109 protein-coding genes, 2 tRNA genes, 2 pseudogenes and 1 riboswitch (1 of these 114 only partly in view) are annotated in these 111,339 nt (G+C 64.8%); of the genes and pseudogenes, 52 read left to right on the top strand and 61 right to left on the bottom strand.

Going from position 1 to position 111,339, the window contains the following annotated elements:
- From exbD to M2320_RS07660, 9 genes are all read right to left on the bottom strand, one after another.
- Positions 1-242, bottom strand: partial view of a TonB system transport protein ExbD gene (gene exbD, locus M2320_RS07700; protein WP_264596767.1) — the 5' portion only. 199 nt of this gene lie to the left of the window's left edge; only the first 242 of its 441 coding nucleotides appear in the window; the start codon lies at positions 240-242; its stop codon lies beyond the left edge, outside the window.
- Between the two features lies 1 nt (position 243).
- Positions 244-936, bottom strand: coding sequence for a tonB-system energizer ExbB (exbB, locus tag M2320_RS07695; protein ID WP_425540665.1), 693 nt, complete (start codon positions 934-936; stop codon positions 244-246).
- Positions 937-947: 11 nt separating this feature from the next.
- Positions 948-1,631, bottom strand: a complete 684-nt coding sequence (locus tag M2320_RS07690) for a Fe2+-dependent dioxygenase (RefSeq protein WP_264596766.1) — start codon at positions 1,629-1,631, stop codon at positions 948-950.
- Position 1,632: 1 nt separating this feature from the next.
- Complete coding sequence (locus M2320_RS07685) at positions 1,633-4,068, bottom strand: TonB-dependent receptor (protein ID WP_264596765.1); 2,436 nt, start codon at positions 4,066-4,068, stop codon at positions 1,633-1,635.
- Positions 4,069-4,081: 13 nt separating this feature from the next.
- Positions 4,082-4,324 carry a hypothetical protein gene (locus tag M2320_RS07680; protein ID WP_184425459.1) on the bottom strand — a complete coding sequence of 81 codons (243 nt, stop codon included), beginning with the start codon at positions 4,322-4,324 and terminating at the stop codon, positions 4,082-4,084.
- 283 nt (positions 4,325-4,607) lie between these two features.
- Positions 4,608-5,159, bottom strand: coding sequence for a manganese efflux pump MntP family protein (locus M2320_RS07675; protein WP_184425461.1), 552 nt, complete (start codon positions 5,157-5,159; stop codon positions 4,608-4,610).
- A 193-nt stretch (positions 5,160-5,352) separates the two neighbouring features.
- Positions 5,353-5,574 carry a FeoC-like transcriptional regulator gene (locus M2320_RS07670; RefSeq protein WP_264596764.1) on the bottom strand — a complete coding sequence of 74 codons (222 nt, stop codon included), beginning with the start codon at positions 5,572-5,574 and terminating at the stop codon, positions 5,353-5,355.
- Positions 5,575-5,578: 4 nt separating this feature from the next.
- Entirely contained in the window at positions 5,579-7,927 is a 2,349-nt protein-coding gene (gene feoB / locus M2320_RS07665; protein WP_264596763.1) for a Fe(2+) transporter permease subunit FeoB, read from the bottom strand.
- A gap of 3 nt (positions 7,928-7,930) precedes the next feature.
- The gene (locus M2320_RS07660; RefSeq protein ID WP_184425467.1) at positions 7,931-8,170 is read right to left on the bottom strand and encodes a FeoA family protein; all 240 of its coding nucleotides are present in this window, start codon (positions 8,168-8,170) and stop codon (positions 7,931-7,933) included.
- A gap of 167 nt (positions 8,171-8,337) precedes the next feature.
- On the opposite strand from M2320_RS07660, the gene M2320_RS07655 reads away from it, so the two are divergent.
- Entirely contained in the window at positions 8,338-9,690 is a 1,353-nt protein-coding gene (locus M2320_RS07655) for an ATP-binding protein (protein ID WP_264596762.1), read from the top strand.
- Positions 9,691-9,736: 46 nt separating this feature from the next.
- On the opposite strand, the gene M2320_RS07650 is transcribed toward M2320_RS07655, so the two are convergent.
- On the bottom strand, positions 9,737-11,563 hold the full coding sequence (locus M2320_RS07650) for a hypothetical protein (protein ID WP_264596761.1): 1,827 nt from the start codon (positions 11,561-11,563) through the stop codon (positions 9,737-9,739).
- A gap of 159 nt (positions 11,564-11,722) precedes the next feature.
- Here M2320_RS07650 and rfbF point away from each other — a divergent pair, with 159 nt between their 5' ends.
- Genes rfbF through M2320_RS07615 form a run of 7 tightly spaced genes read left to right on the top strand, consistent with a single transcriptional unit; the run spans position 11,723 to position 19,010 of the window.
- Complete coding sequence (rfbF, locus tag M2320_RS07645; protein ID WP_264596760.1) at positions 11,723-12,493, top strand: glucose-1-phosphate cytidylyltransferase; 771 nt, start codon at positions 11,723-11,725, stop codon at positions 12,491-12,493.
- Positions 12,490-13,605 carry a CDP-glucose 4,6-dehydratase gene (rfbG, locus tag M2320_RS07640; protein WP_264596759.1) on the top strand — a complete coding sequence of 372 codons (1,116 nt, stop codon included), beginning with the start codon at positions 12,490-12,492 and terminating at the stop codon, positions 13,603-13,605. The genes rfbF and rfbG overlap by 4 nt, the downstream gene beginning before the upstream one ends.
- On the top strand, positions 13,583-14,923 hold the full coding sequence (gene rfbH / locus M2320_RS07635; RefSeq protein ID WP_264596758.1) for a lipopolysaccharide biosynthesis protein RfbH: 1,341 nt from the start codon (positions 13,583-13,585) through the stop codon (positions 14,921-14,923). The genes rfbG and rfbH overlap by 23 nt, the downstream gene beginning before the upstream one ends.
- Positions 14,924-14,925: 2 nt before the next feature.
- Entirely contained in the window at positions 14,926-16,506 is a 1,581-nt protein-coding gene (locus M2320_RS07630; protein ID WP_264596757.1) for a hypothetical protein, read from the top strand.
- Positions 16,437-16,934: a GtrA family protein gene (locus tag M2320_RS07625; protein WP_264596815.1), complete on the top strand. Its 498-nt coding sequence runs from the start codon at positions 16,437-16,439 to the stop codon at positions 16,932-16,934. Before M2320_RS07630 ends, M2320_RS07625 begins: the two co-directional genes overlap by 70 nt.
- Positions 16,931-17,974, top strand: a complete 1,044-nt coding sequence (locus M2320_RS07620; RefSeq protein ID WP_264596756.1) for a radical SAM/SPASM domain-containing protein — start codon at positions 16,931-16,933, stop codon at positions 17,972-17,974. The genes M2320_RS07625 and M2320_RS07620 overlap by 4 nt, the downstream gene beginning before the upstream one ends.
- Positions 17,967-19,010: a class I SAM-dependent methyltransferase gene (locus tag M2320_RS07615; protein WP_264596755.1), complete on the top strand. Its 1,044-nt coding sequence runs from the start codon at positions 17,967-17,969 to the stop codon at positions 19,008-19,010. Before M2320_RS07620 ends, M2320_RS07615 begins: the two co-directional genes overlap by 8 nt.
- Positions 19,011-19,016: 6 nt before the next feature.
- On the opposite strand, the gene M2320_RS07610 is transcribed toward M2320_RS07615, so the two are convergent.
- Positions 19,017-19,952 (bottom strand): glycosyltransferase family 2 protein, encoded by a 936-nt coding sequence (locus tag M2320_RS07610; RefSeq protein ID WP_264596754.1) that lies wholly within the window; start codon positions 19,950-19,952, stop codon positions 19,017-19,019.
- A 287-nt stretch (positions 19,953-20,239) separates the two neighbouring features.
- Between M2320_RS07610 and M2320_RS07605 the strand changes: the two genes are divergently transcribed.
- Both M2320_RS07605 and M2320_RS07600 read left to right on the top strand, forming a co-directional pair.
- Positions 20,240-21,364 (top strand): N-acetylneuraminate synthase family protein, encoded by a 1,125-nt coding sequence (locus M2320_RS07605; RefSeq protein ID WP_264596753.1) that lies wholly within the window; start codon positions 20,240-20,242, stop codon positions 21,362-21,364.
- Positions 21,365-21,380: 16 nt separating this feature from the next.
- The gene (locus tag M2320_RS07600; protein WP_264596752.1) at positions 21,381-23,207 is read left to right on the top strand and encodes a thiamine pyrophosphate-binding protein; all 1,827 of its coding nucleotides are present in this window, start codon (positions 21,381-21,383) and stop codon (positions 23,205-23,207) included.
- On the opposite strand, the gene M2320_RS07595 is transcribed toward M2320_RS07600, so the two are convergent.
- The 4 genes from M2320_RS07595 to M2320_RS07580 all read right to left on the bottom strand — a co-directional run bounded on the left by M2320_RS07595 (position 23,201) and on the right by M2320_RS07580 (position 29,063).
- Positions 23,201-24,583 (bottom strand): exopolysaccharide biosynthesis polyprenyl glycosylphosphotransferase, encoded by a 1,383-nt coding sequence (locus M2320_RS07595; protein ID WP_264596751.1) that lies wholly within the window; start codon positions 24,581-24,583, stop codon positions 23,201-23,203. The two genes, M2320_RS07600 and M2320_RS07595, sit on opposite strands and share 7 nt — an antisense overlap.
- 633 nt (positions 24,584-25,216) lie before the next feature.
- A complete protein-coding gene (locus M2320_RS07590) occupies positions 25,217-25,783 on the bottom strand; it encodes an HdeD family acid-resistance protein (RefSeq protein WP_264596750.1) in 567 nt (188 codons plus the stop codon).
- A 48-nt stretch (positions 25,784-25,831) separates the two neighbouring features.
- Positions 25,832-27,913: an alkyl/aryl-sulfatase gene (locus tag M2320_RS07585; protein WP_264596749.1), complete on the bottom strand. Its 2,082-nt coding sequence runs from the start codon at positions 27,911-27,913 to the stop codon at positions 25,832-25,834.
- Positions 27,914-28,013: 100 nt separating this feature from the next.
- Positions 28,014-29,063 (bottom strand): patatin-like phospholipase family protein, encoded by a 1,050-nt coding sequence (locus tag M2320_RS07580; protein ID WP_264596748.1) that lies wholly within the window; start codon positions 29,061-29,063, stop codon positions 28,014-28,016.
- A gap of 280 nt (positions 29,064-29,343) precedes the next feature.
- Here M2320_RS07580 and M2320_RS07575 point away from each other — a divergent pair, with 280 nt between their 5' ends.
- Both M2320_RS07575 and M2320_RS07570 read left to right on the top strand, forming a co-directional pair.
- Positions 29,344-30,819 carry an alpha/beta hydrolase gene (locus M2320_RS07575; protein WP_264596747.1) on the top strand — a complete coding sequence of 492 codons (1,476 nt, stop codon included), beginning with the start codon at positions 29,344-29,346 and terminating at the stop codon, positions 30,817-30,819.
- Positions 30,820-30,900: 81 nt separating this feature from the next.
- Complete coding sequence (locus M2320_RS07570; protein ID WP_264596746.1) at positions 30,901-31,944, top strand: AI-2E family transporter; 1,044 nt, start codon at positions 30,901-30,903, stop codon at positions 31,942-31,944.
- Between the two features lie 142 nt (positions 31,945-32,086).
- Here M2320_RS07570 and M2320_RS07565 read toward each other — a convergent pair.
- Positions 32,087-32,368: pseudogene (locus M2320_RS07565) on the bottom strand (IS5/IS1182 family transposase); the annotation flags it as partial.
- A 274-nt stretch (positions 32,369-32,642) separates the two neighbouring features.
- On the bottom strand, positions 32,643-34,103 hold the full coding sequence (locus tag M2320_RS07560; RefSeq protein ID WP_264596745.1) for a radical SAM protein: 1,461 nt from the start codon (positions 34,101-34,103) through the stop codon (positions 32,643-32,645).
- A 537-nt stretch (positions 34,104-34,640) separates the two neighbouring features.
- Between M2320_RS07560 and M2320_RS23355 the strand changes: the two genes are divergently transcribed.
- Positions 34,641-34,847: a S26 family signal peptidase gene (locus M2320_RS23355; protein WP_264596744.1), complete on the top strand. Its 207-nt coding sequence runs from the start codon at positions 34,641-34,643 to the stop codon at positions 34,845-34,847.
- Positions 34,848-34,896: 49 nt separating this feature from the next.
- Here M2320_RS23355 and M2320_RS07550 read toward each other — a convergent pair whose 3' ends face one another.
- The 6 genes from M2320_RS07550 to M2320_RS07525 form a co-directional block, all read right to left on the bottom strand.
- Complete coding sequence (locus M2320_RS07550) at positions 34,897-35,829, bottom strand: efflux RND transporter periplasmic adaptor subunit (protein WP_264596743.1); 933 nt, start codon at positions 35,827-35,829, stop codon at positions 34,897-34,899.
- Positions 35,826-36,020: a DUF1656 domain-containing protein gene (locus tag M2320_RS07545; RefSeq protein WP_264596742.1), complete on the bottom strand. Its 195-nt coding sequence runs from the start codon at positions 36,018-36,020 to the stop codon at positions 35,826-35,828. Before M2320_RS07545 ends, M2320_RS07550 begins: the two co-directional genes overlap by 4 nt.
- Entirely contained in the window at positions 36,017-38,149 is a 2,133-nt protein-coding gene (locus M2320_RS07540) for an FUSC family protein (protein ID WP_264596741.1), read from the bottom strand. The genes M2320_RS07545 and M2320_RS07540 overlap by 4 nt, the downstream gene beginning before the upstream one ends.
- Entirely contained in the window at positions 38,146-38,601 is a 456-nt protein-coding gene (locus M2320_RS07535; RefSeq protein WP_264596740.1) for a MarR family winged helix-turn-helix transcriptional regulator, read from the bottom strand. Before M2320_RS07535 ends, M2320_RS07540 begins: the two co-directional genes overlap by 4 nt.
- Positions 38,602-38,747: 146 nt before the next feature.
- Complete coding sequence (locus M2320_RS07530) at positions 38,748-39,356, bottom strand: FMN-dependent NADH-azoreductase (protein ID WP_264596739.1); 609 nt, start codon at positions 39,354-39,356, stop codon at positions 38,748-38,750.
- Positions 39,357-39,515: 159 nt separating this feature from the next.
- Positions 39,516-40,772 carry an anaerobic sulfatase maturase gene (locus tag M2320_RS07525; RefSeq protein WP_264596738.1) on the bottom strand — a complete coding sequence of 419 codons (1,257 nt, stop codon included), beginning with the start codon at positions 40,770-40,772 and terminating at the stop codon, positions 39,516-39,518.
- Positions 40,773-40,863: 91 nt separating this feature from the next.
- Here M2320_RS07525 and M2320_RS07520 point away from each other — a divergent pair, with 91 nt between their 5' ends.
- Complete coding sequence (locus M2320_RS07520) at positions 40,864-41,949, top strand: AraC family transcriptional regulator (RefSeq protein WP_264596737.1); 1,086 nt, start codon at positions 40,864-40,866, stop codon at positions 41,947-41,949.
- A 189-nt stretch (positions 41,950-42,138) separates the two neighbouring features.
- Here the strand turns inward: M2320_RS07520 and M2320_RS07515 are convergent, their stop codons facing one another.
- The 7 genes from M2320_RS07515 to M2320_RS07485 all read right to left on the bottom strand — a co-directional run bounded on the left by M2320_RS07515 (position 42,139) and on the right by M2320_RS07485 (position 48,124).
- The gene (locus M2320_RS07515; RefSeq protein ID WP_264596736.1) at positions 42,139-43,659 is read right to left on the bottom strand and encodes an arylsulfatase B; all 1,521 of its coding nucleotides are present in this window, start codon (positions 43,657-43,659) and stop codon (positions 42,139-42,141) included.
- A gap of 223 nt (positions 43,660-43,882) precedes the next feature.
- A complete protein-coding gene (locus tag M2320_RS07510) occupies positions 43,883-44,512 on the bottom strand; it encodes a DNA-3-methyladenine glycosylase (protein ID WP_264596735.1) in 630 nt (209 codons plus the stop codon).
- Positions 44,509-45,231: a TerC family protein gene (locus M2320_RS07505; RefSeq protein ID WP_264596734.1), complete on the bottom strand. Its 723-nt coding sequence runs from the start codon at positions 45,229-45,231 to the stop codon at positions 44,509-44,511. The genes M2320_RS07510 and M2320_RS07505 overlap by 4 nt, the downstream gene beginning before the upstream one ends.
- 38 nt (positions 45,232-45,269) lie before the next feature.
- On the bottom strand, positions 45,270-45,542 hold the full coding sequence (locus tag M2320_RS07500; protein WP_184430310.1) for a PGPGW domain-containing protein: 273 nt from the start codon (positions 45,540-45,542) through the stop codon (positions 45,270-45,272).
- A gap of 66 nt (positions 45,543-45,608) precedes the next feature.
- Positions 45,609-45,920, bottom strand: coding sequence for a DUF1476 domain-containing protein (locus tag M2320_RS07495; RefSeq protein ID WP_184430309.1), 312 nt, complete (start codon positions 45,918-45,920; stop codon positions 45,609-45,611).
- Between the two features lie 19 nt (positions 45,921-45,939).
- Positions 45,940-46,401 carry a TerB family tellurite resistance protein gene (locus M2320_RS07490; protein ID WP_264596733.1) on the bottom strand — a complete coding sequence of 154 codons (462 nt, stop codon included), beginning with the start codon at positions 46,399-46,401 and terminating at the stop codon, positions 45,940-45,942.
- A 253-nt stretch (positions 46,402-46,654) separates the two neighbouring features.
- The gene (locus M2320_RS07485; protein ID WP_319801419.1) at positions 46,655-48,124 is read right to left on the bottom strand and encodes a HAMP domain-containing sensor histidine kinase; all 1,470 of its coding nucleotides are present in this window, start codon (positions 48,122-48,124) and stop codon (positions 46,655-46,657) included.
- Positions 48,125-48,309: 185 nt separating this feature from the next.
- On the opposite strand from M2320_RS07485, the gene M2320_RS07480 reads away from it, so the two are divergent.
- The 4 genes from M2320_RS07480 to M2320_RS07465 all read left to right on the top strand — a co-directional run bounded on the left by M2320_RS07480 (position 48,310) and on the right by M2320_RS07465 (position 50,618).
- Positions 48,310-48,921: a glutathione S-transferase family protein gene (locus tag M2320_RS07480; protein WP_264596732.1), complete on the top strand. Its 612-nt coding sequence runs from the start codon at positions 48,310-48,312 to the stop codon at positions 48,919-48,921.
- A gap of 5 nt (positions 48,922-48,926) precedes the next feature.
- Positions 48,927-49,544 carry a uracil-DNA glycosylase family protein gene (locus M2320_RS07475; RefSeq protein WP_264596731.1) on the top strand — a complete coding sequence of 206 codons (618 nt, stop codon included), beginning with the start codon at positions 48,927-48,929 and terminating at the stop codon, positions 49,542-49,544.
- 106 nt (positions 49,545-49,650) lie between these two features.
- On the top strand, positions 49,651-49,869 hold the full coding sequence (locus M2320_RS07470; protein WP_184430304.1) for a hypothetical protein: 219 nt from the start codon (positions 49,651-49,653) through the stop codon (positions 49,867-49,869).
- Positions 49,870-49,898: 29 nt separating this feature from the next.
- Entirely contained in the window at positions 49,899-50,618 is a 720-nt protein-coding gene (locus tag M2320_RS07465; RefSeq protein WP_264596730.1) for a DUF1614 domain-containing protein, read from the top strand.
- A 3-nt stretch (positions 50,619-50,621) separates the two neighbouring features.
- Here M2320_RS07465 and M2320_RS07460 read toward each other — a convergent pair whose 3' ends face one another.
- From M2320_RS07460 to M2320_RS07440, 5 genes are all read right to left on the bottom strand, one after another.
- Positions 50,622-51,782 carry a DNA cytosine methyltransferase gene (locus tag M2320_RS07460; RefSeq protein WP_264596729.1) on the bottom strand — a complete coding sequence of 387 codons (1,161 nt, stop codon included), beginning with the start codon at positions 51,780-51,782 and terminating at the stop codon, positions 50,622-50,624.
- Positions 51,783-51,831: 49 nt separating this feature from the next.
- Positions 51,832-52,089 carry a hypothetical protein gene (locus M2320_RS07455; protein ID WP_264596728.1) on the bottom strand — a complete coding sequence of 86 codons (258 nt, stop codon included), beginning with the start codon at positions 52,087-52,089 and terminating at the stop codon, positions 51,832-51,834.
- Between the two features lie 77 nt (positions 52,090-52,166).
- Entirely contained in the window at positions 52,167-52,619 is a 453-nt protein-coding gene (locus M2320_RS07450) for a DUF1178 family protein (protein ID WP_264596727.1), read from the bottom strand.
- A 5-nt stretch (positions 52,620-52,624) separates the two neighbouring features.
- Positions 52,625-52,882 (bottom strand): glutaredoxin 3, encoded by a 258-nt coding sequence (gene grxC / locus M2320_RS07445; RefSeq protein ID WP_184430299.1) that lies wholly within the window; start codon positions 52,880-52,882, stop codon positions 52,625-52,627.
- 53 nt (positions 52,883-52,935) lie between these two features.
- Complete coding sequence (locus M2320_RS07440; RefSeq protein WP_264596726.1) at positions 52,936-53,709, bottom strand: ComF family protein; 774 nt, start codon at positions 53,707-53,709, stop codon at positions 52,936-52,938.
- Positions 53,710-53,792: 83 nt separating this feature from the next.
- Here M2320_RS07440 and M2320_RS07435 point away from each other — a divergent pair, with 83 nt between their 5' ends.
- Positions 53,793-54,653, top strand: a complete 861-nt coding sequence (locus M2320_RS07435) for a methyltransferase domain-containing protein (RefSeq protein WP_264596725.1) — start codon at positions 53,793-53,795, stop codon at positions 54,651-54,653.
- Here M2320_RS07435 and M2320_RS07430 read toward each other — a convergent pair.
- Both M2320_RS07430 and M2320_RS07425 read right to left on the bottom strand, forming a co-directional pair.
- The gene (locus M2320_RS07430) at positions 54,650-55,135 is read right to left on the bottom strand and encodes a disulfide bond formation protein B (RefSeq protein ID WP_264596724.1); all 486 of its coding nucleotides are present in this window, start codon (positions 55,133-55,135) and stop codon (positions 54,650-54,652) included. The two genes, M2320_RS07435 and M2320_RS07430, sit on opposite strands and share 4 nt — an antisense overlap.
- Entirely contained in the window at positions 55,132-55,713 is a 582-nt protein-coding gene (locus M2320_RS07425) for a YqaA family protein (RefSeq protein ID WP_264596723.1), read from the bottom strand. The genes M2320_RS07430 and M2320_RS07425 overlap by 4 nt, the downstream gene beginning before the upstream one ends.
- Positions 55,714-55,860: 147 nt before the next feature.
- Here M2320_RS07425 and M2320_RS07420 point away from each other — a divergent pair.
- Together M2320_RS07420 and M2320_RS07415 are read left to right on the top strand one after the other, a co-directional pair.
- Positions 55,861-55,945, top strand: a tRNA-Leu gene (locus tag M2320_RS07420).
- A 79-nt stretch (positions 55,946-56,024) separates the two neighbouring features.
- Positions 56,025-56,768 carry a DUF6538 domain-containing protein gene (locus tag M2320_RS07415; protein ID WP_264596722.1) on the top strand — a complete coding sequence of 248 codons (744 nt, stop codon included), beginning with the start codon at positions 56,025-56,027 and terminating at the stop codon, positions 56,766-56,768.
- A gap of 14 nt (positions 56,769-56,782) precedes the next feature.
- On the opposite strand, the pseudogene M2320_RS07410 reads toward M2320_RS07415, so the two are convergent.
- Positions 56,783-57,089 (bottom strand): annotated as a pseudogene (locus M2320_RS07410) (transposase); the annotation flags it as partial.
- Positions 57,090-57,339: 250 nt separating this feature from the next.
- On the opposite strand from M2320_RS07410, the gene M2320_RS07405 reads away from it, so the two are divergent.
- The 7 genes from M2320_RS07405 to M2320_RS07375 all read left to right on the top strand — a co-directional run bounded on the left by M2320_RS07405 (position 57,340) and on the right by M2320_RS07375 (position 65,820).
- Positions 57,340-58,950: a HAMP domain-containing sensor histidine kinase gene (locus tag M2320_RS07405; protein WP_264596721.1), complete on the top strand. Its 1,611-nt coding sequence runs from the start codon at positions 57,340-57,342 to the stop codon at positions 58,948-58,950.
- Positions 58,947-59,627 carry a response regulator transcription factor gene (locus tag M2320_RS07400; protein ID WP_264596720.1) on the top strand — a complete coding sequence of 227 codons (681 nt, stop codon included), beginning with the start codon at positions 58,947-58,949 and terminating at the stop codon, positions 59,625-59,627. Before M2320_RS07405 ends, M2320_RS07400 begins: the two co-directional genes overlap by 4 nt.
- Before the next feature lie 132 nt (positions 59,628-59,759).
- The gene (locus M2320_RS07395) at positions 59,760-61,664 is read left to right on the top strand and encodes a methanol/ethanol family PQQ-dependent dehydrogenase (RefSeq protein WP_319801418.1); all 1,905 of its coding nucleotides are present in this window, start codon (positions 59,760-59,762) and stop codon (positions 61,662-61,664) included.
- Positions 61,665-61,808: 144 nt separating this feature from the next.
- Positions 61,809-62,486: a pentapeptide repeat-containing protein gene (locus tag M2320_RS07390; RefSeq protein WP_264596719.1), complete on the top strand. Its 678-nt coding sequence runs from the start codon at positions 61,809-61,811 to the stop codon at positions 62,484-62,486.
- Complete coding sequence (locus M2320_RS07385; protein ID WP_264596718.1) at positions 62,483-62,887, top strand: type VI secretion protein; 405 nt, start codon at positions 62,483-62,485, stop codon at positions 62,885-62,887. The genes M2320_RS07390 and M2320_RS07385 overlap by 4 nt, the downstream gene beginning before the upstream one ends.
- On the top strand, positions 62,860-63,678 hold the full coding sequence (locus M2320_RS07380) for a DUF1194 domain-containing protein (protein WP_264596717.1): 819 nt from the start codon (positions 62,860-62,862) through the stop codon (positions 63,676-63,678). Before M2320_RS07385 ends, M2320_RS07380 begins: the two co-directional genes overlap by 28 nt.
- A gap of 3 nt (positions 63,679-63,681) precedes the next feature.
- A complete protein-coding gene (locus tag M2320_RS07375; protein ID WP_264596716.1) occupies positions 63,682-65,820 on the top strand; it encodes a 4Fe-4S binding protein in 2,139 nt (712 codons plus the stop codon).
- A gap of 163 nt (positions 65,821-65,983) precedes the next feature.
- Here the strand turns inward: M2320_RS07375 and M2320_RS07370 are convergent, their stop codons facing one another.
- The 6 genes from M2320_RS07370 to ffh all read right to left on the bottom strand — a co-directional run bounded on the left by M2320_RS07370 (position 65,984) and on the right by ffh (position 70,257).
- A complete protein-coding gene (locus M2320_RS07370) occupies positions 65,984-66,544 on the bottom strand; it encodes a tyrosine-type recombinase/integrase (protein WP_264596715.1) in 561 nt (186 codons plus the stop codon).
- 185 nt (positions 66,545-66,729) lie between these two features.
- Positions 66,730-66,805 (bottom strand) — tRNA-Thr (locus M2320_RS07365).
- A 69-nt stretch (positions 66,806-66,874) separates the two neighbouring features.
- Positions 66,875-67,561: a tRNA (guanosine(37)-N1)-methyltransferase TrmD gene (gene trmD, locus M2320_RS07360; protein WP_264596714.1), complete on the bottom strand. Its 687-nt coding sequence runs from the start codon at positions 67,559-67,561 to the stop codon at positions 66,875-66,877.
- Positions 67,561-68,061, bottom strand: a complete 501-nt coding sequence (gene rimM / locus M2320_RS07355; RefSeq protein ID WP_264596713.1) for a ribosome maturation factor RimM — start codon at positions 68,059-68,061, stop codon at positions 67,561-67,563. The genes trmD and rimM overlap by 1 nt, the downstream gene beginning before the upstream one ends.
- Before the next feature lie 159 nt (positions 68,062-68,220).
- Complete coding sequence (gene rpsP / locus M2320_RS07350; protein WP_184430391.1) at positions 68,221-68,577, bottom strand: 30S ribosomal protein S16; 357 nt, start codon at positions 68,575-68,577, stop codon at positions 68,221-68,223.
- A 105-nt stretch (positions 68,578-68,682) separates the two neighbouring features.
- Positions 68,683-70,257 (bottom strand): signal recognition particle protein, encoded by a 1,575-nt coding sequence (ffh, locus tag M2320_RS07345; RefSeq protein ID WP_264596712.1) that lies wholly within the window; start codon positions 70,255-70,257, stop codon positions 68,683-68,685.
- 823 nt (positions 70,258-71,080) lie between these two features.
- Between ffh and M2320_RS07340 the strand changes: the two genes are divergently transcribed.
- The 7 genes from M2320_RS07340 to M2320_RS07310 all read left to right on the top strand — a co-directional run bounded on the left by M2320_RS07340 (position 71,081) and on the right by M2320_RS07310 (position 75,897).
- Complete coding sequence (locus tag M2320_RS07340) at positions 71,081-71,299, top strand: hypothetical protein (RefSeq protein WP_264596711.1); 219 nt, start codon at positions 71,081-71,083, stop codon at positions 71,297-71,299.
- Positions 71,300-71,364: 65 nt separating this feature from the next.
- Complete coding sequence (locus M2320_RS07335; protein WP_264596710.1) at positions 71,365-71,715, top strand: MerR family transcriptional regulator; 351 nt, start codon at positions 71,365-71,367, stop codon at positions 71,713-71,715.
- Positions 71,716-72,062: 347 nt separating this feature from the next.
- Positions 72,063-73,616 carry an acyl-CoA carboxylase subunit beta gene (locus tag M2320_RS07330; RefSeq protein ID WP_264596709.1) on the top strand — a complete coding sequence of 518 codons (1,554 nt, stop codon included), beginning with the start codon at positions 72,063-72,065 and terminating at the stop codon, positions 73,614-73,616.
- 14 nt (positions 73,617-73,630) lie between these two features.
- The gene (locus M2320_RS07325; RefSeq protein WP_264596708.1) at positions 73,631-73,990 is read left to right on the top strand and encodes a hypothetical protein; all 360 of its coding nucleotides are present in this window, start codon (positions 73,631-73,633) and stop codon (positions 73,988-73,990) included.
- A 23-nt stretch (positions 73,991-74,013) separates the two neighbouring features.
- Complete coding sequence (locus tag M2320_RS07320; RefSeq protein WP_264596707.1) at positions 74,014-74,409, top strand: biotin/lipoyl-containing protein; 396 nt, start codon at positions 74,014-74,016, stop codon at positions 74,407-74,409.
- A gap of 12 nt (positions 74,410-74,421) precedes the next feature.
- Entirely contained in the window at positions 74,422-74,586 is a 165-nt protein-coding gene (locus M2320_RS07315) for a hypothetical protein (protein WP_184430398.1), read from the top strand.
- Between the two features lie 180 nt (positions 74,587-74,766).
- Positions 74,767-75,897, top strand: coding sequence for a sodium ion-translocating decarboxylase subunit beta (locus M2320_RS07310; protein WP_264596706.1), 1,131 nt, complete (start codon positions 74,767-74,769; stop codon positions 75,895-75,897).
- 551 nt (positions 75,898-76,448) lie between these two features.
- Here M2320_RS07310 and M2320_RS07305 read toward each other — a convergent pair.
- The 3 genes from M2320_RS07305 to M2320_RS07295 all read right to left on the bottom strand — a co-directional run bounded on the left by M2320_RS07305 (position 76,449) and on the right by M2320_RS07295 (position 78,496).
- Entirely contained in the window at positions 76,449-77,090 is a 642-nt protein-coding gene (locus tag M2320_RS07305) for a DsbA family oxidoreductase (protein WP_264596705.1), read from the bottom strand.
- A 60-nt stretch (positions 77,091-77,150) separates the two neighbouring features.
- Entirely contained in the window at positions 77,151-77,795 is a 645-nt protein-coding gene (locus M2320_RS07300) for an NAD(P)H-binding protein (protein WP_264596704.1), read from the bottom strand.
- An 83-nt stretch (positions 77,796-77,878) separates the two neighbouring features.
- A complete protein-coding gene (locus tag M2320_RS07295; protein ID WP_264596703.1) occupies positions 77,879-78,496 on the bottom strand; it encodes an FMN-dependent NADH-azoreductase in 618 nt (205 codons plus the stop codon).
- Positions 78,497-78,584: 88 nt separating this feature from the next.
- On the opposite strand from M2320_RS07295, the gene M2320_RS07290 reads away from it, so the two are divergent.
- Positions 78,585-78,959: a winged helix-turn-helix transcriptional regulator gene (locus M2320_RS07290; RefSeq protein WP_264596702.1), complete on the top strand. Its 375-nt coding sequence runs from the start codon at positions 78,585-78,587 to the stop codon at positions 78,957-78,959.
- 100 nt (positions 78,960-79,059) lie between these two features.
- Here the strand turns inward: M2320_RS07290 and M2320_RS07285 are convergent, their stop codons facing one another.
- Positions 79,060-79,455 (bottom strand): MAPEG family protein, encoded by a 396-nt coding sequence (locus M2320_RS07285; protein ID WP_264596701.1) that lies wholly within the window; start codon positions 79,453-79,455, stop codon positions 79,060-79,062.
- A 148-nt stretch (positions 79,456-79,603) separates the two neighbouring features.
- On the opposite strand from M2320_RS07285, the gene M2320_RS07280 reads away from it, so the two are divergent.
- From M2320_RS07280 to M2320_RS07255, 6 genes are all read left to right on the top strand, one after another.
- Positions 79,604-81,286 (top strand): AMP-binding protein, encoded by a 1,683-nt coding sequence (locus tag M2320_RS07280; protein WP_264596700.1) that lies wholly within the window; start codon positions 79,604-79,606, stop codon positions 81,284-81,286.
- Positions 81,287-81,333: 47 nt separating this feature from the next.
- Positions 81,334-81,990 carry a class I SAM-dependent methyltransferase gene (locus M2320_RS07275; protein ID WP_425540668.1) on the top strand — a complete coding sequence of 219 codons (657 nt, stop codon included), beginning with the start codon at positions 81,334-81,336 and terminating at the stop codon, positions 81,988-81,990.
- Positions 81,991-82,061: 71 nt separating this feature from the next.
- The gene (locus tag M2320_RS07270) at positions 82,062-83,222 is read left to right on the top strand and encodes an acyltransferase family protein (protein WP_264596699.1); all 1,161 of its coding nucleotides are present in this window, start codon (positions 82,062-82,064) and stop codon (positions 83,220-83,222) included.
- A gap of 30 nt (positions 83,223-83,252) precedes the next feature.
- Positions 83,253-83,435: riboswitch (cobalamin riboswitch) on the top strand.
- 77 nt (positions 83,436-83,512) lie between these two features.
- The gene (cbpA, locus tag M2320_RS07265) at positions 83,513-83,647 is read left to right on the top strand and encodes a modified peptide precursor CbpA (protein WP_264596698.1); all 135 of its coding nucleotides are present in this window, start codon (positions 83,513-83,515) and stop codon (positions 83,645-83,647) included.
- On the top strand, positions 83,644-85,029 hold the full coding sequence (gene cbpB / locus M2320_RS07260) for a peptide-modifying radical SAM enzyme CbpB (protein ID WP_264596697.1): 1,386 nt from the start codon (positions 83,644-83,646) through the stop codon (positions 85,027-85,029). Before cbpA ends, cbpB begins: the two co-directional genes overlap by 4 nt.
- Before the next feature lie 385 nt (positions 85,030-85,414).
- Positions 85,415-85,783 (top strand): TIGR02300 family protein, encoded by a 369-nt coding sequence (locus M2320_RS07255; protein ID WP_184429510.1) that lies wholly within the window; start codon positions 85,415-85,417, stop codon positions 85,781-85,783.
- 338 nt (positions 85,784-86,121) lie between these two features.
- On the opposite strand, the gene clpB is transcribed toward M2320_RS07255, so the two are convergent.
- From clpB to htpG, 4 genes are all read right to left on the bottom strand, one after another.
- Positions 86,122-88,749, bottom strand: coding sequence for an ATP-dependent chaperone ClpB (gene clpB / locus M2320_RS07250; RefSeq protein ID WP_264596696.1), 2,628 nt, complete (start codon positions 88,747-88,749; stop codon positions 86,122-86,124).
- 167 nt (positions 88,750-88,916) lie between these two features.
- Positions 88,917-90,089, bottom strand: a complete 1,173-nt coding sequence (locus tag M2320_RS07245) for a DUF4167 domain-containing protein (protein ID WP_264596695.1) — start codon at positions 90,087-90,089, stop codon at positions 88,917-88,919.
- A 487-nt stretch (positions 90,090-90,576) separates the two neighbouring features.
- Positions 90,577-91,482 (bottom strand): peptide chain release factor N(5)-glutamine methyltransferase, encoded by a 906-nt coding sequence (prmC, locus tag M2320_RS07240; protein ID WP_264596694.1) that lies wholly within the window; start codon positions 91,480-91,482, stop codon positions 90,577-90,579.
- A gap of 78 nt (positions 91,483-91,560) precedes the next feature.
- Positions 91,561-93,453, bottom strand: coding sequence for a molecular chaperone HtpG (htpG, locus tag M2320_RS07235; protein WP_264596693.1), 1,893 nt, complete (start codon positions 93,451-93,453; stop codon positions 91,561-91,563).
- 126 nt (positions 93,454-93,579) lie between these two features.
- Between htpG and M2320_RS07230 the strand changes: the two genes are divergently transcribed.
- The 3 genes from M2320_RS07230 to M2320_RS07220 all read left to right on the top strand — a co-directional run bounded on the left by M2320_RS07230 (position 93,580) and on the right by M2320_RS07220 (position 95,679).
- Positions 93,580-93,933 (top strand): DUF2794 domain-containing protein, encoded by a 354-nt coding sequence (locus tag M2320_RS07230; protein WP_425540666.1) that lies wholly within the window; start codon positions 93,580-93,582, stop codon positions 93,931-93,933.
- A gap of 347 nt (positions 93,934-94,280) precedes the next feature.
- Positions 94,281-94,499 carry a hypothetical protein gene (locus M2320_RS07225; RefSeq protein ID WP_264596692.1) on the top strand — a complete coding sequence of 73 codons (219 nt, stop codon included), beginning with the start codon at positions 94,281-94,283 and terminating at the stop codon, positions 94,497-94,499.
- 91 nt (positions 94,500-94,590) lie between these two features.
- Positions 94,591-95,679, top strand: coding sequence for a helix-turn-helix transcriptional regulator (locus M2320_RS07220; protein ID WP_264596691.1), 1,089 nt, complete (start codon positions 94,591-94,593; stop codon positions 95,677-95,679).
- 17 nt (positions 95,680-95,696) lie between these two features.
- Here the strand turns inward: M2320_RS07220 and M2320_RS07215 are convergent, their stop codons facing one another.
- From M2320_RS07215 to M2320_RS07205, 3 genes are all read right to left on the bottom strand, one after another.
- The gene (locus tag M2320_RS07215) at positions 95,697-96,758 is read right to left on the bottom strand and encodes a helix-turn-helix transcriptional regulator (RefSeq protein ID WP_264596690.1); all 1,062 of its coding nucleotides are present in this window, start codon (positions 96,756-96,758) and stop codon (positions 95,697-95,699) included.
- Between the two features lie 142 nt (positions 96,759-96,900).
- Complete coding sequence (locus M2320_RS07210; protein ID WP_264596689.1) at positions 96,901-98,106, bottom strand: DUF5666 domain-containing protein; 1,206 nt, start codon at positions 98,104-98,106, stop codon at positions 96,901-96,903.
- Complete coding sequence (locus M2320_RS07205) at positions 98,103-98,954, bottom strand: DUF6502 family protein (protein WP_264596688.1); 852 nt, start codon at positions 98,952-98,954, stop codon at positions 98,103-98,105. Before M2320_RS07205 ends, M2320_RS07210 begins: the two co-directional genes overlap by 4 nt.
- 331 nt (positions 98,955-99,285) lie before the next feature.
- On the opposite strand from M2320_RS07205, the gene M2320_RS07200 reads away from it, so the two are divergent.
- Positions 99,286-99,531 (top strand): helix-turn-helix transcriptional regulator, encoded by a 246-nt coding sequence (locus tag M2320_RS07200; protein ID WP_264596687.1) that lies wholly within the window; start codon positions 99,286-99,288, stop codon positions 99,529-99,531.
- A 6-nt stretch (positions 99,532-99,537) separates the two neighbouring features.
- Here the strand turns inward: M2320_RS07200 and M2320_RS07195 are convergent, their stop codons facing one another.
- Complete coding sequence (locus M2320_RS07195) at positions 99,538-100,176, bottom strand: septation protein A (RefSeq protein ID WP_264596686.1); 639 nt, start codon at positions 100,174-100,176, stop codon at positions 99,538-99,540.
- 5 nt (positions 100,177-100,181) lie between these two features.
- A complete protein-coding gene (ftsY, locus tag M2320_RS07190; RefSeq protein WP_264596685.1) occupies positions 100,182-101,441 on the bottom strand; it encodes a signal recognition particle-docking protein FtsY in 1,260 nt (419 codons plus the stop codon).
- Positions 101,442-101,544: 103 nt separating this feature from the next.
- Here ftsY and M2320_RS07185 point away from each other — a divergent pair, with 103 nt between their 5' ends.
- The 4 genes from M2320_RS07185 to M2320_RS07170 all read left to right on the top strand — a co-directional run bounded on the left by M2320_RS07185 (position 101,545) and on the right by M2320_RS07170 (position 105,288).
- A complete protein-coding gene (locus M2320_RS07185) occupies positions 101,545-102,312 on the top strand; it encodes an RluA family pseudouridine synthase (RefSeq protein ID WP_264596684.1) in 768 nt (255 codons plus the stop codon).
- Positions 102,313-102,412: 100 nt separating this feature from the next.
- The gene (locus M2320_RS07180; protein WP_264596683.1) at positions 102,413-103,495 is read left to right on the top strand and encodes an AI-2E family transporter; all 1,083 of its coding nucleotides are present in this window, start codon (positions 102,413-102,415) and stop codon (positions 103,493-103,495) included.
- Positions 103,496-103,554: 59 nt separating this feature from the next.
- Positions 103,555-104,589 (top strand): aspartate-semialdehyde dehydrogenase, encoded by a 1,035-nt coding sequence (locus tag M2320_RS07175; protein WP_184429528.1) that lies wholly within the window; start codon positions 103,555-103,557, stop codon positions 104,587-104,589.
- A 183-nt stretch (positions 104,590-104,772) separates the two neighbouring features.
- Positions 104,773-105,288, top strand: a complete 516-nt coding sequence (locus M2320_RS07170; RefSeq protein WP_264596682.1) for a phosphate-starvation-inducible PsiE family protein — start codon at positions 104,773-104,775, stop codon at positions 105,286-105,288.
- Here M2320_RS07170 and M2320_RS07165 read toward each other — a convergent pair.
- From M2320_RS07165 to M2320_RS07150, 4 genes are read right to left on the bottom strand one after another with little or no spacing between them, the layout of a single operon-like run.
- Complete coding sequence (locus M2320_RS07165; RefSeq protein ID WP_264596681.1) at positions 105,253-106,347, bottom strand: NAD(P)/FAD-dependent oxidoreductase; 1,095 nt, start codon at positions 106,345-106,347, stop codon at positions 105,253-105,255. The two genes, M2320_RS07170 and M2320_RS07165, sit on opposite strands and share 36 nt — an antisense overlap.
- Positions 106,340-107,116 (bottom strand): enoyl-CoA hydratase, encoded by a 777-nt coding sequence (locus M2320_RS07160; RefSeq protein WP_264596680.1) that lies wholly within the window; start codon positions 107,114-107,116, stop codon positions 106,340-106,342. Before M2320_RS07160 ends, M2320_RS07165 begins: the two co-directional genes overlap by 8 nt.
- 1 nt (position 107,117) lies before the next feature.
- A complete protein-coding gene (gene mmsB / locus M2320_RS07155; protein ID WP_425540667.1) occupies positions 107,118-108,104 on the bottom strand; it encodes a 3-hydroxyisobutyrate dehydrogenase in 987 nt (328 codons plus the stop codon).
- Between the two features lie 53 nt (positions 108,105-108,157).
- Positions 108,158-109,303 (bottom strand): acyl-CoA dehydrogenase family protein, encoded by a 1,146-nt coding sequence (locus M2320_RS07150; protein WP_264596678.1) that lies wholly within the window; start codon positions 109,301-109,303, stop codon positions 108,158-108,160.
- A gap of 20 nt (positions 109,304-109,323) precedes the next feature.
- Between M2320_RS07150 and M2320_RS07145 the strand changes: the two genes are divergently transcribed.
- Positions 109,324-109,500, top strand: a complete 177-nt coding sequence (locus M2320_RS07145) for a hypothetical protein (protein ID WP_264596677.1) — start codon at positions 109,324-109,326, stop codon at positions 109,498-109,500.
- A gap of 43 nt (positions 109,501-109,543) precedes the next feature.
- A complete protein-coding gene (locus M2320_RS07140) occupies positions 109,544-111,040 on the top strand; it encodes a CoA-acylating methylmalonate-semialdehyde dehydrogenase (protein ID WP_264596676.1) in 1,497 nt (498 codons plus the stop codon).
- Positions 111,041-111,339: the final 299 nt, after the last annotated feature.

Here is a 111,339-nt window from a genome sequence, read left to right as displayed (position 1 = left end):
GGCGTTTCCCCGACAAACAGCTCCAGATCGCTTTTCAGGCTGACATAGACCGGCTTGTCCGGCTTTTTCTGCGGCGCGGCGTTGGCGCTGGGCAGGTCGATGGGCAGATCCACGGTCGAGAGCGGCGCCGCCACCATGAAGATGATCAGCAGCACCAGGATGACGTCGATGAACGGCGTGACATTGATGTCATGCGTCTCGGCGAAATCCTCGTCTTCGGAATTGGGCAGGGCGGCGGCCATGTCACTCTCCCGCCAGCCGGAGATTTGCGCCCGCGCCATGATGCGCCCGGTCGAGATCGCGCGACAGCAGACGCGCGGCGACGCCTGAGGCGCGCTGCACGCTTTCCAGATAGGTTTTCGCCGCGCGCGACACGGCATTGTAGAACACGACGGCCGGAATGGCGGCGACCAGGCCGATCGCGGTGGCGAGCAACGCTTCGGCAATGCCGGGCGCGACCACGGCGAGATTGGTGGTCTGCGCTTTGGAAATGCCGATGAAACTGTTCATGATGCCCCAGACCGTGCCGAGCAGGCCGACGAAGGGAGCGATCGCGCCCACCGTCGCCAGCACCGCCGTGCCGCGCCGCGCCCGCGCCGCTTCATCCTTGGCGATTTCCTGGAAATGCGAGGCGGCGCGCGCCTCGAGGTTTTTGGCGGCTTCGCCGGACAAGGCCCATTCGCGCGCCGCCGCCTGCAACAGCGCGGCGACCACGCCCGGACCCTCGCCGAGTTCGCCGCGCGCGTCGGCGAGGCTGCGCGCGCCGGCGATCCGAACCAGCGCCCCCTCCAGGTTTTTTCGCGCGCGAAACAGCTCATAAAGTTTCGCCAGGAACACCGTCCAGGTGGCGACCGAGGCGAGCGCCAAAGTGGTCATCACCGCTTTCACGAAAAGGTCGGCGTTGAGAAACATCGACCAGGGCGAGAGATCATGCATGGCCGGCTTTCCTAGACTTCCGCGTGGGCGCGGATGAGATTGTGATAGACATGGCTGAGGCGCACGGTCTCGTCGGCGTCGACGCCGAGTTTCGTGGTGACGCCCTGGATGGCCTGGTCGAGGTCGAAGATCAGCGCGCGGGCCTGCGGGTCGTGGATCATGCTCTGAATCCAGAAGAACGAGGACACGCGCGCGCCGCGCGTGACCGGCGCCACCAGATGCAGGCTATAGGCGGGATAGAGCACCATATGGCCCGCCGGCAGTTTCACCTCCTGCGCGCCATAGGCGGTCTCCACCGTCAGTTCGCCGCCGTCGTAATCCTCGGGCTCCGACAGGAACAGAGTGGCCGACAAATCGGTGCGGATGCGCAGGCCGGTGGCCGCATCGCCGCGAATGGAATTGTCGACGTGCAGGCCGAAATGCGCGCCGGGGCCGTAGCGGTTGAACAGCGGCGGGAAAATGTGCAGCGGCACGGCGGCGGAAACGAACAAGGGGTTCGCCGTGATCTTCTGGATGATGCGGGCGCCGAGCGCCCGCGCCAACTCGCCGTCGACCGGCAATTGCTCGTTGTTCTTGACAACAGCCGATTGGGCGCCGGCGGTTTTCTTGCCGTCCTCCCAGGCCGCGGCGTCCATGAGGGCGCGGAAATCCGCGACCTCCGCTTTGGTGAGGACTTCGGGGATGCAGATCAGCATGTCAGAACTTCGCCGTCACGGTGAGATAGGCGGCGCGCCCCGGCGCAACCATGGTGAAGGGCGACAGGCTGCGGTAGAAGGCGTCGTAGTAGAGCTGGTTGAAGATGTTGTTCACCGAGGCTTTCAGCGTGAGCTGCTTGGTGAGATTGGCCTCAACGAAAGCGTCGAAGCGCCAGTGGGCGGGCAGCACCGTTCCGGCATTGGCCGCCAGCGTGCCGCCGAAGATCTGTGACATATAGGTCGCCTGTCCGCCGACCTCCCAGGTCGGGTCGATCTTGTATTTGGTCAGGATATTGAAGCTCTGATGCGCGATATTGGCGAGGGGCAGGCCGACATTGGTCTTGTACATTGTGGTGTTGGCCGGCGCGGTGTGCGATTCCGTCACCTTCGAGCGCATCAGCACCAGGCCGGAAAACACGCTCCAATCCTCAGTAATGTTGCCGCCGGCGCCGAGGTCAATGCCTTCGATCTCATAGGCGGCGCCGGCGGTCGTGGTGGCGCCGACATCGCGGGCGTTGGTCTTTTCGGTGCGGAACAGCGCGGCGGTGGCGAGCAGTTTTCTATCGAACAGCTCCCATTTGGCGCCGATTTCGTAGCCGAGATTGCGCTCGGGGCCGAACACCTGATTGGTCGTCGGCGACAGGCCGCCATAGGCATAGCTGGTGGAGTCGAGTTCCGCGCCATAGGGGTTCGAGGAGGTGGCGTAGGCGCCGTAAAGGCTGAGCGTCGGCAGCGGCTTCACCAGCACGCCGGCGTTCGAGTTGAACATCAGCGCGTCCACCTCATTGCGTCCCTGCGCATTGGCCGAGGAAATGGCGTAATTGTCCATGCGGACGCCGCCATTGACGAAGAGCACATCATTGTAATTGGCGGTGTCGAGCAGATAGGCGCTCTGCGTCGCGACATTGATTCCGGTTGACGCCGGATTGAGCGCCGGCGTGGGAAAGGAAAGATAGGTGTATTGCGGATCGGCCAGATTTTGCGTGATGCTGGAGCTGGTCGAGCCGCCGCCGAACGCCTCGGAGACGAGGTTGGTATAATTCTGCACCTTGACGGATTCATGCGAGAATTCGGCGCCCGCCACCGCGATATGATTCACCGCGCCGGTCGCAAAAGTCAGTCTGGCCTCGGCCTGGTCGGCGATCACGTCGGTGATCTGGTGGCGGCTTTGCGGATTGGTGCTCACGGTCCAATTGGCGAGGGGGCCATTGGCGGTGACGCGCTGCGCCAGCGTGCCGACGTAGGCGAGCAAGGATTCCTGGACGCGCAGCTTGTTGCTGAGGGTGACGATGTCGTTGACGCGATATTCGCCGTTGAGCGTGCCGATGTTTTGCTGCGCCTGCTGGAAGTCGCGATTGGCGAAACCGTAGAATGTGTCGCGGTTGACGCCGATTTCTGTGACCGGCGAGCCCCAGACGGCGTTCGAGACGCGGTAATAGGGCACGCCGAAATCGGGGATGCCGTGCAGATTGGTGTAGATGTAATTGGCCCGCAGGGTGAAGGAGTCGAGCGGCGTCCATTTCACCGCGAGGAAGGCGCCTTCGCGGTAGTCGGTGGTCACGTCGCGGCCGGCGACGCTCGCGCCTTGCAGCAGGCCGCCGGCGCGCACCGACAGGGTCGGCGTGATCGTCTGGTTGACGTCGAAGGTGACGCGGCGCGTGCGGTCGGTGCCGGCCATGCCTTCGATCGTCTGGAAGTCGCGATCGGTCGCTTGTTTCGGCACGATGTTGATGGCGCCGCCGGCGGTGCCGCGCCCGGCATAGGCGGAGCCGGGGCCGCGCATGATCTCGACCTGTTCGGTAAAAAAGTTTTCGCGGATGCTAACGCCGGGATCGCGCACGCCGTCGATGAAAATATCGTTGCGCACATCGAAGCCGCGCACGAAAAACCGATCGCCGAAGGCGTTGCCGCCTTCGCCCGTGCCCAGCGTCACGCCGGCGGTGGTGCGGGCGACGTCGCGCAGCGAGGTGGTTCCCTTGTCGTCCAAAACTTCCTTCGACAGGACCGTGATGGTCCGCGCCGTATTGGCGATGGTTTCGGGGAATTTGAACGAACTGGAGACGCGGTTGACCTTGTAGGGCGCGCCGGGCTCGGCATAGGGATCGGCGTCGGCCGGGACATTGGCGGCGGCGGCCGTTGGGGCGCGCGCGGGCTCGCTGGGCTGGCGCGCCGCCGGCTGCGCGGCGCGGGCGCGCGCCATCTGGCGCAGGCTGGCGCGGGCGCGCTGTTGCGCCGGCGTCGGCTTGGGCGGCGCGGCGCGATGGCGCTGGGTCGGCGCGTCTACGGTCAGCGCGGGAAGGGCGGAGTCCTGCGCCTCCACCCTGTCGGAGGCGGTGACGCCGGCGAGGCAGGCGGCGGCGAATGTCGCGCCGGGCGCGGCGCCGACGCCGCGCAGCGACAGAGGCCGCCGGATGGAGAGATTGGTCGCTTCAGTCACGTGGTGCTTCCCTTCATTGATCGTTCGCTGGCGCCTTCATCAGCGAAAACATTTCGTCGGCGGCGCGCAGCGCGTGGTCGCGGACCGGACCGCCATCGGGCAGGCCGTCGATGCGCACGCCGCGGATGACGGCGCGCATTTCGTCGCGAAAGTCGCTGAGAAAGCCGAGCGGATCGCGCGCGTCATTGGCGGAGCGCGCGATCAGGCCGGTGAGCAGAATCTGGAAGGCCATCATCCGGCCGTTCAGTTCATCCATGCCTGTCCCCCGAAGGATTTTGGACAGGCTTGTTCGTTTCCGCGCGGCGGGTCGCCGCGCGAAGCGCAGATGTCATGATCAAGGTTTCCGAGAGGCGGCGAGGCCGCGGTTCCGATGCTGCCAGATTGCCAAGCTTGCCGCCATGCAGCAAAGCAATCTGCGCTTCTTAGAATTTTTCTAAATTAAGACATGGGGTTGGCGATTGTGTGCGACGCACGTCATCGCGGGCGCGCACTCGAGTTCGCGCCTGAAAAATAACGGTGACGGATGCGAACTGGCCGGGTCAGGCCAGATGGGAGACCAGGATTTTCGCGCCGATGGCGAACAGGCCGACGCCGCCGATCCGCTCGGCCCATTTGCCGGTGCGTTCGCCGATCACGCCGCCGAGGCGCAGGCCGATCAAGGTCATCATCAAGGTCACAGCGCCGATGGTGAGCAGCGTCAGCGGAATATTGTCGCTGAACAGCGCCAGGCTGACGCCGACCGCGGTGGCGTCGACGCTGGTGCCAAGCGCGGTCGCGAACACCGCGGCGACGGTCGGCAGGGCGCTGTCGACCTCTTCGGCGCCTTCCTCAAAGCTTTTCCAGATCATCCGGCCGCCTAGGAAGCCGAGGATGCCGAAGGCGATCCAGTGGTCGAACGCCTCGATCGTCCCCGCGAATTGGATGCCGAGCAGATAGCCGACCAGCGGCGCGCAGGCCTCCAGCAGTCCGAAGCTGAAGGCGATGGCGGCGATTCGGCCCGCGCCCATATTGGGGAAGCGCGCCCCTTTCGCCACGGAGGCGGCGAAAGCGTCGGTGGACAGGCTGAAGGCGAGAATAAGCGTTTGCAACATGGCGACCCCTCCTGGCGCGTGGCCGTGGAGCATTGGTCTCGCCAGAGTGTGTCCACCCGCGTCACCAGAGCCGCAGCTGATCATGTCGCCGCAGCTCATCATGTTGATGACGCTCCGCCAGGAGGCGGCGCCTACTCCCCAATGCAGGCGGGGTTTTAGCTTGACGGAGCGACAGAAGCAAACCGGCGGCGTCTCAGCTCACCCATTCGTAGATTTCGTCGGGACCCCGGCCGCAATGGCAGCCGGCGTCGCATTGCCGGCATTCCAGGAGCTTCACCCGGCCCTTGTCGAGCCAATGCCGCATGAGCTGGCGCGCCGCGTCGGGAGACGAATCAAAATGCGTTGCGATGTCGACGAGGGTGGCGCGCCGGCGCGCCACCAGATAGGCCTTGGCCTCCATCAGGGTCATGGCCATGGCTTCACTCCGCCGGCGCGGTCGCCAGCGCGCGCGCCCGCCAGCGCCCCGCCGCAATCATCGCCCCGATGGCGCCCAGCGTCAGCGTCGCGCAGGCGAGCAGCCAGGCCGAGGCCATTTCGGGATCGCGGGAGAAAGTGGCGGCCTGGTAGAATGCGACCGCCGACGTGTACCCCAGCAGCGTGTTCCAGAGCACGGCGAAAGCCGTCCAGCCCATGCCGGCTTCGTGGCGGATCGCGCCGAGCGAAGCCACGCAGGGCGAGTAGAGCAGGATGAACAGCATATAGGCGAAAGCCCCGGCGACGCCGTCGAACCGGCTGGTCATCGCGCCGAACACCCCGTTCTGCACCTTGAGCTCGGTCGCCGCCTGAGCGGCGTCGCCGGTATAGGAAACGTTCAGCCCCAGCGGATCGCCGAGCGAAGGCGCGATTTCGGCCAATTTGGCCGGCACGGTGGCGAAGGCCTCGCCGAGCTTGGCGACGACGCCGCCGGTCTCGGCCGAAGCCGCCGCGTCGCCTTCGGTTTTCGCCTTGGTCGCCGCGTCGGCCGCGCCCATATCGGCGTAAAGCGAATTCAGCGTCCCGACCACGGCCTCCTTGGCGAACACGCCGGTGAGCAGGCCGACCGCGGCGGGCCAGTTCTCCTCGGTCACGCCGAGCGGGCGGAACACCGGGGTGATGCTCTGGCTCGCCGCCGCAAGCACGGAATCGCGGGTGTTCTCCTTGCCGAACGAGCCGTCCGTTCCCATGGCGTTGAAGAAGCTGAGCACAGCGACGATGGGAACGATCACCTGGCCGGCGCGGAACACGAATTCGCGCAACCGCCGCCAGGCCTGCAGCAGCAAGGTCTGTGCGGTCGGCAGATGGTAGGGCGGCAGCTCCATCACGAAGGGCGAGGTCGCGCCCTGCAACAGCGTGGCTTTCAGCAGCAGGCCAGTCGCCACGGCGAAGGCGATGCCGAGAATATAGAGGGCGAACACGACATTCTGGCCGTTGTCGGTGAAGAAGGCGGCGGCGAACAGGGCGTAGACCGGCAGACGGGCGCCGCAGGACATGAACGGCGCCATCATGATGGTCAGCACGCGGTCGCGGCGGTTTTCCAGCGTCCGCGTCGCCATGATCGCCGGGACGTTGCAGCCGAAGCCGACGATGAGCGGCACGAAGGACTTGCCGGGCAGGCCGATGGCGCGCATGGCGCGGTCCATCACAAAGGCCGCGCGCGCCATATAGCCGGAGTCCTCGAGGAAGGACAGGAACAGGAACAGCGATCCGATGATCGGGATGAAGGTCGCGACCGTCTTGACGCCGCCGCCGACGCCGGTGGCGAGCAGCACGGTCAGCCATTCCGGGGCGTGGACGGCCTTGAGCGTCTCGCCGACGCCGTCGACGAACAAAGCCTCTGCGGTCAGGCCGAAGAAGTCGATGAAGGCGCCGCCCACCTTTATGGTGAACACGAACATCAGATACATGGCGAACAGGAACACCGGCACGCCGAGAAACCGGTTCAGCACCACCTTGTCGATGCGCCGCGTCAGTTTCAGCGAAATCTTGCGGGGCTGGTGGAAGCAGGCGGCGATCACCGCGCCGATGAAGCGATAGCGGCCGTCGGCGATGATGATGTCGGCCTCCTCGCCGCAGGCGGTTTCGATCGCCTGTCCATGCCGCTCTATGTCGCCCCGCAGGCCCGGACCGGCCAGCTCTTCTGCAAAACCGTCGCCTTCGAGCAGTTTGAGCGCCACCCAGCCGGGATCGACCTGGCGGCGGGCGGCGGCCTGCGCGACCGCGGGGACCAAAGCGGCGCGCGCCGCCTCGACGGCGGGGGCGTGCGTCGGTTGAACCGACGGAATTCTCGGGTTCCTGCAGGCGGCGGCGATGGCCTGTTTCAGCTCGGACACGCCGCGGCGTCGGCTGGCGACAAGGGCGACCACCGGGCAGTCGAGCGCCTCGGACAGCGCCTTCACGTCGATGCGGATGCCGCTTTTTTCCGCGAGGTCCACCATATTGACGGCGACCACGACGGGAACGCGCATCTCCAGCAATTGCGTGGTCAGATAGAGATTGCGCTCCAGATTGGAGGCGTCGAGGATGTTCACCGCGACGCGCGCCTCGCCGGAGAGGATGTAGTCGCGGGCGACGCGCTCGTCCTCGGAGCCTTTCGACAGGCCGCCGATCATGTAGATGCCGGGGAGGTCGACGAGGTCGAAGCGCTCATCGCCGAGCGCATAGGCGCCCACCTTCTTTTCGACGGTGACGCCCGGCCAGTTGCCCACCTGCTGGGTCGAGCCGGTGAGCGCGTTGAACAGGGTGGTCTTGCCGCAATTGGGATTGCCGACGACGGCGACGACATGGGCCATGGTCTAAAGTCTTTCCGCCAGGAGGATCGCGGCTTCGCGCCGGCGCAGAGTGAGGGTGAAATTGCGCACCGAGATCTCCAGGGGATCGCCGAGCGGCGCGACGCGGGTCACGGAGAACACGGTTCCCGGGGTCAGGCCCATCGCCAGCAGGCGCTGGCGGTATTCGCGCTCGCCCTTGACGAACCCAAGGATGCGCGCGGATTCGCCCGGCTTCATCGTCTGCAATGAAATGTCTTTGCTCATGTCCGCGTCCCGCAATTTTCCGACTGTTGTACGCCGAATGCGGCGAGCCCGGGGCAAACTTCGTATTCTTTAGAAATATTCCAGTGAGGCGCAATTGGATTGCGCGGCCTGGCGCGGCGCAGTCTGCTGGCGCCCTCCCTGAAGAAGATCGCGGATGGTCCCCTGTCATGCGCGCAAGAAAAACTGTGATCCGCACGCCGCCTTCGCTCATCGCTCTCGTGGTGCGGCGCATCGCCGTGTTCGCGGCGCTCGCCATGCTGGCGCAGACCGCCGGCATTTTCGTCGAATATTGGTTCGACGACCAGGCGACCGAGCGTTTGGCCATCGAGGTCGAGACCGAGGCGCTGGCGCAGGGGCTTTCCGCACACGAGGACCGCGCGGCCTTCAGCCTGCCCCCGGATCTCGTTGCGCGTTATGGCGCGGCGGACAGCGGCTATTTCGTCCGGGTGAGGACGGCGGCGGGCGCGCAGCTGTTCTCCAATTGCAGCGACGCCTGCGAGGCGCTGTTCCCGCCGCTCGCGTTCAGGCCGCTGGTGTTCTGGATGCGGCAGGTTCAGCCCGGCAAGCCCTTGCAGGTCGCGGGCGGGCGCGTCGTCGCCGAGGCGCCGGAGCCCGTGATGATCGAAATCGCGGTGGTCGAGGATCGTGCGGGCGTGATCCCGCAGGTGTTCGCGCGCGAGGTCATCCACCACGTGCTGCCGCCCATGGGCCTGATGCTGGTCTTCGTGCTCGGCGCGACCGTGCTTTCGGTGATGCAAATGCTGCGTCCGGTGCAAAGGGCGGCGCGCCAGGTCGCGGCGCTCGATCCCGGGGCGCAGGCCGCGCGGCTGCCCACGGAGGGCATGCCGCGCGAAATCGCCGGCTTCGCCGACGCGGTCAACACGGCCTTCGACCGGATCGGCGAGCTGATGTCGTCGCAGCGGCTGCTGACATCGGCGATTTCGCATGAAGTGCGCACGCCGCTCGCGGTGGCGCGGCTGGAGCTGGAAAAAATCGCTGATCCGCGCGCACGAAAAGTCGAAGGGGATCTCGAGGCGCTCAACCATCTCGTCGAACAATTGACCAGTCTCGCCCGCGTCGAAGGCGCGCCGCTCGCCTCCATGGAACAGATCGACCCGGCGGCGCTGGCGGAACGGGTGATCGGCGATCTCGCCCCCTTCGTCTACGCCTCCGGCAAGAGTATCGCGCTTGACGTGCGCGACGCCTCGCCCTTCGCCGGCCATCCCGCCTTGATCGAGAACGCTTTGCGCAATCTGGTCGAGAACGCCGTGCGCCATACGCCCGAGGGCGCGGCGATCCGCGTGGACGTGGGGCCGGGCGCGGCCTTTTGCGTCCACGACGACGGCGACCGCGCGCGAAACGTCCGCCCGGCGGACGGCGCCGGCGGAAAACCGGGCCGGCAGGGCTTGGGGCTCAGAATCGTCGACCGCATCGCCGTGGTGCACCGCGGCCGCTTCGAATGGACGCGCATCGCGGGGCTGGGCGTCGCGGCGCGGATCGATTTCGCGCCGAGCCCTTGAATATCTAAATGGCGCGTCGGCCCCTTTAACTCGGCTCTTCGGCCGCTCAGTTCGCCGCCTGTCCCGGCTTCACAATCTCGAACACGCGGGCGGGCGTGTTTTCGACGGGGATCGGACGCAGCCAACGGGGAATTGCGCCTTCGATGATCTGCTCCGCCAGGCCGCCGGGACCCCATTGCGTCCATGAGGCCGCCGCATCCGGACGGTCCCAGCACAGAATGACGTAGCGCACCCCCGCCGCGCGGGCAAAAGTCTCGGCCGCGTCGGGCTTGGCGAACAGAATGTCCAGGGCGGCGCGGTTGCCGTGGCTGTTGCGATGGTAGGGGCCAGCCAATGCGCTCAGCTTCGTCTCCGCCAGCAGATAGGCGCCGGGCGAGATCATCGACGCCGCGACGCCGGGCGGCAGGTCGCGCAGGGCCGCGTAGGTTTCCGACTTCATGCAGCGGTCGGGTTTGGGCGCCGCGGCGAAGGCGCCTTCCGGCAGCTCGACCATCAGCCCCATGGAGGAGAGGGCGAATAGGGCGACAAGGCCGGAGAGGCCGCCGATCAGGGGGCGCGTCTGCTCGGAGACGGCGGCTTCGAGCTTTTGGCGAATCCACGCGACCGGCGCCAGCAGGCCAATCGCGGCGAGCGGCATGACGGTTGCAAACACCCGCACATGCAGGGAGCCCAGGGCGAGGCCGAGCGCGACTTGGGTCGCCAAAAAACTCCAGCGGGCGCGCGCCGCGCCGGCCGTCGTTGCGGCGCCGAACAGGGCCGCCAACAGGCCGACCAGCGTGGGGACGAACAGCATCAGCGCCAGATGCCCGTCGACTTGCGCCTGCCGCAGGATCGAAATCACTTCAGGGTTTGGGACCAGCCAATAGCTGCGCACCAGCGCGTCCATGCCGTAATAGGGATCGCTCAGGCAGGCGCGCGGCATCAGGCTGAGCGGCGCCGCCGCCAAAAGCCCGGCGAGCGCCACCAGCGCCAAACGCCGCCAAAGCGCGGCGCCGCCGAACCAGGCGACGCCAAGATAAGCGATGCAGCCGCCGAGACAGGCGAACAGATAAGGCCCCGAAAGCGCGTCGCAGGCCGGCATAAGCCAGCGCTGCGGGCCGACCGTCGCCAGATAAAGCGGAATGAGCGCGCCGGCGAGGCCGAGCGCGAAGCCAACAAGGGTTTGGCGCGCCTCCGCGCCGCGCATGACGAACAGAATGGCCGGCGCCGCGGCGACCAGCGCGAGGAAAGGCAGATTTTCCAGGCCGATGGACAGGCTCAGCGCGGTCATCGCGCCCGACACGGCCGCCGGCCCGCGCGCGTCAGCCCTGCCGAAACAGGCCGCCATCGCCGCCACCGCCGCCAGCAGCGCAACGATCTGCGGCGCGTGGTGATCGACCCGTCCCGCGGGAAACTGCCAGAACAGCACGCCGCAGAACAGCATGGCGGCGAGGCCGAACAGCCGCATCGAGCGGCCGGCGAAAATACGCGCGGCGTAAAACCCCGCGCCGAACAGCCCCAGCGTCATCAGCGCGGGAAAGACGATGCGCGCCGCGCGTTCCGCCTGCGCGCCATCGAGAAACGTGCGAAACAGCAGGATGAGCGCGGCGAGCGGCGCGTCGACGACGCGCGACCAGTGCGAGAACATGCCATTGGGCGGGTCGAGGCGCCAGGCGGTCATATCGTACCAGGCCTGGCCCGCGAGCAGATCGCGCACCTGAACCATGCGCATGGCGTCGTCGGTGTCGTGATAGGCGCCGGTCCGCCAGACCTCGACGATCCGATCCGCGCCCAGGCCGAAATAAGCGGCGAGCGCCAGCAGGAAGGCGAGCCAGGCAAAGCTCGCCCCAGCGGATCGGACGCCAGCGGTCCCGGTTGCGGTCAGTTGCGTCACGCGGCCTCCCAAACGCTCAACGTTCTCGCAGGCCCGGCTTAAGGAACGCTTACGCGCGTTCGCTGGCGCAAGCGCCTGACAGGCTTAACCGATCCTTTACGCCGCGTCAGTCATGCTGATTCGGGCACAACAGCCCTTGCTGGCCGCGAGTATGATTCAATGAAAGTGGTGATCCTGACCGGCGGGATGGGCACGAGGCTCGCCGAGGAGACGGCGATTCGTCCAAAGCCGATGGTCGAAATCGGCGGACGCCCCATCCTCTGGCACATCATGAAAATCTACTCGGCGCACGGGTTCAATGAATTCGTGATCTGCCTGGGATACAAGGGCTATTACATCAAAGAGTTCTTCTCGAACTATTTTCTGCATATGTCCGACGTCACCTTCGACATGCGCGCCAACAGAATGGAAGTGCATCGGGAGATGGCGGAGCCTTGGCGGGTCACGCTGATCGACACCGGCGAGCAGACCATGACCGGCGGGCGCATCAAGCGCATTCGCGATTATGTCGCTGACGATGAGGTGTTTGCGCTCACCTATGGCGACGGCGTCGGCAATGTCGACCTCACCGCGCAACTCGCCTTTCATCGCGCGCATGGCAAGCTTGCGACCGTGACAGCGGTGCGGCCCGCCAAGCGTTTTGGCACCCTGCTCCTCGATGGCGAGCGCGTCACCGCCTTCACCGAAAAGCCGGATGACGAGGGCGGCTGGATCAGCGGCGGCTTCTTCATGCTGTCGCCGAAAGTCTGCGACCTGATCGAGGGCGACGACACCGTATGGGAGCGCGAGCCGATGAACCGGCTGACGGCGCAAGGGCAGCTGCAGGCCTTCGTCCATCCCGGTTTCTGGTCGCCGATGGACACGCTGCGCGACAAGATTTTTCTCGAAGACCATTGGGCGAGCGGCGCCGCGCCATGGAGAGTGTGGTGATCGATTCCAGCTTCTGGCGCCGTCGGCGCGTTTTTGTCACGGGACATACGGGGTTCAAGGGCGCGTGGCTGTCGCTGATGCTGGCGCGGCTGAATGCGGAGACCACGGGTTACGCCCTGGCGCCGCCGACCAATCCATCCCTGTTCGACCTGCTGTCGGTCGGCGCCACGCTCGAGGATTTGCGCGGCGACATCAACGATTTCGAAAATTTGCGCCGCGCCATGGTCGCCGCCGATCCGGACATCGTCATCCACATGGCCGCGCAGCCGCTGGTGAAGCAGGGCTATGCCGATCCGGTCGCGACCTTCCAGACCAATGTCATGGGCTGCGTGCATGTGCTCGAAGCCGCGCGCGCCTGCAAGAATCTGAAGGCGCTGGTGAACGTCACCACCGACAAGTGCTACGACAATCGCGACTGGATCTGGGGCTATCGCGAGACCGATGCGCTTGGCGGACGCGATCCCTATTCCAACAGCAAGGCCTGCGCCGAACTGGTCACCGCCTCCTATCGCGCCTCCTTCTTTGAACAGGGGGCGACCGTCGCGACGGCGCGCGCCGGAAATGTGATCGGGGGAGGGGATTTTGCGCCCGACCGCATCCTGCCCGACGCCGTGCGCGCCTTTCGCGCGGGACGTCCGGTCGAGGTGCGCGCGCCCAAATCGGTGCGGCCCTGGCAGCATGTGCTGGAACCCCTGTCCGGCTATCTCATGCTCGCGCAAAAGGCGGCGCTGCAGGGCGCAGGCTTTGCCGACGGCTGGAATTTCGGACCGGGCGCCGAAAGCGAACAGGATGTGGAAGCCTTGCTCACCCGCTTCATGGCCGCCTGGGGACCGGAGGCGCGCTGGCTGCCGGATCGCGCCGCGCATCCGCACGAGGCCGGCCTGTTGCGGCTCGACGCCAGCAAGGCCCGGGAAAAACTCGGTTGGAAGCCGCTGCTGAGTTTTGACGAGACGGTGGAATGGACGGCGCGCTGGTATCGCGCCCACGCCGACGGCGCCGACATGCGCGCGCACACTTTTGGGCAGATCGACGCCTATCTCGGTCAGCGCGTGCGCCTGACCTCCCCCTTCTCCAATGCGCGGGACGACCATGAAGCCCAACGAATCGCCTGAAGCCGAAGGTTTGCGCGCGCAAATTCTTGAGCTGGTCGGGCGCTATCACGAGCTCGCCCATCGCCAGCCGGCTTTTGCGCCCGGCGCAAGCGTCCCAGTGTCTGGCCGCGTCTATGGCGCGCGCGAAATGCAGACATTGGTCGATTCCGCGCTGGACTTTTGGTTGACCACCGGGCGCTTCAACGCGGATTTTGAGAACAAACTCGCCGCCCGCATCGGGGTCCGCTCCGCGCTCACCGTCAATTCCGGGTCTTCCGCCAATCTCGTCGCCTTTTCGGCGCTGACCTCGCCGCGTTTGAAGGAGCGCCAGATCAAGCCCGGCGATGAAGTCATCACCTGCGCCACCGGCTTTCCCACCACGGTCAATCCCGCGATTTTGTGGGGCGCCGTTCCGGTTTTCGTCGATGTCGACATTCCCACCTACAACATCGACGTCGCCGCGCTCGAAGCCGCCATCGGACCCAAAACCAAGGCGGTGATGGTCGCGCACACGCTGGGAAACCCATTCGACGTCAAGGCCATCAAAACCCTGTGCGATAAGCATGGTCTGTGGCTGATTGAGGATTGCTGCGACGCGCTCGGGGCGACGGTCGACGGCAAACATGTCGGGACCTTCGGCGACATCGGCACGCTGAGCTTTTATCCCGCCCACCACATCACCATGGGCGAGGGCGGGGCCGTCTTCACCGACAATCCGCTGCTGGCGAAAATCATGGAGAGTTTTCGCGACTGGGGCCGCGACTGCTATTGCGCGCCCGGCAAGGACGCCACGTGCAACAAGCGCTATGGCTGGAAGCTCGGCGATCTCCCAAGGGGCTACGACCACAAATATGTCTATTCGCATCTCGGCTTCAATCTGAAGATCACCGATATGCAGGCGGCCGTGGGTCTCGCGCAGCTCGATCGCCTCGACGATTTCATCGACGCCCGACGCCGCAATTTCGACCGCCTGACAGACGGTTTGCGCGCGCTCAACGACGTCTTGATCCTGCCGGAAGCCACCGCTGGAACCGAGCCCTCCTGGTTCGGCTTTCCGATCACGCTGCGCGAGACTGCGCCGGTGTCGCGCGACGGGCTGGTGCAGCATTTGAACGCGCAAAGGATCGGCACGCGGCTGCTGTTTGGCGGCAATCTCGTGCGCCAGCCCTATATGATCGGCCAGAATTTCCGCATCGCGGGCGCGCTCGACAATGCCGATATTGTCGTCGACCGCACCTTTTGGATCGGGGTCTATCCGGGCCTGGAGGCCGGTCATATCGACCATATGATCAGCGCCATCAAAGAGGCGCTCGTCCTGCCTGCGCGACGGAGCGCCTGACCGTGACCGAGGCCGCTCTTCCCGCCGCGTCGGCGCGCGCGAAAACCTTGAGCCTCTCCAATCGCACTTTGCTCAACGCGGGCGCACTGGTGTTTGTCGCCGGCAACGCCGTCTGGGCGGCGGGATTGGCGCTACCCGCAGCCATCATCGTGCTGCTTGGCTGCGCCGGCGTCACCGCGCTGCTGTTTTCCGCCCGGGGTCGCGTGGATGGCGGCGCGCTCGACGCGCCGGTGAACGGCGGCTTGCTGCTCGCTTGTCTCGCGCTCGGTTTCGTCGTCGTCGTGCTCGGCGGCGAAGGCCATTTCTTCTTCACCACCGACGACTGGCTGACGCGCGACGCCGTGCTCGCCGACATCGTCCGGCACGGTTGGCCGGTGTTCTACAGGATCGACGGCGACGCCTTCTATCTGCGCGCGCCGCTCGGCATGTACATGATCCCCGGCCTGATCGGGCAGGGGCTCGGCCTCCACGCCGCGCATCTGGCGATGCTGACCCAGAACGCGCTGATGTTCGCCCTGATCTTCTATCTCGCGGGCGCCATGAGTTCGGGCCGCGCGATGGCCTATCTGCTGGTCCTCTACGGCGGGTTCGACATCCTGCCCTGGATGGGAGGCATGGTCCTCGACGCTATGCGGACGGGCGCCTGGGCCTTGCCCGCCCGCGATGTGAACTGGTGGGCCTCCTATTTTCAATACACGGACCATTTCACCCAGATTTGCTTCGTGCCCAACCACGCCATTTGCGGCTGGTTCTTTGCTGTCCTTGCTCTGTTCGCGGCGCGGCGCGAGATCGATCTCGCCACGCTCGGCGGTGTTTTCGCCGCGCTGCTGCTGTGGTCGCCGCTCGCCCCCTTGCTCGCCGCGCCTTTCATGCTTTATCTCGCATGGCGGGATCGCAAGGCCGTCGCCTGGGCGCGCCTCGCCGTCGGCGCCGCTTTCGGCGCCTGCTTTGTCCCCGTGGCCCTCTATCTCGTCGCGGGCGCGGGCGCGATCCGGCATGGGTCGCCGCTCGAGAACGCCGATTTCTGGCCGACCTATGCCCTGTTCGTGCTGGTCGAGCTTGTCCATGTGGTCTTTCTCGCCGCGCTCTGGCCGAAGATTCGCGACGACTGGAAGCCGCTGCTCGTCATCGCCGCGCTCATGCTCGCGCTTTTGCCGCTCTACAGCTTCGGGCCGAGCAATGACTTCACCATGCGCGGCGCCACCGCGCCGCTGTTCGTGGTCGCCTTCTTGTTCAGCGCCGTCTTCCTGGAGTTGAAGCCGGAACAGAAGCTTGCGCGCGTTATCGGCGTCCTCATCATCGTCATCGGCGCCGCCAAGGCTTTGATCGCCTTCGGCATCGCGCTGCTTGAACCGAAATGGACGGCGAGCGCCTGCAACCTCGTCACCGCCAGCCGGCAGCTCAGTCCCGCGGGCCTGCCGACCAATTACATCGACTCGATCCGTCGCGCGCCCGCGTGGCTGTTGATTGCGCCGCCCGCCGATGCCGTGTTCGAAACCGTGGGGACGAATTGGTGCTGGCCGGATCATCCCGTGTTCACGTCGGCGGAGACGACGGCCGCCGCGCAACCGGGGCCGCGATGATGGGCCTGATGTCCCGCGCCCTGCTGGCGGCGAAGCGCTGTCTTGATGTGCGTTTTCTGCGCTTCCTGGTGGTGGGCGGCTTCAACACGCTCTTTGGCTTCGGGCTATTTTACACGGTGCTGCGGTTGAGCGGCGCGCCGATGTTCGCGCTGACGTTTTCGACCATTCTCGCCATCCTGTTCAACTTCATGACGACGGGCGGCCTTGTCTTTCGCAACACCGAGCGGCGGCGTCTTCTCCCCTTCTTTGGCGTCTACGTGATCGTCTATCTCTACAACGCCGCGGGCCTGACAATCTTCCAGGCGGCGGGCGTCGACGCGGGGCTGGCGGGGTTGCTGCTCCTGCCGGGCGCGGTGCTCATCTCCTACGCGCTCAACCGTTCTTTCGTCTTCGCCTCGAAACCCATCGAGAGGACCCGCGCCACGTGACCGAACACGCCGCTTCTCAACCGCTCCGCTACAGCGAGCTTCGCCAGGCGCCGCGCCAATCGCTGAGCGAGGCGGCGCCCCTGCCGGCGCCGCTGACGCTCTTCGTCGAGCCGACCAACATCTGCAACTTCCGCTGCGTTTACTGCCCTGAATCCTTCGACAATTTCGAGGAGAGAAGCGGGGGGCTCCACCGCATGGACGCGCGGGCCTTCGACCTGCTGGCGGACCAGGTCAGGGAGTTGGGGCGGATCAAGTCGCTGAACCTCTACATGCTGGGCGAACCCTTCGTGAATCGCGAATTGCCTGAATTCGTGCGGATCGCCAGGCGGAAGGACATCGCCGAACGCATCACCATCACCAGCAATGGCACCTTGCTCAAGGAGGACGTGTCGCGGCGAATCCTCGCGGCCGGTCTCGATTACCTGCGCGTTTCCATCTACGGCGGCACGCCTGAGTCCTACGCCCGGACGACCCAGGGCAAGATTGCGCTGGATCGCGTGGTGGAGAATGTCGCCCGGTTCCGCCAATGGCGCGACGAAATGGGCGCTGCCACGTTTGTTTACGTGAAGATGATCGATTCCGGTTCGCCCGAGGAGAACAGCCAGTTCCTGTCGACATTCCGCGACATCGGCGACGAGGTGACGATCGAGCCGGCGATGAACTGGAACGATCCCGATGAGGGCGACCTCTCGCTCATCTCGCGGCAACAGCGGCTGGACTCGTCCTTTTTTAGTCAGCGCAAGCAGGTCTGCCCTTTCCCCTTCTACTCGCTTGTCGTGCATTCGGACCTGCGCGTCAGCGTCTGCTGTGTCGACTGGGCGAAGGAAGCCGTTGTCGGCGACCTGCGCGCGCGGACGCTGGCGGAAATCTGGCGCGGCGAACCGCTCCGCGAATTCCAGATGATGCAGCTCGAACGGCGGGCGGGATCGCATCCGGCCTGCAAGAACTGCACGTATCTCCACACCTCACCGGACAATCTCGACGATCTCGACCCCGAAGTCTACCGGCGGCGGCGCGCCCCAGGAGAGCCTCATGTATGAGTTGCCCGTGGTCTGCGCCGTCTGCGGCCTTCCCGAACCGGAGATTTTCACCATCGGCGGCTTGCGGCGGACCTTTTGTCCGTCGTGCCATCATTCGCAGCGCATCGATGTCGAGCCATTCGACTACAAGGGCTTCGCCATGGGCGGCGCGGGACGCACGCCGGAGCGCCTCGCCGCGCAGGCCGGCTTTGTCGCGCCCCACATCGCCGACGGCGCGCGCGCGCTGGAAATCGGCTGCGCCGCGGGCGACCTCGCGGAGGCGTTGCGGCGTCGCAAGACCTTTTCCGCCTATCACGGCGTCGAGTTCTCCCCGGCCCGCGACATAGCCGCGACGCGCATGGACCGCGTCTTCGCCAAGCCCGTCGAAGACCTGCTCGCGTCGGGCGAGGTCGAGGCGGCGAGTTACGACCTCGTCCTGTCCTCCCATTGCCTCGAACATCTCGATTCGCCCTCGGACGTGATCGCCGCCATGTTGCGGGTGATGAAGCCCGAGGCCGCGCTGTTTCTTGAGGTGCCGCATCGCGGCGGCCATGCGCGCCTGCCCTTCGACGACAACCGTTCGCACATCCATTTCTTCGGCGTTTCCTCGCTGACGCGCCTGCTGGCGCGGCACGGCCTGGAAACCCGTGTCGCGGAAACCGGCGCGCGGCTCGATGAGCGCTATTCCGATTCCCTGCGCGTCCTCGCCCGCCGACCCGCGCCTTTGCGCGCCGATCCGTCAATTCTGTCGGATCACCCGAAGCTCGCCGGCGTGGACAAGGTCGTGGTCTGGGGCGCCGGCCGCATGGTCGAGGAAATGCTGGCCCATTATTTCGACCCCGCGCGCATCGCCTTTTTCATCGACAAGGACGAAGGCAAGCAGGCCAGCCTTCGATTGGGCGCGCCGGTTCGCGGGCCGGAGGCGTTGGGGGCGGGGTCGGACTGGACGGTATTGATCAATTCGCTGGAGTTCGAGGCGCCGATCCGCGCCGAGATCGAGCAGCGGTTCGGCGCGCGCGTCGCCCGGATCATTCCGATCTCGGAACTGCTCGACTGACCACCTTCAATCGAAATTCACCCGCTCCTTCTCGACCACCAGCGGGAAGCGCCGCGCATATTGCAGGAGCACGCCGACATATTCGCCGAGCAGGCCCAGCGCCAGAAGCTGGATCGAGCCGAGCATGAACACGGCGATCAGGATCGGCGCGACGCCGAAGGGGATGCTGCTCCAGAACAGCAATTTGGCGATGAGGTAGAGAAAGCCGAAGGCGAAGCTGAGGCAGGCCGCGACGAAACCGACGACGGTCATCAGCCGCATCGGCGCCTTCGAAAATGTGGTGATTCCGGTCAGGGCGTAGTCGACGAGGTCAAAGATACTGTGCCGCGACGTCCCATGCTTGCGCTCGGGCTGGTGATAGGCGACCACCTTGCGCTCGAAGCCGATTTCGGGGACCAGGCCGCGAAAATACGGGTCGGGTTCGTAAAGCGTGCGCATGACATCCATCACGCGACGGTCGTAGAGGCCATAGCCGATGTAATTGGGGATTTGTTCGACGTTCGAAATCTTGCGGATCAGGCTGTAGAACAGTTTTCGCGCCAGTGCGACCGGCGGCGAGCCGGCGCCGGCGTTCTCGCGGACCGCGACGACGACTTTATAACCCTCCTCCCACGCGCGCACCATTTCCGGGATGAGCGCGGGCGGCGTTTGCAGGTCGGCGAGGACGGGAATGACGGCGTCGCCGTCGACCTGCAACATCGCGTGGTGCGGCGAACGCGCGTGGCCAAAATTGCGGGCGTTGACGATGATCTTGACCCGCTTGTCCCTGGCCGCGATTTCCTTGAGGATCGCCACCGTGCGGTCCCCAGAGCAATTGTCAATGAAGACGTGCTCATAGGCGTAGCCCGGCAGTTCGCTCATGATGTTTCGGCAGGCTTCGTAGCATTCCGCGATGCCCGCCTCCTCGTTGTAACAGGGCGTCACGAGGCTCAGGGTTTTCATCGGCTTCCTTTCCGCGCCGCCGCGAACGCCGCCGGCGACGAGCCAAGACCTTGGGGCATCCACGGTAAATGCAGGGTTACGCCGCGCATGGAAGGGAGGAAGGGAGCGTTCACCGTCCTTGCGCAAGCTTTGACGCAGGGGCAGCGTCGAAAGGGAATTCTTAACCTAAAGCTGAAAAGGTTCGTCGACGGAGACGGTTGGGCGCACGCCCCAAATGCTTGACGAAGGCCGCAGATCGGCGCGCCGGGCGACGTGTTCAGTACATGTGTTTTCAAGGGAGGCCCTGCGTGCGCGACGCAATTTTCACCGATCTCTTCGTTCTTGAACTCGCCTCGAATCACTGGGGCAAGCTCGAGCGCGGATTGAAGATCGTTCAGGATTACGGTCGCGTCGTCCGAGCCAATGGCGTGCGCGCCGCCATGAAGCTGCAATTCCGTGATGTCGACAGTTTCATTCACAAGGATTTCCGCGACCGCGCCGACATCCGCTACGTCAAGAAGACGCTCGACACCCATATGCCCTGGGAGAGCTACCGCTGGCTGACCCAAGCCGTGCGCGACCACGACATGGTGGCGATGGCGACGCCGTTCGACGAGCGCTCCGTGGAAAAGTGCGTCGAATATGGCGTGGAGATCATCAAGATCGCCAGTTCCGACATCAAGGACTGGCATCTCATCGGGAAAATCGCTGCGACGAAAAAACCCGTGATCATTTCCACCGGCGGCGCCTCGCTGGCGGAAATCGACGCCATCGTCGCCTATTTCAACGCCCGCGACATTCCGCTCGCCATCAATCACTGCGTCTCGCTCTATCCGAGCGAGGACGCCGATCTCGAACTCAACCAGATCGATTTCCTGATCAACCGTTATCCCGACAACGAGATCGGCTTTTCCAGCCACGAATATCACGACTGGCAGGCGTCGCTGCTGATGGCCTACGCCAAGGGCGCGCGCACCTTCGAGCGCCACGTCGACATCGACTATGAGAACGTCCCGGTCTCCGCCTATTGCTCGCTGCCGCACCAGGTCGACGTCTGGTTCAAGGCGTTCAACAAGGCCAAGGAAATGTGCGGCGGTTCCGGGAAGGTGAAGCGTACGCCGCCGCAGCGCGAAATCGCCTATCTCGACGCTTTGGCGCGCGGCGTTTACGCCAAGCGCGACCTTCCGGCGGGCCATGTCATCGGCCCGGGCGACGTCTATCTCGCCATCCCGCTGCAGCAGGGCCAGATGTCCTGTCGCGAACTCGCCCATGGCGACGTCCTGCGCGCCCCCGTCGCGGCGGACGGCGTCGTGCGCTTCAACAATGTCGACGGCGCGCGGTCCGGCGACGATGCGCTGCGGGCCATGATCGCGACGCGCGGACTGCCCGCCGACGCGCCGCAACCGCAGCTGAAGCTGGCGGCCCGCGGCTGACCGGGAGTTTCATTCCATGATCCGTGTGGCGGACTATATCGCCGCCCGTCTGGTCGAGGGCGGCGTCACCCACGCCTTCCTGGTGACCGGCGGCGGCGCCATGCACCTCAACGACGGTTTTACGCGCCACCCCGGCTTGACCTCCGTCTGCTTCCACCATGAGCAGGCTTGCGCCATGGCCGCGGAGGGTTACGCGCGGGTGAGCGGAAAACTCGCGCTGGTCAATGTCACCACCGGCCCCGGCGGCATCAACGCCCTCAACGGGGTTTTTGGCGCCTATACCGATTCCGTGGGCATGATCGTCGTCTCCGGACAGGTCAAGCGCGAGACGCTGATGGCGAATTTCGATCTGCCGCTGCGCCAGCTCGGCGACCAGGAGGTCGATATCGTCGCCATGGCGCGCCCCGTCGTCAAATACGCGGTCTGCCTGCAAAACCCTGACGATGTGCGCTACGAGGTCGAAAAGGCGCTCTGGCTGGCGGGGAACGGCCGCCCTGGCCCGGTCTGGATCGACGTGCCCGTGGATGTGCAGGGGGCGCAAGTCGACGAAAGTTTTCTGCGCGGCTTTGAGCCTCGCGAGGCTGATGTCCCCGCGGTGGAGCAGGGGGCGCTCAAGGGCGACGCGCTAAGGGCCGTTGCTCGCGAAGTGATCGAAAAACTGCGGGCGTCCGAGCGTCCCGTGCTGATGCCGGGGACCGGTGTGCGCGCCTCAGGCGCCTACGACAATTTTGTGCGCGTGATCGAGCGTTTGGGCGTTCCGGTCGCCACTGCGTTCAATGCGCATGACCTCGTCGCCGACGATCACCCCTGCTACGCCGGCCGTCCCGGAACCGTCGGCGACCGCGCCGGCAATTTCGCGGTTCAAAATTCCGACGTCCTGCTGGTTCTCGGCTGCCGGCTCAACATTCGCCAGATCAGCTACAACTGGTCGGCCTTCGCCCGCTCGGCCTTCAAGGCGATGGTGGATATCGACAAGGCCGAACTCGCCAAGCCGACCCTAAAAATCGACGCGCCCATCCATGCCGACCTCGCGGATTTCTTCGAGGCGATGCTGGCCGAACTCGATGCGTACGAGCCCTCGCCGGCCAATGCGGCCTGGCTCGACTGGTGTCGCGCCCGCGTCAAACGCTATCCGACGGTGCTGCCGGCGTACCGGGAGAGCGAAGCGCCCGTAAACCCCTATGTTTTCGCCCGCGACCTGTTCGAGCGGCTCGAATCCGACGATGTCGTGGTCACCGCCAACGCCACGGCCTGCGTGGTCACATTCCAGGCCGCGCGCATAAAAGCGGGGCAGCGGCTGTTCTCCAATTCCGGCAGCGCCTCGATGGGCTACGACCTGCCGGCCGCGATCGGCGCCCATTACGCCACCGGCGGGCGCATCGTCTGCCTCGCCGGCGACGGCAGCATCATGATGAACTTGCAGGAGCTGCAGACCATTGTCGGCCAGAACCTGCCGATCAAGATTTTTGTCCTGTCGAACGACGGCTATCATTCCATCATCCAGACCCAGCGCGCCTTCTTTTCCGACAATATTTACGGCTGCGGCCCAACGAACGGTGTGACGTTCCCGGACTTTTTGCGCGTCGCCGCGGCGTTCGGCATCGAGGCCCGCCGCTGCGGCGCGCACCAAGACCTCGACGCCGCGATCCGCGCCACGCTGGACGGGGAGGGGCCGCAAATCTGCGAGATCATGCTCGACCCCAAGCAGCCCTTCTCGCCAAAGCTGTCGTCGCGAAAGCTCGAGGATGGCCGCATGGTCTCGGCGCCGCTCGAGGACATGGCGCCTTTCCTGTCGCGCGAGGAGCTGGCCGAAAACATGATCGCGCCCGACCCCGCTCAATAGGCGTTGCGATAGGCCTGGCGTGAGAACAGGGTCAGGAACAGGATTCTGATGTCGAGCCACAGCGACCAGTGGTCGATGTAGTAGAGATCGTGTTCGATGCGGCCCCGCAGCTTTTCGCCGCTGTCGAGTTCGCCGCGAAAACCGTGCGCCTGCGCCCAGCCGGTGATGCCGGGCTTCACATTGTGACGCCGGGCGGCTTGGCTGACGACGCGGCCGAGCATCTGGTCATGCGCCATAATGTGCGGGCGCGGCCCGACCAGCGACATCTGTCCGAGCAGGACATTGATGAGCTGCGGCAATTCGTCGATGTTGGTGCGCCGGATGAAACGGCCCACGCGGGTGACGCGCGCGTCGTTCCGGGTCGCCTGGCGAAGGTCCGCGCCCTCTTTCAGCCAGGTCATGGAGCGGAACTTGAAGATGCTGAACGGCTGCTGATTGAAGCCGTAGCGCCTTTGCCGGAAGAACACCGGCCCCGGACTTTCGAGCTTGATGGCGAGCGCGACGAGCGCGAACAGCGGCGCCAGCAGGGCGAGGCCGCAGCCCGCGGCGACCAGATCGAAAGCCCGCTTCATCATGAGCTCGACGCCGTTGAGCGGGCTGCGGACCAGGCGAATGCTGGAGATCGGCCCGACCTTGTCGAGAGTGGCGCCGTTGAATCGTTCGAGAATGCGGTCCGGCCCCAGATGGACCGAGGTCGGCAAGCCCAAAAAGGTTTCGACGCAGGCCTCGATGGCCTCGACCTCATGCCATGGCAGCAGAATGAAGACGTCGTCAGGCTGGAAAATGCGCGCCGTCGCCGTCGCCAGCTGCAAATCCTCCGCGATGGTTTCCTGGTTGCGCAGAACGGCGGCGGTGACGATCTCCATGCCGAGAGACCACGGTTTGTAGCGCTCGGTGAAGGATTTGATTTCCTCTTCATAGCCGACGAGGAAGACCCGGTTCAGGGACACCGCGCCATTGCGCAGCAATTCGCGCGTCCCGTGCGCGGCGAGGCGGCTCGTCGCCAGCAGGCTCGCCGCGCCCACGCCGAAAAACAGAAGCGTCGCCACGCGCGACATCTCGCCGCCGCTCCGCGTGACGAAGGCGAGCACGGAGGCGATGAAGAAGGCGTAGATCCAGCGTCTGAGCAGCGCGGGAAAATTGAATTTTTCGCTCAAGACGTCGCGAAAGCGGTAGACGCCATGCAACAGGTTTTGCCCGACATAAAGGGCGACGATCAGAAGCGCGAGAGTCACCTCGCCGCCGACCGCCTCGCTCGGGTCGTTGCGAAACCCATGATAGAGGCTGGATGTGAGGACGGCCGCGTTGACGATCACGAACGCGTCGAGCGTGGCGAGCAGGGCGGGGAAGGCGCCCAGCACCGCCTTGCTGCTCACGCGCAGGCGACTTTTTCCGACGCTCCGCCAAGCGCCGCGGCTTTCCATAAGTGGGCCGCGGCTTTCCATAAGTGGGCCGCGGCTTTCCATAAGCGGGCCGCGGCTTCCCGCGAGCGGGCCGCGCTGTCCCACAATCGGAAAAAAGCTGTTCGTTTTAACGTTCGGCTTGAGCATTTCGTCTCAACCTCGCAGGAACGTGTCCCAGGAATGAGCGCGTCGCGCTTTCCCGAGACCATTCACGCAAGGCGCGCGCCAAATCTGGCCTTGACCGTGGTCAGACGCCCGTTTGTCGCTGTTGCGTCAGGATGGCCTGCGCCTGGTCGACGTCCACGGGCTTGACCAGATGCGTGTCGACGGCCTCGCGGGTGCGGCGGTGATCCTGATCCCCCTCCCGTCAAGGCGACGAGATGGACGCCCTCGCCCTCGGGAAGCGCTCTGAGGCGCCGGGCGGTCTCGCATCCGCCATGCCCGGCATGCCGATGTCGAGAAACACAATCTCGGGCTTGAAGACGGGAACGATGTCGAGCGCGGAGGCGGCGTCATGGGCGCCCGGATGGCGACGACCACGCGCGCCGCGTCAAAATACAGGCGCCGCTCGCCCGTCATGCCTTGAGCGGGCGAGCGGCGGGGAGGTCAGGCCTGCGGCTTCTTGAGGGAGACGCCAAGGCCGATCCAGCTCGCGCCGGCGAAGACAAGGTCGACGCCGAGGAAAATGCCCAGCGTGTAGACCGCCGAAACCGGCCATTTCGCCAGGATGATCACGCCGAGCAGCAGGGTGACGAGGCCGGAGACCGCCACCATGATCCAGGGCGACCCGTGCTTCATGCCGAAGGCCAGGACAATGCGGGTGATGCCGGACGCGACCAGCGCGGCGCCGAGGAACAGGGTGAGCCAGACGGCGGTGAGGGCCGGATTGTCCCAGGCCAGAATGCCGGCGGCGATGTAGAGAATGCCGAGCAGCAGCCAGAGGAAGAAACGCCCCCAGGTCTTGACCTGAAAGGCGTTGATCACCTCGAACACGCCGGCGACGACCATCATGATGCCGACCACGAGCACGCTCGCCGCGGTCGCCGCCACGACGCTGCCGAGCGCCACGAGACCCGAGATCAGATAGACCACGCCCAAGGCGATGATCCAGCCGCGCTTGGCGCGCAGCGGGGCGAGCGGCCCCGAGACGTCAGGAGTAAATATGTTTGTCATTGCGCTTTCCTTCCAAAAAATTCCAGGTTCAGGGCTTTCGATAAAGCGTCAGTCGCCAGCCGAATCCGGCGGCGCCATGTCGGGCAGCGTGAACGGGTCCGCCGGTTTCTCCGCGGGCGCGCTCGCGGCCTTGGCCGCCGTGCCCGGCATGATTTCAAAATTCGGCCTGAAAGCGACGATCAGGCCGCGGAGCTGGTCGAAGGGCTTGCGATCGCCCGAAAACGTCGCCTTATGGGCCTTGACGAGATCGTCGAAGGTCGCGGCGCCCATCATCACCTGATTGAGGTCGGCGCGGTTAACCGTCACGGTGAGGTCCGGCTTCTCCGCCTGCTCGCCCTTGATGTTGGTCAGCGTCGCATTGCTCATCTCGATGATGTATTTCTCGCCATTGTCGGGCGTGAACAGGTTGATGGTGAACCGGATGCCTTCGGCCTTTTTCGGGTCGATGCTGATGCCGATGAAGTCGAGCCAGTTTTCCGTCGACATGGCCCGGATCACGTCGGGCGCGCTCGAACGCACGGCCGGGCCGGTGGGCAGGCCGTTGCGCAGCTCATAGGCGCCCTGGAGATAGATGTTGCGCAGGGTCGGGCTCTCCATCTGGTAGCCCAATTGCTCGAAGGAGATCGCCAGCAGATCCTTCGCCGCCTGGTTGCTTGGCTGCGCGAACACCAGCTTGTTGAGGATTTCCATGGCCTCGCGATATTTGCCGGCGTCGTTGAGCTCCTTGCCCTTGGCCAGAATCTTGTCCGAGCCGCCCATCATCTCGACATAGAGCGGCGCGGAATCGCGCGGCGACAGCGGCGCGATATTGGTCGGGTTGCCGTCCCAATAGCCGAGGAAGCGGTTGATGACGCCGCGGCTGTTGTGCATTTCCGAGCCGTGATAGCTGTGCGCCGCCCATTGTTTCCAAAGGCTCGGCGGCAGCTTGTAGACGTTCTGGATCTCGTTGATGGTGACGCCCTGATTGGCGAAGTGCAGGGTCTGGTTGTTGAGGTTGGCGTAGGTGTCGCGCTGGGTGCGCATCACCTCCTGGATGCGCGCATTGCCCCAGCGCGGCCAGCTGTGGGAGGCGAACATCACGTCGGCGGACTGGCCGAACTTGTAGAGGGCGGTGTTGATCTGCTTGGACCAGTTGAGCGCGTTGCGCACCGGGGCGCCGCGCGGCGTGTAGATGTTGTGGATGGTGCCGGTGATGTTCTCGGCCGCCCAAAACCCCTTGAACTGCGGGAACCAGGTGTTCATTTCGACGGGGGCTTCGGTGTCCGGCGTGTTCTGGAACACCATCTGCACGCCGTCGACGGTGATGTCCTCAAAATCCTTCTTGATCAGGACATTGGGCGCGATCAGGCCGACATTGCCGTTGGCCACGTTCTTGCCGATCGACTGGTCGGCATGGCCGTTCGGATCGCGCGGCAGCAGCACGGCGTAGGAATATTGGGTGCGCCGCGACATGGCGTTGCCGCTAAAAACGTTTTCCTCGATCGCCGCCTGCATGAAGCCTTCAGGCGCGATCACCTTGACCTTGCCGCTGGCGGCGTCGGCCTCGTCAATGACGCCGCGCACGCCGCCGAAATGATCGACATGCGAATGCGAATAGACCACGCCGAGCACGGGGCGCTTGCCGAGTTTTTCGTTGACGAGTTCGAGCGCGGCGCGCGCGGTTTCTTTCGCCGTGAGCGGATCGAAGACGATCCAGCCCGTGTCCCCCTTGATGAAGGTGATGTTGGCGAGGTCGAAGCCGCGCACCTGATAGACTTTTTCGGGGACGACTTCGTAGAGGCCGTAAGCCATGTTGAGCACGGCCTGCCGCTGCAGCGAGGGATGGATGCTTTCAAAATCCTTGCCTTGCAGCAGCCATTGGTAGCTGCCCATGTCCCAGGCGACATTGCCGGCGTCCGCCATGATCTTTTTATAGGGCGGCTCGGCGATAAAACCTCTCTTGGCCTCCTCGAAATCGCGTTGGTCCTCGAAAGGCAGGGTGGCGTAAACGCCTTTGCGCAGCTCGATCGTGAAGGTCGAGGGCGGCGCGCCCTTGGGATCGAAATGTTTTTCGCCCGGGGACGTGGTCTGCGCCAGGCCCGCGGAGGGTAGGGCGGCCGCCAGCACAAATCCAAGAACCAATAATCTCATTTGCGTCTCCTGCAGCATGGGAGGCGGTCCGCCGCCTTCGTTTCGTTGAAAATATGCGCGCGTCACAACCAGCCCGGGGGCGCGACGAGATGTTTCATCGTCAGCACTCCTGCGCGAGAATATCGAGATCGGCGGATGACCTGTGGCCGAGGTCGTCGCCGTGATCCCGCAAGAATCCGTCGGCCGCCCGGCGGCCCTCATCCTTGAGCAGCTGCAAAAACGGTTTCTCCGCATTGAGCTTGGACGAGGCGCCGAACTCCGCGAGTCTGTCGGTGAGAATGCGATGCATGCGCATCTCCGCCCAGCGGCGGCCCTCGCCGGCGCCGGGATCGGCCGCCTGCCGCAGCAGCGCGATCATGCGCAGCTCCTTCATCAGCGGGGCGTTGAAGGAAATCTCGTTGAGCCGGTCAAGGATTTCGGCCGCGCTGCGCGGCGTGGTTCGACGCTCGCGCGGATTGATCTGCACCAGAATGACGTCGCGGGCCTCGCTCTCGCGCACCAGCGGCGTGATCGTCGGATTGCCGGCGTAGCCGCCGTCCCAATAGGGCTCGCCGTCGATCTCGATCGCCTGGAACAAAGTGGGGAGGCAGGCCGAGGCGAGCAGCACCTCCGGCGTGATCTCCCTGTTGCGGAACACGCGGCCGCGCCCGGTATGGACATTGGTCGCGGTGATGAACAGTTTTATGCTCGCCTCGGCGAGATGGGCGAAATCGATGCTGTCCTCGAGCATCGCGCGCAGCGGATTATGGCCGAACGGGTTGATGTTGTAGGGCGAGACCACCCGGCTCATCAGGTCCATCATCAGATAGCCGGGCGAGGCGTCGAGCGACCAGCGGTTCAGCATCCGGTCGAGCATCGAACGCTGGATCGGGCTGTAGCGCGCGGCGTCGGCGACGCGCGCCCAATAGGCGTCAAGCGCCGCGCGGGCGCCGGCCGCGCCGCCCTTCAAATAGCCGCTGACGAGAATGGCGGCGTTCATCGCCCCCGCCGAGGTCCCGGAGATCGCTTCGATCTTGATCCAGGGTTCTTCGAGCAGACGGTCGAGCACACCCCAGGTGAAAGCGCCGTGAGAGCCGCCGCCTTGAAGCGCCAGATCGACCAGAATTGTTTCGCGCGATCCCTGGGCGTCGGGACTCGGCTTGTTCGCCATGCGGGCTCCGTGTCAACAAACGAGGAACAGGCATTCTGATCGAAAACGATTTTTCGGACCCGGAGCCGGGCCCGGCCATAGTCTGACCGGTAGCTTTGACGTTCTACACCAATGCGACAATCCGTAAACCCCGCATTCCCGTCAGCCCTTCGTAGGGCGGTTGAGTTTGCCGGGGAACGCGGCTTATGCTGGGCGCGACATCGGGAACGCAGGAAGGAAGGCGCGTTGATGAAGCAAGCTCGCTCGAGGACAAACAGCGCCCCTGCCGGTGGAGCCTGACATGGAGACCAGGAAGACGCCAGGCCGGTTCATCCGGTTGTTGAAGCGCGCGGGTCTGCTGCTCGTCGTCGTCGCCTTCGTCTTGCTCGGCGTGCGCATTTACGACAGCCAGCGCGGTCCGCCGCTCGAACTCTGGCACACCTTTGCGCCGCATGAGCTCAAGGCCAAGGACCTCGACCGCGCGGATTGGGCGGCTTATCTCAAGGCGGAAGACGAAGCCTTTTCCGAGGTTCGGAAAAACGTCACGGACGAACTGCCCGCCGACGAACAGATCCCGATCAATCGCTATTTCAAGGACAGCCCCGTCTATCCCGGGCATTTCAAGCAGGATTGGAACCGCTCTTACACGCTGGAGCCACAGGGAACGCCCTTGGGCGCCGTGGTGCTCCTGCACGGCCTGACGGATTCGCCCTACAGCCTGCGCCATGTCGCCCGCGTCTATCGCGACCACGGCTATTTCGTCATCGCGATTCGGCTGCCGGCGCATGGCACGGTGCCTGGCGCCTTGACCGATGTCTCCTGGGAGGACTGGAGCGCGGCAACTCGGCTCGCGGTGCGCGAAGCCCGGCGACGCGTCGCCGCGCCTCTGCCGCTGCATATCGTCGGCTTTTCCAACGGCGGCGCGCTCGGGCTCAAATATGCGCTCGACGCCATCGAGGATTCAAAACTGGCGCGACCGGATCGGCTCGTTCTGATTTCGCCGATGATCGGCATCACCCAGTTTGCGCGCTTCGCCGGATGGGCGGCGCTACCGGCCGTGTTTCCGGCCTTCGCCAAGGCGGCCTGGCTTGGCGTCGTGCCCGAGTTCAATCCGTTCAAGTACAATTCGTTTCCGGTGAATGGCGCGCGCCAGTCGCATCTCGTCACCCAGGTGCTGCAGGAGCAGGTCGCGCGGCTCGCCGACGAAAAGCGGCTCGACGCGCTGGCGCCGGTTCTCACCTTCCAGTCGATCATGGATTTTACTGTGTCGACGCGCGCGATCATCACCAATTTTTACGCGCGCCTGCCGGCCAACGGCAGCGAACTCGTGCTGTTTGACCTGAACCGCACCGCGAAACTCGGCCAATTGCTGCGCATCGCGGCGAACACGACGGTGTCGCGGCTGCTGCCGCCGCCGCCGCCGCCGCGCGCGTTCCGGACGACGATCATCACCAACACATCGCCCGACAGCGGAGAGGTCGCCGAGCGCGTGACCGAGGCCGGCGCCGAGACGGAGCAGACCCGCGCGCTCGGGCTCGCCTATCCGCCCGGCGTGTTTTCGCTGTCGCATGTGGCGCTGCCGTTCCCGCTGACCGATTCGCTCTACGGATTGCAGCCGGATCAGAGCGAGGATTTCGGCCTCAACCTCGGCGCGATCGCGCCGCGCGGCGAGCGGGGAACGCTGATCGTCAGCCTGGACGCGCTGCTGCGCATGGCGTCGAACCCGTTCTTTCCCTACCTGATCGGCCGGATCGAAGAAGGTTTTCGCGTGCAGTGAGCGCGACCGTCGCGTGGTCGCGCCCGTGGAGAAGACATTTTCGCCCCCGCGGGCGTGACGCCAAAAATTTGGAGGAATGACGTGCCCACCACGCTCCTGCGCCTGGCCGCCGCGCTGATCGTCGCGACGATCGTCATCGGCGCCCTTTATTTCGCCTCGGCGGTTTTCGAGCCCGTCGCCTTTGCGTTTTTCTTCATCGCCATCAGCTGGCCCATGCAAAAGGCGCTGCAAACGCGCGCGCCAAAAACCGTGGCGCTGATCGCCACGGTGGTGGTCGGGCTGGTGATCGTCTTCACCTTGACCTCATTGGTCGCCTGGGGGGGAGGGCAGATCGCCCATTGGCTCACCCGGAATTTCGACCGTCTGCAAAGCGTCTACGCGGCCGGCGCGCAATGGCTGGAGCAACACGACATTTTCCTGTCGACGCTGATCTCGGAGCGGTTCAATGTCGTCTGGGTGCTGCGCCTGTCGCAACAGGTCGCCTTGCGGCTGAACAGCCTGGTCGGCTTCTCGCTGCTTGTCTTCGTCTTCCTGGCTTTGGGGCTGCTCGAAGCCGAGGCTTTCGCCAAAAACCTTCGCACCGTGGGCGGTGAGGTGACGGGAAGCAGGCTGATCGCCGCCGGCGCCGAGATCGGCGGCAAGCTCAGGCGCTACATGCTGGTGCGCGCCGGGGCGAGCCTGCTCACCGGCCTCACGGTCTGGGGCTTTTCGCTTTTGATCGGGCTGGAGCTGGCGGCCGCCTGGGGCGTGATCGCCTTCGCCCTGAATTTCATTCCCTTTGTCGGTCCGCTGATCGCCACCACGCTGCCGGCGCTGTTCGCCCTGGCGCAAACCGGCTCCTGGGAGCTGGCGCTGATCGTTCTCGCGACCCTGTCGATCCTGCAATTTCTCATCGGCAGCTATCTGGAGCCGCTGCTGGCGGGCAAGAATCTGACGATTTCGCCCTTCCTGGTTCTGTTTTCGGTGTTTTTCTGGGGTTTTGTTTGGGGGCTTCCGGGCACGTTCATCGGCGTGCCCATCGCCATCGCCTGCCTGACGCTGTGCGAACATTTCCCGGAAAGCCGCGCGGTCGCGGTGCTGCTGTCAGGCAAGGCGCCGAAAGAAAAGACGGAAGGGGAAGGCTGAGAGGGCGGTGGCGCCGTGCATAGGCACGGCGCAAAACTTTGGCGCCTGACCGGGGTATATTGCGCAACGCCGCTCTCCGGCATACCAGAAAATATACCAACAATTTTCTTTACTGGGGTGTCGGCACATGGCGCTTTGGATGCGCCACCCCTTTGAACTCCTTGAGCTTGCAGAAGAAGTTTTCGATGAGGTGACGCCACTTGTACATCTCCTCGTCGATCGGGAGTGGCTGTGCGTGGCGCGGATGCTGGGAAATCACGGCCTTTGCTCCGCGTTTGTCGAGGTCGGCGATGATCGCGTTGCTGTCGAACGCCTTGTCGGCAAGCAGCGCGTCGAAAGCCACTCCCTTGAGAAGCGGCGGAACGCCCACCGTGTCGAAGCGATGGCCCGGCAGGAGTTCAAAGCGAACGAGGTTGCCCAGCGAGCGTCGATGCCTTCTTGGGGATGCGCCGCCGGGTCAGAATGCGCCCGGCCTCTCTGGCCTCAAGGTAGCTGTCGCACAGCTCCGCCACGGTGTTGGCTTGACGGCCTTGCAGCTTTTCTTCGGCGGGGTCAGCGCCCTTATACTTTGAGCAGACCAGATACGGACGCCCGCCCTCGCCTATGGACAGAAGCCAAGGCGAGGCTTTCGTGGCCGCCCTTCAACAAGGCACGTAACGTTTACTGCGAAATTCAAAAATATCAGCGACGCTTCAACGTCATTTGAAGAACTTTTTGCGAAACTTCCCAACGCTAAAAAGATCAACAATCGGGTCGTCGAAAATTTCGTCGTTCAACAATTCGAGTAGCGCTTGGTGGTTAGGGTGCGTTAAAGAAAATATATTATGTTCCTCGAACTCAATTTCAGAATAGGTCCCCCAATTTGTAATAGCCTGAAACAAGACCTTATCCGCCCCTAAAGACTTGGCGAGATGAACAAAATCAATCATTTCCCTGAAGTTTCTGTTCTGAACAACAAACAAGAGCTCGATGGTGTCGATGGCGCCACGAATCTTAAGTTGCGACAAAAACCGAATATTATCCAGCACACGGCGCCATTGCCCACCCCGGCGCGTATATGAGTAGGTTTCTTCCTCGGCTGCATCGAGGGAAACCATGACGGTTTTGACGAACGTGCTGAGGCCAAGGGCGCTCCATGAGCGCTGATCGCAAAGTACGCCGTTTGTATGAAGCACTATGTTCCGATGCGCCCCCACGTGACTGCAGTATGCCTTCAAAAGACTTCTGAAATGCCACGATGCGAACGGGTCACCACTACCACATATTTTGACGGACTCAGCATTTAACATGAGAGGCAAAAGAAAATCGGGAATCGAAATAAAGTTGTCTCTCTGTGACTTCGGCACGATCACCACATGGCCTCGGCAAGACGGACAACTGAGATTGCAACTCTGATCATGGCTAAAGGTAACGTATTTTGGATACACTGTGGCTTCTAATGAAGCGAGATTGATACTTTCACGGGATGGGAGATCACGTTCTGTGATGCGAACACAGTGCACCCTGCTGCAATATCGGTATGAACCGTCGACAATTGATTTTCGGACAAGTTGCACAGATTTGGAGTTCAAGGCCTCTTCTATGCTCTTATCCTTAAATCCGCCTATGCTGACCGGAAGCCACAGCGGACAGCAAATCGCCATTTGTGAGTTGGAAATCGTCTCCACGGTGTCAAATGGGGCTGAGCAGAACTTGGTCTTCAACCATTGTTCCGTTTCATCCACGATTTCTGGCGTTCCCCTAGCGTGAGCTCTAACTGCGGTCAAAACGCGTTGAACCCAAAGGTCATAGATGCTGTGCGCGAATGCAAGTTCGGCGAAGCTCAACGCTTCGGTTGCGCGGCCTGCTCTTAAAAGGGCGTCTGCCGCAGCGGCCAGCATAGAGCCCGCGAAGTCGTCATGATGGGGTTCAAAACGGTTATTTTGCAACAAATTCAATAGAAGGTTCGTCCATGAAAGATCATCGTCCTTCTTTCCGGCACGCCTGCTGATAAGGTCTCGCGCGAACTCAGAGTCATTGATATCTCTGAGCCAAACTTCACGGTCGGGGTGAACCGCAGCTGAAGCCAGATAATCAGCATGGATGCGCTTCAAGGTATCGAGGTCGAATGCAGGCGCCGGATGGTATTTTCGCAGCAATCGTGTTGCAAAATCAAACATCAACAATCCTCACCGTCTCGCCTTTAATTTATCGGTCAGACCGATGTCCAGTTGGAGGACGTGCGCGCGCTCTGCAGCCAAGCCATCGTCGGACGGTCGGAACCTGGCGGCGGGCAGCAGTTAAGAGTAAGGATCAACCCCGCGCAAAGCAAATTGCCCATGCGTCAAGCGCCGCGAGGCTCTACTCGGTCGAAGCGAGCGGGAAGCCGAGAGCAGGCGCCGCTTGTTTGGACAGCCCCCGCGGAAATAAGGTGGATTCTTGACGGGTGTGCTGAACGCGGGATTTGAGCCATTTTGGCGCGGCGTCGAGAGGGCGTAGCACAATGAGAGCTGCGGCAAAGTCGCTCGCGGAGATCATGCATGACGTTGCCGCTTGGGGCTTAAATAGATCATCTGACGCGATCCCGGTCGTTGGAAATCAGCGATGAACTGCGGGGGGAGCGCCTGCGCCGCTTCGAGGCCGGACCGCGCGGAGACCGCCGAAGGCGATCATATCCTGTTCGCCGAACAGGCCGGCGGTCATCGCTGACGGGCGCAATGCCGCCGCGGGACAGCGCAGCCGATGCGGAATTCATTGTGCCGCCTGCGCGGATTTTCGTGCTGGGCGATAACCGCAACAACAGTGTCGGCTCGCGCAAATTCGGGTTCGTTCCGCTCGCGGACCTGATCGGCAAGGCGCGGCAGATCTGGTTCTCCTGGAGCAATGGTCCGCGCTGGGCGCGAATCGGCGCGGAAATCGAATGAGCGGCGCTTGAACGCCGCCGCTCTGCTCCTGGCAGACCGGACGCGGAGTTCAAAAAATCCGCGTCCAGAATCGGATCGCGAACGCCAGATCGTCCCGGAAGGTGGACGGCTTGCCCACCGCGACCGTCGCCGTCATGCCCGCGGCGAGCGTGACCTCGGGCGGCGCGCGGTCGATGGTCATGCGCACCGGAATGCGCTGGGCCAGCCGCACCCAGGTGAACACCGGGTTCACATTCGACAGTTCCGCCATGGAGCCCGCCGCGTTCTGGTCGGCGATGCCCCGGCTGATGCTGTCGACGCGGCCGGTCAGGGGAATGTCGGGATAGCCCATCAGCGTGAAGCGCGCGCTGTCGCCGGGATGGACGCCGGCGAGCTGGGTCTCCTCGAAATAGCCCGCCACCCAGAAGGAATCGCTGTCCACGACCGCGAGCGCCGGCTGGCCGGAGGTAACATAATCGCCCTCGCGCAGCCGGAGATTGACGATATAGCCGTTGACGGGCGCGCGCACGGTCGTGCGCTCCAGGTCGAGCCGCGCCCGTTCGAGTTTTGCGCGCGCCGCCAGCGTCGCCGCCGCCGCGACATTGGCGGCGCTTTCATAGGTTTGGCGATCCTCGCGCGAGACCGCCAGTTCGGTAAGCCGCGCGCGGTTTTCGGCCTTGATGCGGGCGATGTGCAGCGAATGGTCTTGGCCGTCGAGCTCCGCCTGCGCCTGATCGAGCGCGATTTTGTAATTGCTGGGATCGATCACGAACAGCACGTCGCCCTTGTGAACCTTTTGATTGTCCTTGACCTTCAACTCGATCAACCGTCCGCTGACCTCGGGCGAAATGGTGACGGTCTCGACGCGCACCCGGCCGTCGCGGGTCCAGGGCGAGATCATGTAATGGCGCCACAGCGCGGTGGCGGCGAGGACGGCGGCGATCAGCGCGCCGGCGGTCAGGCCGAAGCGAAGGGCGGAGCGGAGGCGAACAAACGGCTTCATGTCAGATACACGGTTGCGGAGAGGACGAGGACGAACAGGCAAAGCTCGAACAGCGCGGGGTGCCAGACGCGCCGCGACAGGCGCGCGCGCGCCAGCAGGCCGCGGAGGATGAAAAACACCAGCGCCGCGCGTAAAAGATCGCCGACGAAGGGCGCGAGATAGACGCCAAACAGGTTGAGCTCGTGCGTCATGCTCGCCCCTGCTGGAACTGGGCCGCCTGCTGGAAGAAGCGCGCGCCGCGCGCGTGAAGCGAGCCGATGGAGGTGAGGGCGGCTTCGATCCGGAGAATGCGGGCCGCCTCGTCCGGACGCGCGGCGCGTCGGTCTTCGAGCCAATCGCGCGTCCGGGCGAAGGTTTTAAGCGCCTCGCCGCGCGAACGTCCCTCCGCGATCGGGATGAGGCTCGCCTCGGTCGCGGCCGCCAGTTCGGCGTCGCCCTGCGTCAGCGCGCGCAGCCGAAACACTTCGCGGCCCAGGCGCAGGGCGTCGAAGGCCGCGCCCATGGACCAGCGCGGGTCGATGTTGGCGGCGCGCAGGCGCGCGCTCAACAGGCGCATGCGGTCGTGCATGCGGCTGTCCCATTGGCGCGCGTCGATCGAAGCGCCTGACCGCAGCACGGCGATCACGTCGCGCTGGACGCCCCGCATCAGATGCCGCTTCAGGCGGCGCGCATCCACCGGCAGGACGATCTGAAAGATCAGCGCCGTGATGACGCAGCCCGCGGTCGTCGCCAAAGCATTGTTGAGAAAGGCGCTGGGATCGAAGACCATGGGATTGGAGGGCGCGAGCAAGGTGACCAGGAAGATGGCGAGGCCCAGCGCGAAGAACGCGACGGACGGCATGGTCACCGCCGCGGCGCAAAAGGCCAGAGGCGGCGCGAGCCACATCGCGAGCAAGGCGAAGCTGTTGATCTGCGGCAGCACCCAGAGCAGATAGAACAGCCCGAGCAGGGCCGCCGCCACCGTGCCCCAGGCGAATTGCAGCACATCCGCCGACGGGCGTTCGCGCAAAGCGTTCAGGCCGATGGTCGGAATGATGGCCAACATCATCGACGCCCCCAGCGGCCAGGCGAGCCCGAGCCAGAGGCCGCCGGCGACCAGGACGGCGATGGCGGCGCGCGCCGCATTCAGCCCGGCCCAGGCCCAGTCGAGATGGATCGCAATGCGCGCGGGCGGCGCCTCGCCGTCCGCAGCGTCCGGCTTGGTCAAGCCCGCCAGACTTCTGGCGAGCTCATCGAGAAAATCGCCCAGCCGGTCGGCGAGGATCAGCATGTCTTCGCTCAGGTTCGGCGCGTCGCCGGCATCGCCGGAGAAGAAGGCGTCGAGCTCATCGGCGAGGCGGCGCACGGCGACCGCGACTTTTTCCAGCTCCGCCGCGTCGCGCCGCTCCAGCGCGGCTTCGGCCCGCGCCAGCAGCGCCTCCACTTCGCGCAGCCAATCCGCGACCGGCGAGACCAGGGCGATGGGATGCGCCAGCGCATCGCTCAGGCCGCGCGCCGCGCTCAGCACGCCATGCATGGCGGCGGAGGCCGCGCGCAAGGAGGCGCCCCTGGCCGCGACCTCAGGCGTCTCCACCACGGCGAAGCGGATGGCGTCGTCGAGACCGCCGAGCCGGACGCTGAACGCATGCAAGCGCGTCGACAGCGATCCACCCTGGAGCGCGGCGCGGCCCACGCCGACCAGATCCGCCAGCAACGCCCGCAACAAAGCGTCGAGCCGTCGTTGCGCGGTGTGGCCGGTCAACAGCGCGCCGACCAGCGCGGAGGTGACGACGCCGATGGTGACGGCGCCCACACGCGCCATGGTGACCGAGAAAATGCTTTCAGGCGTCTCCACGGCCGGCAAGGAGATCAAGGCGACGGTATAGCCGGCGAGCACGGCGCCATAGGAGCGATGGCCGCGCAGCAGCGTCGAGGCGGCGGTGCACAGCGCCATCCAGACCGCCAGGCCAAGGAGGAAAAGCTCCGGCGTCTGCGCAAACAGCGCCATCAGCGCCAGGGCCGCCACGCCGCCCAGCAATGTGCCGCCGAGTCGGTACAGGCTCTTTTCCAGGATCATGCCCTGCACCGGATTGGAGACCAGCATGACCGTGGTCAGCGCGGAAAAGGGCATCTCGACCTGGAACACGAAAGCGAGCCACAGGGCGGTCAGGCCCGCAATCGTGGTGCGCGCCGCATGGAGTGCAGTGGCGGGCTTCATCAGATGGAGGAAGAGCGCGCGCAAGCGCGCCGCCGGCGCCGCGACGATTTGCGCGGCGGCGATGCGGAGCACGGGCGCGGCGGACGCGCCGCGCGGCGCCATCGGAGCGGCGGCGACGGTCATGCGCGGTCCCGACCGTGGGCGAAATCGTGCAGCCGCTGCGCATTGCCGAACACCTGGCCGAACACCCGCATGCAGGCGGACAGATCCGCCTCCCCGACGCCCTCGAGCAGGTCCCGCCGCACCCGCTTCGCGACGCCGGCGGTCAGATCGTAGATTTCCCGCCCCGAGGGCGTCAGATGCAGGGTCTTGCCGCGCCGGTCATTGGGATCGTTCCGGCGCGTGACAAAACCTTGCTGCTCCAGGCGATCGACGAGCTGGCTCAGGGACGGACGCTCCATTTCGAGCATTTCCGCCAGATCCTTGGGGCGCACGCCGTCCCCGAGTTCGCCGAGATAGAACAGGGGACGGCAGGTCGACGAGGTCAGCCCGAAGCGGGACATTTCCGCGTCCATGAGGACGCGCCAGCGTCGCGTCAAAGCGATGGCGCTGTTGACGAATTGCTCCGGCGACATTTTGGAAAGCCTTTAATTAGGAGACATATGATTAGGCTCCTAATTATGTAGAGCGAGGCTCCTTGTCAAGACTGGAGCGTAAAAGCATGGGGCCGGCGCTGCGGCCGGCCCCATGGTCACCCGATGTGGCGGAAAACTTGAGAAAATTAGGCTGCGTTGCGGGCGATCTCCGCCTTGGCGGCGTCGATCGCGCTGGCGCGTTGCTCGGCCCCCAGCGCGACCCCTTCCGCCCGAACGAAGGTCACATCGTCAATGCCGAAAAAGCCGAACACGCCGCGCAGATAATTCTCCTGGTGATCGAGGAAGGCGACGGGCGTTCCCGGCCCGTAAAAGCCGCCGCGCGAGGAGGCGACGATCACCTTCTTGCCGCCGGCGAGGCCGACCGGACCGTTCTCCGTGTAGCGGAACGTCTTGCCCGCCACCGCGAGCCGGTCGATCCAGGCTTTGAGCTGGCTGGGAACCGAAAAATTGTACATGGGCGCGCCGACGACCACTATGTCGGCGGCGAGGAACTCTTCCAGCGCCGCCTGTCCGGCGGCGACATCCTGCTGCAGCCAGCTGCCCTCGACAGGCGCGGCTTGCGCGGCGGCCAGATGTGCGCCGGAGAGATGGCCGACCGGCTCCGCCGCGAGATCGCGATAGATCACGGTCAGGTCGGGATGGCGGCGCTTTTCGGCGGCGACGATTTCCGCCGAGAGCTGGCGGCTGACGGAGCCGGGTCCGAGAATGCTGGAATCGACGTGCAAGAGCTTCATTGCGGGACCTTTCTGTGACTTTCGCCGGGGATCATCGCCTCGACGAATGCGATGCCCGCAAAGTGCCAGCATCGGCCCGCTCGAAACAGCCGAATAAATTCGCACATTTTGTTCGAAATATTAGAAAAGCCTGGGAGGCGAACCGCGGGGTCTCGAACCCTACGCGTCCGCTGCGGACCCGGACGTTTGCGCAGCGCGGATCGCCGCAACCGCGCCCATCACGGCGGCCGGCGACTGTCGCCGGCCGAGCCGCTCGGCCATGAACCGCATATAGGGCGCCATATGCGCGAACATCGCCTCATAGCCGGCGCACAAATGGTTGTGCCAATGCGTCCCGGCGCGATGGATGCGATGCTTGGGGCAGCCGCCGCGACAGACGAAACGCCAGTCGCATTTCATGCATTTGGCGGAAAGGTCCGCCTTGGCCATGCCAAAGTCGCGCTGCTTCGCGCCCGAGACCATGGCCGCCAGATCGTCCCTGCGGACATTGCCCAGGCGATGCTGCGGATAGACATAGTGATCGCAGGAATAGACGTCGCCGTTCATCTCGATGACCAGCGACTGCCCGCAGGTCGGACGCATCACGCAAAGGCTGGGCGTCTCGCCGGCGAAGGCGGCGAGCGTGTTCTCGAACAATTGCACGAAGACGCGCCCGACATCGCGCTGAACCCATTCGTCGAACACGGCGATGGTGAAGCGGCCATAGGCCTCGCCCGTCACCGACCAGTCCGTCAGCGCGGCGTCCGCCGCTTCGACCTGGGGATGGAGCAGCTCGCCGGCGGCGAGACCGGCCGGCCGGCGCTCGACAGCCGGTATGAACTGCACGTGCTGCGCGCCAAGCTCCCGGGTCAGATGCCGATAGACCTCGACCGGATGTTCGGCGGTGACGGAATTGACGACGGCCAGAATATTGTGCTCGACGCCATGTTTCTTGAACAGCGCGATGGCGCGCGCGACCTCGTCGTAAACCCCCTTGCCATTGCGCGCCCGGCGATAGCAATCATGGATCTCCGGCGGCCCGTCGACGGAAATGCCGACGACAAAAGCGTTGGCCGCGAGGAAGCGCGCCCAGCGCTCGTCGATCAGCAGCCCGTTGGTCTGCATCGAATTTCGGATGGTTTTGCCGCGGGCGTGGCGGGCCTGGCACGCCAGCGCCTTTTCGAAAAAATCCAGGCCCGCCAGCGTGGGCTCGCCGCCCTGCCAGGCGAATTCCACCTCATCCACGGGATTGGCTTCGATATAGGCGCGCACATAGGCGTCGAGCGTCGCGTCGTCCATATGGAGCTGCGGACTCTGCGGCTTCAGCGCGCCCGCCTCTTTTTCCAGATAGAAGCAGTAATCGCAGGCGATGTTGCAGCGAAAGCCGGTGGGCTTGGCCATCAGATGAAACGGACGCTTGGCTGGTCTCTTTGACATCTCAACACTTTCCTCGATCCGCCGGCACAGCGCGGATCAGCGGGAGGGCCTCAACAACACGTGACTTGTCTTGTCCGTTTGGCGCCGTGCTATGCTCGCGACCAAGATCATCCGAGAGGGAGAGGGTTCGATCGTTCATTACGCGCCTGCGCGCCTGAACCTGCTGCACATGCTTCCGGAATTTCTGGAAAGTCACGGCGTATCCCCGGACGCCATTTTCAAGAGCGTGGGCGTCGGCAGCCTGAGCGACGTGGCCCAAGGCGCGGTGGTGTCGCAGAGCCAGGTGTTCGCCGCCCTCCAGGCTTCGTCGCGCTCCGTCGGCCTGCCGCAACTCGGATTGCATCTGGGCGAAAAGGCCGACCCGATCAAGCTCGGCGCGCCCGGATGCGCGCTGGTCGGGGGACGCACCCTGCTCGACGGATTGCGCGCGCACGCCCGGCTGATGCCGCGGATCCAGGCGGATTCCGATGTGTCCCTGGAGATTGTCGACGGCGTCGCCGTTTGGACCCAAGCCATGAGACTGCCCTGGGGCGAGGGGCTTTATCTGCTCTATGAGGGCGCGTCGGCCTTCATGTGCCGCACCATACGCTCGCTGGTCGGCGAGGACTGGCGGCCGCAGCGCCTGAGTTTTCCGCACCCCTGCTACGGCAGGGCGTCGGTCTATGAGGAATTCTTCGGCGCGCCCGTGGTGTTCGGCACGGGGCAGCGCGCCGAAATCCGCTTCGACGCCGAGGCGCTGGCGCGCCCGGTGGCGCAACCGTCGGGCGCGGGCCTTTTCGGCCTGGACGAGGACGGCCTCTCCGGCGCGCGCCCGTCCGACGCGCGCCCGTCCGACGCGCGCCCGTCCGACGCGCGCGTGCTCGCGGCTGTCGAGACCATGGTGGAGAGCCATGTCGGACATGGCGGCATCGGCCTGCCCGAAGTGGCGCAGACCCTGGGCATGCCGGTGCGCTCCCTGCAGCGCCGGCTGAAGACGCAGGGCGCGACCTTTGAGGACGTGCTCGACCGGCATCGCCGCGCCCATGCCGAAGACATGGTGCGCGCGGGCCAGTCGAACCTCACCACGATCGCCATGGCGCTCGGCTATTCCGATTCCTCCCATTTCGTCCGCGCCTTCAGGCGGTGGACGGGGCGAACCCCGTCCACATTCGCGCGGGAAGCGCAGGGACGCCCTTAAAGCGCGCTGCTCTAACAGGCTGCTGAAAAATCCCGTTCCGATGGCCATGGTTCGAGACGGCTGCTTCGCAGCCTCCTCACCATGAGGGATTTTATTTATATAGAACAATCGCGTAGCCCTCACCCTGAGGAGCCCGCCTTGGCGGGCGTCTCGAAGGGCGGGGGCGGTCCACGGGTTTTCAGCAGCCTGCTAATCGTCGGCCCGCTCCAGATCAGACAAAAATCCCTTGCTGGCGTTCTTGGGCGCGGTCGGGGCCGGCGCATCCCCCTGGGGCGTCGAAGGGGGCGCGGAAAAAGTGGTCTTGATCATCTGGCCGATCAGCAGAGGCGGGATGGCCTCCTTGGAAAGCTGCTCGGCGCGCTTCTGGAGCTTTTCCACCTGCTGCGGGTTGGCGGCGGCAAGGTTCTTGGTCTCCGAGGGATCGTCCGCCAGATCGTAAAGCTCAAGCTTGCCGGGCAGGATCGGCGCCCAGATCAGTTTTAAATCGCCCTGGCGGACGCCAACCCGATAGGGCTCGATATTATAAACCACTTCGGTGCGCGGCGAGGCCTCGCCCTTGGCGACGGCGCCCCAGACATTGACGCCATCCATCGGCTTGGCCTTATCCGTCTTCGCCCCGGCGAGCGCCGCCAGCGTCGGAAACATGTCGGCGATATGGACGGGACCCTTGACGTGGCCGGCCTGGACGGCGCCCGGCCAATTGGCGAAACCGGCGACGCGGGTTCCGCCCTCGTAGAGCGTCCCCTTTCCGTCGCGATAGACGCCATTGTTGGGCGGCAATTCGCCCTTGACCGCGGATTCCCCGGCGAACATCGCCGAGCGCGTGCCGCCATTGTCGGAATGGAAGACGATCAGCGTGTTCTGCCGCAGCCCGCTCTCCTCGAGCGCGGCCACAACCTTGCCGATCGCGTCGTCCATTGACGAGATCTGGGCGGCATAGGCGCGCCGCGACTCGTCGGAGATGTCGGCATAGGCGTCGAGCCAGGGTTTGGGCGCCTGATAGGGCGTGTGCGGCGCGGTGAAGGCCAGATAGAGGAACAGCGGCGTGGTCTTGTCATGGCCGCGGATGATCTTGACCGCCTCGGCGCCGAACAGGTCGGTGTCGTAACCGTCCTCATGCAGCAGCGTATTGTCGCGATACCAGTCGACGACGCCATGCGAGGCGTGGCGGAAGTGGTCGATTTCGCCCACCAGCGGCCCGTAATAGCTGTCGAAGCCGCGCTGCCTGGGCCAGAACTCGCGACGAGCGTGGCCGAGATGCCATTTGCCCACCATGGCGGTGCGATAGCCGGCGTCGCTCAGCGCCTGGGGCAGCAGATATTCGTCGAGCGCCAGCCCATAATCGCCGCCGGAAGGAATGACGCCGGTTTGCAGGCCGTAGCGGAAGGGATAGCGGCCGGTCATCAGCGTGGCGCGGCTCGGCGTGCACATGGGCAGCGCGTAGAACTGGTCGAACACCGCGCCGCCGCGGGCGAGCTTGTCGAGATTGGGGGTGCGGATGTCGGGTGAGCCGTTGAAGCCGGCGTCGCGCCAGCCCTGGTCGTCGGAGACGATATAGACGATGTGCGGGCGCGGCGGCGTTTCTTCTTTTGCGCGCGCGGAAGAAGAAGCGCCAAAAACGCCGGAAAGCGCTCCGACGGCGGCGACGGCGGTTCCACCCTTCAAAATGGCCCGGCGATCGATCCGGACGGTTTTTTGTTGTTCGGACATGTTGCACCCGTGTCTTGAAGCCTGCGCGCAGGGGACGGAGGGGCGGACCGCCGCACCCGGACTTCCGCGCGTGTCAGCTCCTCGATTGATTTCGTCAGTTCCTCAATTGATGAGTCCGGTTAGGCTAGCGCATAAGCGGGACCGGCGCATTGCCATTTCGCGCCAGAGCGAAACGGCGGATGAAAAATAAGATTGCGGCTTTTGCTGTCCGCGCGCCCGCCATTCACGCGCCATTCAGCGCGCGTGGACCGCTGAGGAACTTGCTGCCGCGCAGATAGAAGCGCAGCAGGCGATCCGCGTCGCGCGAAATGCCGATTCGCACGCTCCGCCCGATGTCGTCGGGCTGAAAATCGTCGCGCGCCAGCCACAGCGGGCCTTGGTTGCACAGATCGATCCCGTCGAGCCCGCGATCGATCCCCAAGGCGGCGGCGAGCCGGCCCGGTCCGCGCGCCAGATCGCGCAAGGGCGCATCGCTGCGGTTTCGCGTCATGGCGGCGACGCCGTCCAGCGGTTCGAGCGCCCTGATCAGCACGGCGGCGCCGACGCCCGCGGTCTCGCTTGACACGTTCAGCATGTAAGAGGTTCCGTAGGCGAGATAGACATAGGCGTGGCCGCGCTCGAGAAACATGGCGCGATTGCGGGGCGTCATGCCGCGATAGGCGTGGCTGGCGGCGTCGCCGACCAGATAGGCCTCGGTCTCGACGATGCGCCCGCTTGCAAAACCTTCCGGCAGGGCGCGCGCCACGATCTTGCCAATCAGATAAGTGGCGAGGGCGACCGTCTCGGCCGGCAGGTCGGCGCGCGCGATCGGGACGCGCGCCGAAATGGCGAGAGTCGGGAGCCCGCCGTTCATTCCGAGCCTGCGCCGAAATCCCCCGCCTTCGCGGCGCGCAGTCTCCGTCTGGAGAGGAGATGGCCGACGGCGACGACGAGCGCCGCGCCGAAGATCGGCCCGACAAAACCCTGGACGGAGCCGTGCGCCACGCTGGCGCCTTGGGTCAGGCCAATGACCAGGGGATCGCTGGCGATCATCTCGCCGGAAATCCAGCCCAGCAGCGCGCCGCCCAACCAGATGAGCGCGGGAAACCGCTGGATCAGGCCGGAGAGCAGCGAAGCGCCGCCGACGACGAAGGGAATGGAGATCAGCAGGCCAATGACGAACAGCGAAATCTGCCCATGCGCCGCGGCGGCGACGGCGACCACATTGTCCAGGCTCATGACGAGATCGGCGAGGGCGATGGTGCGCACGGCGGCGAACAGGGTCGCATGGGCCGCGACCTGATTCTCATCCTCCTCCTCTGACTGGAGCAACTTGACGGCGATCCAGAGCAGCAGCGCGCCGCCGCCGATGCGCAGATAGGGAATGGCGAGCAATTGGATGATGATCGCAGCAAAGACGATGCGCAGCACGACCGCAGTGGCGGCGCCGAGCCCAATGCCGAGTCTTTGCCGATTTGGCGGCAAGGATCGGCAGGCCATGGCGATGACCACCGCATTATCTCCCGACAGCAGAATATCGATCCAGATGATTTCCAGCAGCGGAACCAAATAACTGGCGCTGAAATAGTCCATTGGGAATTCCATCTATGAGCGCCCTGCGGCGACGAGGTTCAGTCCGGCCTGCGCCGCCGCAGCAGCCCGCGCCGCGCGGCCCAGGCGACCGCAGCGCGGAATTTTCGTTCGATCCAGCGATTGGCTTTCGCCGCCGCCGGGAAATCGAGCGCGAGGAGGGAAAGCCCAAGCGGGATCATCCAGAAGCCGACAACCGGGAGGAAGCCGACAAGACCTCCGAAAACCAGCGCAATCCCGATCGGCACACGTAGCCAGCGCCGCTCGGGATGACGCAACTTTTCGAACCACACGCGCAGCGCTGTTTTATCCATGACGCCCTTGTTCGGAAAGGCCAAAGCCGAGGAGGCGTTCCCGCCCCCTCGGCCAAGAGACCCGCCTCAGGCGGAAAGTTGCCGGTCCGCTTCGACGGCGGCGCGTTCGAAGGCGGCGCGCACCTCCGCTTCCGAGGCTTTTCCGGCGAGGTCGCCCAAGACCTTGCCGATCACGTCCTCATCGCCGGGCGCCTGGAAATCCGCGGCGATGACGACCAGGGCGTAAGCCTCGGCCGCGTCGCCATAAAGCCCGAGCCGGCCCGCCGCCCACAGGCCGAACAGCCGGTTGCGGCGCGCGGTGATCCGAAACGCCATTTCCTCCTTGTGGATGAAGGCGGCTTCCTGACCCTTGGCGCGATCGCTGAGCGGTTTATTCATGAGAGTCTCCTGTCATTGTTCAATGGATTTGCGGCGCAAGCCCGCGCGCGGTCGCGGGCTCCGGCCCAAGGCGGTCGAGACTGGCCCGGATCAGACGCAGAAGCTGATCCTCGCGCGGATCGAGACGGCAATCGGCGGCCGCGACTTCGTCGCAGAGGCCGAGGATGAGCTCAGCCGCCCGGCTGTCCCGGTAGCGGCGCAGGCGCGCAAGGGTGGAGAGCTGTTCGTCCGGCGCGCTGACGCAGAGCTCGAACTGGGCGAGAACATCTTCGCGGTCGCGCATCCAGAGGAGGTCGCGCCGGTCGAGAAAATCCAGCAGCTGGACGCGCTCGACCTCCTCGACCCGGCCATCGGCGCGCGCGGTCAGCGCCGCCGCCGAGACCAGCAGGTCGAACAAGTCGTCTTCGCGGCTTTCCTGATATGAGGCGGCGAGTTCGGCGCGCCACTGCTGCGACCGCCATTTCGATCGATGCTTCGACATCACGGTTCCTTTTGCTGGCGCCGTGTGCGTGCGGAAGCTGAATGGCCTGGTCGGGGAGTTTGCAGAAAAAGGCCCCGCGACATCGACCGCTTCCAGCGCACAGCGCGGGATCGGCGATCCGACATCGCGAGGTTGCCCGACCAGTGTCGGGGTCCTCGCCAGAGGGGCCCGGATTCAATTTATGTTTGCAATTTAAAGCTTTTTGGCCGTCTCGACAAGAGCGGTGCGCGGAAATGACGCTTGGCGCGCCGCCTCAGGCCGCGCCGCGCAGGCCCTGACGGCGTTCGGCGGTCCCGAAAACCTCCATCTGCGGCAAGGAATTCATCACCCGCTCCGGCGGCAGGATCACCAGAACTTCCGTGCCCTCGCGCAGCTTGGAGCGCAGCGTGAACTTGCCGCCATGCAGCTCCACCAGCCCCTTGACGATGGGCAGGCCGAGGCCGGTGCCCTCGTCGGCGTTTTTCTGCGCCATGGAGCCGCGCCCGAACGAGGACATGATCACCGGAATTTCCTCCTGGGGAATGCCGGGACCGGTGTCCTTGACGGAAAAATACTGGCCGCCGACCCGGGTCCAACCCACCTTGACCGTGACTTGGCCGCCAGGCGGCGTGAACTTGATGGCGTTGGTGAGCAGGTTGAGCGCGATCTGGCGCAGCGCCCGCTCGTCCGCCCAGATGCGCGGCATGTTGGGCTCGACCACATCGGTCATGGTCACCTCGCGCTTGCGGGCGCGCAGGGTGAGCAGGCGCAGGCAATCCTCGATCACCTCCGGCAGCGAGACCGATTCCTCCTTCAATTCGTAGCGCCCCGCCTCGACCCGCGACAGGTCGAGGATTTCGTTGATGAGGGTCAGGAGGTGCGAGCCGCTCGCGTGGATGTCGTTGCAATAGTCGCGATAGGCCGCCACCGCATGGGCGCCGAACAGCTCGTTCTTCATCACTTCGGAAAAGCCGAGAATGGCGTTCAGCGGCGTGCGCAATTCATGCGACATGGTGGCGAGGAAGCGGGATTTGGCGAGACTGGCCTCCTCGGCGCGGCGGCGCGCCTCGTCGGAAATCGCCTTGGCCTGCTCCAGCTCGGCGATCAGCATGTCCTTTTCCGATTGCAGCGCCAGCGAGTCGACATGGCTGGCGTAAATGCGCCGCGCCAGAATGGCGAAATAGAGCAGGGTCGAACAGGCGAGCAGGGTCAGCGGCGCCACAGGGCCCTGCAGCGTCGTCGGCGCCATGTAGAACACCACGCCGGCCGCAAGCGGCGCGAGCACGGCGAAGACGGCGGCCGGCGCGAAAGCGGCGACCACGGTGTGGATGCCGGCCGCCAGCATGAACACCACCATCACATAGGTGGTCGCCCAATGATCGTTGACCCCGGCCATGAGCAGGGCGAGGCTGGCCCAGGCCACGCCGTTCACGCCTTCCGCGACGGTGAAGCGCGCGTACCAGGCGCGGGCGTCGCGCTCGCCGCGGTCGAGCTTGAGGAAGCGGCGGGCGAGCAGGCAGGCGAGCGCCAGGGCGCACAGGGTGAAGCACAGCCAGACGAACACCGCCAGCGTCGGGACCCACAGCGTGGTCATCGCCCCGATGGCCAGGCAGAGCATGATCTGCGGCACGATGGCGGCGAGGCGGCCCTCAGCGTAGAGGCGCAGCAGCTCGATGTCGAAATTGACGTTTCCGGCGCCGGCCGAACTCAGCCGCTCGCGGGCCTCGCGCAAGCGATTGGCCATGCGCCGACGCTCGGTCGAGCGGCCGTCGGACCGCCCACGCGCTATCATTTCGGCGGTGACATGCTCCATGCTGACGCAAACCAGACGAACAAAGTGATCGCCCACCCTGGCGTAAAATGCTTAAGGATCGGCTGACGGTTTATTTAAAAACAATCGCAATCGACCGCGCCATCTGGGAGACGCCCTTGAAACTGTTCGATTCCCCCTTCGCGCCCAATCCTCGTCGGGTGCGCATCTTCCTGGCGGAAAAGGGGCTTTGCCTTCCCAGGGTCAGCATCGACCTGGGAAAACTGGAGCATCGGAGCGCTGAATTTTCCGCCGTAAATCCGTTGCAGCGCACGCCGGCGCTGGAGCTCGACTCCGGCGAAATCCTGACGGAATCCGTGGCGATCTGCCGCTATGTCGAGGCGCTTTGGCCGGAGCCGCCCTTGTTCGGCATTGACCCGCTGGAGCGGGCGCGCGTGGAGATGTGGAACCGGCGGGTGGAGCTCGAATTTTTCGCGCCCGTCACCCACGCCTTCCGCCACAGCCACCCCCATATGGCCGAACTGGAACAGCCGCAGATCGCCGCATGGGCGGAGGTCAACAAGCCGCGCGCCCTCGCTTTCGCACGGTTTCTGGACGGCGAACTGGCGAAACGCCGCTTCGTCGCGGGCGAGGCTTTTTCCATTGCCGACATCACCGCGCTGGTGGCGGCGGATTTTGCCAAATCGGCGCGCATCGCCTTCCCTGACGATCTTAAAAATTTCGCGCGCTGGCGCGCCGAGGTTTCGGCGCGGCCGAGCGCTTCGACCTGAGGCGCATGGACGATCTGGCCGGACTGGTCGCGGAAATCGGCGCTTGCCGGGCGTGTGTTGAAAACCCCGTCGGCGCGCCCTTGCCTCATGCGCCGCGTCCGGTGGTGCGCGTGTCCTCTACGGCCCGCGTGCTGATCGCCGGCCAGGCGCCCGGCGCACGGGTGCACGCCAGCGGCTTGCCCTTCGACGACGCCTCCGGCGACCGCTTGCGCCTCTGGCTGGGGATCGACCGCGAAACATTCTACGACACGTCCCGCATCGCCATCGCCGCCATGGGCTTCTGCTTTCCGGGTTACGACGCGCGCGGCGCCGACCTGCCGCCGCGCCGCGAATGCCGCGCCCTCTGGCACGATCGCTTGTTCGCGCTCATGCCGCAGGCGGAGCTGGTGGTGGCGGTGGGGCGCGCCGCGATCGGCTACCATGCGGCGCGTCTGGGCCGCGCCTGCGACCCCAAGGCGCCCTTGGAGGAATGGGTGCGCCTGTTTGCGGCGCCGCAACAGGAACCGAGGCTGATCGCCTTGCCCCACCCCTCCTGGCGCAACACCGGATGGCTGCGACGCCATCCCTGGTTCGAGGCGGACATTCTGTTTCCGCTACGAAAAGCCGTAAAAAAGCTGATTTAATCTCCAATTTGCTCCATCTTTGGGCTGGACATGCTGCATTGCGGCAATATCATGACCTATGCGGCTTAACGTCGCGCCCAGTACAACGCGTTTTAGAGCGGCCGTCATGATCACCGGTGAAAAAGTCCGCCTGAAAACCGCCTCGCCCTTCGCCAGACGCCTCAATCTCCCCAATGGCGCCGAGGGGGCCGTGCTGTGCCGCTACCGGCTGTTGCGCGGCCGGGGCGCGCAAAGGCTTGACGTGCAATTCGGTCCCGAACTATTCGTATGGGGCGCGCCCGCCGAGGCCTTCGAACCCGCGGCGAGCGAAAAGGCGTCGTCCTGATCTGAGTTCTCACGACTTAAGGAGGCCCCATGGACGTCCATTGGGGCCATGCGCAGTACCTCCCCCTGGCGTGGCCGTTTCTCGCGATTTTCGCGCTCGCGCTGGCGCTGCTGCTGATTTTCATTCAGGTCAAAATCCTGCGCTTCGCCTATATGCGGCTCGGCATTTCCTCCGGCTGGGCCCTGGCGCTGCTCGCCGCCTCGCTGCTCGGCTCCTATGTCAACATCCCCATCGCGGAGCTCGGCGGCGACGCATTCGTCGAGCCCGGAGAGATCACCTATTTCGGCATGCGCTACGTCGTCCCCGAGATGGTGAGCGAACCCGGGATGATTTTGGCCATCAATGTCGGCGGCGGGCTGATCCCCACCCTGCTGTCGCTCTATCTGATCGTCCGGCGCAATTTTTTGGGACGCGCGCTGATCGCCACCGCCGTCATCACCGTCATCTGCCATATGCTGGCGGAGCCGGTGCGCGGGGTCGGCATCGCCCTGCCGATCTTCGTGCCGCCGATCGCCGCCGCGCTGGTCGCAGCCATCGTCTCCTGGGAGGAGCTTGCGCCGCTGGCCTATGTCGGCGGCAGCCTCGGCGTGCTGCTCGGCGCCGACATCCTCAATCTCGGCCTGTTCCCCGCGCTCGGCGCGCCCGTCGCCTCGATCGGCGGCGCCGGAACTTTTGACGGCATTTTTGTCACGGGTTTGCTGGCCGTCTTGCTGGCGAGTCTCGCCCAGCGGGGCCAGCCGTCGTCCTGACGGCTATTCAGCAGCCGCCAGATCGGCCTCGCCGTCGAGCAGCGGCTCCAGCAAATGTTGCGCGAGGTGGCGGATCACCGGGACGCACAGGCCGTCGCCACAAAGCTTGAGGGCCTGGGTGGCGTTGCCCGGCAGGATGTAGCTGTCCGGCAGACCCATCAGCCGCGCCGCCTCGCGCGGCGACACCAGCCGCGAGCGGATGGACGCGCCTTCGACCTCCAGCAGGATCTGCCGCGACGAGCCTCCGCCGGGCGTGCGCAGGCAGCCGGCCATGCCGTCGAAGCGAATTTCCGCGCGTTGCGCCTTGCGTCCCTGCTCGTCGGCGCGGGTGCGCCGATAGACCGCGCCCACGGCGCGCCGGCCCGAGGCCTGCGCCTCGCGGATTTTTTCCAGATGCGCCGGCGCCATCAGATCGAGCAGTCTTTGCGTCGCGGCGGGCGAGCGCCAGCACGCCTGCTCCGGCTCGTCCTCCAGGAGGTCGATCAACTCGGCGTTGCGGCGGGCCGGCGCCGGCAGGCGCCACCACAGCCAGCGCGCCGCATAGGGCTGCGGCAGACGGCTGTGCGCGGCGAGAAGGGCCGGCGGCGTCCAGATTTTTTCCGGCGCCGGCCCCACGCTGGCGCGGGCGAAAAGATCGTCGCGGGCGGCGACGAAGAACACGCGCGGCCGCGATTGCGGCGTGAACAGCCGGGCGTCGACAACGAAAGCGCCGACGCGATAGCCGAGATCGCTCAAGGCGGCGACCACGGCGCAAAAATCGCGGCCGCCATGCGAGGTGAGGACGCCGGACACGTTTTCCAGCACAATCAGTCTTGGCGCGCGCCCCTGCGCCCGCAGCGCGCGCATCTTGTCGTGGAACAGCCAGAAGGCGCCCGAGCGCGTCTTCACCTCATCCTGCGCGCCGCCCATGCCCTTGCCGTTCCCGGCCAGCGAGAGGTCCTGGCAGGGAAACGAGGCCCAAGCTAGATCGGCCGCGCCCGGCAATTGCTCGACGCCGACCTTGGCCAGATCGCCACAGACAAAATCCTCGCCGCCCCAATTGGCGCGATAGCTCTCGGCCTTTTCCGGGTCGAAATCATTGGCGAACAGGCAGGTCCAGCCCGGACCGAGCCCGAGCCGCGCCATGCCGCCGCCGGCGAAGAATTCGTAGAACGTTCTGGTCATGCCGCGGGGAAAGAGCGAATCATCCCGCCAATCAGGTCACAGGCGCGGGTCAGGCGCCAGCCCCGGCGCGGACTTGCACACAGCAAGCCTCGAGAAAGGCGCGCGCCGCCTCGTCGCGCCAGACGACGCATTCGAAGGCGCGGCGCTCGGCGGTGCGGCGTTTTTCGCCGCCGTCAAACTCGATCAGGGCCGCGCGCTCCTCATAGGCGGCGCGCAAATCGTCCGGCAGCTTGTCCAGCCAGTCGCGCCAATCGGTCGGCAGCGGCCGCCCGCCGCCGGAATGCAGGGTCAGAGCGCTGCGGGCCATTGCCGCCTCCTCGTTGCGCCTTCACTGCAATGTTCGTACTTTGTTCTTTCGTCAAAATCAAGCGAAAGGTGAAAATCTCACCCCCGCTTGTCCGGAAGCGTCGGCATGGGCATGATCGCCACACCGTCCTCGAGCAGCGCGCGCGCCTCCTCCAGGGAGGCCTGGCCGCGAATCGCCCGCTCCGGCGCCTCGCCGTCGTGAATGCGGCGGGCTTCGTCGGGAAATTTTTCGCCGACATCCACGGTGGCGGCGACGATCTTCTCGTGCAATTCGCGGGCGAGCCGGCGCAATTCGCCGCTGGCGTCGTTGACCAGCGCCACGCTCTGCTTGACGTCTTCGGGTTTTTGCGCGCGCGCGCCGCGATCCTTGCGCGCGACCGCCGGCGCCATCACCGCCTTGCTGATCTTGAGGCTGTTGCAATGCGGGCAGGACACCAGATCATGCGCGATCTGGAACTCGTAGGACTCGTTGCTGGCGAACCAGCTCTCGAACTCATGCGCATTTTCGCAGACGAGGGAGAAGAGGATCATGGGGGTCAGCCGGCGAGAAGAGGGTCGAGGGCGCCTTGCGCGTCCAGCGCGTAAAGATCGTCACAGCCGCCCACATGCCGGCCGTCGATGAAAATCTGCGGCACCGTGGTCCGGCCCTGCGCGCGTTGCGTCATTTTTCCGCGCAGCGCCGGGTCGCCGTCCACCGAAATCTCGGTGAAGGCCACATTCTTCTCCTCGAGAAGCATTTTCGCGCGCATGCAATAGGGACAGGTCGCGGTGGTGTAGATTTCGACTTTAGGCATCGACGGCAAGATTCTCCCGCGCCCCGGTTTTTGGCGGGCGCCTGACGGAGCGGTTATATAGACTGGTTTCGCGTTTCTGTCACAACCCTTGCGAACACCAGCGCGTCCACCCGATCGGCGCCGGCGCGCAGCAACACGCGCGCCGCGGCGTTCAGGGTGGCGCCGGACGTGGCGACATCGTCCACCAACACCAGCCGTTTGCCCGCCAAAGCGGCCTTCCGGCGCGGCGCCACGGCGAACGCCCCCTGCATGTTGGCGGCGCGCAGCTTGCGGTTGAGCCCCACTTGCGGCGGCGTCGCTTTGACGCGGGCGAGCAGGCCGGTGTCGAGCGGGACGCCCGAACTTTTGGCGATTTCGCGCGCCAGGGCGACGGACTGGTTGAAACGGCGGTGGGCCAGCCGCTGGCGGTGCAGCGGCACGGGAATGAGCAGGTCGGCGTCATCGAGGAGCTCTTCGCCCGCCCGCGCCATCCACCGCCCGATCGGCGCCGCGAGTTCGTGGCGATCGCCATATTTCAGTCTGTGGACCAGCGTCCGGGTCGGCCCCTCCTCGAAACAGGCGACGGCGCGCAACCGGTTGAAGACGGGCGGATCGGCCTGCGCCTCGGGCGACACGGCGCCGGCGAAGATTTCGCTTCCGAACGGCGTTCCCAATCGCGCGCAAAACGGTTTTTCGATGAAGCGCATGGCGCGCCAGCAGTCCGGACACAGGCCGCCCTGCGCGGCGATGGCGCGCCGGCAGGCCAAGCAGGCCGGGGGATAGAGCAGATCGAGCGCCAGCACGCCGACGCGCCGGATCGCGCCGAGGCCGGAAGCGAGCAGGGACATGGCGCGAGCATAACCCTTTTCGCCCAGGACAATTGTTGCGCGCGACGCTTTTCACGCGCCGCCCGCGCGCGCATATAGGGGCCGTGACCCATCCGCCCCAAATCTTCGATCGCGCCCTGCTGCGGCGCCGCCTCGCCCGCGCCGCGCGCGCCCCTTGCGATTTTCTGGCGCACCGCGTCGCCGAGGATTTCGTCTATCGGCTGTCCGGGATCTCCCGTCCGTTTGCGAACGCGCTGGACTATGGCTCGCCGCATCCCGCCGCGGCGCAGGCCTTGGCCGCGCCGGGACGCAAAATCCTCCGCGCCGCGCCAAGCCTTCACGCGGAAAGCGCGGACCTCGTCATCGACGAGGAATTTTCCCCTTTCGCGCCGGAAAAATTCGACCTCGTGTTCAGCGCGCTGTCGCTGCAATGGGTCAACGATCTGCCCGGCGTCTTCGCCCAATTGCGCCGCAGCCTGGCGCCGGACGGCCTGTTGCTCGCGGCCATGGTCGGCGGCCAGAGTTTTGTGGAATTGCGCCACTGCCTGACGCAAGCCCAGGAGGAGTTTGAAGGCGGCGCCAGCCCGCGCGTCTTCCCCTTCGTCGATCTGCGCGACCTCGGCGGCCTCCTGCAGCGCGCCGGCTTCGCCCTGCCGGTGGCCGATTGCGACGCTGTTGTCGTGCGCTACGACAATCTGTTCGCACTGCTGCGCGACCTCAGGGGGATGGGCGCCACCAATATTTTGGCGGCGGGCGCGCGACGGCCGCTGAGCCGCCGCGTGCTGCTGCGCGCAGCCGAACTCTACCAGCAGAATTTTTCGGACCCCGACGGGCGCATTCGCGCCAGCGTCGAGATTTTGTGGCTGTCCGGCTGGGCGCCGCATGAAAGCCAGCAAAAGCCGTTGCGGCCGGGGTCGGCGCAGATTCCGCTGTCCAGCGCGCTCGGCGACAAAAGCAAGATTTAGCGCTTGGCCGAAGCGCCAAGACCCGCCACCGCGCTGAGCGCGGAGGAGAGCAAAAAATTCCAGAAGGTGAGCGACAGCCCGAGAATTTTAAGGGCGGGTTCGTCGCAGCGGGCCACCTGAGCGTGCTGCAACTGCCGGCGGAACTCCTCCATGGTCGCGGGTTTGACAAAGGCGCCGGAGCACTCCGAGGGGCCCGCCCAAAGCTTCCACTCGACGCCCACGTGATAAAACGCCAGCGCCGCATTGGCGGCGAAAACCAGCGCGAGCAACGCCAGCACGACCCTGGCGGCGGCCGGCGGGGCGTTGCGGGCGAGGAAAATGGCCGCCGTCGCCAACGGCAGCGCGGCGTAAAAAGCGTAGCGCTCCTTCAGGCACAATTCGCAGGGTTCATAGCCGAGCGCCTGAAACGTCCAGGCGCCGATGAGGCCGAGCGCGGCGGCGGCCAGGATCAGCCCGGCGGCATGGACGGGTTTGACGGTCATGCGATTTTCGTGGCGAGATAGAAGCCCAGCACGACAATGACGAGCAGGCCGATCACAAAAGTCCCAAAATGCTTTTCCATCCAGTGGCGGAACAGGTCGCCGAACCGGTTCATCGCCGCCGCCAGGATAAAGAAGCGGGCGCCGCGCGTGAGCAGCGACAGCGCCATGAACAGCGCGAAATTGTAATCGAGCAGGCCGCTGACGATGGTGACGAGCTTGTAGGGGATGGGGGTGAGGCCCTTGACGAGGATGAAGGCCCATCCCCATTGCGCATAGAACGCCTTGAGCGCGTCCATTTTGGCGCCGTAGCCGTAGAGATTGATGATCCACTGGCCCAGAGTGTCGTAAAGCAGCGCGCCGATGGCGTAGCCCACGGCGCCGCCGAGGACAGAGGCGACGGTGCAGACGGCGGCGTAGAACCAGGCTTTTTTCGGCTGGGCGACCCCCATGGGCAGCAGGATGAGGTCGGGCGGCAGGGGAAAGATGGAGCTTTCGGCGAAGGCGATGCCGGCGAGCGCCCAAGTGGCGTGGCGGCTTTCGGCCAGGGAAATGGTCCACTTATAAAGTTTTTCGAACATCTTTTTTCCGCCGCGTGTGGGACGCGGCCCTCTTAGCATCGGCGACCGACGCTGACCACCGCGGGCGTGAACTTTGCGACAGAGGTGATTGACGGGCGGTGTTTGCGCGCTATAGTCCGGCCCGCTTCGGGTGATGTTCGCCCGAGAGCCCCTGTGGCGGAATTGGTAGACGCGCTCGACTCAAAATCGAGTTCCGCAAGGAGTGCTGGTTCGATCCCGGCCAGGGGCACCATGAAATTTCCATAAACCCCTGGTTTTACAGGCGCTTATCGTCGGTGTGACCGCCCGTTGGTGATACAATTGGTGATACATTGGCCTTTGTCGTCTTCCAGTCCGGGGCGTTGAAGCTGACCACCAAGTACGTCATGCCGTGGAAGGACGGCGTCCTCTATTATTGCCGGCGTGTGCCCGAGGACATGCGGAAGCACCACAACGGCAAGGCTCACATCCGCAAAAGCCTTGGAACAAGAGACGCGACGGTGGCCGCGAAGAAGGCCGCTCGCCTGGCATCGGAGCATGACGCGCTCTGGAGGTCGCTGCGGTCACCGGAGGCGAATCGTCATGACCTGACGAGCCCGGAGACACGCGCAGCTGGTGCGGCCCTCCTGGATGCGATGGGTTTTAAACCCGGTGAAGCCCACATAGGCTGTGACCATACGCGCGACGACTCGCGGGAGCTTTTCGATGAGCGCATGGGTCTTCGGGTCGGGCCGGAGTACCTGCAGATTCGGCACAATCCCACCAAGGGGGCTGACCAGAAAGCTTTCGAGATGGGCGAGATGCTGAACCCCGTGCAGGTCGAGGCTGAGAGGCTCTTCTACGGTCGGACGTCGAGAATCCTCCTCAGCGACGCGCTGAACGAATATCTGCGTCTCAAGGGCATTGCTGCGAGTTCCAAGCCCGCCAAGGATGCCGCGCGGGCCATCAAGCTGGTGACTGATGAACTCGGCGATCTTCCGTTGGAGGCGCTGACACGACCGGACGCCATTAAGGTTCGTGATGCGTTCCTGGCGAGCAGCAGCAAGACAGCGACGGTTCTGGCGCCGTTTGTTTAGACAGCGCCCCGCGGAATTTTTTTGCGCTCAGCAGGCCCGCCTTGCTGAGCGCGCCGCACAAAAAATCATTCTCCAGAGCCAGTTCACCGATCTTGGCGTGCAGCGCCTTCAGATCGACCGTCGGTTCGGACGGTCCCGCCCTGTCCTGACCGAACACGCCGGCGGCGCCCTCCAGCACTGGCTCCTCCACGTCGTGATCTGGTTGGGATGCACGTCGAACTGCTGCGCCAACTCGGCAAGTGTTCTCTCGCCCTCGATGGCGGCCAAGGCCACTTTCGCTTTGAACGCCGGCGAATGCGTCCGGCGGCTTCTCTTCGTCATTTTCAGTCCTGATCTGCGGCCCTGATCTTGGCCGCCGTCAGGCAGAAAATCCACTCAAGCTACTGTCCGAATTTCCCACGCCGGCTCTCTTCGTCCAGTCGAGCGGCTGCTGCCGTCACACCTGATCAGCAGCGTCGCCTCACCTCCGCCTTCGAGGAGATGAGCCTCCCGCAAGCCTGGCGGGTTGTCGTCTTGACAGACGAAGCTCGGTCCGGGTTGGTTGAGCCAGGCCTTCAAACGCGGAATACTCATGGCGGCGGCTTTTTCTTCTTCCGGCGACAAGCTTGAGACCGGCGGTATCTCCGTCAACGCCGCCTTGGTCCTCGCGGCGTTGATCGGCGCCTTTCTTGCCGCCGCGCTCGCCTCTTCAACCTTGCAGGACCTCTGGAAAGCAAAAAATTTCCTGGCGCGGGCGGAGCGATCTTACGAACAATTGTCGGTCGTCACCCGGATCGAGGCCGATGTGAACGCCCTGCTTTTGAACGAAGCGGCGCGCGAAAACCTCCCGGAATGGACGACGCTCTCGCAGGCCAGCGCCGACAAGGTCGAGAGGTCGCTCAGTCTCTATCTCGCCAGCGTCGGCCAGGAGGCCGAACTGCTCGACGACCAGGGGCGCCAGGGGGAGGAGGTCGCGCGCGCGCTCGAATTGCGCGATCTCTTCCAGTCCGTCCGGGCCAATCTGGCCTTCCTCGCCAACCAGCCGGCGGATGCCGGTCTCGCGCGCGACGGCAGGAATCTGGCCGCCCGGCGCGTCGCCGCCGATGTCGTCGCCCTGCGCAGCCGCGCCGCCGCGATCGTCGAAGCCGAGCGCAACGAGGTGGCCGCGACCAATGCCGAAATGGCCGCGTTGCGCGGCGCGTTCCTGCGCCATGCCGGAACCGCCGCTTTGCTGCTGCTCGCCGGCGTGCTCGCCGCGTTCCGCGCGGCGCGAAAAGGGTTTTCCGCCCCCTTGCGCGCGCTCGCCCGCGGCGCCGAGACGCTCGCCGACGGCGACCGCGCGGTGCAGGTCGCGCCGCGCGGCCTTCGCGAATTGCGGCAATTGGCTCGCCAGTTCAACGAAATGGCGGCGCGCATCCTGTCCCAGCAGGGCGAGCTCGAGGACGCCAACCGGCGGCTCGAGGAAACGGTCGCCCGGCGCACCCGCGAGCTCGAGGCCAAGACCGAGCAACTCGCGCAGGTCGACCGCTCGCGAAAATTGTTTTTCGCCAAGGTCAGCCATGAATTGCGCACGCCCGCCACCGTGCTGCTCGGCGAGGCCGGTCTGGCGCTGCGCCAGCGTCCGCCCGATGTCGAAACTCTGCGCGAGGCCTTGCGCCAGATTCGCGCCCATGGCGAGGTCATGCAGCGCCGCCTCGATGACATGCTGCTGCTCGCCCAATCCGACGAGGGACGCCTGACGCTGCATTTGGCGCCCTTTGATCTCGCCTGCGCTTTGCGCGAGGCGCTCGACCTCGCCGGCGCCTTTGCGCGCGCCTCCGGCGTGGCGTTGATCGGCGCGGGGCTCGATGACGACCTTCGCGTCTCCGGCGATGAGAGCTGGCTGCGGCAAGGGGTTCTCGCGCTGATCGACAATGCGGTGAAATTTTCCCCCGATCGCGGCGAAGTGACGGTGGCGCTGGCGCGGGAAGGGGGGCGCGCGCTGCTGAGCGTGAGCGACCAGGGGCCGGGCGCGCCCGGCGCCGCGCTTGAGCGCCTGTTCGATCCCTATTATCAAAGCGAGGAGGGCGCGCGCCGAGGCGGATCCGGGCTCGGCCTCGCGGTGGCGCGCTGGATCGCCGAACAGCATGGCGGCGCCATAGCGGCGGAAAATCGTCCGGAGGGCGGGTTGAAGGTGACGCTGATTCTGCCGGCCTCGGCATGAAGGTTTTGCTGATCGAGGATGACGCGGGCGTCGGACGCCTGCTGGTGAAATCGCTGGAAAGCGAAGGGTTTTGCGTCGATTGGCGCCGGGTGGGCCGCAATGCCGCGGACGCCCTGCGCGAGGGCGGCTACGCCCTGACCATCCTCGACCTCATGCTGCCCGACATGGACGGCGTGGCGGTGGCGCGGCAGATCCGCATCGCCGGCCACGACCTTCCCGTCTTGATGCTCACCGCGCGCGCCAGCCTCGACGACAAGCTCGAAGGCTTTCGCTCCGGCGCCGACGATTTCCTGACAAAACCGTTCCACGTCGAGGAATTGCTCGCCCGCATCCGTGTTCTTCTTCGCCGTAATATTCCGGCGCGAGGGCCGGCGCCCGTGCTCGCCTTCGGCGCGCTGACCCTGGACGAGCGGGCGCGCGAAGCCTGCATTGACGGACGCGCGCTGGCCTTGACCCGCCGCGAGTTCGACCTGCTCGACTGTCTGGCGCGCAACGCCAACCGCGCCCTGTCGCGCGAGGCGATCATCGCCCAGACCTGGGGCGATTCCAGCGATGTCACGCCCAACGCCGTCGACGTCTATATCGGCTACCTCCGCAAGAAACTGGCGGAAAAGCCGGGCGCGCCGAAGATCGCCACTTTGCGCGGCGTCGGCTATCGCCTCGCGCGGGACGCCTGAGCGGCGCCAAAGTACAGGCTTTTCTGAGAGCGCTCTCATCCTCCTCTCAGGACATTCTCATCCGAACCGCCCTAGCCTGATTGCAACACGGTCCAACGAAACCGGCGTTGCAATCGCAAGGGAGGAAATTTCATGAATTCACGGCTCCACGCGCCGCGTCGTCGCGCGCGCCTGCTGGCGACGGCCTCGATGCTCGCGCTCGGAATGGGCTTCGCCTTCTCCGGCCCCGCCGCGCGGGCGGAGCGCGGCGAAAAGCCGGTGACCTGGGAGGACATCGCCAATGACGACAAGTCCACCTCCGACGTGCTGAGCTACGGCCTCGGCCTTCACGCCAACCGCTATTCCACGCTCGACAAGATCAATGTCGACAATGTCGGGAAGATGAAGGCGAAATGGGCGTTCTCGTTCGGCGACGAGCGCCAGCGCGGCCAGGAGGGCCAGGCGCTGGTCCATGACGGCGTGATCTACATCACCGGCTCCTATTCGCGCATGTTCGCGCTGGATACGAAGACCGGCAAGCGGCTGTGGGCCTATTCGCATCGCCTCGCCGAGGACATCCGGCCCTGTTGCGACGTGGTCAACCGCGGCGCCGCCATCTATGGCGACAAGATCTACATGGGCACGCTCGACGCCGGCATTGTCGCGCTCAACCGCAAGACCGGCAAGGTCGCCTGGCAGAAGAAGTTCGAGGACCACACCGCCGGCTACACCATGACCGGCGCCCCCGCCATCATCAAGGACCAGAAGACCGGCCGGGTCATGCTGATCCACGGCTCCTCCGGCGACGAATTCGGCGTGGTCGGCCGTCTCTACGCCCGCGATCCCGACACCGGCGAGGAAATCTGGATGCGTCCGCTGGTCGAGGGCCATATGGGCCGGCTGAACGGCCAGGACTCGACGCCGACGGGCGATCCCAAGGCGCCCTCCTGGCCCAACAATCCCGATGGAACCAAGAAGGACAGCTGGAATCACGGCGGCGGCGCGCCCTGGCAGACCGCGACCTTCGACCTCAAGACCAACACGATCGTCATCGGCACCGGCAATCCCGCGCCCTGGAACTATCATTACCGCTCCGGGCCGAACGGCGACTGGAAGCCGTATGACAGCCTGTTCACCTCGGGTCAGATCTATATCGAGCCCTCGACCGGCGAACCCGTTGGCTTCTTCCAGCATACGCCCAACGACGCCTGGGATTTTTCGGGCAACAATTCGGTGCTGCTGTTCGATCTGGAAAAGGACGGCAAGAAAACCCGCGCCGCCGCGCATGCCGATCGCAATGGCTTCTTCTTCGTCACCGACCTCGACAAGATGACGGCGCGCGACGGCCGCATCTCCAAACAGGCGGGCGGCGCCATCGGCATCTATCCTTTCGTGCGCGACATTTCCTGGGCCTCGGGCTGGGACGTGAAGACCGGGCGGCCGAACGAACTCAGCGGGCGCCCGCCGGCGCCGGCGGAAGGGGAGAAGCAGGGCAAGCCCGTTCAGGTGACGCCCAATTTCCTCGGCGGCACCAACTGGATGCCGATGTCCTACAATCCCAACACCAAGCTGTTCTACATTCCGTCGAACGACTGGACCGAGGATTACTGGACCGAAAACCTGACCTACAAGAAGGGCGCCGCCTATCTCGGCCAGGGGTTCAGGATCAAGCGCAAGTTCGAGGATCACGTCGGCGCGCTGCGCGCCATCGATCCCGCCACCGGCAAGATCGCCTGGGAGGCGCTGGAGCAGTTCCCGCTCTGGGCGGGCACGCTGACCACCAAGGGCAATCTGGTGTTCACCGGCACCTCCGACGGTTTCGTCAAGGCGTTCGACGCGCGCAACGGCAAGGAGCTGTGGAAGTTCCAGACCGGCTCGGGCGTGGTGTCGATCCCGGTCACCTGGGAGGAGGATGGCAAGCAATATCTCGGCATCGCCTCCGGCTATGGCGGCGCCGTGCCGCTGTGGGGCGGCGATATGGCCGATTTGACCAAGCAGGTCAGCCAGGGCGGTTCGTTCTGGGTGTTCGAGCTGCCGCCCGAACTGGCCGCCAAATAAGTCATTGCGATGCGCCGGCTCGCCTGCGAGCCGGTCTCAAGCTCCCGCCGCCGCCCCATCCCATTCCGGGCGGCGGCGGGATGGGCCAGCGGAACGTCCATGCGCCCTGGGCGCGCAATCCTATTCCCAAGAAGGATCCCGTTCATGTCACATGGCGGTCAAACCTGCAGAGCGACCGGTTCTCGCTGGCCCTTTTTTCTTCCCCTGATCGCCGCGGCGCTCGTCGCCTCGGTCTGCGCGCCGGCGCGCGCCTATGACGTCATCGTCAACAAGGATCCCCGACCCGATCCCTGGGTGGAGAACGGTTGTGAGATCAAGCCCAAAACCCAGTGCCCCGGCGTCGATCTGCGCCATGTCGATCTGAAGGACGCCAACCTGTCCGGCGCCAATCTGTCGGGCGCCAATCTGGCGCGCGCCGACCTGCGCCACGCCAATCTCACCGGCGCCAATCTCGACGGCGCCAATCTCGAGGGCGCAAAACTCTGGACCGCCTTCATGCAGGCGGCGCATGTGAAGGGCGCCAATCTGCGCGGCGCCGACCTGTCGTTCACGCGGGTCGCGCGCGCCGATTTCACCGGCGCCGATCTGACCGCGGCCTCGCTCGAACACGCCCGCGCCAATGCCGCCAATTTCTTCCAGGCCCGGCTCGTCAACGCCGACTTGCAGGAGGCGCAGCTCTACGACGCCAATCTCGCGGAAGCCGACATGACCGGCGCGCTGAAACGCTACGCCATCTTCCAGGATGTGGTGATGGACGGCTGCACCGGCTGCCCGCAGGATTGGCAGCGCGGTCCGCGCGCCTGGGAGGTCGGCAACAAGTGAGGCCGGCGCGGTCGGGCCTGGCGCTGGCCTTGTGCTGCGCCGCCGGCCCGGGCCTGGCGCAGACGGTGACGGATACGCTGCTCGGCTGCCGCGCCATCGGGGCGGGCGTCGAGCGGCTGGCCTGCTATGACGCGCTCGCGCGCAAACAGGCGCCGCCGCGTTTTCAGGGCAGCCACAATGCGGTGACCGAGTTCTTCACCCTCGACCATCCGCACCGTCTGCGCTTTCGCTCCGATGGCGTGATCTTCGTGCTCTATCTGATGAACGACCGCGGCGAGGTCGTTCAGAACCTGCATATCGGCGGGGCCGGCGAAGACGAATTTTTGATCGACAAGCCCGGCGTCTATCAACTCAGAATCAATGGAGCGGAGGGATGGCGCATCTGGCTCGATCCCGAATGATCGGCGGACTGGCGCTGGCCGCGGCTTTGGTTTGCGCCGCCACGGCGCGGGCCGAAAAATTCGACACGGCGCTGATCCTCGCCGTCGATGTCTCGGGTTCGATGGACGACGCCCGCTATCGCGTGCAGTTCGAGGGCGTGGCGCGCGCGCTGGAGGACCCGTCGGTGGTGCAGGCGCTGCTCGGCGGCCCGCATCATCGCGCGGCGGTCTCCATGTTGGCCTGGTCCGACACTTCCCATGAGGTGATGTCATGGCAGGTCATCGCCGACATGCGGGACGCGCGCCGCATCGCTGGCGTGATCCGCGCCATGCCCCGCGTCTCCGGCGAATTCACCTGTCTCGCCACCATGCTGCGCGAGGCGCGCGAGGGGCTGGTCCGCAGCGTTCCCGGCGAAGCGTCGGCGCTGGTCATCGACGTGTCCGGCGACGGTCCCGACAATTGCGCCGGCGCCCACGCGACCGAAGAGGAGCGCGACAAAACCATTGCCGGCGGCGTGACCATCAATGGTCTGCCCATTCGCACCGAGAACGAATTCATCGGGACCGGCGCCTATCGCGCGCCCGGTTTCGGCATGGAGGAATTGCGCAACGAGCCGCATATGGCGGGAACCACCATCGAGGATTGGTACAGGCGGCATGTGATCGGCGGCCCCGGCGCCTTCCATGTCGTCGCCAATGGCTACGCCGATTTCGAGCGCGCCTTCCGGCGCAAATTTTTGCGGGAGATCGCTTTTGGGCGCGACGGCGCGCGCCGGCTTTCGCTGAAGGCCGCAAGCGCGCGGCGCGATTGAGCCATGGCGAAAACCTCGAGTCTTTTTTGCGCGGCGATGCTTGTGGTCCTGGCTATGGGCCTCGTCGCTCCCGGGCGCGCCGCCACGCTCGACCGCGCCGGCGTCGCAAAATTGTTTCCGCCGCCGTTCCAGGTCGGCGAACGCGATCCCGCCCTGCCGGTCTGGCCGATCTCCCGCCGGATGGCGACGCGGGACGAGCTGGTCGCCTATGTGTTCGAATCCGTCGATTTTCAACCCATTCCAGGCTTTTCCGGCACGCCGGTCAATTTATTGGTGGCGCTGCGGCCGGACGGCTCCTTCCTCGACGTGCGCGTGCTGTCGCAGCACGAACCCGTCTTCGTCGACGGATTGGGGCCGGAGCCCCTGCATGAATTCGTCCGGCAATATGCGGATTTGTCGCTGCATCAGTCGATCAAGATCGTGCGTCCCGGCGCGCGGACGGCGGCGGCGCCGGACGGCCTCGCAGTGGAGATCGACGGGATTTCCAAGGCCACGGCTTCGGTGCGGATCGTCAACGAGACGCTGATCGCCTCGGCGCTGCAGGTCGCGCGCGAAAAACTAGGCTTTTCCGCCGGCCGCGACCCGAACCGCGTCGCGCGCGTGCGCAAAAATGTTTTTGAGCCGCTGAGTTTCGAGCAATTGCTGGCGCGCGGCTACGTTCGCAAGTTGACGCTGAGCAATGCCGAGGTCGAGCAGGCCTTTGCCGGCTCGGAGGCGGCGGGTCTCGACGCCGAGTCCTTGCAGGCGCCCCGGGACACGTTCACCGAAGTCTATGTGGCCCAGATCGATGTGCCGATCATTGGCCGCAACCTGCTTGGCGAGGCCGCCTGGCGCAAGTTGATGGCGCTGCTCGACGGCGGCTCCGCCATGTTCGTCGCCGCGCGCGGGCGCTGGACCTTCATGCCGGACAATTTTACGCCCGGGGGGACGCCGGATTACATCGCGCTGGCGCAAGCCGGCGCGCCGGTGATCTGGCGCGATTTCGTCTGGAGCGAAACCCGCGACCCGCCCAAGCCCGAACTCGCGACCGCCGATGTCGCCATCTTGCGCATCCCGCCGGAAGCCGCCTTCGATCCGGCCGGCGCCTCCGAAATTTTTTTGCGCGTGCTTCGTCAAAAAGGCCTGGTTTATCCGGAGAAATTCACCGCCGATTTCAAGCTCGGCTACAGCCTGCCGTCCGCTCTGTTCGATCTGCCGCCCGAGGACAAGGGACTGGGCCTCGCCTCGATCTGGGCGAGCCGGGCGCGCGACATCGCCATCCTCGGCGTCGGTCTGGCCATGCTCGCCGTCGCGCTGTCGCGGCAAAAAATGCTGTCGCGGTCGCCGCGTCGGCTGCAAATCTTCCGGCTGGCCTTTCTCGCTTTCACGCTGATTTTCATCGGCTGGATCGCCCAGGCGCAAGTGTCGATCGTCTGGCTGATCGGCGCGATCAAGGCGCTGAAGGGCGAGGGGAATTTCCAGTTCCTGCTCTGGGACCCGCCGACGCTGATGGTGGCGGCTTTCGGTCTCGTCGCGCTGTTCATCTGGGGGCGGGGAACCTTTTGCGGCTGGCTGTGTCCGTTCGGGGCTCTGCAGGAATTCGTCGGCGCCTTTGCGCGCGCGACGCGGATCCGACAGTTCGCCTTGCCGCAACGCTATGAACGTCTGGCGCGCCTGCCCAAGTTCATCGTGCTGGCGGTCGTTGTGGGCGCTGCGCTGTTGGCCTCGTCGCAGGCGGAGCGGATCGCGGAGATCGAGCCGTTCAAGACCGCGATCACCCTGACGTTCCTGCGCGCCGCGCCCTTCGTGCTCTATGCCGTCGCGCTGCTGCTGATCGGCCTGTTCCATTACAAATTCTTTTGCCGCTATCTGTGTCCGCTCGGCGCGGCCTTTTCCGCGCTGAGTTTTTTGCGCCGCTGGGCCTGGATCGCGCGCCGCGCGGAATGCGGCAGTCCCTGCCAATTGTGCCGGGTGAAATGCCGCTATGGCGCGATCGCGCGCGACGGGTCGGTGATCTATTCCGAATGTTTCCAATGCCTGGATTGCGTCGCGATCCATGACGATCCCAGGCGATGCGCGGCCTTGATGCTGCAGGCGAAAAGAACGCGGCGGACGGACTGCGCACCCGGCTGCCTGCAAGCTATGTCCACCCGGCTTCATTGATGAATGGCCGCTATCGCCAAGTCAGCTCCCGAGGCGAATGTCGCTTTTCGTTTTGCTTTGATGATTCCAGGCTCCTTCGAGAAGGTCGCCTTTGAGCCGATGGCGCCCGCACCAGCTCAAGCCTGATGCGCAGACGGGCAATGGACGCTGACGGAGGATGGTATCAGGCAGCTTTCAAGCAAGACGCGACCGCGAACCGAAAGACCCTACCGATGGTTTCTCGCAATCGGCTCGCTGTTTCATGTTTGCCAGCCGCCTCAACCTTCTTCAAGACGTCGAGGATGTCCGCAGCCGTTATCTTCGCAATCGGCTTGTCATTCAGACCTGAGGCCAGCGTCAGCATCCACTCAATCTTTCCCAACGTGCTGGCTGAGCGTTTCTCTTTCCGCAGTTTGTCAATGAACTGGCCAGCCATGACGGAGAACGTGTGCGCAACCGCCTGCTGCGCCGCCTTGGCAACCTTTTTTTGTTGGAACGGGTCAACGCCATTGGCCAACAACGTCTTCGCTTCGTCGCGTTTTGCGCGGGCTTGAGCCAACGAGACGGCGGGATATGCACCTAGCGACAGTTTCTTTTGCTTGCCGTCGAAGCGATAGGCGAGACGCCATAGTTTCGCGCCTGACCGTTCCACCTGAACGTACAGGCCGCCACCATCGGAAAGTCGTGTGACTTTCAGCCCCTCTTTCGGCTTGGCGTTCCGAATTGCCGTGTCTGATAAAGCCATTTTCCTTCCCGCTGTTGGCCTCGCCTCGGGGTCAAGATAGGCGGAGCCAACAGGAAGGCCAACAAGACACGCGGATGCAGGCAATCCTAAGCGGGGCTTGGCGAAGGCCAGCGAACTGAAATCTCTATGACTTCAGGAGTTCGCGGCGATTAGTGAGGTTTGGCGAAGGTGGGCGGAAGAAGGCTTGGTGCCGCAAGAGGGATTCGAACCCCCGACCCCCTCATTACGAATGAGGTGCTCTACCAGCTGAGCTATTGCGGCCTCCGCGAAGCAGCACGGTCCTCTTAGCCAGATTGGCGGCGCTTGGCAAGGCGGGGCGCGCCCTGAATTTCACTCCCGTTCGCGCAAAAGATCCGGGCGACGCGCTCGCGTCAGCGCTTCGGCCTGGGCCCGACGCCAGGCCGCGATCTTCGCATGGTCGCCGGACAACAGGATTTCGGGGATGGCGCGGCCTTCCCAGTCGCGCGGGCGCGTGTAGTGCGGATATTCCAGCAATCCGCCCTCGAAACTCTCATCCTCGCCCGATTCGAGCTTGCCCATCACGCCCGGCAGCAGCCGCACGCAGGCGTCGAGCAGGGTCAGCGCCGCGATCTCGCCGCCGGACAGGATGTAGTCGCCAATCGAAACTTCCTGGAGCGCGCGGCCCTCGATCACGCGCTCGTCCACGCCCTCGAACCTTCCGCACACCAGGATCAGGCCGGGGCCATCCGCCCATTGTCGCGCCAGCGCCTGGGTCAGCGGCGTTCCGCGCGGCGACAGCAGCAGGCGGGGGCGCGGGTCGTTTGGCGTCAGGCGCGAATCGAGGCTGTTCGCCAGCACGTCTGCGCGCAAGACCATCCCGGGGCCGCCGCCCGCCGGCGTGTCGTCGACGGCGCGATGGCGGCCCAGCCCGTGGTCGCGGATGTCGATTGTCTCAAGGGACCAGAGATTTTTGGACAGCGCCGTTCCCGACATCGACTGTCCCAGCGGGCCCGGGAACATGTCGGGATAGAGCGTGAAGACGCTGGCGCTCCACATTACTCCGTCTCGGCGGGCGGGACGACGATGACGCGGCCGCCCTTGATGTCCACGGTGGGGACGACTGCGTGGGTAAAAGGATAAAGCAGGGTGTCGCCGGCGGGCGGGGCGATTTCAAGGATGTCGCCGGCACCGTAGTTGGGGACCGCGACGATTGTCCCGATCAGTTCGCCCTCGGGCGTTTCCGCGCGCAGGCCGATCAGGTCTCGCGTGTAAAACTCGTCTTCCTCGGTGGGAGGGAGTTTTTCGCGGGGGATGAACAGCTTGGTGTGGGTGAGGGCTTGCGCTGCGTCACGGTCGCTCACGCCTTTCACGCGCACGACGAGCAGGTCGTCCTTGAGCAGGCGCGCGGCGGTTATCTCGACCGGGCGGCCGGCGCCGTCATGCAGGCCGTCGTAATCGGCGAGGCTCAGCGGGTCCTGGGTGTAGGATTTCACGCGCAATTCGCCGCGCACGCCGTGTGGCGCGCCGAAAACGCCGACCAGGACTTCGTCGCTCAAGCTCTGTCTCTCCGAGGATTCCCTTCTCCCCTTGCGGAGAAGGTGGATCGCGGCGACAGCCGCGGGACGGATGAGGGGTCAATCGCAGGCGACGAACCCCTCATCCGGCGCTGGCGCGCCACCTTCTCCCGCAAGGGGAGAAGGGAGGCGCCCGTCAGATTACTCCGCGGCCGCAGCCTTCTCGGCCGCAGCGGCGGCGGCCGCCGCGCGCTCCTGCGCCTTCTTCTTCGGCTGGGCCTTCTGCGGGTTGTTGCGCGGTTCGCGCTTCAGCGCGCCGACGCCGTCCAGCAGGCGGGCGACGCGGTCGGTCGCCTGCGCGCCCTTGGCCAGCCATTCCTTGGCCTTTTCCACGTCCAGCACGAGGCGGTTGGCGGAATCCTTGGGCGCCAGCGGGTCGAACGTGCCGAGCTTCTCAATGAAGCGGCCGTCGCGCGGCGAACGGGCGTCCGCGACCACCACGCGATAGAACGGGCGCTTCTTGGCGCCGCCGCGAGACAGACGAATCTTCAACGACATGTGTTTTTCCTTTGGTTTCGCCGAGGGGCTGGCGATTTCCATTTTGTGCAAACCGCCGGCCCCTCTCCCGGCAGTTCCGGTCCGCGCGAACGACGCGCGGAAAACTCACTTCTTCTTGAACGGATTCAAGCTGCTCAAGCCGCCGAGGCCCGGCAGCAGCGACTTGCCGCCGCTGGCGCCCAATCCCGGAAGGCCCGGCTTGGCGGCGGCGGGCGGCGGCGCCATCAATTCCGCCGGCGGCTCCTTGGGCAGGCCGCCGCCCAGGCCCGGGGCGACGCCATATTTCTTCTGCATTTCCGCCATTTGCTCAGGCGACGGCATGTCCATGCCCTTGCCCATGCCGAACATCTGCGCCATTTGCGCCATCGGCCCGCGCTTGGGACCGCCGCCCATCGCCTTCATCATGTCCGCGGTGGCGCGGTGCTGCTTCAGCAGCCGGTTGACGAGTTCGACCGTCGTTCCGGCGCCCGCCGCGATGCGCTTTTTGCGCGACGCCTTAAGAATTTCGGGGTTGCGGCGCTCCGCCGGCGTCATCGACAGAATGATGGCGCGCTGGCGCTTGATCATGTTGTCGTCGACCTTGGCGTTGGCCATGGCGTCCTTGAGTTTGGCGACGCCGGGCAGCATCCCCATGATGCCGCCGAGGCCCCCCATCTTCTCCGCCATGGCGAGCTGGTCGGCCATATCCTGCAGGTCGAATTTGCCTTTGCGCAGCTTTTCGGCGACTTTCATCGCCTTTTCGGCGTCGATGTTTTCCGCCGCCTTTTCGACCAGCGCGACAATGTCGCCCATGCCCAAAATGCGGTTGGCGATGCGCTGCGGATGGAAATCATCCAGCGCGTCCATCTTTTCGCCGATGCCGATCAGCTTGATCGGTTTTCCCGTGACGGCGCGCATCGACAGCGCCGCGCCGCCGCGTCCGTCGCCGTCGACGCGGGTCAGGACGATGCCGGAGATGCCCACGCGTTCATCGAAATTCTTGGCGAGATTGACCGCGTCCTGGCCGGTTAGGGCGTCGGCGACGAGCAGGATTTCGTGGGGCTTGGCGGCGGCCTTGATCTCGGCCATTTCCACCATCAAGGGCTCGTCGATATGCGTGCGGCCGGCGGTGTCGAACATCACGACATCGTAGCCTTGCAGGCGGGCGGCCTCTTCGGCGCGACGGGCGATCTGCACCGGAGTCTGGCCGGCGACGATCGGCAGCGTGTCGACATTGACCTGACGGCCGAGCACGGCGAGCTGTTCCTGCGCGGCCGGACGTTTGACGTCCAGCGAGGCCATCAGCACCCGCTTCTTGAAGCGTTCGGAGAGGCGCTTGGCGATCTTGGCGGTGGTGGTGGTTTTACCCGCGCCTTGCAGACCGACCATCATGATCGCCACGGGCGGGGCGGCGTTGAGGTCGATGGGTTCGGCGTCCGACCCCAAGGTCTCGATCAGGACGTCATTGACGATCTTGACGACCATCTGGCCGGGCTTGATGCTTTTCAGCACCTCGGCGCCGACGGCGCGCTCCTTGGCCTTGTCGATAAAGGTGCGGGCGACGTCCAGCGCCACGTCGGCTTCGAGCAGCGCGCGGCGGACTTCGCGCATGGCGAGATTGACGTCCTCCTCGGAGAGGGCGCCGCGCCGCGTCAGTTGATCGAATATGCCCGAGAGCTTTTCCGACAGGCCTTCAAACATTGTCTGTTCCCTTTGGGCTCGCGCCAGACGCGCGTTCAACGCACATCGCGCCCGGGGGCGCATCGCGCTGCCGGGCGGTGACCTCCCGCGTCGCGCGCGGGTCGGTGTGCGAAAAATGTCGTCTCTTGCGAGGTCGGCTTCAATAGCCTTGCCGGGGAGATAAGTCAATTTCGCGTGCGGGCTTCGATGTCCTCCGTGTCGAGCGCATCGGCGATGTCGCGGCGCCCGTCTCGGCTTGCGGCGCTCGGCCCGCTCGCGCCGCCGCGATTCGCCGGTTTTCGTGGAGCGCGGTTTTACTCATCAATACGATGGGTATCGTTGGTGTTACTATCCTCGGCGACTCGCTCGGCGGGCGGGTCGTAAGCTCGGCGCGCGTCGCATGCGCGATTTTCATGACAAGTGTTTTCTGTTTAAATCTGCGGTGTGCAGATGCAAAAATTAATAAAAATATCGCATAGGCAGTATGATTTCATGCGTATGTGCGTATTAAATCCGGTATCTTGCAGCTATATTGCAGAGTTTGCTTCCGGGTGTTGCGTCTTTGACGTGCCGCTATGCCGCTGCGGCGGTCGCAGAAACGTCAGGCTCTACCGTGTCGTTCGATGATGTTGTCATCATGTGTTGCTCTGCAACTTGCAAGTTGTGACGGTCGCGGTGTCGCTTTTTGCCTGTATCGTCTGGCGCGAGGTTCGATCCGAGAGAGGTCTTTTTCCTGAGTTATTCGAATTATTTTTAAACAAGATCAATGTGTTTGATATAAATCAATTGCGTAACTGCAACTGTGACGCTAGGTTTGCCAATGTGACAATCTTAGAGGGCGTCCGTGGACCAGTCGGTTGAGACATTGAGAGAAATTGCGCTCGTGCATTTGCAGTACGCCGTGCTCGATATCAATATGCTCGGCGATCGCGCGTCTTTGAGTCGGGCGGTGCGTCACTCGAAAGATGCAGAGGCGTGTCTGAAGCAGATCCTCAAGAAAATGTCTGAACTTGAGGGTGTGGAAAGTCATAACAGCGATACGACGACGAAAATAAATTTGTGAGCACTATGTTTTTCTGTTGGGAATGCTCATGAAGGCAAAAAAACAACGTAAAGTCGGAGATCGCGATGAAAGACGAGGATTCTCTGAGATCGATCGGAAAGGTCGCTGACCATTTCAAGGTCTCGAGCAGGACTCTGCGATTCTATGACCAGATTGGCCTGGTGGCGCCGATCCGCAAGAGTGGAGTTCGGTATTATTCGGAAGGCCAAATCAAGAAAATCGGCGATATTCTGAAGTATCAGCAGGCCGGCATGTCTTTGGAGCAGATCAGGACGATCTTCGAAGGCGAACTCGGTTTGTTGAGGGAAGCGGCGCTGAACAGGGCCGATATCGAGGGAATGATCGATCGCTTGCGTGTCCGTCGCGAGGAAATCGACGACGCGATCCAAGAGTTCGAATCGATCCTCGCGGCTTGATCTGACGCGTTTCATGCGACCTATGGGAAGTGGGGCTCGGGCGGCAAAACGGCGCCGGAGCCCTTTGTCTTGCGCTCGCTCCGGCCTGAACGGCCCAGAGCAAACCGCGGCCCCACCGGAGAGACGGCGCCTGAGCCGTAGATGACAGCGTCGATTCCGTCTTGCACAAGACCCGGAAAGGACGCTATCTTCGCCATATCCGACCCCTTCCGTTGGCAAATCGCTTTTAAAATTAATTGGAAGCGACGGATCGACCGCTTAGAGATCGCCCACCGGCCAGACGCAACTGACAGCAAGCCGCCATTCGGCTCGACCGCCGGTGCGCGCGGCGCATGCGAGGTGACCGAATGACCCAGTTCTCCGATCTCCTTGAGGATATGCGCCGCCGGCAGGAAGAAATTTCCAACGGCGGCGGCGCGGAAAAACTCGCCCAGCGCCGCGCCAAGGGGCTGTTCACGGCCCGCGACCGGCTGGACACCCTGTTCGACGAGGCCACCTTTCAGGAAATGGGCGCGCATGCGCGCCATTCCGCCCGCCATTTCGGCATGGAGTCGAAAAACCTGCCCGCCGACGGCGTGGTGGTCGGCACCGGCTATGTCAACGGGCGCATGGTCTCGGCCTTCGCCCAGGATTTTACCGTGCTGGGCGGCTCGCTCGGCAAAATGCACGCCAAGAAAATCGTGACCTTGATGGAGGAGGCGGCAAAGTTCGGCTCGCCCGTCGTCGCCTTCAAGGATTCCGCGGGCGCCCGCATCCAGGAGGGGGTGGACGCGCTGTCGGGCTATGGCTGCGTGTTCTACCAGAACGTGCTGCTCTCCGGCGTCGTGCCGCAGATCGCCGTGGTCTGCGGCCCCTGCGCGGGCGGCGCGTCTTATTCGCCGGCGCTCATGGATTTCGTCATCATGACCCGGAAGAACGCCTATATGTTCATCACGGGTCCGGAAGTGATCAAGGCGGTGACGGGACGCGCTGTCACCATGGAGGAGGTCGGCGGCGCCGACATGCACGCCGCCATTTCGGGCAATGTGCATTTCCTCGCCGAGGACGATTCCGACGCCATCCGCATCGTCAAAAAACTCCTGTCCTTCCTGCCGCAGAACAATTCCGAGGACCCGCCGCATCGGCCGAGCGCCGACATTGCGCTGACCGAGGACGAGGGCGTGCGCGCGCTGATCCCGGACGACCCGCAGCTCCCCATGGATGTGCGCCGGGTCATCGAGCGCATCGTCGACCCCGGCGAATTCCTCGAGGTCCACCGCTCCTTCGCCGAAAACATCATCGTCGGCTTCGGCCGGGTCGAAGGCATTGTCGTGGGCATTGTCGCCAATGAGCCGACCGTCCGGGCGGGCGCGCTGGACATGGATGCTTCCGACAAGGCGGCGCGCTTCATCCGTTTCTGCAATTGTTTCAACATTCCGTTGGTCACGCTGGTCGACGTGCCTGGCTTCCTGCCCGGCGTCGACCAGGAGCGTGGCGGCATCATCCGGCATGGCGCCAAAATGCTGTTCGCCTATGCCTCCTGCACCACGCCGAAGGTGACGGTGATCCTGCGCAAAGCCTATGGCGGCTCCTATCTGGCGATGTGCGCGCGCGAAATGGGCGCGGATTTCGTCTACGCCTGGCCGACCGCTGAAATCGCGGTGATGGGCGCGGAGGGCGCGGTGACCGTGCTCTACGCCAAGGAATTGAAGGCGGCCGAAGACCCCAAGGCCAAGGCGAAGGACTATGCCGCCGCCTATCGCGCCGAATTCGCCTCGCCCTATCAGGCGGCGGCGCATGGCTACATCACCGATGTCATCGACCCCGCTCTGACCCGCTCGACCATCGCGCTGGCTTTGCGCAAGGCGCTGTCGAAACGCGACATCAGGCCGCCAAAGAAACACGGCAACATCCCGCTTTAGCGCAGGAGGAGCGGATGGACGCGGAAACTCTCAAACTGGCGCTGGGCGGGATCGCCGCCGTCCTCGTCCTGTGGTTCGTCGTCAAGCAAGCGGCGCGCTTCCTGGGCTGGGTGGAAACCTCCGAAATCGCCCGCCAGGCGGCGGAAGCGAAGGAAGCCGCCGAGCGCAAGCGGGCGGCGCGCGCCGCCGCGGCGCCGACTGTCGCGTCGCCCTCCATCGCGCCCCAGGGAATCCCGCCCCATCATGTCGCCGCCATCGCCGCCGCCGTCGCCGCCTGCGGCTATCGGGTCGCCCATATCGCCGACCCGCACACGGGCGGCGCCTGGGCGGCGGAAGGCCGCTGGTTGCAGCAGACGTCTCATAATCCGCATTGACGCCCCTCGGGCTGGAGTTCGCCATGCATCGCAAATTCAGGATCACCGTGGACGGCCAGCCCTATGAGGTCGTGGTCGAGGAAATCGTCGGCGACGGCGGCGGCGCGGCCGCAGCAGGCGCTGCGTCCTGGCCGGCCTCCGTTGCGGCGGCTTCGGCGGCGGTGGCGGCCGCGCCGGCCCACACGCCGCCGCGCGCCGCCGCAAGCGCCGGCGACGAGGTCGCGCCGCTCGCCGGCACGGTGCAGTCGATCGAGGTCACGGTCGGACAGGCGGTGCAGGCGGGCGACAAAATCGCCGTGCTCGAGGCGATGAAGATGAAGACCGAGGTCCACGCCAAGGGCGCCGGCAAGGTGGTCTCCATCGCGGTCGCTGTCGGCGAATCCGTCGACACCGGCGCCGTCCTGCTCACCCTCGCCTGAGGTTTGATCGCCATGACCATGCCCGACTCGCTCTACGGCGCCGTGATGCTCAGCCTGATCGATTTCTTCGCCTCCATGGTGATGATCACCGGCATCGGCGTGGTCCTGGCCCTGTTCCCGCTGCTCAACCGGATCGGCAAGGTGGACGAAGACGCGCTGCGCAAGAGTCAGCATTGAGGACCCAGGCCGCCGACACATAAGTGGACCGCCCTCGTGCTCCGCGACAGCCGCGACGCGGCGTCCTCAGCATGAGGGCGACTTTCATATAGGGAACTCCCTCATGGTGAGGAGCCTGCGCAGCAGGCGTCTCGAACCATGGCCATTAAAACGAAACTGACTTCGGGCCGGAGGCGCCGCGTGTTCGAACAATTTTTGTCCTTTCTCGGCGCCCTGCTCGACCAGACCGGCCTCGCCCATTTCTGGTGGGGCAATGCGGTGATGATCGCCGTGGGCTGCACGATGATCTATCTTGCGGTCGCCAAGGGCTATGAGCCGCTGCTGCTGGTCGGCATCGGTTTTTCCTGCGTGATCGCCAATGTGCCGGGCTCCGACCTCACCCAGCCCGGCGGCCTCTTCCACTACGCCTATCAGGGCGTGCAATTGCTGGTGGTGCCGCCGCTGATCTTTTTCGGCGTCGGCGCCATGACCGATTTCGCCCCGATGATCGCCAATCCAAAGCTGGTCATTCTCGGCGCCGCCGCGCATCTGGGGATTTTCGTCGCCCTGATCGGCGCCAAGCTGCTGGGCTTTTCGCTCAACGAGGCCGGCGCCATCGGCATTATCGGCGGCGCCGACGGCCCCATGGCGATCTTCATGACCATCAAACTGGCGCCGCATCTGCTGCCGCAAATCTCGGTCGCCGCTTATTCCTATATGGCGCTGATGCCGCTGATCCAGCCGCCGGTGATGAAGCTGCTCACCACCCGCGAGGAGCGCCTGATCCGCATGAAGCAGTCGCGGCATGTCACGCGTCTGGAAAAGATCGCCTTTCCCATCGTGATCGGCATTATCGTCAATCTGTTCTTCCCGCCGGTCGCGCCGCTGATCACCATGCTGATGCTCGGCAATCTGTTCCGCGAGGTCTTGGTCGTCAGCCGCCTCGCCAAAACCGCCGCCAACGACCTGATGAACGTCATCATCATCATCCTGACCCTGGCCATCGGCTCGACCATGGCGGCCGAACAGTTTTTGACCTTGCAGACCATCGAGATCGTCGGACTGGGCCTCCTCGCCTTCGTCTTTGGCACGGGCTCGGGCGTGATCGGCGCCAAGATCATGAACCTGTTCCTGAAGGAGAAGATCAATCCGCTGCTGGGATCGGCGGGCATCGCCTCGGTGCCGATCGCCGCGCGCGTCAGCCACAATGTCGCGCTGGAATACGACAAGGAGAATTATCTGATCTATCACGCCATGGGGCCGAATCTCGCGGGCGTGTTCGGCACCGCCATTTCGGGCGCCATCATGCTGGCGCTGCTCGGCGTGAAATGAGGCCATGCGAGGCGCCGGTTTTGGAAGACCCGCGCCGCGTCGACCGCCCAAAACAGCAAATTTTACAAAAGTGAAAAGCGCAAAATCCGCGGTTTCCGCGAATTTGTCCGAATTATGTTCATGTTTTGTTTAACGTGAAACGAGCCGCCGCCCCGCACGAAGACAGTTATAACCGACTGTTTTGCAATAATAAATGCGACATGGAGCGCAGGACTTGGGCGCCCCCGCCGCGCCAAGGCCCACGCTGCCCGGCGCAAGCAACCGCAAGGTTGCAACGCTGAAAATCGCGTGATTCCGATCGAAATTTGCGCGTTTTTCGCAAGAATTCGCAGGTTTTTCACTGAATCTGCGCGGAGGATATACAATCCTGGATTGAATTTCGTCAAAAACCTTGCCCCGGAGGCCAGGGAGACGGCGCCAAAAAAGACCGTAGCAGGCGTGGTCGGCAACGGAAGCGCCGGTCGGGAAGCTGCCGGGGCGCGCCTCGCTGAACGGGTTATGTCGCCATCTCTCGGATGCGCTCAGGCGAACGCAATCCGGCGCCCCGTCTGTCAGCCGATCGCCGATGCGCCTGCGGCCTCCGTGATCGCCCGCGCGATTTCATCCTCGCTGCGAGCGCCGTTGATCGCAACGCGACCGCCAAAGACGAAATGGGGCACGGACCGCACCCCCGCCAACGCCGATTTGGCGGCCTCGGCTTCCACATGCTTTCGTCGCGCCGGATCGATGGCGATGGCGCGGGCTCTGGCGCGGTCGAACCCGTGGGTCGCCGCGATGTCGGCGAGGACGTCGGGGTCGGCGATATTCTTGGCGTCGAGGAAATAGGCTTCGCTGATCGCAGTGGCGAGTCGATGCTGTTCGCCGCTGTCGTGCGCCGCAAGGATAAGCGCATGCGCCGATTGGGTCGGATAGGCCCATTGCTGGCGGCTGAGATCGAGGCTGAATCCCGACGCGCGCGCTTCGGCTTCTGGCCGCGCGAAAGCCGCCTTCGGATCTGTCACGCCATAGCGCTGACGAAGCAGGTCGGGAATGAAAACCCCCGAAACCGGCGCGTCGGGCAGGAGCAGCACGGGATGGCGGCGAATATTCACCGCGAGGTCATGGAAACGCTCCGCCAGCACCTTGTCGAGCCGATGCTCGCCAACGAAACACCAGGGACAGCTGATCTCGGTATAAAGGTCGATGTGCAACATCACCTACTCCATGTTTGGGCGAAGCTGGCGGCGGGCCAGGCCCAGCGCCGTCGCCATTTTTTACGCACGATTGGCTATGCCCGGAGCGGCCCGCGTGAATTCCCGGCTCGCGATCTGATCGACGAGAAATTTCGCCAAATTGCCCCGTGAAAGCTTCGTTCCAAGCTTCCGTTGTCCGTACCAGCCAACGTCGATGTCGCCGTCGCTTGGTCCGTCTTTCAGATTCGGTATGCGAACCAACGTCCAATTCAAATCCGAGTCGCTAATCAGCTTGGCGGTGGCCTGAACGTCTTCAACGCCCTTTCTGGCGATGAGCTTGAGGACCGCGAGCATCGCCTGAGACTTGAAGTCGAAGCGGTCCTTGGGATCCCGATAGGCCGCGGTCGACACCTGGATCAGGCGATTGACGTTAGCGTCCTTCATAGCTGTCATGATATTGCCGAGCCCATGCATGACGGGCAGCGTTCCCTTGACGGCGAGGCTGTTAGGGCCGAGCGCGCTGATCACCGCGGCAGAGCCGGTCACGCATTTTTTGATCGCGTCCTGAGTCTCGAGATCGCCGACGACGATGTCGATTTTATCCGCATATGCGGCGAGCTTGCCGGCGTCGCGCGTATAGACGGACAGGCTGTATCCTTGTCTCAGCGCTTCCTCGATGAGGTATTTTCCGGTTGGTCCGGTTGCGCCAAAGAGCGATATTTTCATTGATCGTTGCCTTTTTGATCGTGTTGGCGCCGGCTTTAGAAGGCCGCGCCCCAAGGCTTGCGCCTCGTCCGCAACGCGCCTGATCAGGCCGCGCGGGCGAGCGCGGCGCCGATCTGCGCTTCCGCGGCGGCGATGGCCGCGTTGACCGCGTCCGGACCGTAGGCGGTCCCTTCGATGCGGATCACGTCGACATCGGTGAGGCCGATGAAGCCGAGCAGGTGAGCGAGGTAGGCGGTCTGGAAGTCGAACGGCGCATAGGCGCCTTCGGAAAAGACGCCGCCGCTCGCGGTGACGAGATAGACCTTCTTGCCGGTCACCAATCCGCGCGGGCCGGAGGCGTCGAATGCGAAGGTGACGCCAGGCCAGATGATGTGGTCGAACCAGGCCTTCAGCTGCGTCGACAGGCTGAAATTGATCATGCCCGAGCCGATGACGATCGCGTCGGCGGTCTGGAGTTCGTGGATCAAGGTTTCAGCGCGGCCGACGGCTTCGGCCTGTTCCGGCGTGCGTGACTCCGGCGGCGCCGTGCGGCCGCTGATATAGGCGGACGCGATATGCGGCAGCGGCTTCGCCGAGAGATCGCGAGGGGTGACCGCGCCGCCCGACTGCGCCGCAAGCTTTTTCGCCAGCTCTGTCGCGAAGCGGGTGGACAGGCCTTCGGCGCCGCGGGGGCTCGACGTGACGAGAAGAACGTTGGTCATCGTTTGCTCCGGAAAGGAAAACGGCAGTATCATTTTGTGACCAGCACTATTAATGTGACCTGGCGCCACGCCGCAAGAAGGCACATTCATGTCACTGCGTAACACCGATGTTCCCAGCCCCCGCGACGGCGATTGCCGAATGGTGCGAGAAATCCTCGATCGCATCGGCGATAAGTGGAGCCTGTACGTCATCGTGACGCTCAAGAACGGACCTGTCCGCTTCAATGAATTGCGGCGTCAGATCGACGGGATTTCGCAGCGCATGCTGACGCTGACCCTGCGCGGCTTGGAGCGCGACGGCCTGGTGACGCGAACGATGTTTCCAAGCGTTCCGGTTCGCGTCGACTATGATCTGACCGAAGTCGGCCGCACCCTGCTGGCGCCGGTCATGGCCTTGGTGGCTTGGGCGGACGACAATCGCGACGCGATCCAGGAGGCGCGCCTTCGTTACGATGGCGGCTGAGAAACGGACGCGTGTTGTTCGTCGGCGACCGCCTGCTCGCCGGCCGGCCGCGGCTTCAGGCGCTCAGAAGGCCTGCCACGCGCTTGCGCCGCCCGGCGTCTTAATCCCCCAAAACCAGCCGCATAAAAATGTCGCCGACGGCGCCGAGGCACAGCAGCAGGCTCGCCGAGAGCTGGATGACGAAGCCGGCGGTGCGCGATTTCGGCTCGGCGAGATAGGCGCGCGCGTAGATCGCGCGGCCGATGATCCAGATGACGCCCAACACGGCCGCGCCGAGATCGCTCACATAGATTGCGAACATCCACAGACCGACGATCTGGATCGGCAGCCATTCCAGCGTGTTCATCTGGATGCGGTAATGCCGCTCGAAGGTCGGGTCGCCCGTGGTCGCCGGCGCCGGCACGCCATAGGTCATCCGCGCGCGCGCCACGCGATAGCCGAGCCAGGTGTAGAACAGCACGGTCGCCAAACTGGTGAGAGCGGTCAGATAGAACATGGCTCGACCTCGCGAAACGGCAATCCTACATAATCCCTTGCCGCGCGGGAGCTTGGTCTTCCGCGTCCGAAGCGTCAAGTGCGACGAGGCTTGTCAGACGTCGCCAAAACGTTCATACATAAACTAATAAATAATCCGGGAGGAAACCATGAATGCATCCGCAGGAAATGTCGTCGCGCGCCCATGGCTCGCCCATTATCCGCCGGGCCGTCCGGCGGAAATGTCGGAGCCGCCCTACGACACCCTGGTCGATCTCTGGCGCGGCGTCCGCGAGAAGCACGGCGACCGCATCATCGCCGAGAGTTTTGGCGTCAAGGTGAGCTATGAAAAGCTCGGGCAGGCCGCCGACAAGGTCGCCGCCTGGCTTCAGGCGCAAGGGTTTCGAAAAGGCGAGCGCGCCGCGATCATGGCGCCCAATGTCATGGCCTATCCCGCGGTCATGCTCGGCATTCTGCTGGCGGGCGGCGTCATAGTGAACGTCAACCCGCTCTATACCTCGCGGGAGCTGGAGAGCCAGCTCACCGATTCCACGCCGCGCTTCCTGTTCGTCCTGGAAAATTTCGGCGAAACCGTCGCCGCCGTGCGCGAAAAATTGCCGGTCGAGACCATCGTCCTGCTGGCGCCGGGCGACCTGATCGGCCTGAAGGGCCGTCTGGTCAATTTCATCTCGCGCCATGTGAAGAAGAACGTTCCCGAGGCGCCCATGGCCGGCGCCATTGCGTTTTCGCAAGTCCTCGCGGAAGCCCGCAACCTTCAGCCCACGCCCGTTCCTGTGTCGAAGGACGATCTCGCGGTGCTGCAATACACCGGGGGCACAACCGGAAAAGCCAAGGGCGCGATGCTGCTGCATCGCAACATCCTCGCCAACATCCAGCAGGTCGACGACTGGGCCGGGCCCGATCTGCCCGAGGGCCCGCTGGTGATGGTGGCGGCGCTGCCGCTCTATCATATTTTCGCCTTCACCGCCTGTTTCTGGTTCCAGGTGCTCAAGGGCGGCTCCAGCCTGCTGATCGTCAATCCCAGGGACATCGCCGGCTTCATCAAGACGCTGGAAAAGAGCCGCTTCCACATTTTCGCCGGCGTGAACACGCTCTACAACGCGCTCGCCGACCACCCCGACATCAAAAAGGTCGATTTCAGCGGCGTGGCTCTGTGCATCGCCGGGGGCATGGCCGTGCAGGCGGCGGTGGCGCGCAAGTGGCGCGCGCTCACCGGCAAGCCGATCCTGGAGGGCTACGGCCTGTCCGAAACCTCTCCGGTCCTGTGCGTCAACCGGCCCGACATCGAGGAATTCACCGGCACGATCGGCTATCCCGTGCCGTCAACCGAAATCTCCATCCGCAACGCCCATGGCGAGGAGGTCCCGCAAGGCGAAACCGGCGAAATCTGCGCGCGAGGGCCGCAGGTGATGGCCGGATATTGGGACCGTCCGATGGCGACGGCGGACGCCCTGACCCCGGACGGCTTCTTCCGCACCGGCGACGGCGGCGTCATCCTCCCCGACGGCCAGATCAAGATCGTCGACCGTCTCAAGGACCTGATCATCGTCTCCGGCTTCAACGTCTATCCCAATGAGGTCGAGGACGTGCTGGTCGAACATCCCAATGTGCGCGAAGCCGCGGTGGTTGGGCGGCCGGCGGCGGGAAGCGGCGAGGAGGTCGTCGCCTTTGTCGTGGCGCGCGGGGAGGGGGTGACGGAGGAAGCCTTGCGCGCCTTTTGCCGGGAGCGCCTGACCGGCTACAAAATGCCGCGCAGCATCATTTTCCGCGACGACCTGCCGAAAACCAATGTCGGCAAAGTTTTGCGGCGCAGCTTGAAGGAAATGCTTTGACCACACAGTCGGACGAGGGCCCGCCGCCCTTGCGGAGCGGCGATGGCCTGCGGCTGTCGCCGGGGGATCGCGCCGCCTTCATTCGCGCGGAAACACGGCTGCTGCCGACGCCGCATGCGCCGGAAATTCGTCTGCATCTCGCTGACGAGGCCACCGCCCTCTGGCAGAAAACCGAGGAGGAGCTGGGCGAGATCGGCCTGCCGCCGCCGTTCTGGGCTTTCGCCTGGGCGGGCGGCCAGGCCTTGGCGCGCTACATCCTCGATCATCCCGAGGAGGTCGCCGGCAAGAAAGTGCTGGATTTCGCCTCGGGCTCGGGTCTCGTGGCGATCGCCGCCGCCATGGCCGGGGCGATCAGCGTCGACGCCTGCGACATCGACGCTTTCGCCATCGAGTCGATGCGGCTCAACGCCGAAGCCAATGGCGTGCGGATCATGCCGCGCAGCGATCTCGCCGTCGGCGCCGACGAGGGCTGGGATGTGGCGCTGGCCGGCGACGTCTCCTATGAACAGGACATGGCGCAAACCGTCACCGACTGGCTGGAAACCCTGCACCGGCGCGGCGCCCGCGTCCTGATCGGCGATCCCGGCCGGACCTATCTGGCCCGCGACCGGCTCGAACAGGTGGCGGAATATCGCGTGCCCGTCACCCGCGCGCTGGAGGATTGCGAGATCAAACGCTCCGGCGTGTGGCGCTTTCGCAGCTGATCCCGTCCCCTGCGTATTTACGCTGAGTTCACGCGATGACGGTAGGTTGTGGGTGAACCAGGGTTTCGTCCATGACCTTGCAGACATCCATTGGCGCGAGCGCCGAAGATTTTGTTGCCGATGCGGGCCTCGCCCGTCCCAAAACGTCCGCCAAGTCGGACATCCGCATCCCCGCGCTCGACGGCTTGCGCGGGCTGATGACCTTGTTCGTCATCCTCTCGCATTTCTATGGCGAGGTGCCCCACGGCTTTGGCTATGCCTGCGTCGGCTGGACGGCGGTTTTGGTCTTTTTCGTGCTCAGCGGCTATCTCGTCGGCCGCCTGATCATCGAAAAGATGGAGGCGCGCAATTTCCTCAGCGTCTTCTATCTGCGTCGGGTGTGCCGCACCTTCCCAACCTATTTCTCCGCGACTTTGGCCATTCTCGGCCTGCTCTGGCTGATCGGCGACGCGCGCTGGCTGGACAGCGACCCCAAATTCCCGGTCTGGTCCTATCTGGTCTTCGTGCAGAATTATTTTCTCGTGCATCTGGAGAGCCCGGGCGCGCATTGGCTGTCGCCGACCTGGACGCTGGCGCTGGAAGAGCAATTCTATCTGGTCGCCCCCTTCCTGTTGATGCTGACGCCGCGCCGCGCCTGGCTGCCGCTGATGATCGGCCTGAGCCTGGCGAGCCTCGGCCTGCGCTGCTGGGGCGTGCTGCGCGGCGATCTGTCGCTGGCGCCGATCGCGCTGCTGCCGACCGCCGCCGACGTGCTGCTCGCCGGCATGATCCTCGCCGTGCTGGTCAAGGACGACGTGATCGACTGGAACAAATATGCGCTGCATGTGCGGCTGACGCCCATCCTGTGCATGCTCGCCACCTTTGTCGTGCAAAGGTTCGATGGCGGCGTGGTCGGCCCGCGTTTCGAGATTTTCGGCCCCTTCCTGATGTCGATCGGCGCGGCCGCCTTCATCCTCACCCTGGTCAAGGGCGCGCCCGAGGCGCCGCGCTTCGAGGGCCGCGTGCTCCGCTTCTTCGGCCAGATCTCCTACAGCGTCTATCTCACCCATCTCGCCGTGCTCGGCCTGATGCACGGCCTGATCCTGGGCGGCCCGCCCGACATTTCGACCCCCGCGCAGATCGCGGTCACCACGGCGGCCTTTCCGGTGACGGTGCTGCTGTCCTGGATCATGACCAGGCTTTTGGAAGAACCGATCACCGAATGGGGCCGCCGGCATCGCTGGGTGAGCTGATCGTCTGGCTTGACAGGATTGCGGATCGGATTAAACCGGCCGCCATCCAGTATCCCGGAACGCGGTGCAAATCCGCGGCGGTCCCGCCGCTGTAATCGGGGACGGAGCGGACTCGGTGAAAAACCAGTCACTGGCGGGGTTCACCCCGCTGGGAAGACGTCGCGCTTCGGACGATCCGAGAGCCAGAAGACCTGCTGGATGGGTGAATCGAAGGGCGAAATCCGATGGAAAGGATTTCGGCGAGCGCATGCGCTTGGCCGACGTCCTTCTTTGCGCATCGGAGCAATGCCGTGAACAAGACCCCTGATTGCACTGAGACCAAGCCCGCCGCCCGCCCGGCGGTGATCGCCCTCCGCAAAACCTGCGACGCCGAGGGCACGGGCCTGTCGCACTATGTCCTCATGGACAAGCAGGTGAAGCGTTGAGCGCGCATCCGCGCAATTTCGCGGAGGGCTCCGAAAGGAGCCCTCTCGCCGTCTTCGACATCGATCACCCCACCCATGTCGCCTTGGTCGAGCCCGACACCGCCTTCTGGGGCCTGGTGCGCAAGGAAGACGTTTCGGATGCGCTGGCCGGCGGCGCGCTGCGCGACGCTTTTGGCGAAAAGGGCGACGATTTCGCCCGCGAAATGGACATGTTGCGGTTTCACCTGAAACCGTCGGCGGTCTATTTCAACGCCACCGAGCGCTGCAACCTCAATTGCGCCTATTGCTACATCCCCGGCGAGATGCGCAAGCGCGGCAAGCAGATGGACACAGCCGAGGTTTTGGACGCGCTGGAGCGGCTGCACGGCTATTTCCGCGGCCACATGCCGGAAGACCGCCTGCCGCAGGTGATTTTTCATGGCGCCGAACCGCTGCTGGCGCGCGAGGCCATTTTCGCCGGCATCGATGCGTTCCGCGAAAAATTCCGCTTCGGCGTGCAGACCAACTCGACCTTGCTCGATGAAGCGGCGGTCAAATTCCTCACCGAGCGCGGCGTCGGCATCGGCCTGTCGCTCGACGCGCCGGTCGAAGAGGTCGCCAACCGCACGCGCAAACGCTGGAGCGGCGAGGGCGTGTCCGACCATGTCCTGCGCGCCATGAAACTGCTGGATGGCTATCCCGGCTACAACGTCATTTGCACGATGACCCAGGAAAACCTGCCCTATCTCACGCAGATGGTGGAATTCTTCCACGAAAACCGCGTGCCCGCCTGCATGCTCAACGTCACCCGCTGCACCATGCCGGGCGCCCGCGAGGTCAATGGCGACGAAACCCAGGTCGCCAAGGCTTTCGTCGCCGCCCTGGAGCGCACCCACCAGCTCTATAAGGAGACCGGGCGGAAACTGGTGGTCGCCAATTTCGCCAATATCCTGATCGCCATTCTGGCGCCGACAGCGCGGCGGCTGATGTGCGATATTTCGCCCTGCGGCGGCGGTCGCAGCTTTTTCGCCCTCGCGCCGGGCGGCGATCTGTTCCCCTGCAGCGAATTCATCGGCCTGCCGCATTTCGCCGGCGGCAATCTGTATCGGGACGAAATCGCCGATGTGCTGGAAAGCGAGCCGTTCCGGCTGGTGACCGGCCGCAACGTCGAGGACATCGAGGACTGCGCCACCTGCGCCATCCGCCATTTCTGCGGCTCGCCCTGTCCGGCGGAAGCCCAGGAGATGAATGGCGGCATGGAGAAGAAGGGCGCGTTCTGCGAGTTCTACAAGGAGCAGACGCGCTACGCCTTGCGGCTGATCGCCGATGGCCGTCACGAGGATTTTCTCTGGGACGGTTGGGACGAGGGCGCGCAAACCTCCTGCAGCATCGGCGTCGGCTGAGCAACCGGCTGCTGAAAAAACGTTCTCATGGCTATGCTCAGCAGGCTGCTGCGCAGCCTCCTCACCATGAGGGTTTCTTATTGTATAACAATACAGTAGCCCTCACCCTGAGGAGCCCGCCTTGGCGGGCGTCTCGAAGGGCGGGGGCGGGCCCGGGTTTTTCAGCAGCCTGCTAAGAGCATTTTCGAGCGAACGGGCTCGAGCGCGCGCGGCGCGGGACGACCTGCGCCGCTCCGCCTGGGGCGGGGCTTTGCGGCTTGTCCGAAGCTTTTCGTCTCCGCCGCGTCAATCCGCGCGAGACCGGAGTTGACAGCGACGCGCGGCGCGAATAACCCGACCGTCCGATGGAGATTTCCGGCGTCCGCCGGCAGACAAAGGATGTCACGTGGCCAAACCTGAACTCGGCGGCAAGCGCCAATGCCAGAATTGCGGCACGAAATTTTTTGACTTGAATCGGGACCCGATTCTTTGCCCGAAATGCGGGGCCACTTTCGTTCCGCCGGTTCTGGCCCGCGCCGCGCCGCGTCCGGCCGCCGCCGAAGACGAGGAGCAGGAGACGCCGGAGACCGGCGCCGAGCTCGTGCCGTTGGAGGATGCCGACGCCACCGATGAGAAGGCCGCGGTTGTGGCGGATGATGATGTCGATCTTGGCGACGACGACACCGACGACACCTTCCTGGAAGAAGAGGAAGAAGACAGCGACGACGTCAGCGACCTCATCGACGGCGACATCGAGACCGACGACGAAGGCTGATCCGCGCCTTTGCTGAATGGAAAAACCCCGCCGACGTCGCCGTCGGCGGGGTTTTTGTTAGAGGTTCGGAACTCCTGTTCACCGAACGCGCTCTAGCAGGATGCTGAAAAAGTCCCGTTCCGATGGCCATGGTTCGAGACGGCTGCTTCGCAGCCTCCTCACCATGAGGGATTTTCTCTACTTAGAATAATCGAGTAGCCCTCACCCTGAGGAGCCCGCCTTGGCGGGCGTCTCGAAGGGCGGGGCGGTCCACGGGTTTTTCAGCAGCCTGCTCGTTCTTTGTTTGACGCATTTTCTTCACGCGAACCGGCATCCACTTCGCTCGAAAATGCTTCGTCTCAGTTCAGCGCCGCGGAGGGCGGCCGCGAAAAACCGCCGCCGGGGAAGGGGACGATCTCCCCGCCCAGGGTCAATTGGCCGTCGCGCACCGAAACCTCGACGGTTTCGCCGTCCGCCACCTCGCCCGCCAGAATCTTTTCCGCGAGCGGGTCCTGCACATATTTCTGGATCACGCGCTTGAGCGGGCGCGCGCCATAGGCGGGGTCGTAGCCCTTCTCCGCCAGCCAGTCGCGGCCGGCGTCCGAGAGTTTCAGGGTGATCTTGCGATCCTCCAGCAACCGGCCGAGACGGCCGAACTGGATGTCGACGATCGCCCCCATATCCTCCCGCCGCAGGCGGTGGAACAGGATGATCTCGTCGACGCGGTTGAGGAATTCGGGCCGGAAATGCCCGCGCACCACCGACATCACCTCGTCGTGGACGACATTGGAATCCTCGCCGTCCCTCTGCATCACCAAAAATTCCGAACCGAGGTTCGAGGTCATGATGACCACCACATTGCGGAAATCGACGGTGCGGCCCTGGCCGTCGGTGAGACGGCCGTCGTCCAGAACCTGCAGCAGGACGTTGAACACGTCCGGATGCGCCTTTTCGATCTCGTCGAACAGCACGACCTGATAAGGCCGACGCCGCACGGCTTCGGTGAGCGCGCCGCCCTCCTCATAGCCGACATAGCCGGGAGGGGCGCCGATCAGACGGCTGACAGAGTGCTTCTCCATATATTCCGACATGTCGAGGCGCACCATGGCGGTCTCGTCGTCGAACAGGAAGCTCGCCAGCGCCTTGGTCAGCTCGGTCTTGCCGACGCCGGTCGGGCCCAGGAACATGAAGGAGCCGATGGGGCGGTTGGGATCCTGCAGACCGGCGCGGGCGCGCCGGACGGCGGTCGCCACCGCGACCACAGCCTCGTGCTGGCCGACCACGCGCTTGGCCAGCGCCTCCTCCATTTTCAGGAGTTTCGCCTTTTCGCCTTCCAGCATCTTGTCGACGGGCACGCCGGTCCAGCGCGACACCACCTGCGCGATATTGTCCGGCGTCACCGCCTCATTGACCAGCGCCGCGCCTTTCTCCTCGGTCTCCGCGAGCTTGCGCTCCAGATCCGGGATCACGCCATAGGTGAGGCGCCCGGCCTCGGAATAATCGCCGCGCCGTTGCGCCGTCGCCAGATCGTTGCGGGCGGCGTCGAGCTGTTCCTTGAGTTTTTGCGCCGCGCCGAGCTTGTCCTTTTCGGCGCGCCAGCGCGAGGTCAGCGCCGAGGATTTTTCCTCGAGATCGGCAAGCTCCGCCTCCAGTTTTCCCAGCCGGTCGCGCGAGGCCTGGTCGGTCTCCTTTTTCAGCGCCTCCTGCTCGATCTTGAGCTGGATGATGCGGCGGTCGAGCTCGTCGAGCTCTTCCGGCTTGGAATCCACCTGCATGCGCAGCCGCGACGCCGCCTCGTCGACGAGGTCGATGGCCTTGTCCGGCAGGAAGCGGTCGGCGATATAGCGGTTCGACAGCGTGGCGGCGGCCACCAGAGCGGCGTCGGCGATGCGGACGCCGTGATGAACCTCATATTTCTCCTTGAGGCCGCGCAGGATCGACACGGTGTCCTCGACCGTGGGCTCGCTGACGAACACCGGCTGGAAACGCCGCGCAAGCGCCGCGTCCTTCTCGACGTGCTTTCTGTATTCGTCGAGCGTGGTCGCGCCGACGCAATGCAATTCGCCGCGCGCCAGAGCGGGCTTGAGCAGGTTGGAGGCGTCCATGGCGCCATCCGCCTTGCCCGCGCCGACGAGGGTGTGCATTTCGTCGATGAACAGGATGATGCCGCCCTCGGCCGCGGTGACCTCGTTGAGCACGCTCTTGAGGCGCTCCTCGAACTCGCCGCGATATTTCGCGCCGGCGATCAGCGCACCCATGTCGAGGGCGAGCAGGCTCTTGTCGCGCAGGGATTCCGGCACGTCGCCATTGACGATGCGCAGCGCCAGACCCTCGACGATCGCCGTCTTGCCGACGCCGGGCTCGCCGATCAGAACCGGATTGTTCTTGGTGCGCCGCGACAGCACTTGAATGGTGCGGCGGATTTCCTCGTCGCGGCCGATGACCGGGTCGAGTTTTCCGGTCCGCGCGGCTTCGGTGAGGTCGCGGGCGTATTTCTTCAGGGCGTCATAGGCGTTTTCGGCCGAAGCGGAATCGGCCGTGCGTCCCTTGCGCAAATCCTCGATGGCCTTGTTGAGCGCCTGGGCGTTGACCCCCGCGGCGGCCAGAATCTTGCCGGCCTCGCTGGAGGAATCCATGGCGAGCGCCAGCAGCAGGCGCTCCACGGTGACGAAGGAATCGCCGGCCTTTTGCGCGATCTTTTCGGCGCTGTCGAACAGGCGCGCCGTGGTCGGGGCGAGGTAAAGCTGGCCCGCGCCGGCGCCTTCGACTTTCGGGATTTTGGAAAGCGCCAGCTCGGTCTGCTGCAAGGCGTCGCGCGACCGGCCGCCCGAGCGGTCGATCAGGCCGGCGGACAGACCCTGCTCGTCGTCGAGGAGCACCTTTAAGACATGCAGGGGGGAAAATTGCTGGTGGCCCTCGCGCACGGCGAGAGACTGGGCCGATTGCACAAAACCGCGCGCCCGATCCGTATATTTCTCAAGATTCATAACAACCTCCTTGATCGCCGCAAAACCCCTTCTGGCGGAAAGGCGGCGTCAGATTCGGACCCCATTGGGCATCCTCGGACCTGATATGGGAGGCCGAAGCGGCGCCGGGAAGGGGCGCCGCCGCGAACTGGGCAAAAAACAACGGCGCCCCGCAGGGCGCCGTCGGATCATTCGGCCGAGCTGGGCTCAGGCGTCTCGGTGGGGGGCGCGGCCTCGGCGGCCTCGGCGGCCTCGTCGGCGCGGGTGCGGCGGCGGCGGCGCGGACGCAGATGGAACCGCGCTTCCTCGTCCTGCGGGGCTTCGGCCGCGGCTTGCGGCGCTTCGGCTGCGGGCTGCGGGGCCTCGGCGGCGGCGCTCTGACGAGAACGCGGGGCCGCGGCTCGCGGCGCCTCGGCGGCTGCTTCAGGGGCCTCGGCGGCGGCTCTTGGGGCCTCGGCGGCGGCCTGCGGAGCCTCGGCGACCACAGGCTGCGGCGCCGCGGGCTTCGGCGCGGGTTCGATGCGCGGCGGGAAGGCCGGCTCGGTTCTCGGCTGCTCCTCGCTCACCACCGGCGCGGGGGCCGCGGGCCGCATGGGCGCGGTGATGAAGGCCGGCAGCGCGCTCATGGCGCTGAAATCGACATCGGGCTGGTCGCGATTTTCCGGCGCCGGCTCGAACCGGGGCTGATCGCGGAAACGGCCGCGCGGCTGGTTGTTGCGGTCACCGCGATCGTTCGGGCGATCGCCCTGGGCGCCGAAGCGGCGGTCGTTGCGATGCGGGCGGTCCTGACGCTCGCCGCGGTCCGGCCTGTCGCCGCGCGGCTCTCCACGATCCTGGCGCTCCCCGCGATCCTGCCGGTCTCCACGATCCTGCCGCTCGCCGCGATCTTGACGCTCACCGCGATCTTGACGCTCGGCGTTTTGCGGCCGGTCCATGAACTCGCCGCTGAAGGCGGGACGCTCGAGATAGGGTTGCTGGCCCATGCCCATTTGCGGGCCATTGCCGTTCTGCCCCGGCGCGACAGTCGGCTGGCTGCGCTCGAACGGCGAGGCGAAGCGGTCGTGCATGGCGATGAAATCGTCATCGTCGTCGGACTCGTCGATCTCGTCGGCGCGACCGAAGCCCATCTGGCTCTGCGCCTGCGCCGCCTGGGCGGTCGCGATGATCCGGTAATAATGCTCCGCGTGCTGGAGATAATTCTCCGCCACCACGGTGTCGCCGGACGATTGCGCGTCGCGGGCGAGTTGCAAATATTTTTCGGTGATATGCTGGGCGGTGCCGCGGATTTTGACGTCCGGTCCGTTCGACTCGTAAGTCCGCGTCAGCGGATTCGGACCCTTGCGGTTGTTGCGTCCACGCATACGCTTGTTCTGACCAGGTCTCATCTACAGTCCCTGAGTAAATCCGCGACGCGCGGCGGCCGCGCCGTTGCGAATGGGCTGGAGCCCGACGAATCGCTCGGCGATTCGGGACTCCATGATCTCACAGCGGCTTCTGCTCGCGCGCTGCTCCAGGCGGAGGGTCGAGAGTGCAATTCAGCTTCCGCCTGATCGGCAATGGTTGCGGACGATGCCGCAAGCCGCTTTCCTACAAGTATGTCCTTTGAGGGAGCCAGCAGAAAACACCATGCTGCTCGAATCGCGCTTTTAACGCTGAGCGACATCCGGATGGTTGGGAACCAACGCCTTACCGGAGTCGAGGTCGTCGCGATACGTCAACGCAACCTGGTATTTGCTTGCAAGCAGACTAGACGTTTTCTCTCGTCAAGCCAAGCGCAAAGTGCAATTTGAATTGACGATGCGATAAATGCGCAGGCCGCGCGATGGTTCCGGCGGACAGGTTCACGCCTCAACTTTCGATGGCGATGACGCGGTCGCGTCCGCCAAGATCGCGCCGGCAGGAAAGCTGCGCAAAATCTTGGGCGCGAAACAGCGCGGAGACGTCGGCGCCCTGGCGCCAGCCGATTTCCAGGCAGGCGACGCCGCCAGGCCGCAGGAGGCGCTTGAACTCCAGCGCCAGCAGGCGATAGGGCGCAAGGCCGTCCGGCCCGCCGTCGAGCGCCAGCAGCGGATCGTGGTCGCGCACCTCGCCGTCGAGCTCTGCAAGCTCTGCATGGCTGATATACGGCGGATTGGACACGATCAGGTCGAAGGGACCTTTCAGCGCGGCGGTCCAGTCGCCTCGAATCACAGTTGCGCGCGACGTTAGGCCGCACCGCGCCAGATTTTTCTGCGTCGCCGCGCAGGCGTCGGGCGAGAGGTCGACGCCAATTCCAAAAGCGTCGGGCCGCGCGTCCAGCAGGGCGCACAAAATGGCGCCGGAGCCGACGCCGAGGTCGAGAATGCGCGGATTATTCAGTCCCTTGCGCGCCATCAGCTCCAGCGCGGTCTCCACCAAAACTTCGGTGTCGGCGCGCGGGTCGAGCACGTTGGGCGCGACCAAGAGATCGAGGCCGAAGAAATTGGTCTGCCCGGTGATTCGGTTGACCGGCTCACCCGCGATACGGCGCGCGGCAAAATTTTGCAGCGTCGCGGCGGCGGCGCCCAACGCTTCGTCGCCCCGCGTGAGCAAAGCGAGGCGACCCAGGCCGGTCGCCGCCTCCAGAAGGATGCGCGCCTCCAGATCGGCCGGCTCCTTCCCCGCGGCGGCGAGGGCGCGCGCAAGGCGAAAGCGGGCGGTCGACAGGGTGTCGTCGGATGCGAAGCCGGCGAGGTCCATCTTCATGCCGTCATGGCCGGGCTTGCTCCCATCCACGCGGCGCCGCCACGCGGGTCGGCGTCATGCCCGGGACAAGCCCGGACACGATGTTCGTCTGCACACAGGATCGGCGCGTCACGCCCCCGCGGCCTTGCCGAGCACGCGGATCAGGCGGGCCGCGAAAGCGCTGGAATCGTGCGGCTGTTCGCCGTCCATCAGCCGCGCCTCGTCGAACAGCAGCCAGACCGCATCCTCGAACAGGGCGGTATCGCCGGTCTTGTCCTCCAGCGCCACCACCAGCGGGTGGGTCGGATTGATTTCGAGCACGGGTTTGGCCTTTTCCGGCGCCTGCCCGGCCGAGGCCAGGATCTGCTGCAGGCGCAGGTCGAGGCCGAATTCCGGCGCGATTAGGCAGGCGGGGCTTTCGGACAGGCGATCCGAGACGCGCACGTCTTCGACCACGCTCTCCAACACCCCCTTGGCGGCGGCGACGAATTTGGCCGTGGCCGCCGGGTTCTCGTCCTTTTTCTGCGAGTCGTCGACGAGGTCGATGTTCTTGATGTCGGCCGCCCCTTGCGTGATCGACTTGAACGGCTTGCCGTCGAAACCGACCGCGTTCTGCACCCAGAACGCATCGACGGGATCGCTGAGCAGCAAGACTTCGACGCCGCGGGCGCGAAACCCTTCGAGTTGCGGGCTGGCGGCGACACGCTCCGCGCCATCGCCGGCGATGTAATAGATCGCGGTCTGGTTGGTCTTGAGGTCGGCGACGTATTCGGCCAGCGACCGGCCGCCTTCCGGCTTGGCGGTGGTGGCGAACCGCGCCATTTTCAACAGGGGATCGCGGCGCTCGGGGTCTTCGTACAGGCCCTCCTTGAGGACGGGTCCAAAATGCTTCCACACCTCGGCGAATTTTTCCGGCTCGTTCTCGGCCAGTTTGGTCAGCTCCTGCAGCAGGCGGTTGGCCACGCCTTTCTTGATCGCCGCATAGACCTGGTTCTGCTGCACCAGTTCGCGCGAGACGTTCAGCGGCAGGTCGGGCGAATCCACGACCAGGCGGATGAAGCGCAGATAGCCCGGCAGCAGGTCGGCGTCTTTCGAAATCAGCACGCGCCGCGAATAGAGCTTGGCCTTGCCTTTCCGGTTGGGGTCGAACAGGTCGAAGGGCCGCGAGCCCGGCACGAAGGCGAGCACCGTATATTCGGCGCGGCCTTCCGCCCGCCAATGGATGGTCAGCGCGGGATCGTCGAACTGCCCAGAAATGTTCTGATAAAAATCCTTGTACTGTTCCGGCGTGATCTCCGCCTTGTTCTTGGCCCAGAGCGCGGCGCCCTCGCCGATGCGGCGCGGCTCCTCGCCGGGTTTCTCGATCAGGTCGATCGGGGTGGCGACCGCGCTGGAATGTTCGGAGATCAGCCGCTCGATCTTGTACGGTTTTAAAAACTCTTCCTTCGCCTCGGTGTTGAGGTGCAGGACGACGCGCGAGCCGCGCGCGGGGGCGTCCTCAAGCGCCAGGGGCGAAATCTCGTAATCCCCCTTGCCGTCGGAGGTCCAGCGCCAGGCCTGGTATTCGCCGGCGCGGCGGGTGTCGACGACGACGCGATCCGCGACCATGAAGGCGGAGTAGAAGCCGATGCCGAACTGGCCGATCAGCTCGGCGGCGCCGGGGGAATTTTCAGCGGCCTTCATCTTTTCCAGGAAGGCGCGGGTGCCGGAATTGGCGATGGTCCCGAGCGCGGAATTGAGTTCCTCGTGGTTCATGCCCACGCCATTGTCGATGACGCTGAGCGTGGCGGCTTCGGGGTCGAGCGCGACCTGGATCGAGAAGGCGGCGCCATCCTCGGCGAGCGCGGCGTCGGTGTTGGCTTCGTAACGCAGCTTTTCGCAGGCGTCGGCGGCGTTGGAAATCAATTCGCGCAGAAAAATGTCGCGTTCGGAATAGATCGAATGCACCATCAGGTGCAGCAGGCGGGCGACATCGGCCTGGAAGGCATGCTTTTCGGCGGGGGCTGCGGTCTCGTCCGTCATCTTCTCCTCGTATGCTTGGACTGGAGTTCTCCGGCCGCTCATATCGGGCTTTGCAGGCGGATTTCAACCCTTGCATGACAGGCGAAAGCGGTTCATCCTTTTCTCGTCCAAAGTTCAGGCGGCCGAGTGGATCAGGAGCAGACCGAGCCCATTTGTCAGCTTTTCCGGCTGTCGCCGCCCGAGGCCGCGACGGTCGGCTTCGATCGGCGCGAATTGCAGGCGATCCTCAATCTCTACGGCCGCATGGTGGCGCAGGGGATATGGCGCGACTACGCCATGGATTTTTCCCCGCAGCGGGCGATTTTCTCGATTTTCCGCCGCACCGGCGAGGCCGCCTATTACCGCATCGTCAAGGAGCCCAAGCTCGCGCGCAGGCAGGGCGCCTATTCGGTGGTGGCGCAGACCGGGCTGATCCTGAAGCGCGGACCGGATCTGCACAGGGTTCTCGCTGTCCTGGAGAAGCCGCTCGCCGTCGTCTAGCCGGTTGCTGCAATTTGTTTATATAGAACAATATAGTAGCCCTCACCCTGAGGAGCCCGCCTTGGCGGGCGTCTCGAAGGGCGGGGGCGGACCACGGGTTTTTCAGCAGCCTTCCACGCGGTCCCGCTTGGTGTGACCCAAAAACGACAATCGCGCCGGAATATGCAACAGCTTTTCTCAATGCCGCCGCCTTCACCCATTTGGGTGAGGCGTCGGGCTTTCTGATATGATTAGAAAAGGCGAATGTTTCTGATCGCGATGGGGGGGCTGGCATGCGCGATTTCCGGAAGTTGGACTCCAGTTCCGCAGAGGTTTGCGCGCGGGACGAGAAGGAGGCAGGCAAATATATGGTCTGCGTCGGCGGCTATCCGCGGGCGGCCCTGCCGTCTTTCGCCGCTGCCGAACGCCGCGCCTGGGACCTGCTCAGGGTCGAGCCGCTGTGTGATGTCTCGATTTATGAGGTCGAGACGGGCATCCACTTCGACGTTCCCGACATCCCGCGTCTTGAAGAAGGCGTGATGCCCGGCGTTTTCGATGCGTTTTTCGGCCTGCACGAGATGAGGTGAAGGGCCCGATTGGACATTTTGGCGCCATCCGTTAGATTTTGATCATCTAACGGAGCGATTCGTCACGGGCGGGTCGCCATTTGAAGCTGAAATGTTCGACCCCGATTCCTTTATCGACCGCATCTACGAAGCCGCCATCGTTCCCGAAGCCTGGCCTGAGGTGCTGGAAGCCATTTCGGCTCCGGCGCGTTCGGTCGGCGGCGTGCTGTTCACCGCCAACATGCATTATCAAGGCTGGACCGCCTCGCCGGACTTCGCGCCGCTGTTCCAGGATTTTCTCACGACCGGATGGAGCGAGCGCAACCAGCGGCGCCAGCGCGGCCTCGACCGGATGCTGCGCGGGTTCTTCACCGATCTCGATCTCTTCACCCAGGAGGAGATCGAGTCCGATCCGAGCTACGATTATCTGCGCGGCGTGGGCTGCGGAATTTGCGCGGCGCTGGCCGCGCCAGTGCCGAGCGGCGACGTGATCGCCTTCAGCTGGGAGCGCAGCGTCGAGACCGGCCCCTACGAGCCCGAAACGCTCCAGGCGCTCAATCGGATCGCCCCGCACCTGCAACGGGCGGCGCTGATCGCCGGGCGGCTCGGCCTGGAGAAGGCGCGGGTCGCCGCCGAAACCATGCGCGCCATCGGCCTGCCCGCGGCGGTGCTGGCGCATAGCGGCAGGATTTTGGTCGCCAATGATCTGTTCACGCCCTTAATTCCTGGCGTGGTGCAGGACCGCATGGCGCGCGTCGCTTTCGTCGACGCGCGCGCCGACGGCCAATTCGAGCATATTCTCGGGCGGTTGCGGGGCGGGCGCCTGGTCGCCGATCAGGTGCAGTCGCTGCCGATCGCCGCCCAGGAGGGACGCTCGCCCATGGTCGCCCATGTCGTTCCGATCAAGCGCCGGGCCGCGGATGTGTTTTCGGCCGCGCATTGCATGCTGGTCGTCACCGAGCTCACGGCCTGGGCCTCGCCGCAGGCGGCGCTGATCCAGGGGCTGTTCGACCTCACGCCGGCGGAAGCGCGGGTCGCGCAGGGGATCGCCGCCGGGGCCCAGCCGGCCGACATCGCCCGCCAGCAAGGCGTGGGCGTCGATACGGTGCGCACCCACATGAAGGGGGTTTTTGCGAAAACCGGGACCTCCCGGCAGGCGGAGCTGGCCCTGCTGCTGAGGGGGACGGTGCTCAAGGCCTGAAACGCGCCGCCGCCAACTTATGACAATCGCGCGATCAGGGCCGCCAGTTCGGTCTGGCTGCGCACGTTCATCTTGTGCATCGCCGTTTTCAGATGGGTTCGGACGGTTCCCAGGCCGATCTGCAGACGCGCGGCGACGCCCTCGACATTGAGTCCGGTGGCGATCAGGGCGGCCACTTCGGCCTCGCGCTGGGTGGCGCCGAAAGCGGAGCGCAGCCCGCACAGCAGGGCGTCGCTCAGGTCAAGGCGGCGCGCCGTGTCGACCAGCGCCACGACGGCGCTGGCGGAACAGAAAATGTCGCGCGCGTCGCCGTCGACCGGCATGGCCACCAGCAGGTAGCGCGCCGCGCCCTGGCCGTCGTCGATCCGCTCCATGGTCGGGCGGAGATGGCGAATGGCCCGGCTGATCGCCTGGTCGACGCGCTTCTGGTCGAGCGGCGACGCCGAGGTCAGGCGTCCGTTGACCAGACGCACCGGCCCGCTCAGCGCCTGTTCGGCTTCGGCGTTCATGCCGATCACCCGCCCGTCATAGTCGAGGCGGAACACCGCTTCGCCGCGCCGTTCATAAGGCGCCGCCTGCGCTTGCGCGCGCAGCCGCGTGAATTCCTGCGCCACAAGGACGGCCGCCTGCAGGTGCGGAATGACCGTGGCGAATTCGGCCAGTTCGGCATCGTCATAGGGACGCAGGCGGGGGTCGCGAATGATGTTCAAGGCGAGCGGCGCATTGCTGATGTTCAGGACCGGCGTCGCATAGCGTTGGGTCATGTCGTTCGGCCGCATGAATTCATTGTAGAACGGATCGCGCCGGGCCTGGCGCAGCCAGTCGGCGTGCAGGGTGTGGGAAAAGCCGGATTTCCCGGGTTCGAGCAGCACATGGAGCTGCGACATCGGCGGCGCCTTGTTGGCGAGGAAGGCGCTGGCGCGCTCGTCCGGCGGCGCGAAAATATAGGGGCGCTGATTGGCGAACCGGCAGAGATAGATGAGCGAAGCGCCCATGGCGTCGGAAATCGCCCGCATCGCCGGCGCCACGGAGGTCTGCGTCGCGCAGGCGGTCAGCAGCGCGCGCGAGGCTGAGTGCAAGGCTTGCGATCGACGGCTCAAACCCCTGTCACCTCATCGAAATGCTTTCGCTCTTCCTAAAGGTTAAGCTTGGGGATGGGAAGCGCGCAGAGCGCCGCAGGGTCAATCAGCCCGCTTGAGTGCGGACGGCCGGGCGGAGACTTCAGCGGCGCCCATGGCCGCCGTGGCCGGGCCAGCCGGGGGGCGGATCGGAATGGGTCTGGGGCGTCGCCGGCCCGTTGCGACCGTCGCCCCAATTTCCCCGCGCGGGCGTGCTCCCGCTGTCGGCATTGTTCGACGCCGGCGCGCCGCCGCCGCGCCAGCCGTCGCTCGCGCCGCGCCCGCCCGCCGCCGGCGCGTCCCCGCGCATTGCGGGCTCGCCGCGCTTGTCGGTCCGCGCGTCCGCCGGCCGGGCCGGCGAGGCGCCGCGTTGCTGCGGTCCGCCCGCGCTCGGCGGCGTCGTGTCGGGCTCGGCGATGGGGCGTTGCGCGGTGGCGGTCATGCCGCCGTTCGGGCCGATTGTGACCATGATCACCGCGCGCCCCGACGCCGACCCCGCCGCGCCCCGCGCCGCCGCGACCAGGCCCGAGCCCATGCGCAATTGATCGCCGCTGCGCGCGACATAGCTCTCGAGGCACAGGCGCCGGACGTTCGGCAGGGCCGCGCCTTCGGGGTCGGGCGTGACGGAGACGACCGCCGGCTTGCCGTCGAGCCGGCCGACCCGGGCGAGAACGCGGCACCCCTCCAGGCTCGGGTCCAGATTGACGAGCGCCAGTCCGCCGATCCGCGCCACCCCCTTCTTGACCCGGACCGGCCCGGCGACCTGCGCCAGGGTAGTGTCGCGGTTCTGGATATGGCTGGCGTGAATGACGCCGCCGAGGTCGCGCAACCCGCTGACCGCGATCCACTGGCCTTTGCGCAAATGCGCGGCTTCGACGAAATGCGTGGCCACGGTCTGGCCCAGCACAATCAGCCGGCCCGGCGCCGCGTGTTCGATGGGGCCGACCACTTCGCTGGTGACGATGATGCGGTCGGTTTCAAAACCGGCGCCGTCGCTGTTGGCGACCGTCTGCACGACCTGGCCGATGCGAAGCTCCGCCGGGGTCGCCGGGCGGCCGTCGATTTCCACCCGCGTCAGCAAGGAATAGCCGATGCGCATGTCGTTGACGACGATCGAGCCGAATTTGCGGATCGTTCCGACGACGCCGGTCCCGCCGATGCCGCGATCCTCGTCGGGATCGGGGCGAGCGCCGGGCGCGCCCGTGCCGCCAATGCCGCGGTCGCGGTCCCGGCGGCCGCCGAGCGCTTCGCCGGCGAGAAGCGTGAGCGCCGCGCTGAACAGGGCTCGGCGGGAGAGGCTTGTGGTCATGCCGGCGCGTTTTCGTCGGGGGCTTTGGGGGGACGGCCGTCGGGCTCGGCATAGACGTAGACGCCGAAAATCCACCGCGTGGAGCCGCCGCCATCGGCGTCGCAGCGCGCCAGCGCCTCGCGGTTGGCGGCGAGCAGGGCGTCGTTGGCTTTCTCCCTGGACAACGCGATCAGGGTTTGCGCGGTTTCTTCGGACAGGCCGTCATAATGAACGGCGCGCTCGAACCAGGGCGGATTGGCGCTGGTGATGTTGGCGACGGCGGCGGCGATGTGGTCGTGGAGGTTGCGGCTGAAGTAATAGAGCTGCTGATCGTCGCCGATCGGCGGCGTCAGGGCGTTGACCAGAAGTCTGATGCGGCCCTTGGCGTCGATGGCGACGATGCGGCGCGCGAGGAAATCGTCGAGCAGGGCGCGCGCCTTCACGTCGCGCGTCACCGTCGCGACCAATTGCTCGAACGACGGCTTGCCCAGATCGGCGCTGCGATGGAGCGCGAGCGGCGCGCCCTTGGCGTCGCAATAGTCCTTGGAGCCCAGCCACAGCGCCAAGATTCGGCTGGTGCGCGACACGGCGCTCGGGGTGGCGCTGACCGGCGCGCCGGCGCCGCGCTGGCGGGCGACTTCGCGGCGGTTGACGCCGGTCAGGATGGAGACGCGGCTGTCCGTCTGCGGCTTGCCGGGCAAGGCGAAGTCATATTCGGCGACGTTGATGTAGAGTTCACGCAGAAGTTCGCACAGCGCCGGAAATGTCACGCCGGCCTTGATCAGAAACCGCACCAGCGGGCGCAGCAACTTGGCAAGGGGCGCGTGAAGTTTCGCGCCGGAGGGCGGAATCGGCTTTTCGTCCGGCATCATTTGTTCTTAAGAGCGGGGGAGAAGGGGAACAAGCCACGATTTCGACCCAATTGCATCGCAGCGTCCGGTGGTGTGCAAATGCCACACCTGGTGTGTGCCAAAAGCACACTTGACGTGTGCGAATCGCACACTTAAGGTTGTGTTAACCAATTGATGTCTCTGCGAACGCGTTGAGTTCAGGGCGTCTTTGGTCCGGTTGGTTGTGTTGCGTGCGAGGGCGCCGCCGCGGCGGCGAAGTTTTTGCGCGCGGGAGCTTCATCCCCCGTGGCTCCAGCGCGCTGTCGCGACCCGGCTCCCCTCAGGCCGGGCCGCTCATCCGGAGAGCAGAATGCGCAGCCTTCAGACCCGCGTCGAGTCAGTGATGGACGTTTTCACCGAGCCCGCCAGTGAACGCGACGCGATGGACATCCGCAAACTGCGCTGGTCGCATGGCCTGACCCAGCAGGAAATGGCCGATGGCCTGAATATCTCGCTGCTCGAAATGGAATATATCGAATCCGGCTATTGCCGCGTGCCCGAGGACACCCGCGCCGCGATCCTCGCATTTTTGAAAAGCGCGGTCCCCGTCGCCTGACGGCGCTCAAAAATGCTCCTTCTCCTCCTCGGCCTTGACCTCGTGCTTCATGATCAGCGGGGTCTGGGCCAGGGCGAAGACCAGGGTGAGCGGCATGATCCCGAAACTTTTGAAACCGGTCCAGACGTCCCAGCTCTGCGTCAGGCGCACCGCTTCGTTCAGGCCGGCGAGCACGAAAAAGAACACGCCCCAGCGCAGGGTGAGCTTTTTCCAGCCCTCCTCGTCGAGATGCAGCACGCTGTCGAGCGCGATGGGCAACAGCAGTTTGTCGAGGGCCAGTCCGATCAGCAGCGCGGAACCGAACAGCAGGTTCACGATGGTCGGCTTCAACTGAATAAACGTCTTGTCCTGAAAGGCGAAGGTCAGCCCGCCGAAGAACAGCACCGCGACCGCCGTCACCAAAGGCATGATCGGCCAGTGCTTGGTCAGCACCCAGGAGGCGACCAGCGCCACCACCACCGACGCCATCAGCACGGCGGTCGAGGTCAGGATCGCGACCTTTTCGGCGGGAAGTCCGGCGGGCAGGGCGGGCGCGACCAGCCAGGAAAACAGCGCGGGTTTGGAATTGGCGAGGAAGAACAGGACCAAAGGTCCCAGCTCCAGCCCGAATTTCAGCAGCGGATTGATTCTCTTGTTGGCTGGCATGCGGTCTACTCGTCAAAACCCGCGATGGCGCGGGCGAAGTCGCGGGCGGCGAAGGGCTCGAGATCGTCGGCCTGTTCGCCGACGCCAATGAAATGCACGGGAAGGTTGAATTTTTCCGCTATGGCGACAAGGATGCCGCCGCGCGCCGTGCCGTCGAGCTTGGTCATCACCAGGCCGGTGACGCCGGCCGTGCGCCCGAAAATCTCCACCTGACTCAAGGCGTTCTGGCCCACGGTGGCGTCGAGCACCAGCAGCACCGCATGGGGCGCCTCCGGGTCGAGCTTGGCCATCACCCGGACAATCTTGTCGAGCTCGGCCATCAGTTCGGTGCGATTTTGCAGCCGTCCCGCCGTATCCATCAGCAGGATGTCGACATTCTGCTCCCGCGCCGCCTTGATGGCGTCGAATGCGAGGCCGGCCGCGTCGGCGCCTGGCTCGCGGGCGATGACGGGCGTATTGTTGCGCGCCCCCCAGATTTTCAATTGTTCAATAGCGGCGGCCCGAAACGTGTCGCCGGCGGCGAGCATCAGGCTCTTGCCCTCGTCCGTAAATTTCTTGGCCAGCTTGCCGATGGTCGTGGTCTTGCCGGAGCCGTTGACGCCGACGACGAGGACCACAAACGGTTTTTTCGCCTCGTCGATCTCAAGCGGCAGGGCGACGGGGCCGAGCACGCGCTCGACCTCCTCCGCCAGAATGGCGCGCACCTCGTCGGGGGCGATCTGCTTGTCGTAGCGGCCCTTGCCGACGGTTTGCGCAATGCGCGAGGCGACGGTCACGCCGAGGTCGGCGCGCACCAGCACGTCCTCCAGATCCTCCAGCGTGTCGACCGACAGCTTTCGCTTGGTGAAAATGTCGGCAATGCCCTGGGCGATGGAGGAGGAGGAGCGCGACAGGCCTTCGCGCAGCCGCCGCCACCAGCTCTTTTTCTCCGCCATTTCGGGCGGAGAGGGCGGGGAAATTTCGGGCGACGCGGGGACGGGGGCTTCCAGCGGCGGCGCGGTCGGCTGCGGGTCGATGGCCGGCGGATATTCGGGCGGCGAAGGCGGCGCGACCGGCGAGGGCGTGGGAGCGGGCTCCGGCGCGGGGCCGGGCGGGACCGGCTGCGGAGGCGGGACCGGCTCGGGCTGCGGCGGAACCGGCTGCGGCGTTTCGGGGCGAGAAGGCGGCGAGGGCTCGGGCTGCGGCTCGGGCTTCTGCTCCGCGGCCGGCTTGGGGCGCACGCCGAACATGCGGGACATGAAGGTGGATTTCTGCTCTTCGCTCATGCGTAAAATTCTCCCGAGGCGAAGCCCTTCTCAGCGTAAGAGCTATCTGCGATAAGCGGGCATGGCCTGCCGCGCAATCCCTAAACGCCGAACCCTCGACTAAATGACCGCCGACGAGATTTCCGCCAGACTGCTCTATCGCGACGGGCTGATGCTGGTGGTGGACAAGCCCGCCGGCTTGCCCGTGCATCGCGGCCCCAAGGGCGGCGAATCCTTTGAGGATTCCTTCAAACATCTGCGCTTCGGCCTGCCGCGCGATCCCGCGCTGGCGCATCGGCTCGACAAGGACACTTCCGGGTGCCTGGTGCTCGGACGCCACCGCAAGGCGCTCGAAAAACTGATGAAATTGTTCAAGCAGGGCCGCATTGCCAAAACCTATTGGGCGGTCGTGCAGGGCGGCCCCGCCGAGGACGAAGGCTTTATCGATCTGCCGCTCGGCCGGCTCGACGCGACGCGCGGCTGGTGGATGAAGGTCGACCCGGCGGGACAGCCGGCGCAGACCCGCTGGCGTGTCCTGGGGCGCGGCGGCGATTTCTGCTGGCTGGAGCTGAAACCGTTGACCGGGCGGACGCACCAGTTGCGCGTCCATTGCGCGTCGCAAAATTTTCCGATCTTTGCCGATCCCATCTATGGCGTCGCGGCGCCGGATCAAACCCTGCACCTGCACGCCCGCGCCATTTCCATCCCGATTTCCGCCAACAAGCCGGCGGTCGAGGTCGAGGCCTGCGTTCCCGATCACATGAAGGCTTTGCTCGCCGCCTCCGGCTGGACGCCGGCGCTGGACGAAGCTGTGCTGGCGGCGCGCCGGGCGCGGGAGGCGGAGCAATTGCGCCGCGCTGACGAATCCGCCTCGAATCCGCCCGAAGCGTGACATTATCTCCGCGCGGAGAAACTGCGCCTCGCGCGCCGGGTTTCGCCCGCATATATGACTGTAGAACTGGCGCCCGTTTGGGGCTGAACATGGGCAGGTTATGGCCACCACACCGCTGAGTGCGAAACTTTCGTTTTCCTTTGTCGTCGTTTTCGCAACCGCCGTCTTCGTCTGGCTGCTGCTGCCGTTTTACGGCGCGATCCTTTGGGCCGCCATTTTGGCCATTGTCGTGAATTCCGCGAACAAGGGCTTTTTGCGCATGCTCAACGGGCGCAAGACGCCGGCCGCCGCGCTGTCGGTGCTGACCTGCGTGTGCATGTTGCTGCTGCCGGCCTCGATCGTCCTGGGCTCGCTGACGCGCGAGGCGACGAACCTTTATGTCGCCACGCGCGACCGCCAGTTCGATCCCGCCAAAACGCTGGAACAGGTCTGGGCGGCGATCCCCGACTCGCTGCGCGATTTCGTCGCCAACAACAATTTCATCGACGTCTCCGACCTGAAACAGAGCATCAATGCGCTGGTCGGCCAACTCAGCCAGATCATCGCCACGGGCGCGTTGAACGTCGGGCAGGGGACGGCCATGCTGCTCGTCAACATCCTCTTAATGCTCTACCTGCTGTTCTTCTTCGTGCGCGACGGCGCCGAGGTCATCGAGACCATCAAGAGCGCCAGCCCGTTCGAGCGCCGGCACACCGACCATTTCATCGAAAAATTCTCGGCGGTGGCGAAATCGACCGTGCTCGGCAGCATCATCGTCGCCATGGTGCAGGGCGCGATCAGCGGCCTGATGTTTTGGGTGGTCGGCATTCCCTCGGTGCTGGTCTGGTCGGCGGTGATGACCCTGCTGTCGCTGCTGCCGGCGGTCGGCGCGGCGCTGGTCTGGGGCCCCGCGGCGATCTATCTGATGGCGACCGGCTCGGTCGCCAGCGGCGTGATCCTCGCCGTGGTCTGCGGCGTCGCCAACACCGCCGTCGACAATTTTTTGCGGCCGCTGCTGGTGGGCAAGGGGATCAGGCTGCCCGATTATATCGTGCTGGTGGCGACGATCGGCGGCCTCGCCTCGTTCGGCGTGAACGGCCTCGTCATCGGGCCGCTGATCGCCACGCTGTTCTTTTCCGCCTGGTCGCTGTTCCGGGACGATTTGCGACGGCCGAAGGAAGAAGAACCGAAGTCCGGCCTATAAGGCGCATTGCCCTCACTCTCCCGATGCTGTAGGCAAACGGCTTACATCTGGAGAGGATCATGGGTTACAAGGTCGCTGTCGTCGGCGCCACGGGCAATGTGGGCCGCGAAATGCTGGATATTCTGGCCGAACGTCAGTTCCCGGCGGACGAAGTGGTGGCGCTCGCCTCCTCGCGCTCGATCGGCACGGAAGTCTCCTATGGCGACAAGACCCTGAAATGCAAGCACCTCGACACCTATGACTTTTCCGATGTCGACATCGCCCTGATGTCGGCCGGCGGCGATGTCTCCAAGGCGTGGTCGCCCAGGATCGGCGCGCAAAAGGCCGTGGTGATCGATAATTCCTCCGCCTGGCGTTACGACGCCGATGTGCCGCTGGTGGTGCCGGAAGTGAACGCCGACGCGCTCGTCGGCTTCGGCAAGAAGAACATCATCGCCAACCCGAACTGCTCCACGGCGCAACTCGTCGTGGCGCTGAAGCCGCTGCATGACGCCTTCGGCATCAAGCGCGTGGTGGTTTCGACCTATCAATCCGTGTCCGGCGCCGGCAAGGAAGGCATGGACGAGCTGTTCGCCCAGACCCGCGCCGTGTTCGTCTCCGATCAGGTCGAGAGCAAGAAATTCCCGAAGCGCATCGCCTTCAACCTCATCCCGCAGATCGACGTCTTCATGGAAGACGGATTCACGAAGGAAGAGTGGAAGATGATGGCGGAGACCAAGAAGATTCTTGATCCCAAGATCAAGCTGACCGCCACCTGCGTCCGCGTGCCCGTGTTCATTTCGCATTCCGAAGCGGTGAACGTCGAATTCGAAAAGCCCGTGACCGCCGACGAGGCGCGCAAAATCCTGCGCGAGGCGCCCGGCGTGCTGGTGATCGACAAGCGCGAGCCCGGCGGCTACATCACCCCGCACGAAGCGGCCGGCGAAGACGCGACTTACATTTCGCGCATTCGCGAGGATGCGACGGTGGAGAATGGCCTGGCCTTCTGGTGCGTCTCCGACAATCTGCGAAAGGGTGCGGCGCTGAACGCGGTGCAGATCGCCGAGGCGCTGATCAATCGCAAATTGCTGACGCCGAAGAAATTGGCGGCCTGATCGTTCGCATGGCCAGGGTTCGAGACGGCCGCTAAAGCCTCCTCACCTTGAGGGCGTTTCTATAATTTCTATAATCAAGTAGCCCTCACCCTGAGGAGCCGCCGGCAGGCGGCGTCTCGAAGGGCGAGGGCGGTCCACGAACCGCGCCGGCGCCGAGAGCGCCGTTTTTCGTCAGAGGCGCCGATGGAGCCGCGTGAATTCAGTGAATTGAAGCTGCCTGAGGGACTGCGTCCCTTCAACAATTTCGTCCTGGACCTGATGGCCTGGCTGAACGGCCTCGCGCATCTCGTGCTGGGACTGGCGCTCGGGGCGGCCGTGTTGCTGTTCACCTGGCTGTTCGTCCTGGACATCTGGACGGCGGTCGGCGCCGACAATCTGGCGCAGGGTTTTCTCCACGGCCTGGGCACGCTGATGCTGCTGTGGACGGTGTCGGCGCTGATCACCGCTGAAATCCGCTATATGCGCGGCCACAAGTTGAGCGTCGACACGTTTGTGGAAGTCGCCATCGTCGTGCTGGTGCGAAAATTGATCACCATGCCGGTGCAATCGACCCTGCCGAGCCCTCAAGACTTTTTGCTCTGGGTCGCCGCGGCGGTGCTGCTGGGCCTGATGTATCTCGTCGTCCGCTACGCGCAGAACATGGAGCCTCCGGAGAGCCATCCGTCACAGGCTGACGACATGCTCCGCAATCGCCAGTGACGACGTGAGGCCGGGGCTTTCGATGCCAAACAGGTTTATCAGCCCGGGAACGCCGTGCGCCTCAAAACCATCGATGCGGAAATCCGCCGAATCCTGGTCCGGTCCCACGATTTTCGGCCGGATGCCGCAATAGGCGGCGGCGAGTTTTTCCACCGGAGCTTCCGGCCAGTAGCGGCGGATGGCGTCGCCGAACATTTTGGCGCGCCGGGGATCGACATTGTAATTGATGTCGTCGATCCATTCGACGTCGGGGCCAAAGCGCGCCTGCCCGCCGACATCAAAGGTGAGGTGCAGGCCGACGCCGTGTTTCATCGGCATGGGATAGATCAGCCTCGAAAACGGCGCGCGTCCCGGCAGCGTGAAATAATTGCCGCGCGCGTAGCGCGTCTCCGGAATTTTTGTCGGATCGAGGCCTGCGATTTTTTGCGCGACGCGAGAGGCGTAGAGCCCGGCGCAATTGACCAGCAGCGCCGTTTTAAGCCGCATCGGCTCCGCCCCGCCGGCTTCGACCAGAATGCCGTCGTCCTCGACCCGCGCCGACAGGAACGGGGTCTTGAAGGCGAAACTCGCCCCCGCCGCCTCCGCATCGCCTTGCAACGCCAAAAAATAAGCGTGGCTGTCGAAAATACCGGTGGAGGGGGAGAGGATCGCGCCGACGCAGGCCAGCGCCGGCTCCAGCTTTTTCGCCACTTCCGCCGAAATCAGTTCTAAATCGTCGACGCCATTGGCGGCGCCCTTGGCCGCCAAAGCCTGCAAACCGGGCATTTCGCCGTCGTCCGCCGCCACCACCAGTTTTCCGCAGCGCTTGAACGCAACGCCCCGGCTCTCGCAATAAGCGTAGAGTTTTTTACGGCCGGCGACGCAGAATTTCGCTTTAAAACTGCCGGTCGGATAATAGAGCCCGGCGTGGATCACCTCGCTGTTGCGCGACGAGGTTTCCGAGCCGATGCGATCCGCCGTTTCCAGCACGACGACGCTGCGCCCGGTGAGCGCGAGGGCGCGGGCGACCGCGAGGCCGATCACGCCCGCGCCGACCACCAGGGCGTCGACGTCAGTCATGAGAAAAGCTCGCCGGACGTTTTTGCACGAAGGCCGTCATGCCCTCCTTCTGGTCGTTCATGGCGAAAGTCGCCTGGAACAGGCGGCGCTCGAAGCGCACGCCCTGCGCCAAACCCGTTTCAAAGGCGACATTCACCGCCTCCTTGTTCATGCGCGTCGACGGCAGCGACATCGAGGCGATCAGGGTCGCGGCCTCAAAGGTCTCGTCCATCAGGCGCTCGGGCGGGACGACGCGGGAGACGAGGCCGGAGCGTTCGGCTTCCGCCGCATCCATCATGCGGCCGGTCAACACCATGTCCATCGCCTTGGCTTTGCCCACGGCGCGGGTCAGGCGTTGCGAGCCGCCGATGCCGGGCATGACGCCAAGCTTGATCTCGGGCTGGCCGAATTTCGCATTGTCCGAGGCGATGATGAAATCGCAAATCATCGCCAGTTCGCAGCCGCCGCCCAGCGCATAGCCGGAGACCGCGGCGATCATCGGTTTGCGCACGCCCGCCAGCAAATCCCAGAGGTGAAACCAGTCCAGCCTGTGGGCGTCCATGTAGGACAGGTCAGTCATTTCCTTGATGTCGGCGCCCGCCGCAAAAGCTTTGGCGCCGCCGGTCACGACGATGCAGCCGATGCTCTCGTCCGCATCCAGCTCGCGCGCGGCGTCGGTGATATCGCGCGCCATCTGCACGTTCAGCGCATTGAGCTGCTTCGGCCGGTTGAGCGCGATCAGCGCCACGCGGTCGCGGCGCTCCACCAGAATTGTTTCATATTCGGCCATGTCAGCCCTCAGCAGCGCGTAAAAATTCGATGATACCGGAAAAATCCTTTTCCGCGCCTCCGTGGTTCACGAAAGCGTCGAAAATTTCCGCCGCGCGCCGGCCAAGCGGCGTATGCGCGCCGGAATTCGTCGCCGCCGACTGCGACAAGTTGAGGTCTTTCAGCATCAGCGGGGCGGCAAAGCCGGGAGCGTAATCGCGGTTGGCGGGGCTGGTCGGCACCGGGCCGGGCACGGGGCAATAGCTGGTCAGCGACCAGCATTGACCGGAGGCCGTGGAGGCGACGTCGAACAGGGCCTGATGCGTAAGCCCGAGCTTTTCGCCGAGGATAAAGGCTTCGGAGACCCCGATCATGGATATGCCAAGAATCATGTTGTTGCAGATTTTGGCGGCCTGACCGGCGCCGGCGCCGCCGCAATGCACGATCTTTTTGCCCATGGCTTCGAGGATAGGCTGCGCGAGCGCCACGGCGTCATCGGCGCCGCCGACCATGAAGGTGAGGGTCGCGGACACGGCGCCGCCCACCCCGCCCGACACCGGCGCATCCACCGATTTCAGATGGCGCTGCCCGGCGAGCGTGTGGGCGGTGCGGGCGCTTTCCATGTCCACGGTCGAGCAGTCGATCAGCAGCGCGCCCTTTTTAGCCGCGCGCAAAAGGCCGTCCTCGGCTTCAAGCGCCGCCAGCAGATGCCGGCCGGTCGGCAGCATGGTGATGATCACATCGGCTTGCGCGGCGGCCTCGGCGCTGCTTGGCGCGATGTCCACGCCGGCCTGCCGCGCCTTGTCCAGCGCGGCGTTGGAAAAATCGAAGCCGAGCACGCGATGGCCAGCTTTGACCAGATTGGCGGCCATGGGCCCGCCCATATTGCCGAGGCCGATGAAGGCGATTGTCATTGTTTCCCCCCTGACTGCCGTGGACCGCCCTCTCCTTCGAGACGCCGCCTGCGGCGGCTCCTCAGGATGAGGTCTATTTTTAGCGAACGCCCTCATGGTGAGGAGCAAGGCGCAGCCTTGCGTCTCGAACCATGGCCATGAGAGCGAACCTAACTTCTGCTCTCGATCAAATGCCGGGCGACGATCAGCCGCATGATTTCGTTCGAGCCCTCGAGAATCTGGTGCACGCGCAGGTCGCGCACGATTTTTTCGATGCCGTAATCGGCGAGATAGCCGTAGCCGCCGTGCAATTGCAGGGCGTCATTGGCGACGGAGAAACAGGCGTCGGTGACGAATTTTTTCGCCATGGCGCAGAGCGCGGTGGCGTCGGGCGTCTTGGCGTCGAGCGCGCTGGCCGCGCGCCACAAAAAGGTGCGCGACGCCTCCAGATCGATCGCCATATCGGCGAGACGGAATTGCAGCGCCTGGAACGTGTCGAGTTTTTTGCCGAAGGCTTGCCGCTCGCCCATATAGGCCACGGCCTTGTCGAGCGCCGCCGCCGCGCCGCCGAGCGAACAGGCGGCGATGTTGAGCCGGCCGCCGTCGAGCCCGGCCATGGCGATCCTAAAACCCTGGCCTTCCTCGCCGAGCCGGTTCGCCACGGGGATGCGGCAATCCTCACAAATGACCTGCCGGGTCGGCTGGGCGTTCCAGCCCATCTTTTTCTCATTGGCGCCAAAACTGAGCCGGTCTTTTTCGACGACAAAGGCGGTCAGGCCGCGCGCGCCCTCATCCGACGTGCGCGCCATGATCACATAGAGGTCGGAGACGCCGGCGCCGGAAATGAATTGTTTGACGCCGTCGAGCACATAAAAATCCCCGTCGCGCCGCGCCTTCATCTTGATCGCCGCGGCGTCCGAGCCCGCCGCGGGTTCGGTGAGGCAATAGGAGGCGAGCCGGTCCATGCTGCACAGCGCCGGCCCCCATTTTTCCCGCTGCGCGGCGTCGCCGAACCGGTCGATCATCCAGGCGCACATATTGTGGATGGAGAGATAGGCGGCGACGGTTGGGCAGCCGCGCGCGAGAGCTTCAAAAATCAGCGTCGCGTCGAGCCGCGACAGGCCGGACCCGCCTATGTCCTCCCGCGTGTAAATGCCGCCCATGCCGAGCGCCGCCGCCTCGCGCAAGACGTCGACGGGAAAATGCTTGCGCTCGTCCCAGTCCAGCGCATGGGGCGCGATTTTCTCGCGCGCAAAAGTCTGCGCCATGTCGGTGATGGCGCGGTGGTCGTCGTTCAGGGCAAAGAGATGGGGCATTATTCTATAGGAATGGCTCGATGTGGCGCCTTCTCCCCGCAGACGAGGAGAGGGGAGGGGAACTTACCAAGATTTCTTCAGCAGAAAACGCCCAGCAGCACACGTTGAGCCTGCGTATTTTCGGCAAGACTTTCGTCTTAATCGCTTCAGACCGTGGATTTACGCACATCGATTCCGCAGCGGCGCGCATTGCCTGAAGACGCCCGAACGCCGAGAAAGCAACAAAAAGGGAGGCGAAACATGCGCGAAGTCACGCACTTCATCGGCGGCCGGCACGTCAAGGGGACGTCCGGCCGCTTCGTCGACGGGTTCCAGCCGATGACCGGCGAGGTCATTTCGCGCGTGCCGCTCGCCTCCAAGGCGGAAGTGCGCGCGGCCATCGAAAACGCCCGCGACGCGCAGCCGGCCTGGGCCGCGACCAATCCGCAGCGCCGCGCTCGCGTGCTGATGAAATTCGTCGATCTCCTGAATCGCGACATGGACCAGCTCGCCGACCTCCTGGCGCGCGAGCACGGAAAAACCGTCGCGGACGCGCGCGGCGACATTCAGCGCGGCCTGGAAGTGGCCGAATTCAGCATCGGCATCCCGCATCTGCTCAAGGGCGAATATACTTCGGATGCCGGCCCCGGCATCGACCTTTACTCGCTGCGCCAGCCGCTGGGCGTGGTGGCGGGCATCACCCCGTTCAATTTCCCGGCGATGATCCCGATGTGGAAATTCTGTCCGGCCATCGCCTGCGGCAACGCATTTATCTTAAAGCCGTCCGAGCGCGACCCCGGCGTGCCATTAAAACTGGCGGAGCTGATGATCGAGGCCGGATTGCCCGCCGGCATCCTCAATGTCGTCAACGGCGACAAGGAGGCGGTTGACGCCATCCTGGACGATCCCGACATCCGCGCCGTCGGCTTTGTCGGCTCGACCCCGATCGCCGAATATATTTACACCCGCGGCTGCGCCCATGGAAAGCGCGTGCAATGTTTTGGCGGCGCGAAGAACCATATGGTGATCATGCCCGACGCCGACCTCGACCAGACCGTCGACGCCTTGATCGGCGCCGGCTATGGCTCGGCGGGCGAGCGCTGCATGGCGATTTCCGTCGCCGTGCCGGTCGGCGAGGCCACGGCCAACGCCCTGGTCGAAAAACTCATCCCGCGCGTCGAGGCCCTGAAAATCGGCCCGTCCACCGACGCCTCCGCCGATTACGGCCCGCTGGTCACCAAAGCGCATCTCGACAAAGTCCGCTCCTACGTCGATCTCGGCGTCAGCGAAGGCGCAAAGCTCTTGGTCGATGGACGCGGCTTCTCGCTGCAGGGCTACGAGAACGGGTTCTATCTGGGCGGCTGCCTGTTCGACGGAGTCACGCCGGACATGCGCATCTACAAGGAAGAGATTTTCGGCCCGGTGCTTTCGATCGCCCGCGCGGACAATTTCGAGACCGCGCTGCGCCTGTGCAACGACCATGAATATGGCAATGGCGTCGCCATTTACACGCGCGACGGCGATTCCGCCCGCGACTTCGCTGCGCGCGTCAATGTCGGCATGGTCGGCGTCAACGTGCCGATCCCCGTGCCGCTCGCCTATTACACCTTTGGCGGCTGGAAGCGGTCGTCGTTCGGCGATCTCAACCAGCATGGCCTGGACGCCGTGCGGTTCTACACCAAGACCAAGACCGTGACCTCGCGCTGGCCCTCCGGCGTCAAGGAGGGCGCGAGTTTTGTGATCCCGACCATGCACTGATTGCGGTGGGGGGACGGCGGCGGTCGGAAAGCAAAATCCGGGGAGCCCGCTCCGTCCTCCCAAGGGGGAGCAGTCTGCTGCGCAGCGTCCTCACCAAGAGCGATTTGTTATATAGAACAATGAGTAGCCCTCACCCTGAGAGTCTGTGACTTTTTCGATTGCTGACGCTCATGACAGCTGATTCATTGGCTTGTGAGGCCGGGGGCAGTTGTCATGAGCGAACTTTTTGATGACCTTGCCAATGTCGATCCGACCAAGCCCGCCGCGAAAGGCCGCGTGCGGCTGCGGGAGCCTTCGCG

The organism is Rhodoblastus acidophilus (assembly GCF_025961575.1).
GTDB classification, from domain to species: domain Bacteria; phylum Pseudomonadota; class Alphaproteobacteria; order Rhizobiales; family Beijerinckiaceae; genus Rhodoblastus; species Rhodoblastus acidophilus_C.
Note: the sequence above shows the minus strand (reverse complement) of the source record. Positions and strands in the feature narration are given on the sequence as shown.

What these genes read in the sequence shown, in the direction of transcription:
- M2320_RS23355 (WP_264596744.1), top strand. Translation starts at nt 34,641, where the DNA reads ATGCCGCCGCGGGACAGCGCAGCCGATGCGGAATTCATTGTGCCGCCT.
- M2320_RS07525 (WP_264596738.1), bottom strand. Translation starts at nt 40,772, where the DNA reads ATGTCAAAGAGACCAGCCAAGCGTCCGTTTCATCTGATGGCCAAGCCC.
- M2320_RS07535 (WP_264596740.1), bottom strand. Translation starts at nt 38,601, where the DNA reads ATGTCGCCGGAGCAATTCGTCAACAGCGCCATCGCTTTGACGCGACGC.
- M2320_RS07290 (WP_264596702.1), top strand. Translation starts at nt 78,585, where the DNA reads ATGTCACTGCGTAACACCGATGTTCCCAGCCCCCGCGACGGCGATTGC.
- M2320_RS07590 (WP_264596750.1), bottom strand. Translation starts at nt 25,783, where the DNA reads ATGACAAACATATTTACTCCTGACGTCTCGGGGCCGCTCGCCCCGCTG.
- M2320_RS07655 (WP_264596762.1), top strand. Translation starts at nt 8,338, where the DNA reads ATGCGCGCAAGAAAAACTGTGATCCGCACGCCGCCTTCGCTCATCGCT.
- M2320_RS07560 (WP_264596745.1), bottom strand. Translation starts at nt 34,103, where the DNA reads ATGTTTGATTTTGCAACACGATTGCTGCGAAAATACCATCCGGCGCCT.
- M2320_RS07460 (WP_264596729.1), bottom strand. Translation starts at nt 51,782, where the DNA reads ATGACCAGAACGTTCTACGAATTCTTCGCCGGCGGCGGCATGGCGCGG.
- M2320_RS07550 (WP_264596743.1), bottom strand. Translation starts at nt 35,829, where the DNA reads ATGAAGCCGTTTGTTCGCCTCCGCTCCGCCCTTCGCTTCGGCCTGACC.
- M2320_RS07440 (WP_264596726.1), bottom strand. Translation starts at nt 53,709, where the DNA reads ATGTCCCTGCTCGCTTCCGGCCTCGGCGCGATCCGGCGCGTCGGCGTG.
- M2320_RS07175 (WP_184429528.1), top strand. Translation starts at nt 103,555, where the DNA reads ATGGGTTACAAGGTCGCTGTCGTCGGCGCCACGGGCAATGTGGGCCGC.
- M2320_RS07680 (WP_184425459.1), bottom strand. Translation starts at nt 4,324, where the DNA reads ATGGATGAACTGAACGGCCGGATGATGGCCTTCCAGATTCTGCTCACC.
- M2320_RS07205 (WP_264596688.1), bottom strand. Translation starts at nt 98,954, where the DNA reads ATGCCGGACGAAAAGCCGATTCCGCCCTCCGGCGCGAAACTTCACGCG.
- M2320_RS07165 (WP_264596681.1), bottom strand. Translation starts at nt 106,347, where the DNA reads ATGACTGACGTCGACGCCCTGGTGGTCGGCGCGGGCGTGATCGGCCTC.
- M2320_RS07225 (WP_264596692.1), top strand. Translation starts at nt 94,281, where the DNA reads ATGGTCTGCGTCGGCGGCTATCCGCGGGCGGCCCTGCCGTCTTTCGCC.
- M2320_RS07170 (WP_264596682.1), top strand. Translation starts at nt 104,773, where the DNA reads ATGGAGCCGCGTGAATTCAGTGAATTGAAGCTGCCTGAGGGACTGCGT.
- rfbF (WP_264596760.1), top strand. Translation starts at nt 11,723, where the DNA reads ATGAAAGTGGTGATCCTGACCGGCGGGATGGGCACGAGGCTCGCCGAG.
- htpG (WP_264596693.1), bottom strand. Translation starts at nt 93,453, where the DNA reads ATGACGGACGAGACCGCAGCCCCCGCCGAAAAGCATGCCTTCCAGGCC.
- M2320_RS07270 (WP_264596699.1), top strand. Translation starts at nt 82,062, where the DNA reads ATGACCTTGCAGACATCCATTGGCGCGAGCGCCGAAGATTTTGTTGCC.
- M2320_RS07450 (WP_264596727.1), bottom strand. Translation starts at nt 52,619, where the DNA reads ATGATCCTCTTCTCCCTCGTCTGCGAAAATGCGCATGAGTTCGAGAGC.
- M2320_RS07320 (WP_264596707.1), top strand. Translation starts at nt 74,014, where the DNA reads ATGCATCGCAAATTCAGGATCACCGTGGACGGCCAGCCCTATGAGGTC.
- M2320_RS07430 (WP_264596724.1), bottom strand. Translation starts at nt 55,135, where the DNA reads ATGACCGTCAAACCCGTCCATGCCGCCGGGCTGATCCTGGCCGCCGCC.
- M2320_RS07160 (WP_264596680.1), bottom strand. Translation starts at nt 107,116, where the DNA reads ATGGCCGAATATGAAACAATTCTGGTGGAGCGCCGCGACCGCGTGGCG.
- clpB (WP_264596696.1), bottom strand. Translation starts at nt 88,749, where the DNA reads ATGAATCTTGAGAAATATACGGATCGGGCGCGCGGTTTTGTGCAATCG.
- M2320_RS07220 (WP_264596691.1), top strand. Translation starts at nt 94,591, where the DNA reads ATGTTCGACCCCGATTCCTTTATCGACCGCATCTACGAAGCCGCCATC.
- M2320_RS07510 (WP_264596735.1), bottom strand. Translation starts at nt 44,512, where the DNA reads ATGAACGGCGGGCTCCCGACTCTCGCCATTTCGGCGCGCGTCCCGATC.
- M2320_RS07615 (WP_264596755.1), top strand. Translation starts at nt 17,967, where the DNA reads ATGTATGAGTTGCCCGTGGTCTGCGCCGTCTGCGGCCTTCCCGAACCG.
- M2320_RS07335 (WP_264596710.1), top strand. Translation starts at nt 71,365, where the DNA reads ATGAAAGACGAGGATTCTCTGAGATCGATCGGAAAGGTCGCTGACCAT.
- M2320_RS07285 (WP_264596701.1), bottom strand. Translation starts at nt 79,455, where the DNA reads ATGTTCTATCTGACCGCTCTCACCAGTTTGGCGACCGTGCTGTTCTAC.
- M2320_RS07180 (WP_264596683.1), top strand. Translation starts at nt 102,413, where the DNA reads ATGGCCACCACACCGCTGAGTGCGAAACTTTCGTTTTCCTTTGTCGTC.
- M2320_RS07210 (WP_264596689.1), bottom strand. Translation starts at nt 98,106, where the DNA reads ATGACCACAAGCCTCTCCCGCCGAGCCCTGTTCAGCGCGGCGCTCACG.
- M2320_RS07405 (WP_264596721.1), top strand. Translation starts at nt 57,340, where the DNA reads ATGGCGGCGGCTTTTTCTTCTTCCGGCGACAAGCTTGAGACCGGCGGT.
- M2320_RS07520 (WP_264596737.1), top strand. Translation starts at nt 40,864, where the DNA reads ATGCTCGCGACCAAGATCATCCGAGAGGGAGAGGGTTCGATCGTTCAT.
- rpsP (WP_184430391.1), bottom strand. Translation starts at nt 68,577, where the DNA reads ATGTCGTTGAAGATTCGTCTGTCTCGCGGCGGCGCCAAGAAGCGCCCG.
- M2320_RS07325 (WP_264596708.1), top strand. Translation starts at nt 73,631, where the DNA reads ATGGACGCGGAAACTCTCAAACTGGCGCTGGGCGGGATCGCCGCCGTC.
- M2320_RS07375 (WP_264596716.1), top strand. Translation starts at nt 63,682, where the DNA reads ATGGCGAAAACCTCGAGTCTTTTTTGCGCGGCGATGCTTGTGGTCCTG.
- rfbH (WP_264596758.1), top strand. Translation starts at nt 13,583, where the DNA reads ATGAAGCCCAACGAATCGCCTGAAGCCGAAGGTTTGCGCGCGCAAATT.
- M2320_RS07245 (WP_264596695.1), bottom strand. Translation starts at nt 90,089, where the DNA reads ATGCGTGGACGCAACAACCGCAAGGGTCCGAATCCGCTGACGCGGACT.
- M2320_RS07195 (WP_264596686.1), bottom strand. Translation starts at nt 100,176, where the DNA reads ATGCCAGCCAACAAGAGAATCAATCCGCTGCTGAAATTCGGGCTGGAG.
- M2320_RS07500 (WP_184430310.1), bottom strand. Translation starts at nt 45,542, where the DNA reads ATGGATAAAACAGCGCTGCGCGTGTGGTTCGAAAAGTTGCGTCATCCC.
- M2320_RS07600 (WP_264596752.1), top strand. Translation starts at nt 21,381, where the DNA reads ATGATCCGTGTGGCGGACTATATCGCCGCCCGTCTGGTCGAGGGCGGC.
- M2320_RS07470 (WP_184430304.1), top strand. Translation starts at nt 49,651, where the DNA reads ATGATCACCGGTGAAAAAGTCCGCCTGAAAACCGCCTCGCCCTTCGCC.
- M2320_RS07465 (WP_264596730.1), top strand. Translation starts at nt 49,899, where the DNA reads ATGGACGTCCATTGGGGCCATGCGCAGTACCTCCCCCTGGCGTGGCCG.
- feoB (WP_264596763.1), bottom strand. Translation starts at nt 7,927, where the DNA reads ATGGCCCATGTCGTCGCCGTCGTCGGCAATCCCAATTGCGGCAAGACC.
- M2320_RS07295 (WP_264596703.1), bottom strand. Translation starts at nt 78,496, where the DNA reads ATGACCAACGTTCTTCTCGTCACGTCGAGCCCCCGCGGCGCCGAAGGC.
- M2320_RS07610 (WP_264596754.1), bottom strand. Translation starts at nt 19,952, where the DNA reads ATGAAAACCCTGAGCCTCGTGACGCCCTGTTACAACGAGGAGGCGGGC.
- M2320_RS07395 (WP_319801418.1), top strand. Translation starts at nt 59,760, where the DNA reads ATGAATTCACGGCTCCACGCGCCGCGTCGTCGCGCGCGCCTGCTGGCG.
- M2320_RS07150 (WP_264596678.1), bottom strand. Translation starts at nt 109,303, where the DNA reads ATGCCCCATCTCTTTGCCCTGAACGACGACCACCGCGCCATCACCGAC.
- M2320_RS07280 (WP_264596700.1), top strand. Translation starts at nt 79,604, where the DNA reads ATGAATGCATCCGCAGGAAATGTCGTCGCGCGCCCATGGCTCGCCCAT.
- trmD (WP_264596714.1), bottom strand. Translation starts at nt 67,561, where the DNA reads ATGTGGAGCGCCAGCGTCTTCACGCTCTATCCCGACATGTTCCCGGGC.
- ffh (WP_264596712.1), bottom strand. Translation starts at nt 70,257, where the DNA reads ATGTTTGAAGGCCTGTCGGAAAAGCTCTCGGGCATATTCGATCAACTG.
- mmsB (WP_425540667.1), bottom strand. Translation starts at nt 108,104, where the DNA reads ATGAGGGCGTTCGCTAAAAATAGACCTCATCCTGAGGAGCCGCCGCAG.
- M2320_RS07485 (WP_319801419.1), bottom strand. Translation starts at nt 48,124, where the DNA reads ATGGCCAATCGCTTGCGCGAGGCCCGCGAGCGGCTGAGTTCGGCCGGC.
- M2320_RS07300 (WP_264596704.1), bottom strand. Translation starts at nt 77,795, where the DNA reads ATGAAAATATCGCTCTTTGGCGCAACCGGACCAACCGGAAAATACCTC.
- exbB (WP_425540665.1), bottom strand. Translation starts at nt 936, where the DNA reads ATGCATGATCTCTCGCCCTGGTCGATGTTTCTCAACGCCGACCTTTTC.
- M2320_RS07515 (WP_264596736.1), bottom strand. Translation starts at nt 43,659, where the DNA reads ATGTCCGAACAACAAAAAACCGTCCGGATCGATCGCCGGGCCATTTTG.
- M2320_RS07370 (WP_264596715.1), bottom strand. Translation starts at nt 66,544, where the DNA reads ATGGCTTTATCAGACACGGCAATTCGGAACGCCAAGCCGAAAGAGGGG.
- M2320_RS07380 (WP_264596717.1), top strand. Translation starts at nt 62,860, where the DNA reads ATGGCGCATCTGGCTCGATCCCGAATGATCGGCGGACTGGCGCTGGCC.
- ftsY (WP_264596685.1), bottom strand. Translation starts at nt 101,441, where the DNA reads ATGAGCGAAGAGCAGAAATCCACCTTCATGTCCCGCATGTTCGGCGTG.
- M2320_RS07540 (WP_264596741.1), bottom strand. Translation starts at nt 38,149, where the DNA reads ATGACCGTCGCCGCCGCTCCGATGGCGCCGCGCGGCGCGTCCGCCGCG.
- M2320_RS07200 (WP_264596687.1), top strand. Translation starts at nt 99,286, where the DNA reads ATGCGCAGCCTTCAGACCCGCGTCGAGTCAGTGATGGACGTTTTCACC.
- M2320_RS07185 (WP_264596684.1), top strand. Translation starts at nt 101,545, where the DNA reads ATGACCGCCGACGAGATTTCCGCCAGACTGCTCTATCGCGACGGGCTG.
- M2320_RS07305 (WP_264596705.1), bottom strand. Translation starts at nt 77,090, where the DNA reads ATGTTGCACATCGACCTTTATACCGAGATCAGCTGTCCCTGGTGTTTC.
- M2320_RS07390 (WP_264596719.1), top strand. Translation starts at nt 61,809, where the DNA reads ATGTCACATGGCGGTCAAACCTGCAGAGCGACCGGTTCTCGCTGGCCC.
- M2320_RS07400 (WP_264596720.1), top strand. Translation starts at nt 58,947, where the DNA reads ATGAAGGTTTTGCTGATCGAGGATGACGCGGGCGTCGGACGCCTGCTG.
- M2320_RS07490 (WP_264596733.1), bottom strand. Translation starts at nt 46,401, where the DNA reads ATGTCGAAGCATCGATCGAAATGGCGGTCGCAGCAGTGGCGCGCCGAA.
- M2320_RS07425 (WP_264596723.1), bottom strand. Translation starts at nt 55,713, where the DNA reads ATGTTCGAAAAACTTTATAAGTGGACCATTTCCCTGGCCGAAAGCCGC.
- M2320_RS07455 (WP_264596728.1), bottom strand. Translation starts at nt 52,089, where the DNA reads ATGGCCCGCAGCGCTCTGACCCTGCATTCCGGCGGCGGGCGGCCGCTG.
- M2320_RS07145 (WP_264596677.1), top strand. Translation starts at nt 109,324, where the DNA reads ATGTGGCGCCTTCTCCCCGCAGACGAGGAGAGGGGAGGGGAACTTACC.
- M2320_RS07475 (WP_264596731.1), top strand. Translation starts at nt 48,927, where the DNA reads ATGGACGATCTGGCCGGACTGGTCGCGGAAATCGGCGCTTGCCGGGCG.
- M2320_RS07140 (WP_264596676.1), top strand. Translation starts at nt 109,544, where the DNA reads ATGCGCGAAGTCACGCACTTCATCGGCGGCCGGCACGTCAAGGGGACG.
- M2320_RS07330 (WP_264596709.1), top strand. Translation starts at nt 72,063, where the DNA reads ATGACCCAGTTCTCCGATCTCCTTGAGGATATGCGCCGCCGGCAGGAA.
- M2320_RS07675 (WP_184425461.1), bottom strand. Translation starts at nt 5,159, where the DNA reads ATGTTGCAAACGCTTATTCTCGCCTTCAGCCTGTCCACCGACGCTTTC.
- M2320_RS07545 (WP_264596742.1), bottom strand. Translation starts at nt 36,020, where the DNA reads ATGACGCACGAGCTCAACCTGTTTGGCGTCTATCTCGCGCCCTTCGTC.
- M2320_RS07530 (WP_264596739.1), bottom strand. Translation starts at nt 39,356, where the DNA reads ATGAAGCTCTTGCACGTCGATTCCAGCATTCTCGGACCCGGCTCCGTC.
- M2320_RS07575 (WP_264596747.1), top strand. Translation starts at nt 29,344, where the DNA reads ATGGAGACCAGGAAGACGCCAGGCCGGTTCATCCGGTTGTTGAAGCGC.
- M2320_RS07495 (WP_184430309.1), bottom strand. Translation starts at nt 45,920, where the DNA reads ATGAATAAACCGCTCAGCGATCGCGCCAAGGGTCAGGAAGCCGCCTTC.
- grxC (WP_184430299.1), bottom strand. Translation starts at nt 52,882, where the DNA reads ATGCCTAAAGTCGAAATCTACACCACCGCGACCTGTCCCTATTGCATG.
- M2320_RS07585 (WP_264596749.1), bottom strand. Translation starts at nt 27,913, where the DNA reads ATGAGATTATTGGTTCTTGGATTTGTGCTGGCGGCCGCCCTACCCTCC.
- M2320_RS07580 (WP_264596748.1), bottom strand. Translation starts at nt 29,063, where the DNA reads ATGGCGAACAAGCCGAGTCCCGACGCCCAGGGATCGCGCGAAACAATT.
- M2320_RS07690 (WP_264596766.1), bottom strand. Translation starts at nt 1,631, where the DNA reads ATGCTGATCTGCATCCCCGAAGTCCTCACCAAAGCGGAGGTCGCGGAT.
- M2320_RS07670 (WP_264596764.1), bottom strand. Translation starts at nt 5,574, where the DNA reads ATGGCCATGACCCTGATGGAGGCCAAGGCCTATCTGGTGGCGCGCCGG.
- M2320_RS07505 (WP_264596734.1), bottom strand. Translation starts at nt 45,231, where the DNA reads ATGGACTATTTCAGCGCCAGTTATTTGGTTCCGCTGCTGGAAATCATC.
- M2320_RS07660 (WP_184425467.1), bottom strand. Translation starts at nt 8,170, where the DNA reads ATGAGCAAAGACATTTCATTGCAGACGATGAAGCCGGGCGAATCCGCG.
- M2320_RS07315 (WP_184430398.1), top strand. Translation starts at nt 74,422, where the DNA reads ATGACCATGCCCGACTCGCTCTACGGCGCCGTGATGCTCAGCCTGATC.